The organism is Psychrobacter sp. 16-MNA-CIBAN-0192 (assembly GCF_040309565.1).
Classification (GTDB): domain Bacteria; phylum Pseudomonadota; class Gammaproteobacteria; order Pseudomonadales; family Moraxellaceae; genus Psychrobacter.
Genome location: NZ_JBEOOX010000009.1, coordinates 1 through 104,380, shown reverse-complemented (window position 1 = coordinate 104,380; position 104,380 = coordinate 1). Strand labels below are relative to the sequence as shown.

Annotated in this window: 85 protein-coding genes, 2 tRNA genes, 1 other RNA gene and 3 pseudogenes; 39 read left to right on the top strand and 52 right to left on the bottom strand. The window is 41.4% G+C overall.

Going from position 1 to position 104,380, the window contains the following annotated elements; all coding sequences use genetic code 11:
• Positions 1 to 77: 77 nt before the first annotated feature.
• A pseudogene (locus AAEY78_RS08865) lies at positions 78 to 542 on the top strand (sodium:solute symporter family transporter); the annotation flags it as partial.
• 186 nt (positions 543 to 728) lie between these two features.
• Here AAEY78_RS08865 and AAEY78_RS08860 read toward each other — a convergent pair.
• The 3 genes and pseudogenes from AAEY78_RS08860 to AAEY78_RS08850 form a co-directional block, all read right to left on the bottom strand.
• Positions 729 to 2,195 (bottom strand): outer membrane protein transport protein, encoded by a 1,467-nt coding sequence (locus tag AAEY78_RS08860; protein WP_352338984.1) that lies wholly within the window; start codon positions 2,193 to 2,195, stop codon positions 729 to 731.
• A 302-nt stretch (positions 2,196 to 2,497) separates the two neighbouring features.
• Positions 2,498 to 3,784 (bottom strand): annotated as a pseudogene (locus AAEY78_RS08855) (outer membrane protein transport protein).
• A 256-nt stretch (positions 3,785 to 4,040) separates the two neighbouring features.
• A complete protein-coding gene (locus AAEY78_RS08850; RefSeq protein ID WP_352338983.1) occupies positions 4,041 to 4,349 on the bottom strand; it encodes a SlyX family protein in 309 nt (102 codons plus the stop codon).
• A gap of 280 nt (positions 4,350 to 4,629) precedes the next feature.
• Between AAEY78_RS08850 and AAEY78_RS08845 the strand changes: the two genes are divergently transcribed.
• The 6 genes from AAEY78_RS08845 (at position 4,630) to AAEY78_RS08820 (ending at position 10,911) form a co-directional block, all read left to right on the top strand.
• Complete coding sequence (locus tag AAEY78_RS08845) at positions 4,630 to 6,570, top strand: ATP-binding cassette domain-containing protein (protein ID WP_352338982.1); 1,941 nt, start codon at positions 4,630 to 4,632, stop codon at positions 6,568 to 6,570.
• Between the two features lie 463 nt (positions 6,571 to 7,033).
• The gene (gene petA, locus AAEY78_RS08840; protein WP_352338981.1) at positions 7,034 to 7,618 is read left to right on the top strand and encodes a ubiquinol-cytochrome c reductase iron-sulfur subunit; all 585 of its coding nucleotides are present in this window, start codon (positions 7,034 to 7,036) and stop codon (positions 7,616 to 7,618) included.
• Between the two features lie 22 nt (positions 7,619 to 7,640).
• Positions 7,641 to 8,846, top strand: coding sequence for a cytochrome b (locus AAEY78_RS08835; protein WP_352338988.1), 1,206 nt, complete (start codon positions 7,641 to 7,643; stop codon positions 8,844 to 8,846).
• Positions 8,846 to 9,559 carry a cytochrome c1 gene (locus tag AAEY78_RS08830; protein ID WP_352338980.1) on the top strand — a complete coding sequence of 238 codons (714 nt, stop codon included), beginning with the start codon at positions 8,846 to 8,848 and terminating at the stop codon, positions 9,557 to 9,559. Before AAEY78_RS08835 ends, AAEY78_RS08830 begins: the two co-directional genes overlap by 1 nt.
• A 203-nt stretch (positions 9,560 to 9,762) precedes the next feature.
• The gene (locus AAEY78_RS08825; protein WP_352338979.1) at positions 9,763 to 10,377 is read left to right on the top strand and encodes a glutathione S-transferase N-terminal domain-containing protein; all 615 of its coding nucleotides are present in this window, start codon (positions 9,763 to 9,765) and stop codon (positions 10,375 to 10,377) included.
• Between the two features lie 87 nt (positions 10,378 to 10,464).
• Entirely contained in the window at positions 10,465 to 10,911 is a 447-nt protein-coding gene (locus tag AAEY78_RS08820; RefSeq protein ID WP_352338978.1) for a ClpXP protease specificity-enhancing factor, read from the top strand.
• A gap of 129 nt (positions 10,912 to 11,040) precedes the next feature.
• Here AAEY78_RS08820 and dcd read toward each other — a convergent pair whose 3' ends face one another.
• The 4 genes from dcd to AAEY78_RS08800 form a co-directional block, all read right to left on the bottom strand.
• Positions 11,041 to 11,616 carry a dCTP deaminase gene (gene dcd, locus AAEY78_RS08815; RefSeq protein ID WP_352338977.1) on the bottom strand — a complete coding sequence of 192 codons (576 nt, stop codon included), beginning with the start codon at positions 11,614 to 11,616 and terminating at the stop codon, positions 11,041 to 11,043.
• Positions 11,617 to 11,741: 125 nt separating this feature from the next.
• Positions 11,742 to 12,980 carry an iron-sulfur cluster carrier protein ApbC gene (apbC, locus tag AAEY78_RS08810; RefSeq protein ID WP_352338976.1) on the bottom strand — a complete coding sequence of 413 codons (1,239 nt, stop codon included), beginning with the start codon at positions 12,978 to 12,980 and terminating at the stop codon, positions 11,742 to 11,744.
• Positions 12,981 to 13,301: 321 nt separating this feature from the next.
• Complete coding sequence (mgtE, locus tag AAEY78_RS08805; RefSeq protein WP_502943726.1) at positions 13,302 to 14,639, bottom strand: magnesium transporter; 1,338 nt, start codon at positions 14,637 to 14,639, stop codon at positions 13,302 to 13,304.
• A gap of 269 nt (positions 14,640 to 14,908) precedes the next feature.
• Complete coding sequence (locus AAEY78_RS08800; protein ID WP_062533485.1) at positions 14,909 to 15,709, bottom strand: 3-hydroxybutyrate dehydrogenase; 801 nt, start codon at positions 15,707 to 15,709, stop codon at positions 14,909 to 14,911.
• 731 nt (positions 15,710 to 16,440) lie between these two features.
• Here AAEY78_RS08800 and metG point away from each other — a divergent pair.
• The 7 genes from metG to AAEY78_RS08765 all read left to right on the top strand — a co-directional run bounded on the left by metG (position 16,441) and on the right by AAEY78_RS08765 (position 26,780).
• Complete coding sequence (gene metG, locus AAEY78_RS08795; RefSeq protein ID WP_352338974.1) at positions 16,441 to 18,549, top strand: methionine--tRNA ligase; 2,109 nt, start codon at positions 16,441 to 16,443, stop codon at positions 18,547 to 18,549.
• Positions 18,550 to 18,801: 252 nt separating this feature from the next.
• Positions 18,802 to 19,848 (top strand): ABC transporter substrate-binding protein, encoded by a 1,047-nt coding sequence (locus tag AAEY78_RS08790; RefSeq protein ID WP_352338973.1) that lies wholly within the window; start codon positions 18,802 to 18,804, stop codon positions 19,846 to 19,848.
• A gap of 115 nt (positions 19,849 to 19,963) precedes the next feature.
• On the top strand, positions 19,964 to 20,986 hold the full coding sequence (locus tag AAEY78_RS08785) for an ABC transporter substrate-binding protein (RefSeq protein ID WP_352338972.1): 1,023 nt from the start codon (positions 19,964 to 19,966) through the stop codon (positions 20,984 to 20,986).
• Between the two features lie 379 nt (positions 20,987 to 21,365).
• Positions 21,366 to 22,265 (top strand): ABC transporter permease, encoded by a 900-nt coding sequence (locus tag AAEY78_RS08780; protein ID WP_352338971.1) that lies wholly within the window; start codon positions 21,366 to 21,368, stop codon positions 22,263 to 22,265.
• 66 nt (positions 22,266 to 22,331) lie between these two features.
• Positions 22,332 to 23,126 carry an ABC transporter ATP-binding protein gene (locus tag AAEY78_RS08775; RefSeq protein ID WP_352338970.1) on the top strand — a complete coding sequence of 265 codons (795 nt, stop codon included), beginning with the start codon at positions 22,332 to 22,334 and terminating at the stop codon, positions 23,124 to 23,126.
• Positions 23,127 to 23,325: 199 nt separating this feature from the next.
• A complete protein-coding gene (locus AAEY78_RS08770; protein ID WP_352338969.1) occupies positions 23,326 to 25,680 on the top strand; it encodes an FdhF/YdeP family oxidoreductase in 2,355 nt (784 codons plus the stop codon).
• A gap of 74 nt (positions 25,681 to 25,754) precedes the next feature.
• Positions 25,755 to 26,780: a formate dehydrogenase accessory sulfurtransferase FdhD gene (locus AAEY78_RS08765; protein ID WP_352338968.1), complete on the top strand. Its 1,026-nt coding sequence runs from the start codon at positions 25,755 to 25,757 to the stop codon at positions 26,778 to 26,780.
• A gap of 150 nt (positions 26,781 to 26,930) precedes the next feature.
• Here AAEY78_RS08765 and AAEY78_RS08760 read toward each other — a convergent pair.
• From AAEY78_RS08760 to msrB, 4 genes are all read right to left on the bottom strand, one after another.
• Positions 26,931 to 27,007: transfer RNA gene (locus AAEY78_RS08760), tRNA-Asp, on the bottom strand.
• Between the two features lie 51 nt (positions 27,008 to 27,058).
• Positions 27,059 to 27,134, bottom strand: a tRNA-Val gene (locus AAEY78_RS08755).
• 225 nt (positions 27,135 to 27,359) lie between these two features.
• Positions 27,360 to 27,842, bottom strand: a complete 483-nt coding sequence (locus tag AAEY78_RS08750; RefSeq protein WP_352338967.1) for a glutathione peroxidase — start codon at positions 27,840 to 27,842, stop codon at positions 27,360 to 27,362.
• Between the two features lie 226 nt (positions 27,843 to 28,068).
• Complete coding sequence (gene msrB, locus AAEY78_RS08745) at positions 28,069 to 28,497, bottom strand: peptide-methionine (R)-S-oxide reductase MsrB (RefSeq protein WP_352338966.1); 429 nt, start codon at positions 28,495 to 28,497, stop codon at positions 28,069 to 28,071.
• A 578-nt stretch (positions 28,498 to 29,075) separates the two neighbouring features.
• On the opposite strand from msrB, the gene AAEY78_RS08740 reads away from it, so the two are divergent.
• Positions 29,076 to 30,785, top strand: a complete 1,710-nt coding sequence (locus AAEY78_RS08740) for an aminotransferase class I/II-fold pyridoxal phosphate-dependent enzyme (protein WP_502943725.1) — start codon at positions 29,076 to 29,078, stop codon at positions 30,783 to 30,785.
• Positions 30,786 to 30,926: 141 nt separating this feature from the next.
• On the opposite strand, the gene AAEY78_RS08735 is transcribed toward AAEY78_RS08740, so the two are convergent.
• Positions 30,927 to 32,531 carry an inorganic phosphate transporter gene (locus AAEY78_RS08735; protein ID WP_352338964.1) on the bottom strand — a complete coding sequence of 535 codons (1,605 nt, stop codon included), beginning with the start codon at positions 32,529 to 32,531 and terminating at the stop codon, positions 30,927 to 30,929.
• 607 nt (positions 32,532 to 33,138) lie between these two features.
• Complete coding sequence (locus AAEY78_RS08730) at positions 33,139 to 34,854, bottom strand: ATPase (RefSeq protein WP_352338987.1); 1,716 nt, start codon at positions 34,852 to 34,854, stop codon at positions 33,139 to 33,141.
• Between the two features lie 421 nt (positions 34,855 to 35,275).
• On the opposite strand from AAEY78_RS08730, the gene AAEY78_RS08725 reads away from it, so the two are divergent.
• From AAEY78_RS08725 to AAEY78_RS08710, 4 genes are all read left to right on the top strand, one after another.
• Complete coding sequence (locus AAEY78_RS08725) at positions 35,276 to 35,989, top strand: FFLEELY motif protein (protein ID WP_352338963.1); 714 nt, start codon at positions 35,276 to 35,278, stop codon at positions 35,987 to 35,989.
• A gap of 49 nt (positions 35,990 to 36,038) precedes the next feature.
• On the top strand, positions 36,039 to 37,172 hold the full coding sequence (gene ubiE / locus AAEY78_RS08720) for a bifunctional demethylmenaquinone methyltransferase/2-methoxy-6-polyprenyl-1,4-benzoquinol methylase UbiE (protein WP_352338962.1): 1,134 nt from the start codon (positions 36,039 to 36,041) through the stop codon (positions 37,170 to 37,172).
• Between the two features lie 223 nt (positions 37,173 to 37,395).
• On the top strand, positions 37,396 to 38,106 hold the full coding sequence (locus AAEY78_RS08715) for a ubiquinone biosynthesis accessory factor UbiJ (protein WP_352338986.1): 711 nt from the start codon (positions 37,396 to 37,398) through the stop codon (positions 38,104 to 38,106).
• 93 nt (positions 38,107 to 38,199) lie between these two features.
• On the top strand, positions 38,200 to 39,861 hold the full coding sequence (locus AAEY78_RS08710; protein ID WP_352338961.1) for an ABC1 kinase family protein: 1,662 nt from the start codon (positions 38,200 to 38,202) through the stop codon (positions 39,859 to 39,861).
• A gap of 100 nt (positions 39,862 to 39,961) precedes the next feature.
• Here the strand turns inward: AAEY78_RS08710 and ruvB are convergent, their stop codons facing one another.
• The 5 genes from ruvB to AAEY78_RS08685 all read right to left on the bottom strand — a co-directional run bounded on the left by ruvB (position 39,962) and on the right by AAEY78_RS08685 (position 45,223).
• Entirely contained in the window at positions 39,962 to 40,942 is a 981-nt protein-coding gene (gene ruvB / locus AAEY78_RS08705; protein WP_352338960.1) for a Holliday junction branch migration DNA helicase RuvB, read from the bottom strand.
• 199 nt (positions 40,943 to 41,141) lie between these two features.
• Positions 41,142 to 41,762: a Holliday junction branch migration protein RuvA gene (gene ruvA / locus AAEY78_RS08700; protein ID WP_352338959.1), complete on the bottom strand. Its 621-nt coding sequence runs from the start codon at positions 41,760 to 41,762 to the stop codon at positions 41,142 to 41,144.
• A gap of 95 nt (positions 41,763 to 41,857) precedes the next feature.
• Complete coding sequence (gene fba / locus AAEY78_RS08695; protein WP_352338958.1) at positions 41,858 to 42,895, bottom strand: class II fructose-bisphosphate aldolase; 1,038 nt, start codon at positions 42,893 to 42,895, stop codon at positions 41,858 to 41,860.
• Between the two features lie 381 nt (positions 42,896 to 43,276).
• Complete coding sequence (locus AAEY78_RS08690; RefSeq protein WP_352338957.1) at positions 43,277 to 43,717, bottom strand: hypothetical protein; 441 nt, start codon at positions 43,715 to 43,717, stop codon at positions 43,277 to 43,279.
• Between the two features lie 291 nt (positions 43,718 to 44,008).
• Entirely contained in the window at positions 44,009 to 45,223 is a 1,215-nt protein-coding gene (locus tag AAEY78_RS08685) for a phosphoglycerate kinase (RefSeq protein WP_352338956.1), read from the bottom strand.
• Positions 45,224 to 45,572: 349 nt separating this feature from the next.
• On the opposite strand from AAEY78_RS08685, the gene AAEY78_RS08680 reads away from it, so the two are divergent.
• On the top strand, positions 45,573 to 45,902 hold the full coding sequence (locus AAEY78_RS08680; protein ID WP_352338955.1) for a TraR/DksA family transcriptional regulator: 330 nt from the start codon (positions 45,573 to 45,575) through the stop codon (positions 45,900 to 45,902).
• Between the two features lie 93 nt (positions 45,903 to 45,995).
• On the opposite strand, the gene AAEY78_RS08675 is transcribed toward AAEY78_RS08680, so the two are convergent.
• Both AAEY78_RS08675 and AAEY78_RS08670 read right to left on the bottom strand, forming a co-directional pair.
• Positions 45,996 to 46,652 carry a thiamine phosphate synthase gene (locus AAEY78_RS08675; protein ID WP_352338954.1) on the bottom strand — a complete coding sequence of 219 codons (657 nt, stop codon included), beginning with the start codon at positions 46,650 to 46,652 and terminating at the stop codon, positions 45,996 to 45,998.
• A gap of 148 nt (positions 46,653 to 46,800) precedes the next feature.
• Complete coding sequence (locus tag AAEY78_RS08670; protein ID WP_352338953.1) at positions 46,801 to 47,862, bottom strand: serine hydrolase; 1,062 nt, start codon at positions 47,860 to 47,862, stop codon at positions 46,801 to 46,803.
• A gap of 485 nt (positions 47,863 to 48,347) precedes the next feature.
• On the opposite strand from AAEY78_RS08670, the gene AAEY78_RS08665 reads away from it, so the two are divergent.
• The 3 genes from AAEY78_RS08665 to AAEY78_RS08655 all read left to right on the top strand — a co-directional run bounded on the left by AAEY78_RS08665 (position 48,348) and on the right by AAEY78_RS08655 (position 52,558).
• Complete coding sequence (locus AAEY78_RS08665; protein WP_352338952.1) at positions 48,348 to 48,983, top strand: response regulator; 636 nt, start codon at positions 48,348 to 48,350, stop codon at positions 48,981 to 48,983.
• A 17-nt stretch (positions 48,984 to 49,000) separates the two neighbouring features.
• Positions 49,001 to 50,803, top strand: a complete 1,803-nt coding sequence (locus AAEY78_RS08660; RefSeq protein WP_352338951.1) for a sensor histidine kinase — start codon at positions 49,001 to 49,003, stop codon at positions 50,801 to 50,803.
• Positions 50,804 to 50,875: 72 nt separating this feature from the next.
• Complete coding sequence (locus AAEY78_RS08655; protein WP_352338950.1) at positions 50,876 to 52,558, top strand: sigma-54-dependent transcriptional regulator; 1,683 nt, start codon at positions 50,876 to 50,878, stop codon at positions 52,556 to 52,558.
• A 148-nt stretch (positions 52,559 to 52,706) separates the two neighbouring features.
• On the opposite strand, the gene AAEY78_RS08650 is transcribed toward AAEY78_RS08655, so the two are convergent.
• Together AAEY78_RS08650 and gpmI are read right to left on the bottom strand one after the other, a co-directional pair.
• Positions 52,707 to 54,398: a S41 family peptidase gene (locus AAEY78_RS08650; protein ID WP_352338949.1), complete on the bottom strand. Its 1,692-nt coding sequence runs from the start codon at positions 54,396 to 54,398 to the stop codon at positions 52,707 to 52,709.
• A gap of 220 nt (positions 54,399 to 54,618) precedes the next feature.
• Positions 54,619 to 56,259, bottom strand: coding sequence for a 2,3-bisphosphoglycerate-independent phosphoglycerate mutase (gene gpmI / locus AAEY78_RS08645; RefSeq protein WP_352338948.1), 1,641 nt, complete (start codon positions 56,257 to 56,259; stop codon positions 54,619 to 54,621).
• Positions 56,260 to 56,542: 283 nt separating this feature from the next.
• Between gpmI and ssrS the strand changes: the two genes are divergently transcribed.
• A non-coding RNA gene (gene ssrS / locus AAEY78_RS08640) (6S RNA) lies at positions 56,543 to 56,738 on the top strand.
• 265 nt (positions 56,739 to 57,003) lie between these two features.
• Here the strand turns inward: ssrS and AAEY78_RS08635 are convergent.
• Positions 57,004 to 57,633: an FxsA family protein gene (locus AAEY78_RS08635; protein ID WP_352338947.1), complete on the bottom strand. Its 630-nt coding sequence runs from the start codon at positions 57,631 to 57,633 to the stop codon at positions 57,004 to 57,006.
• 129 nt (positions 57,634 to 57,762) lie between these two features.
• Here AAEY78_RS08635 and ruvC point away from each other — a divergent pair, with 129 nt between their 5' ends.
• Complete coding sequence (gene ruvC / locus AAEY78_RS08630) at positions 57,763 to 58,347, top strand: crossover junction endodeoxyribonuclease RuvC (protein WP_352338946.1); 585 nt, start codon at positions 57,763 to 57,765, stop codon at positions 58,345 to 58,347.
• Between the two features lie 119 nt (positions 58,348 to 58,466).
• Here ruvC and AAEY78_RS08625 read toward each other — a convergent pair whose 3' ends face one another.
• The 5 genes from AAEY78_RS08625 to AAEY78_RS08605 all read right to left on the bottom strand — a co-directional run bounded on the left by AAEY78_RS08625 (position 58,467) and on the right by AAEY78_RS08605 (position 64,414).
• Complete coding sequence (locus AAEY78_RS08625; RefSeq protein WP_352338945.1) at positions 58,467 to 59,357, bottom strand: META domain-containing protein; 891 nt, start codon at positions 59,355 to 59,357, stop codon at positions 58,467 to 58,469.
• 436 nt (positions 59,358 to 59,793) lie between these two features.
• Positions 59,794 to 60,453, bottom strand: a complete 660-nt coding sequence (locus tag AAEY78_RS08620; protein ID WP_352338944.1) for a glutathione S-transferase family protein — start codon at positions 60,451 to 60,453, stop codon at positions 59,794 to 59,796.
• A 276-nt stretch (positions 60,454 to 60,729) separates the two neighbouring features.
• Positions 60,730 to 61,368, bottom strand: coding sequence for a peroxiredoxin (locus AAEY78_RS08615; RefSeq protein ID WP_352338943.1), 639 nt, complete (start codon positions 61,366 to 61,368; stop codon positions 60,730 to 60,732).
• A gap of 392 nt (positions 61,369 to 61,760) precedes the next feature.
• A complete protein-coding gene (locus AAEY78_RS08610; protein ID WP_352338942.1) occupies positions 61,761 to 62,507 on the bottom strand; it encodes a phospholipase D family protein in 747 nt (248 codons plus the stop codon).
• 167 nt (positions 62,508 to 62,674) lie between these two features.
• Complete coding sequence (locus AAEY78_RS08605; protein WP_352338941.1) at positions 62,675 to 64,414, bottom strand: glutamine--tRNA ligase/YqeY domain fusion protein; 1,740 nt, start codon at positions 64,412 to 64,414, stop codon at positions 62,675 to 62,677.
• Between the two features lie 247 nt (positions 64,415 to 64,661).
• Between AAEY78_RS08605 and AAEY78_RS08600 the strand changes: the two genes are divergently transcribed.
• On the top strand, positions 64,662 to 65,174 hold the full coding sequence (locus AAEY78_RS08600; RefSeq protein WP_352338940.1) for a peptidylprolyl isomerase: 513 nt from the start codon (positions 64,662 to 64,664) through the stop codon (positions 65,172 to 65,174).
• 94 nt (positions 65,175 to 65,268) lie between these two features.
• Positions 65,269 to 66,156 (top strand): UDP-2,3-diacylglucosamine diphosphatase, encoded by an 888-nt coding sequence (locus tag AAEY78_RS08595; RefSeq protein ID WP_352338939.1) that lies wholly within the window; start codon positions 65,269 to 65,271, stop codon positions 66,154 to 66,156.
• Positions 66,157 to 66,262: 106 nt separating this feature from the next.
• On the opposite strand, the gene orn is transcribed toward AAEY78_RS08595, so the two are convergent.
• Entirely contained in the window at positions 66,263 to 66,850 is a 588-nt protein-coding gene (gene orn, locus AAEY78_RS08590) for an oligoribonuclease (RefSeq protein WP_352338938.1), read from the bottom strand.
• 222 nt (positions 66,851 to 67,072) lie between these two features.
• Between orn and rsgA the strand changes: the two genes are divergently transcribed.
• From rsgA to secB, 4 genes are all read left to right on the top strand, one after another.
• Positions 67,073 to 68,176: a ribosome small subunit-dependent GTPase A gene (rsgA, locus tag AAEY78_RS08585; RefSeq protein WP_352338937.1), complete on the top strand. Its 1,104-nt coding sequence runs from the start codon at positions 67,073 to 67,075 to the stop codon at positions 68,174 to 68,176.
• Positions 68,177 to 68,357: 181 nt separating this feature from the next.
• On the top strand, positions 68,358 to 68,813 hold the full coding sequence (locus tag AAEY78_RS08580; RefSeq protein ID WP_182406791.1) for a rhodanese-like domain-containing protein: 456 nt from the start codon (positions 68,358 to 68,360) through the stop codon (positions 68,811 to 68,813).
• Between the two features lie 358 nt (positions 68,814 to 69,171).
• Positions 69,172 to 69,435: a glutaredoxin 3 gene (grxC, locus tag AAEY78_RS08575; RefSeq protein ID WP_352338936.1), complete on the top strand. Its 264-nt coding sequence runs from the start codon at positions 69,172 to 69,174 to the stop codon at positions 69,433 to 69,435.
• 101 nt (positions 69,436 to 69,536) lie between these two features.
• Positions 69,537 to 69,989, top strand: a complete 453-nt coding sequence (gene secB, locus AAEY78_RS08570; RefSeq protein ID WP_352338935.1) for a protein-export chaperone SecB — start codon at positions 69,537 to 69,539, stop codon at positions 69,987 to 69,989.
• A 130-nt stretch (positions 69,990 to 70,119) separates the two neighbouring features.
• Here secB and adk read toward each other — a convergent pair whose 3' ends face one another.
• The 6 genes from adk to AAEY78_RS08540 form a co-directional block, all read right to left on the bottom strand.
• Positions 70,120 to 70,773, bottom strand: coding sequence for an adenylate kinase (adk, locus tag AAEY78_RS08565; protein ID WP_352338985.1), 654 nt, complete (start codon positions 70,771 to 70,773; stop codon positions 70,120 to 70,122).
• A 232-nt stretch (positions 70,774 to 71,005) separates the two neighbouring features.
• Positions 71,006 to 72,286 (bottom strand): c-type cytochrome biogenesis protein CcmI, encoded by a 1,281-nt coding sequence (ccmI, locus tag AAEY78_RS08560; protein WP_352338934.1) that lies wholly within the window; start codon positions 72,284 to 72,286, stop codon positions 71,006 to 71,008.
• A complete protein-coding gene (locus AAEY78_RS08555; protein ID WP_352338933.1) occupies positions 72,283 to 72,840 on the bottom strand; it encodes a cytochrome c-type biogenesis protein in 558 nt (185 codons plus the stop codon). Before AAEY78_RS08555 ends, ccmI begins: the two co-directional genes overlap by 4 nt.
• Positions 72,837 to 73,472 (bottom strand): DsbE family thiol:disulfide interchange protein, encoded by a 636-nt coding sequence (locus tag AAEY78_RS08550; RefSeq protein WP_352338932.1) that lies wholly within the window; start codon positions 73,470 to 73,472, stop codon positions 72,837 to 72,839. The genes AAEY78_RS08555 and AAEY78_RS08550 overlap by 4 nt, the downstream gene beginning before the upstream one ends.
• Before the next feature lies 1 nt (position 73,473).
• On the bottom strand, positions 73,474 to 75,474 hold the full coding sequence (locus tag AAEY78_RS08545; protein ID WP_352338931.1) for a heme lyase CcmF/NrfE family subunit: 2,001 nt from the start codon (positions 75,472 to 75,474) through the stop codon (positions 73,474 to 73,476).
• Positions 75,475 to 75,729: 255 nt separating this feature from the next.
• Positions 75,730 to 77,064, bottom strand: coding sequence for a DUF445 domain-containing protein (locus AAEY78_RS08540; protein ID WP_352338930.1), 1,335 nt, complete (start codon positions 77,062 to 77,064; stop codon positions 75,730 to 75,732).
• Positions 77,065 to 77,540: 476 nt separating this feature from the next.
• Here AAEY78_RS08540 and mrdA point away from each other — a divergent pair, with 476 nt between their 5' ends.
• The 8 genes from mrdA (at position 77,541) to scpB (ending at position 85,368) form a co-directional block, all read left to right on the top strand.
• Positions 77,541 to 79,568: a penicillin-binding protein 2 gene (gene mrdA, locus AAEY78_RS08535; protein ID WP_352338929.1), complete on the top strand. Its 2,028-nt coding sequence runs from the start codon at positions 77,541 to 77,543 to the stop codon at positions 79,566 to 79,568.
• 17 nt (positions 79,569 to 79,585) lie between these two features.
• On the top strand, positions 79,586 to 80,275 hold the full coding sequence (gene rsmD / locus AAEY78_RS08530; RefSeq protein WP_352338928.1) for a 16S rRNA (guanine(966)-N(2))-methyltransferase RsmD: 690 nt from the start codon (positions 79,586 to 79,588) through the stop codon (positions 80,273 to 80,275).
• Between the two features lie 217 nt (positions 80,276 to 80,492).
• Entirely contained in the window at positions 80,493 to 80,921 is a 429-nt protein-coding gene (gene rplM / locus AAEY78_RS08525; protein ID WP_062533540.1) for a 50S ribosomal protein L13, read from the top strand.
• A 10-nt stretch (positions 80,922 to 80,931) separates the two neighbouring features.
• Positions 80,932 to 81,318 carry a 30S ribosomal protein S9 gene (gene rpsI, locus AAEY78_RS08520; RefSeq protein WP_182406801.1) on the top strand — a complete coding sequence of 129 codons (387 nt, stop codon included), beginning with the start codon at positions 80,932 to 80,934 and terminating at the stop codon, positions 81,316 to 81,318.
• Between the two features lie 282 nt (positions 81,319 to 81,600).
• Complete coding sequence (locus AAEY78_RS08515; RefSeq protein ID WP_352338927.1) at positions 81,601 to 82,689, top strand: LpxL/LpxP family acyltransferase; 1,089 nt, start codon at positions 81,601 to 81,603, stop codon at positions 82,687 to 82,689.
• Between the two features lie 129 nt (positions 82,690 to 82,818).
• Positions 82,819 to 83,889, top strand: coding sequence for a tryptophan--tRNA ligase (gene trpS / locus AAEY78_RS08510; protein WP_352338926.1), 1,071 nt, complete (start codon positions 82,819 to 82,821; stop codon positions 83,887 to 83,889).
• 28 nt (positions 83,890 to 83,917) lie between these two features.
• Positions 83,918 to 84,745 (top strand): segregation and condensation protein A, encoded by an 828-nt coding sequence (locus tag AAEY78_RS08505; RefSeq protein WP_352338925.1) that lies wholly within the window; start codon positions 83,918 to 83,920, stop codon positions 84,743 to 84,745.
• A gap of 62 nt (positions 84,746 to 84,807) precedes the next feature.
• Entirely contained in the window at positions 84,808 to 85,368 is a 561-nt protein-coding gene (scpB, locus tag AAEY78_RS08500; RefSeq protein WP_352338924.1) for an SMC-Scp complex subunit ScpB, read from the top strand.
• Between the two features lie 125 nt (positions 85,369 to 85,493).
• Here scpB and AAEY78_RS08495 read toward each other — a convergent pair whose 3' ends face one another.
• The 17 genes and pseudogenes from AAEY78_RS08495 to AAEY78_RS08415 all read right to left on the bottom strand — a co-directional run.
• On the bottom strand, positions 85,494 to 86,951 hold the full coding sequence (locus AAEY78_RS08495) for a capsule assembly Wzi family protein (protein ID WP_502943722.1): 1,458 nt from the start codon (positions 86,949 to 86,951) through the stop codon (positions 85,494 to 85,496).
• 121 nt (positions 86,952 to 87,072) lie between these two features.
• Positions 87,073 to 88,278, bottom strand: a complete 1,206-nt coding sequence (locus tag AAEY78_RS08490) for a DegT/DnrJ/EryC1/StrS family aminotransferase (protein WP_352338922.1) — start codon at positions 88,276 to 88,278, stop codon at positions 87,073 to 87,075.
• A 111-nt stretch (positions 88,279 to 88,389) separates the two neighbouring features.
• A complete protein-coding gene (locus AAEY78_RS08485) occupies positions 88,390 to 89,046 on the bottom strand; it encodes a NeuD/PglB/VioB family sugar acetyltransferase (RefSeq protein WP_352338921.1) in 657 nt (218 codons plus the stop codon).
• Between the two features lie 5 nt (positions 89,047 to 89,051).
• Positions 89,052 to 89,645, bottom strand: a complete 594-nt coding sequence (locus AAEY78_RS08480) for a sugar transferase (RefSeq protein WP_352338920.1) — start codon at positions 89,643 to 89,645, stop codon at positions 89,052 to 89,054.
• Entirely contained in the window at positions 89,646 to 90,776 is a 1,131-nt protein-coding gene (locus AAEY78_RS08475; RefSeq protein WP_352338919.1) for a glycosyltransferase family 4 protein, read from the bottom strand.
• A gap of 10 nt (positions 90,777 to 90,786) precedes the next feature.
• On the bottom strand, positions 90,787 to 91,854 hold the full coding sequence (locus tag AAEY78_RS08470; protein WP_352338918.1) for a hypothetical protein: 1,068 nt from the start codon (positions 91,852 to 91,854) through the stop codon (positions 90,787 to 90,789).
• 4 nt (positions 91,855 to 91,858) lie between these two features.
• The gene (locus AAEY78_RS08465) at positions 91,859 to 92,932 is read right to left on the bottom strand and encodes a glycosyltransferase (RefSeq protein ID WP_352338917.1); all 1,074 of its coding nucleotides are present in this window, start codon (positions 92,930 to 92,932) and stop codon (positions 91,859 to 91,861) included.
• 211 nt (positions 92,933 to 93,143) lie between these two features.
• Positions 93,144 to 94,100 carry a glycosyltransferase family 2 protein gene (locus AAEY78_RS08460; protein WP_352338916.1) on the bottom strand — a complete coding sequence of 319 codons (957 nt, stop codon included), beginning with the start codon at positions 94,098 to 94,100 and terminating at the stop codon, positions 93,144 to 93,146.
• On the bottom strand, positions 94,097 to 95,608 hold the full coding sequence (locus AAEY78_RS08455) for a lipopolysaccharide biosynthesis protein (RefSeq protein ID WP_352338915.1): 1,512 nt from the start codon (positions 95,606 to 95,608) through the stop codon (positions 94,097 to 94,099). The genes AAEY78_RS08460 and AAEY78_RS08455 overlap by 4 nt, the downstream gene beginning before the upstream one ends.
• A complete protein-coding gene (locus tag AAEY78_RS08450; protein ID WP_352338914.1) occupies positions 95,609 to 96,172 on the bottom strand; it encodes a GNAT family N-acetyltransferase in 564 nt (187 codons plus the stop codon). It lies immediately after the preceding gene.
• Complete coding sequence (locus tag AAEY78_RS08445; protein WP_352338913.1) at positions 96,169 to 97,152, bottom strand: hypothetical protein; 984 nt, start codon at positions 97,150 to 97,152, stop codon at positions 96,169 to 96,171. The genes AAEY78_RS08450 and AAEY78_RS08445 overlap by 4 nt, the downstream gene beginning before the upstream one ends.
• Positions 97,136 to 98,332, bottom strand: a complete 1,197-nt coding sequence (locus AAEY78_RS08440; protein WP_352338912.1) for an ATP-grasp domain-containing protein — start codon at positions 98,330 to 98,332, stop codon at positions 97,136 to 97,138. Before AAEY78_RS08440 ends, AAEY78_RS08445 begins: the two co-directional genes overlap by 17 nt.
• Entirely contained in the window at positions 98,329 to 99,435 is a 1,107-nt protein-coding gene (locus AAEY78_RS08435; protein ID WP_352338911.1) for a DegT/DnrJ/EryC1/StrS family aminotransferase, read from the bottom strand. Before AAEY78_RS08435 ends, AAEY78_RS08440 begins: the two co-directional genes overlap by 4 nt.
• On the bottom strand, positions 99,432 to 100,310 hold the full coding sequence (rfbA, locus tag AAEY78_RS08430; RefSeq protein WP_352338910.1) for a glucose-1-phosphate thymidylyltransferase RfbA: 879 nt from the start codon (positions 100,308 to 100,310) through the stop codon (positions 99,432 to 99,434). Before rfbA ends, AAEY78_RS08435 begins: the two co-directional genes overlap by 4 nt.
• Positions 100,307 to 101,368, bottom strand: a complete 1,062-nt coding sequence (gene rfbB / locus AAEY78_RS08425; protein ID WP_352338909.1) for a dTDP-glucose 4,6-dehydratase — start codon at positions 101,366 to 101,368, stop codon at positions 100,307 to 100,309. The genes rfbA and rfbB overlap by 4 nt, the downstream gene beginning before the upstream one ends.
• Positions 101,369 to 101,424: 56 nt before the next feature.
• On the bottom strand, positions 101,425 to 103,413 hold the full coding sequence (locus AAEY78_RS08420) for a polysaccharide biosynthesis protein (RefSeq protein WP_352338908.1): 1,989 nt from the start codon (positions 103,411 to 103,413) through the stop codon (positions 101,425 to 101,427).
• 30 nt (positions 103,414 to 103,443) lie between these two features.
• A pseudogene (locus tag AAEY78_RS08415) lies at positions 103,444 to 104,301 on the bottom strand (polysaccharide biosynthesis tyrosine autokinase); the annotation flags it as partial.
• Positions 104,302 to 104,380 lie beyond the last annotated feature (79 nt).

Below are 104,380 nucleotides of genomic sequence, written 5' to 3'. Positions count from 1 at the left end.
TAACAGAGAATCTAAGGCTGAAGATAGATTTTTGACATCTATTCTTGGAATTTGACATTAATTGTTGGAATTGACAAGTGGTATCAAGCTCTCTGACCAAAGACGTCTATAAACTATTTTTCGATAGAGACGCGCCTGAATCCCGTCAGGTATTAGTTGGTCGTATTTCTGTTGTGCTGGTCGCTATCGTATCAATTATGCTGGCGTCTAATCCAGAGAGTTCAGTATTAAGTCTAGTATCACATGCGTGGGCAGGATTTGGTGCTGCGTTTGCCCCATTAGTGGTATTTAGCTTGACATGGCGTCGTATGAACCGCAACGGCGCGGTTGCTGGTATGGTAGTTGGTGCCTTAACCGTAATTTTATGGGTATATGGCGGTTTTGAGCATAATGGTATGCCACTTAATGACTGGTTATACGCCATCGTTCCAGGCTTCTTATTTAGTACCATCGCTATCTTTGCCGTAAGTATTATGACTGGCGGACCTAAGGCTTCAGTATCAGCGAAATTCAGAGAAATGGAAGCGCATTTAGGTAAGTAAATGCGCTATAGATAAAGTAGATGTATTTATTTAAACCATTAAAAAAATCCCTGTTACTAAATAGTAGCGGGGATTTTTTATAGCGTTATTCTTTTAGACAACAATTAAATAATTAAGCTTAAAGCCCTTAATAAAAAAGCGACCCATTATGGATCGCTTTTCTATATTAAATTATACTACTGTACTCTAATTAAAGTTTTGCTTTGCTTGATAAGACAGCTTTACACCTAATATATAACCATCATTGTCTTGGAAGTCACCAACGATTTTCTTAGTAGGCAGCTGACCTTTAGCATCACCGAACCAGAGATATTTACCACCAGCAGATACTGCCCAATTCTCGTTTAAGTTATATTTAGCACCTAAACCGGCACTATAGTAGCCGTCAACAGGACCTAAAGAGGTGGTTGGATCGCCTGCACCACTATCCCAGCCAACGGTGCCACTTAACGCGAGTGCTGGAGATAGACGCTTTGCCATGCCTAGCTCTACCTGCCATTGATCGTCATCATAGCCAACCAAAGCCAATCCATCTGGACCATACGAGCCTTTACTAACGTCATTATATAGTGGCGGTACGATGGCAAAATCACTCCACGGCACCCAGCGTACTTTTGCTGTGGCTAATGTGGTCTTATTAATACCTGTCTGGAAGTCAAAGTTTACGGATTGTGGAGTAGTCACTTCAAAAACGCTGTTTCTATTTCCAGAAGCGGCAGCGGCAGCTATTTGTGCTGGTGTAGCATCTGCTGGCAGACGACCAACAGCGCCAATACCTACTATCGGATAACTTTCAGAAATCTTGGCATTATGATCAATTTCAGAGCGATAAGTAAGCGCCGCTTTTAAAGCGATTTCAGGTTTGCTATAAGAGACGCCAGCCAGCCAGCCGTAATCTTGGTCAGGAGTAACATGCGCAGTATAACCACTCGCAGGACCATAAGCCAAACCACGTAATTTTACATCAGCCTGCAAACGCTGGGCAACAGGACCACCATATACTTGGAACTCTTTATTGGCACCAAATTTTGCACCAAGAATTGCGGTGATGTTTTCGCTACGTACTTCAACATTAGTGCCTTCACCTGCAGTGCCGGCTTCAGCGCGGGCGATGCCTACAGCTGTAGATAGATTTGTAGCACCAGCTGCCGCTGCCGCTCTCTGTTGTGGCGTTAGCGTTGTATCTTTTGCAATCCCCGTCAGTCTAGCTATCTCGGTCCCAACGGTTGCGCCATTAAACTTGCCGCCAGTTAGCTTAGTAATCGAGCTGTTTAGATCGCCTTTCGCCACAAAGTTGTTATCGCCACTATAATCAGCCGCTGCACCAAATGGCTCATCATATAAGATACCGACACTAAAAGTATCGTTGATATCTGCTTTTACACCATAACGGAAAAAATCATAAGACTCAGCAATATCGCCAATTTTATTACCCTGAACATAGCCATTGCTATTAGGCACATTGTTAGCACTATCGTAACCGCTCACATCAGCATCAATATAAGTATAGACTGCCTCAGCATATAAGCCGTCTTGTAAAAACGCCGTAATATCTTGACCAGAACGATCCAGACCGGCGGCATGAGAGACACTGGCAATAGATAAAGCAGCAGCAGCGATTACTAAAGGTTTTAAATGAAAAGTTGGGCGCATATGGTTCTCCTAATATCCTTATTATGACCCGCTCTATTTTTAACAAATGCTTAGTGCCCTACATTTGCTTACTATATAAGCGGTTTCCTATTTAAGATAGTAATGTCTTTCTGACAGTAAGACAACAATTAAAGCGTATGATTTCTCTAATATGACCGTACAGTACAAATTATATATTCTGTTATTTCTACAACATATCACCATTTATATAAAATTTGATGTAAAAAAGCGACCCGTATCGGATCGCCTTTTTATAAACCATAGTGATATCCGTCACTCTATAACTGTGTACCTAGTTATATTTAGTTAAAACTTTGTTTAGCCTGATAAGACAGTTTCATACCAACGATATAACCATTGTTATCATCGAAATGACTGACAATATTTTGATTTGGAATTTATCCCTGCGCATCACCGAACCATAAGTATTTACCACCTGCAGACACTGCCCAATTCTCAGTCAGATTGTATTTCGCCCCAAGACCTGCGCTGTAATAACCTTCAATCGGACCCAAAGAGCTTACTGGATTACCAGCACCGCTGTCCCAACCGATATTACCTGTAATGGCTAAAGCCGGAGTAAAACGCTTGGCGAGACCCAATTCTACTTGCCATTGGTCGTCATCATAGCCAACCAAAGGTAATCCATCTGGACGATAAGCGGGATTAGCGGTACTCACTTCATTATATAATGAGGGCTCAATCGCAAAGTCGCTCCATGGCACCCAGCGCACTTTAGCAGTGGCTAACGTGGTCTTATTAATGCCCGTTTGGAAATCAAAGTTTACTGATTTTGGCGTCGTAATCTGAATATCACCGCTTCTAGTCGCTGGAAATATAAATGGTCCGCCAGCAGCGCCAGGTATTGAACCACCGACTACTGGAGCCAGCGGATACTGCTCAAAAGCGTTGCTATTATGCTCAATGTCTGAGCGATACGTGAGCGCTGCTTGCAATGCAATCTCAGGCTTACGATAAGCCACGCCCGCCAACCAGCCATAATCCTGATCCGCACTAATATGGGTGGTATAACCATTAGCAACCTCATATGCCTTACCACGTAGCTTTACGTCCGCTTGTACACGCTGAGCAACTGGACCGCCATATATTTGGAAGTTCTTATGTTGACCAAGTTTTGCGCCAACAATGCCGGTGATGTTTTCAGTGCGTACTTCGACGTTAGTGCCCTCGCCATTGCGTGGTGATAGCGGGTTTTGATCAACAAAATTATTCTTACCACTATAATCAGCGGCTGCACCGAACGGCTCGTCATATAATACGCCGACACTAAAGGTATCATTAATATCTGCCTTTACGCCATAACGGAAAAAGTCATAAGACTCGGCAATATCGCCAATTTTATTGCCCTGTTGATAAGCGTTTTTATCGATAGCAGTACTGGCACTATTATCATAGCCACTTACATCTGCATCAATATAGGTATATACCGCTTCTGCATACAAGCCATCTTGCAAGAATGCAGTGATATCTTGACCTGAACGATCGAGACCAGCAGCAGAAGCCAAGTTGGTTATAGAAAAAGCAGCGACAGCTACCGCAAGAGTTTTGGCGTGAAAGGTAGGGCACATGGTATATCTCCGAACATCTTTATTATTGTGCTGCTACGTTGCTATTTAGCAATCGAGAGCAGACCGCGCTGCATCATAAAGATTATTCAGGTTCAAAACAATACAAAGAATACGTGTATAGAGAAGTATGACTGGTTGGTCACAGATTTGTAACTGTATTAATTATACTTATAGCTACATTTGCCCTCTAAAGTGAAAAGCATTATCACCTTATATAGCTAGTTTTTTAATAAAAATCAAAGCTAGCAATATAAGCCTAATAATGTGGCGGGCGATCAGCATTCACATCAAACGGCGCAATACCCTCATCAGCACTTTGGCTTTCGACTTGTTTATATATGAGCTGGAGCTGGCGCTGGAGCGTGCGAATATGCTTGTCCTGCTGAGTAATGATATTATCAAGATGCTCAACGGTCAGCTCTAAATGCGCCATACTCATTTGTAGCTCTATCATCTGTTGTTGTAGCTCATGCTCTACTGCTGTACTTTCTACCTTAGCATCTGCATTGGTATGAGCGTTGGTACTATCATTTTTTGTGGTCGGCGATTGTTGCGGTTGCATCATGGGTATCTCGTTAGGGTTAATCTATCATCGGTGGATAATATCTTTTTATAAACTCATGCTTTAAAAGCTCTAGAGAGGAATAATGAGCATAAGAAATCATAGTATATATAGTATGAATATTCCGATTGGAAAATCATAGCGATAAAAAATCCTAGCCATCGTTAAAGTCAGCTGACAGCATGGTATACTGATGACCCTCGAGTAACATCCTTTATATAACACTATTTATATAACAATTATTTTATCCCCTCTTTTCCTATATATAAGCTTAAGATACCCTATGGCACTGATACATTTAAAAGATATTCATCTCGCTTTTGGCGTGGCTCCCGTTCTTGATGGCATTGACTTTAGCATTGAAGCTGGCGAGCGCGTGTGTTTAATTGGACGTAATGGTGAAGGCAAATCCACCTTATTCAAACTGATTAGCGGCACTTTACAGCCTGATAGCGGCGAAGTTATCATTAATAATAGCGTGCGCGTGGCCATGCTTGAGCAAGACGTACCTGAAACCAGCGGTCGCATTTTAGATATCGTCATGGGCGGTAGCAAACGTACAGCAGAGCTATTGATTAATTATAATGCGCAAACTGACTTATGCGCCAATGGCGATATGGATGCTTGCGAGCGTATGGCGGATTTGCAGCACGATATTGATGCCGTGCATGGTTGGGATTTGGAACGTGAAGCCACGCGCCTGATTACGACCATGGGGCTCAATCCTGATGATGATTTATCGTCTTTATCTGGTGGTCGTAAACGCCGTGTTTTATTAGCACGCTCTTTGGTTACCAAACCTGACGTGCTACTCCTTGATGAACCGACTAACCATTTGGACGTTGATAGTATTGAGTGGCTAGAGCGCTTTTTATTAGAATGGCAAGGGTTGACGTTATTGTTTGTGACCCATGATAGAGCGTTCGTTAATAAACTATCGACTCGCATTATTGAGCTGGACCGTGGTCAATTGACCAGCTATGACGTCACTCAAGGCGAAGGTGGCTATGCACGCTACCAAGAACTAAAAGAGCTGCAACTGTTAGCAGAAGAAAAAAATAACGCTAACTTTGATAAAAAATTGGCGCAAGAAGAAGTGTGGATTCGTCAAGGTATTAAAGCGCGCCGTACCCGTAACGAAGGTCGCGTTCGTGAGCTAAAAGCCTTACGCGAAGAGCGTGGCGACCGCCGTGAACAAGTTGGTAATGTTAACATTACCATGGGTCAAGGCGAGAAAAGTGGCAAGCTGGTTTGTAAAGTTAAAAATTTACATCTACAGTATGATGACCACGTGTTAGTCGATAACTTTAGCACCACTATCATGCGTGGCGATAAAATCGGTATTATTGGTCCTAATGGCGCGGGTAAAACCACGCTTATTAAAGCCTTACTCGATATGTCTGATGATGATGTCATCAAAACCGGTAGCGTTGAGCTCGGCACTAACTTAAAAATCGCCTTCTTTGATCAGTTGCGTGATCAGTTAGACCTTGAAGCCAGTGTGGCGCAAAACGTCTCAGAAGGCTCAGACTTCGTTGAAGTTGGTGGTCGTAAGACGCACATTATGAGCTACTTGCAAGATTTCTTATTCGCCCCAGAGCGTGCACGTACTCCTGTTAAAGCTTTATCCGGTGGCGAACGTAATCGCGTGCTACTTGCCAAGCAATTATTGAAACCTGCCAACATCCTCGTGCTCGATGAGCCAACCAATGATTTGGATATGGCAACTCTTGAACTATTAGAAGAGTCTGTTGCAAGCTTTGGCGGTACGATTTTATTAATTAGCCATGATCGCTCATTTATGGATAACGTCGTCACCTCCACTTGGGTATTTGATACCGATGAAGATGGCAAAGGAACGGTTAGCGAATATGTTGGCGGCTACCAAGAATACTTAGTGCAAAAAAACCGCAGCGACGCGGCAAATGCAGCCAAGACCAATAATGGCAATGCTCAAAGTAAAGCCAGCAAAGCGCCTACTTCTACTCCAAAAGTTTCCACAGCAGCCAAAAAGCTAAATTTTAATGACCAGCGTGAACTCGATAACTTGCCAAAAGAGATTGCCGCATTAGAAGCAGAGCAGGCTGAATTACAAGACAAGCTCGCTGATGGTTCATGGTTTATCAAAGACTTTGATGCGGCAACGGTAGCCAGCGAGCGTATGTCTGCTATAGAAGATGAGATGATGCATAAGCTTGAACGTTGGGATGCGCTTGACGGCTAATTTTGATTACTTAGAACGTTATATTAATTAAAGCCATAAAGAGTGTTGTATGAGCATCATCGGGACTATCGCGATGATGCTCGTCGCTTTTACTACCCTTAATACAAGAATAGAGTGAAAGTTAGTGAACATTAGGCTTATTTCAAGTATCATTCCGTATTGTTTAATACCTTAACAATTCTAAGGTAATGATTATACTACTTTCAATTATCTAAACCCAGCTGCTATGTATATGCAATAAGGCGGTTGCGGTCATTTTTGCTTGATTTAATCACCCAAAATGTCCTCATGAGAGTGGTTTATTTTTAACACTATAATTTATTTTATGACCAAAATAGCTTAGAATAGCAACAATTAGCAAAATTAGGCACAGCTAACGTGGCTTGACCGTGACATTGTAAATTTTCTAAGCCACAAACCCAGTGTGGGATAATCCCATTTCATTCACCTGGAGGAAGTATTAATGAGCCATGCCGAAGGCGTTAATGTACAACGCCGTAGAGTTCTGATTGCCTCGACTGCCGCGATTGGAGCAGCTGGGGTAGCTGCTGTGGCGACACCTTTTGTCCGTTCATGGTATCCAAGTGCCAAAGCGGAAGCTGCTGGTGCTGCTGTTACCCAAGATATTGGTTCAATCGAAGACGGTCAAATGATCGTTGTGAAGTACCGTGGTAAACCTATCTACGTGGTTAAGCGTACCAAAGAGATGTTAAGCAAGCTTGAATCAGTAAAGCCATTGTTATCTGATCCTGATTCCGATGCCTCTTTGCAACCTGAGTACTGTAAAAACCCTGAGCGCTCTTTAGAACCAACGGTGTTGGTTGTAGAAGGTGTGTGTACGCATTTAGGCTGTGCACCCAACTATCGCCCTGATGTAGGTGCGGCAGACTTAGGTGGTAATGATTGGTATGGTGGATTTTTCTGCCCTTGCCACGGATCTAAGTATGACTTAGCGGGTCGCGTCTATAGTGGCGTTCCAGCACCGCTTAACTTACCCATCCCAGAGTATAGTATGGATGGTACCATCTTGACGGTTGGGGAGGCTTAATATGAGTATGGGTAAAAAATTGATGCAATGGGTGGACGCACGCTTTCCAGCGACCGAAACCTATGAATATCACATGTCAAAGTATTATGCACCAAAAAACTTTAACTTTTGGTACTTCTTTGGCGTGTTGTCAATGGTGGTATTGGTTAACCAATTGGTGACTGGTATCTGGCTGACCATGATGTACAACCCAAGTGCCGAAGGGGCATTTGCGTCTGTTGAATATATCATGCGTGATGTGAAAGGTGGCTGGCTCATCCGTTATATGCACTCAACGGGCGCTTCAGCGTTCTTTGTTGTCGTATATCTGCACATGTTCCGCGCACTGCTTTATGGTTCATACCAAAAACCTCGTGAGCTGATTTGGCTTATCGGTATGGGTATTTACTTAGCATTAATGGCAGAAGGCTTCTTCGGGTATCTATTACCGTGGGGCAACATGTCATTTTGGGGTGCACAGGTTATCTTGAACTTACCTGCAGCCTTACCTGTCATTGGTGATGGTCTTGCTGAATGGGTTCGTGGTGATTATATCATCTCAGGTATCACGCTAAACCGCTTCTTCGCTCTACACGTAGTGGCTATTCCTCTAGTACTTGTAGGCTTAGTCTTTATGCATTTAGTAGCACTACATCATGTGGGTTCGAACAATCCAGATGGTATTGATATTAAGAAGCTAAAAGATAAAAACGGTGTGCCATTAGATGGTATCGAGTTCCATCCATACTATACTGTGCATGACATGGTTGGTATTGTGGTGTTCTTTATTTGCTTCTTTGCAGTGGTATTCTTCTTCCCAGAAGGCGGTGGATTCTTCCTTGAGCCACCAAACTTTGAGGCAGCAAACTCGCTGAAAACACCGGCGCATATTGCACCAGTATGGTACTACACCCCCTTTTATGCGATCTTACGTGCCGTTCCCGATAAGCTTGGTGGTGTTATTGCTATGGGCGCAGCTATTGCCGTATTGTTCTTAATACCATGGCTAGATAGATCACCTGTACGCTCAATGCGCTACAAAGGCATGTTATCAAAAATTGCCTTAACGGTATTTGCGGTTAGCTTCTTAGTATTAGGTTATTTAGGTGCAACACCAACGACGCCAACAGCAACATTGATGGCTCGTATATTCACAGTCTTATACTTCTTATTTTTCTTATTGATGCCAATTTATACATCAATTGAGAAGTGTAAACAGCCACCAGAACGCGTTACCGGAGGTCACTAATGAACACGCTAATCAAATACCTAACAGGTTTAGGCTTAGGCGCGGCATTATCATTGACTGCTGGGACTGCAATAGCTTCAGGCAGTGGCTGCGGCACATTCACTAATGCCGACGGGGTTGAAGAACATTTAGCTTGTAGTACAGCACCGATTGATTTTACCAATAAAGGCTCGCTACAGAACGGTGCGAAGATGTTTATGAACTACTGCGCTGGGTGTCACTCAGCAAAGTATGTTCGTCATTCTCAAATCGCCAAAGACTTAGAGATTCCGCCTGAATTGGTTGAAAAGTATCTGATGGTGACCACCGATCAAATCGGTGACCATATCAATGCTGAAATTGATCCTGATATTCAAGCAGGATGGTTTGGCGCTGCGCCACCGGACTTGTCACTTGAGACCAGACTGCGCGGTGATGACTGGGTATATACCTATTTACTATCTTTTTATGAAGATCCAAGCCGTCCTTGGGGCGCTAATAACTTAGTGCTTGCCAATGCAGCTATGCCGCATGTGCTGCATAACTTGCAAGAAGACTTGAGTAAAGAAGAGTTTGAGTCGGAAGTGGGTGACCTGGTGAACTATATGGCGTGGATGGCAGAGCCTGTTCGTCATGATCGCCAAGTAATTGGTTTCTTTGTCATTTTATTCTTACTCGTTTTACTCATTCCAGTGTACTTATTGAATAAAGAATTCTGGAAAGATGTGAAATAAGTTACCAAGCCCTTATATGTTTTACTTCTCTAAAAAGCACTACTTCGGTAGTGCTTTTTTATGTGCTAGTATTTTTTATAGTAAAAATTAGCTATTTATTTGCTAAGCTAAAATCAATACGGGGCAACGTTTACGCATCCTAGCTTGATAAATAGAGCGACATTGTTTACGATGACAGCCTTACTATATAACTCTAGGCTGCTATGATTGATGCGAATGACATTCCAAGTAGTCAGCTGATTTTATATGCTGACGATGGCTATGACAGTCATGTTGTGCGCTTACTACTTGAAGAAAAAAAGCTCGCCTATTATTTGTCTCGTCTGCATTCTGAGCGTCCTGAAGACTTAACTGAGCTAAATCCTTATCACACCTTGCCTGTGCTGCAACAGCGTGACATTGCCCTTTATGAGATTAATGTCATCTTTGAGTATTTAGAGGAGCGTTATCATACTAATAAAATGCTCCCAGAGACACCGCAAGAGCGGGCGCAATTTCGTCAGTTAGCATGGCGCATTCAACGCGATTGGCTGGTACTCGGCAAGCGTTTGCTAATGCATCCAGACAGCTTTAACAAGGCACAAGCGACATTGGCAAGAAAGCAATTAACCGATTCGCTGATTACCTTATCACCGTTATTTGCTCATAAGCCCTATTTTATGGCAGATGAATTTGGTTGGTGTGATGTGCTACTCGCCCCATTATTATGGCGTTTAGATGAGATGAAAATTGTCTTGCCGCCTGCCATTAGCCGCCCGTTAATTGAGTATCAAACCCGCCTCTTTGAGCGCAGTAGTTTTCAAAAAAGTGTGAAATAATTTACCAAATTCTATCAATAACCCCATTATATATTTTACAATATTCGTAATAATATACATAATAGTATTCGTATAGGACATAATCATATGAGCGATGACAGTATTGCAACGACTCCCACCCGCCCTTATATGGTGCGCGCACTCTATCAATGGATTGAGGACAATGCACTTACCCCCTACTTAATGGTCGATGCCACTGCTGATAATGTGCAGATACCAAGAGAACATGTGCAAGATGGGCGCATTGTACTTAATATTGCCAGCCGAGCTACAGGCAATATGACAATGGCAAATGAATATATTAATTTTAGTGCCCGCTTTGGTGGTGTATCGCAAGAGATTTGGGTACCGCTGCAAGCCGTTATTGGTATTTATGCCAAAGAAAATTCTCAAGGGATGTTCTTTGACGCTAATGAGTATGATGATTATGAGCCAGAAGATTTTGAATCTGCGCCTATCACAAAAGATAAAACATCAGCCGATACACCAAGACCCAAGCGTGACAATAAAGCCGGTCTCAAAGTTTTAAGATAATTTTTATTGAAATCTCTTTTATATATGTAAGCAGTAAAATAGTAAATAAAAAAGCTGAACGTATCAGATACGTTCAGCTTTTTTATTTACTTATATTATTGAAATAGTATAACAGAAAAGTAAAATTTCCTACGTTTTTGGTAGGGTCACACCGGTTTGACCTTGATATTTGCCGCCGCGGTCTTTATAGCTGGTCTCACAAACATCATCGGCATCACTTTGGAAAAATAGCATTTGTGCTACACCTTCGCCCGCGTAAATTCGTGCTGGCAGATTGGTGGTATTACTAAATTCTAAAGTCACATGACCTTCCCACTCAGGCTCAAGTGGCGTGACGTTAACAATAATACCGCAACGCGCATAAGTCGATTTACCAAGGCAGATGGTCAATACGTCACGCGGAATGCGAAAATATTCTACGGTACGTGCGAGCGCAAACGAGTTTGGTGGAATAATGCACTCATTGCCAACGATGTCTATAAAACTTCTTTCATCAAAGTTTTTAGGATCAACGACGACAGAATGTACATTAGTAAAAACTTTAAATTCCGGCGCGCAGCGCACATCGTAGCCATAGCTTGACGTACCATAGCTGACCAGACGCTCGCCTTTATCATTAAAGCGTACTTGACCGGCTTCAAATGGCTCAATCATGCCATGTTCTTCGGCTTGCTGACGTATCCAGCGGTCAGATTTGATAGACATTGTATTTCCTTAACAAAGGGTAAATAGCGACGATTATACGGAATTTTGACTACGATTTATAGCGCCGACGTATATAAAACATACGTCCTTTAAAACGAATTTCTTAGATTATTAGCTTTTAAGGTTTAAAAAATACGCTTGTGATCGACAGGCTTCGCAAATTTCTCAATATGAGCATCGATATTTTTGGCAATATTAAGATAATACGGCGCAAATTCATCATCAACCAAGACACTAGGTTCGCCTTTATCAACTTGCGCACGAATACCACTAGCAAGCGGCAACTGACCCAATAGGGGCACATGATACTGCTCGGCAATACGCTCACCGCCACCAGCCCCAAAGATTGCTTCGGTATGTTGGCAATTACTACAGGTATGCAGCGCCATGTTTTCTACCACACCAACCACCGGAATTTTAGTTTTATTAAACATCTCAATGCCTTTCTGCGCATCAAGTAAGGCGATATGCTGCGGGGTGGTGACAATGACGGCACCCGTCACTGGAATGCGCTGTGCTAACGTGAGCTGAATGTCACCGGTACCCGGCGGCATATCAATCACCAGATAATCAAGCTGTGGCCAGTTGGTCTGATTATACAGCTGCATCAGCGCGCCGGTTGCTTTAGGTCCACGCCAAGCAACAGGAACACTATCGCCCTCAAGTAAGCTGCCAATCGACAGCATTGCTAAGCCATGCGCTTCAATCGGCACGAATTGCTCATTTTCCAGCTCAGGTCTTACTCCAGCCACACCCAACATTGCCGGCATACTGGGTCCATAAATATCAGCGTCTAACACGCCAACGCGATGCCCGAGCTTTTGTAATGCTAAGGCGATATTCACTGTCGTCGTTGATTTACCAACGCCACCTTTCCCCGATGCCACCACGATAATATGACGAATATGCGGATGCGGACTTAGTGATGCTTGCGTCGGTGCAGGCTTAGTAATAGGCACTTCTGCATCAGTTTTTGGCTTTGTATGTGCTGTTGAGGCGGGTTTGGCAGAAGCGCTCGGCTGATTACTCATGGCATCGATGGTTTTTGGCATCTGTTTTGGCAACGTTTTCGCCGCCCCTTTAGCAGGCGCAGGCAAGCGTACATTCATATGAATGGTTTGAATACCATGAGGCTGAAGCAATTGTCCCAGCTCTTGCTGTACTTTTTCCGGGTCAACTTCATGCGGCAGACGCAAGTCCAAGGTCAGCTGAGTACCCTCGCGATTTTGTCCTGTGACCATCTGAGCAATGCTCGTTCCAACCACTTCATAATCCTGCAACACCTTATCAATTGCATTATCACGTGCGGCTTGTTGTTGCGGAGATTCAGAGGTAGCGGTACGTTTTTTAATAAAGTTAAACATGGCGACCTTTAATGTCAGGATAAATAAAAAAGTTATTTGATAAGTAAGAATGAAAACATAATAACTGAAGATAAAAAATTTGAGCAAAAGGCAAAGAAAAATATCGAGATGGAACTATAGTCATAGAGATTTATTAGATAATGCTTACTGTTTAATTGTTATTGTATGGATAGTATGACAGACGTACCAGTGTAGCCGAATTAGCAGCATAAAAAAACCACAGCGCCAGTAAGTCTGCGCGATAACGAGTATTGTAGATATAGTCTAAGCTGCTAAACGAATAAGTTTAAAAAAAACAGCTTATTAATACACCGTCAATGCTTAAAACGCCAAGAATTTTGAGGCAATAAACAAATAAATAATTACTCCAGTGGCATCACATACGGATGTGATTAACGGGGCGCTGGCAGTAGCCGGATCAAAGCCCATTTTATTTAACACAAAAGGTAGGCTCATGCCAATTACGCAGCCTATCATGACCACCGACATCATGCTCAGCGCCAACACTAAGGACACCACTTCATCACCGCGAATATAACCAATGATAGCAATAGCCACTGCCATTGTCCCACCTAACAACAACGCCACCATGGCTTCACGACCTAGCAGTGAGAACCAATCACGCATGACCACATCGCCTGTTGCCAATGCTCTTACCATCAGGGTGGCTGACTGCGAGCCAGCATTACCGCCACTATCAACTAGCAATGGCAAGAAAAATACCAATACCAAATTGGCGGCAATTAGGTCTTCAAAGTGTGAGATGCCAATACCAGAGAGCAAATTACCAAAAACTAAAAACACCAACCAAAAGACACGCTTACGATATAACACTCGAATACTGACGTCTTTTAATTTGCCTACCATGGTCGAGACACCGCCCGACTTATGGAAGTCATCGGTGGCTTCATCGCTTGCCGCATCCATCGCGTCATCGTGAGTGACAATGCCAACTAACGCGCCAGTGTCATCGATAATGGGCAGGGCAATCAAGTCATAACGAGCGACTGCTTTTGCAACATCTTCTTGATTGTCATTTACCTCACAAGAAACAATAGAGCGCACCATAATATCGCTAATCAGCTGTTCTGGCGCTGCTAGTATTAATACTCGTAATGACACCACGCCCAACAGTTTGCGCTGCTCATCAATCACATAAGCATGATAAATGGTTTCTGCATCGGGCGCTTCAAGGCGCAGTGCTGCCAGCGCCTCTGTCACATCCATCTGCGCGCCCAACGTTGCATAGTCCGACGTCATTAGCGCCCCAGCAGTACGCTCGTCATAAGCTGCTAATCGGCGAATATCTTCACGTTCAGCTTGGGCGAGCGCTGGCAATAAGGCATCACGCTGATCTTGCTCCAGACATTTATACAAATCTGCCCGCTCATCCGCTGGCATCTCCCCCATCAACTTTGCCATATTCTCCCGTGGAAACACACGCGCCAGTGCCACTTGAATATTGGGTTCTGCATAAGAAAATATCGTCGAGCGATTCGGCAGCCGCTCTAATAGTTGCCAAGCAAATTTCGGCTCTATTAAGGCTAAAATATCCGCAATATCAATCGGACGTAAGCTTTGCATTTGCAACAACGCCTCATCAAAATGTTGTTGCTCAACGGCATTACTCACTATTAATGCCAAGGCTTTATTATGCATACTCATGATATTGGTACTCCATACGCTGCCACGGTCGCGTAGCAAACGCCATTAACAAGGTCTATATAAATTTATAAAAAAACTTAGTAATAAGTACAAAGGACGGACTAGCAGTTTTAATTATTCATTCTGAACCTATCTAAGCAGATAGTGTAACCGAGACACACCCATAAAAAAACCACAATGCCAGACCTACCGACATTGTGGACAACTAAACATAGTTTTTGTTTTTTATAATTGTTATATCATAAGCAATTAAATTTAATGGCTTATCTCATGCACCAACCATGGCTGGCATTGATAGACTGACCGGTAAAGACGTTGGTTGGGAATGCGGCTAAGAACAATGCTGTTTGTGACACATCTTCAATGGTCGTAAACTCTTTATTCAGCGTATTGGCAAGTAAAATATCATTGACGACCGCCTCTTCGCTGATACCTTTTTCTTTAGCTTGTAGTGGAATTTGGTCATTAACCATAGCTGTCTTCACAAAGCCTGGAGAAATCATATGCGAGCGTACGTTATATGGTGCACCTTCTTTAGCAACCGCGCGACATAAGCCAAGTAAGCCGTGCTTCGCAGTAATATATGGCGCTTTAAATAATGAGGCATCATGAGCATGGATGGAGCCGATATAGATAATCGTGCCACCTTTATTGTCTTTATACATATACTCTACAGCTGCTTTAGTGGTCAAAAAGCCACCATCTAAATGCGTTGCTAATAGATTTTTCCAGTTCTCAAAGGTCATTTTAGTAATCGGATCAATGAGCTGAATACCAGCGTTAGAGACCAAAATATCAATGCCACCAAATGTATCGACAAGCTGTTTGACGCCATTATTAACGGCATCTTCTAAGCGGACGTCCATATCAATCACAATGGCTTTGCCGCCTGCTTTGGTGATGATATCAACGGTTTCTTGCGCGCCTGCAACATTGATATCAGCAACGCCAATAGCGGCACCAGCTTTAGCATACGTTTCTGCGATATCACGTCCGATACCTGCTGCTGCGCCAGTAATTAAGGCTACCTTGCCCGTTAAGTCTTGTTGTATTTGGGTCGCCATATATTGTCCTTATTATGGGTAGAGGTGGTGATAACAGTCATACGTCAGGGTTGTGGCAGACGATTCACGGCTGCCATCATTGTCGCGTACAGACGCTATACCAAGGGTTAACACGCAATAGGTTGCGCGGTTTTGAATACAAACAGGCTGTTAAGCACTGTTATTAGAATGAATAGATGGTGCGTATGGTGTGACAAATGATACGTGCTAAAAACGCTAGACAATAGCTTGCATACCGATAAAATAAGCATGCGCGAGCAAATGAGTCGATGTTACTAGGTGCGAGGAGTCAGGCGTTGATTGCGATATACTGGATACGATGTAGAGCTTCAATATAATAGGATTGAATGATCTGAAACAGGCAAAGGTGTAATCAACGTGGTCGAGAGCATCTGATATAACAAGAAGTTAAGTAGCGTATGGCACTGATATCCGTCCGTTGGATGACGCGCTCAGTTAATATAAACCATTTATCAAACGTTTGCAGGTTAATTTTTACTTATTATGCCCTAAACAAAGTTATTAATAATAAAATAAAAAGTTATGATTGCCAGTTCTCGATATTGAAGTACCCTCTCAGATGCTTTTATTAACCCTGAAAATCATGCTAATAAGTGTACGCTGGCGTTAATTGTGCCGCAACGTCACAAATTTTATCCAAATTACGGTATCATAGGCACAATTTTTCGATTTCTATTGATAATCAATCCGTTTATATAAAAATATAGGTGATGCAAGTGCGTGAGATTTTAGTAACCAGTGCCCTGCCCTACGCCAATGGCGACATTCATTTGGGACATATGTTAGAACATATCCAAACCGATATTTGGGTGCGGGCGATGAAGGCACAAGGTCATAAAGTGACTTATGTCTGTGCTGATGATGCTCATGGTACTGGCATCATGCTCAAGGCTGAAGACAATGGCGTCACGCCAGAAAAACAAATCGCCAATGTGCAAGCGGCTCATGAAGCGGATTTTGCCAAATTCATGATTGATTACGATAATTATCACACAACCCATTCTGCCGAAAATAAAGAATGCTCTGAGCTGATTTACCGTCGTTTAAGAGATGCCGGTCATATCTCTACTCGTGATGTTGAGCAGTTATTTGACCCTGAAAAGCAGCTGTTTTTAGCAGATCGCTTTGTCAAAGGCACGTGTCCTGAGTGCGATGCACCAGACCAATATGGCGATAACTGTGAAGTGTGCGGTACGACCTATGATGCAACTGATTTAAAAAACCCGCAATCTACCTTGTCTAACGCCACACCTGTGCTTAAGACATCTAAGCATTACTTTTTTGATTTGCCAGAGTTTGAGCAATTCTTAAAAGACTGGACGCGCAGTGACAATCGCTTACAGTCATCAGTGGCAAATAAATTACAAGAATGGTTTGAAGCTGGTTTGACCAGTTGGGATATCTCCCGTGATGCACCCTATTTTGGTTTTCAAATCCCGGATACGCCAAGTAATGAACCAGACAAATACTTCTATGTCTGGCTAGATGCGCCTGTTGGCTATATGGCAAGTTTTAAAAATCTTTGTGAAAAGCGTAAAGACACAGAGAATGCGCTTGATTTTGACCGTTATTGGGCACAAGAAAACGAGCATAAGACTGAGGTTTATCACTTTATCGGTAAAGATATCGTGTACTTCCATGCGCTATTTTGGCCAGCCATGCTTGCTGGTAGCGAGTTCCGTACCCCAACCGGTGTCTTTGCTCACGGCTTCTTAATGGTCAATGGCGAAAAAATGAGTAAGTCACGCGGCACCTTTATCAATGCCGGAACTTATGCTAAGCATTTACATCCTGAATATCTGCGCTATTACTTTGCTAGCAAACTCTCAGATAAAGTTGAAGACGTTAATTTCGACTTAGAAGACTTTATGCAAAAGGTCAACTCTGACCTCGTGGGTAAAGTAGTCAATATCGCCAGTCGCAGCGCTGGATTTTTGGTTAAAAAATATGACGGTATGCTGACTGACGTCTGCGCTGAGCCAAATTTATTAGCCGATATTACCAAAACCGGCGATGAGATTGCCGCGGCTTATGAAGACCGTGAATTCTCGCGTGCTATGCGTTTAATTATGCAATGCGCGGATAAAGCCAATGAATATATTGATGAGAAAAAACCTTGGGCACTTGCAAAAGTTGAAGGCGCAGAGCAAGAAGTACAAGACGTCTGTTCAGTGGCGATTAATATCTTCCGTCAATTGATGGTATATCTGGCGCCTGTATTGCCTGAACTGACTGAAAATGCTAGAGAGTTTTTGAATATTGACAGTTTAAGCTTTGCTAGCCGCAATGAATGGCTACTTGGACATCAAATCAATAAATTTAAGCCACTGATGCAGCGTATTGATGAAAAAGACATTGCAGCGATGGTTGAGGATTCTAAAGCCTCATTAGGCGTAACGGCGACACCAACCGCTACCCAAGACACAAAATCAGTAGCTAAAAACAAGCAGCCAGCAGCGAAAGATGTCGATGCAAATGCAGAGCAAACTGATTACATTGGCATTGATGACTTTGCCAAAGTTGAGATGAAAGTTGCTCATGTCGTGTCGTGTAGTTATGTAGAAGGGGCGGATAAGCTGTTGCAATTTACCTTAGATGTCGGTGAAGCGCAGATGCGCAATGTGTTTAGCGGTATCCGCAAATTTTATGAGCCTGAGCAACTTCAAGGTAAAAAAGTCATTTGTGTCACCAACCTTGCTCCGCGTAAGATGAAATTTGGTATATCAGAAGGCATGATCTTGTCCGCAGGCGATCCAAAAACTACGCTTGTCGTAATTACCCTACCGGACGCTGCGGTCATTGGTGATACACTGGCGTAATGTCAGTAAAATATCCGCTTTAATACCTACAATTAATAAATCCAAAAAAGATGTCTTTATGGCATCTTTTTTTATAAGCAGTTAATAGCTCTACTATCCAGACAGACATGATTTAATTTTTGATTGCGATAAATAGCATTACTGTCATAATATAGTCATCTTAAGAATATGCTTACCCCCTTTTATGTTAGTCCGCTCAGCTTATCTTGACGGGTCTAGCTTGCACCTCCTAATCGACGAGTTAAACTAATAATGACTATTGCCGCAACCCTACGCCTCAGCCTGTGCGCAGCTGCTATTAGTGCCCTTGGGCTAATTGGCTGCTCTAAACCCTCGACCGATAATACCGCAACTACTGAGAGTGATACGACAGCAGACAAACCTGCCAAAACTTTGGCAATTACCCAAATTGTCGAGCACCCCTCTTTAGATGATATGCGCCGCGGTATTATCGATGAGCTAGCGGACAACGGTTATATTGAAGGGAAAAATCTAACCGTTAATTTTCAAAGTGCGCAAGGCAATACGGCAACGGCAGGTCAGATTGCTAAGCAATTCGTCGGTGATAATCCTGATGCGATTGTTGCGATATCTACCCCATCTGCGCAGTCTATTGTATCTGCTACACGCAGTATTCCTATTGTGTATACGGCAGTATCAGACCCTGTTGGCGCAAAATTACTTACCGCTGATAGCAAGCCGTTTCAGGATAATTTAACCGGCTTATCAAGTCAATTACCATTAGAACCGCAGCTTGATTTGTTGCAAAAGATTAAACCTAACCTAAAAACTATTGGTTATGTGTACAGTCCGGGCGAGGCAAATTCAGTATCGCTACGTGACGAGCTAAAAAAAGCATTACCTGCCCGCAACTTAGCTTTGTTAGATATTCCAGCAAATCGTCCAACCGATATTGGTATGGCAACGCGCAGCTTGCAGGGGCGCGCAGACATTATTTATACCTCATTTGACAATAATGTGGCATCTGCGTTTGAAGCAATGACTCAAGCGGCAAATGAGATACGCTTGCCAATTGTTGCCTCTGACGAATTTAGTGTGCAACGCGGGGCAACCGCAGCGCTTGGGGTCAATGATTATGACTTTGGGCGCGTGACGGGAAAAATGGTGTATCGCATTTTAAACGGTGAGGCAGTGACTACTGTTAAGCCTGAAGTTATGAATGAGCTGACTTTATATATCAGCCCAAAACACGCTAAAGCGCAGGGTGCAACCTTATCTGCCGAGATGCTTAAAAATGGGGTGAATGTCGATACCAAAGCCCAAGCTACTACTAAGTAATTTCTTATAAAGCATCGCTTGTCAGTAGACACTTGTAAAATGCCCTTATTCATATCGTATCCAATTTATAGCTTATTTGTCGTATGGACATATTATTATTTTTAGGAGTGACACCATGTTGTATCAAAATCGTTTTGCCAAAGCCTTATTGTGGGGCGGTGTTTTTACCGCTATTTTAACGGGCTGTAGCCAACCTGCTAAGGATGGGACGGCAACGGATAATGCCAATGGTACAGATGCAACAGCGGTAAAAACTGTTGCCATTACTGCTATCGTTGAGCATCCAGCCCTAGACGCTGTACGTAAAGGGGTGATTGATGAACTGGCTGAAGCGGGCTTTAAAGAAGGCGAAAATTTAAAAGTTAATTTTCAAAGTGCGCAAGGCAATACCGCAACTTCTGGGCAGATTGCCAAGCAGTTTGTTGCGGACAATTCAGACGTTATCGTCGCTATTGGTACGCCTTCTGCGCAATCAGTTGCGGCAGCGACCAGCACCATTCCATTGGTATTCTCAGCAGTGACTGATCCGGTTGAAGCCAAATTGGTATCCAAACTTGATGGCTCAGGTACTAACGTTACAGGCGGCTCTGACGCGCTCCCGTATGAGCCACAAATTGAATTGATGCGTCAAATTATTCCCAATCTAAAAAATGTTGGCTACGTGTATAGCCCTGGTGAAGTCAATTCGACCATTATCCTAAAAAATCTGAAAGAGAAACTGACGCCACTCGGTATCAAGGTACATGAAGCCCCTGCCCAACGTAGCACTGATATTGCTATGGCAGCGCGTAGCTTAGAAGGTAAAGTCGATATGATTTACACTTCAACCGATAATAATGTGGTGTCTGCGTATGAGTCATTATTCCAAGTAGCAAAAGAAAGTAAAATTCCGCTGATTGCTTCTGATACCAGCTCAGTCGCACGCGGTGCAGTGGCTGCCCTTGGCGTTGACTACTATGCGCTTGGTCGCGAAACCGGTAAAATTGTCGTACGTATTTTAAATGGCGAAAAAGCAGGCGCGATTCCAGTATATACGCCGCAAAAGCTTGATTTATATGTTAGCCCTAAAAATGCACTGGCCGAAGGCATCACTTTGCCACAAGCGATTATCGATAAAGCAAAAGAAGTGGTAGAATAGCGCCTAATTATTAGCCGCTAGCACAAGACAGACGAATAACTGATGTAATAAACAGTTATTAGTCTTGTTTTTAGGGCAATACTTTTTTTTAATACTATTTTTTTTAATGACAATACCCAGCGATTTCTCAATCAGCTGGGCTTATTTTTAAAGCGCTTAAAGCATTAAACGTGCTTTAAGGGTTAAAATTCAAGTTTTAGCTCTAAGCTTTAAATCAAGGGAGTTTATGTTTATTCCTCATGGTAAGCTGTTTTGGTTCACCCTAACTGCAGATTGCTTAATCTGTTAAATTCACCGCTCAGCCGTTTGCGGTCTGTTATCACGGGATTATTTCTCTGATAAAGACGCCAAACGCTTGGTTATGACTTACTGATTTCTTATGTCTCTAATTGCTTTTTTTGGTGCGCTTGAAAGTGGTCTTATTTATGGCCTCGTAGCACTTGGTGTTCTTATTTCATTTCGAACACTTGATTTTCCTGACTTAACCGCTGATGGGAGCTTTCCCTTAGGTGGCGCGGTCGCTGGCATTTCTATCGTCGCTGGTATCAATCCTTGGCTTGCTTGTGCCTTTGGCATGCTTGCAGGTTCGGTTGCCGGTATCGTCACCGCATGGCTGCACGTTAAGCTCGGTATTTTACAACTGCTTGCCAGTATTTTGGTGATGGTGGCGTTATATTCGGTTAACCTGCGCATTATGGGCGCGCCAAATTTGCCGTTATTGGGCGAGTCTACCGTTTTTAGCTCATTAGTTACTGATGGCAATGGCTATTGGATGCGCTGTGTGATTATTGGCGCGGTGGTGATAATCGCCAAGCTATTATTGGATTGGTTTTATAATACTGAAACCGGTCTCTCCATGCGCGCAACTGGCTCCAATCTGCGGATGGCGCAAGCGCAAGGTATCAATACCTCGTGGATGACCATCATTGGTATGGCAATCTCTAACGGTCTGATTGCTTTAGCTGGTGCGCTATTTGTACAAACGCAAGGCGGCGCGGATATTTCCATTGGTATCGGTACGATTGTTATTGGTTTGGCAGCGGTGATTATTGGTGAAACCATCATTCCGGCTAAACGCATTTGGCTGATTACCTTAGCCGTAATTATTGGTGCCATCCTTTATAAGCTATTTATTCAAGTAGCATTGTCGAGTGATGCGCTACGCAGTATTGGTTTTGGTCCACAGGATTTGAACTTGATTACAGCGTTGCTAGTGGTACTCGCGTTGGTATTGCCAAAGGCGAAATCTAAATTTTTAACCCGTAAAGTTCGGGCGTAATGTTAATTGGTAAACGCTTATTAGCCTTTATCATTTAGCATAGAGCAAACATAAGGAATAACGATTATGATGCAAGCCACAGATTTACGGTTGACCTTTAATCCTGGCACACCGATTGAAAACCCTGCACTGCGCGGTATCAATCTGAATATTGCAGATGGCGAATTTGTCACTGTTATCGGTACTAATGGCGCAGGCAAATCGACGTTTTTAAATGCAGTCAGCGGTACGACGCGCGTCGATAGCGGCTCGATTTTACTCAACGGCATTGATGTCACTAAAAAAACCGCACATCAACGCGCCCATTGGGTAGCACGTGTGTTTCAAGACCCAATGGCGGGAACCTGTGAAGCGCTGACCATTGAAGAAAATATGGCGCTCGCCTACAAACGTGGCGGCAAGCGCGGCTTAAGTTTTGCACTCAACCAAAAGAACCGTGACTTATTTCGCGAAAAGCTATCTGTTCTTAAATTGGGGTTAGAAAATCGCTTGACTGACCGTATGGGCTTATTATCTGGCGGTCAACGTCAAGCTGTGAGCCTATTAATGGCATCGTTACAACCGTCTAAAATTCTATTATTGGATGAACACACGGCAGCGCTTGACCCAAAAACGGCGGCTTTTGTCTTAGAATTGACAGATAAAATTGTCACGGATAATAAACTGACTACGATGATGGTTACTCACTCCATGCAACAAGCATTAGCACATGGCACACGCACCGTGATGCTGCACCAAGGACAAGTGGTGCTCGATGTCTCTGGCGATAAGCGTCAGGGCATGACTGTACATGATTTACTCGATATGTTTGAGCAAACGCGCGGTGAAAAGGTTGAAGATGACAGCTTGATTTTAAGTTAAGTATTTCGATTTTAAGGTCGGCTTTATAAATAGACCACAAAAAACCTCAATCACAATTAAACATTGGCTTGGGGTTTTTCATGGTCTATTTATTGACAAATACCCTTTTATATTCACGATAACGCTGCAATTCTCTACTGGCTATTCTAGTAATATCATTTACTATTATTAAATCATTAGCCTTTATAAAGGATTTGTCATGCGCAAAATTCCTGTGTATACCTACCCTGCAGCTGGCTGGCCAGCGCTGATTGCCTCCACTCGTAAACTGATGGATTATAAGGCTTTTGTGCGCGGTAGCCTCAGTGTGTTAGGAAGTAATCAACCCAAAGGCGGCTTTGATTGCCCGGGCTGCGCATGGCCTGATCATAAAAGCCATAAAACGCTCGATGTTTGTGAAACTGGTATCAAAGTGATTGCTAGCGAAGCCATGTCAACACGTGCTGATGCGGCATTTTTTGCCAAGCATACGGTGACTGAACTGCAAAGCTGGTCGGGTTATGAGCTTGAGCATAGCGGGCGTTTATCAGAGCCGCTTTATTATGATGCAACAGCAGATCGTTACCTGCCTATTTCTTGGCAAGATGCTTTCACACTTATCGCGGAGCAGTTAAAGAGCCTTGATTCACCAGATGACGCTTTATTCTATACCTCAGGTCGTGTCACCAACGAGCCAGCTTTTATGTATCAGCTGTTTGTCCGTTGCTTTGGTACCAATAATTTACCCGACTGCTCCAATATGTGTCACGAGCCAACTTCCGTTATGTTAGGTAAGCAGTTGGGTATTGGCAAAGCCACGGTAGTATTAGAGGACTTTGAGCAAGCCAAATTGATTATTATGTTTGGGCAAAATCCAGCAACCAATCATCCACGTATGCTAGAGATGCTCGCCCATGCACACAAGCAAGGCTGCCGAATTATTTCTGTCAATCCTATGCGCGAACAAGGCTTACGTAAATTTAGAAACCCACAAAAACCCTCGCATATGGCAGCAGGTCAAAGTGACGCCATGGTTGATGAGGTGATTCAAATCCAAATCGGCGGTGATGCGGCACTATTAACGGGTATCGCAAAATGGCTGATTGCAAATGATAAAATTAATAACGACTTTATTCACGCCCATACCTCAGGTTTTGAGCCGTTAAAGCAGTGGCTTGAGCAGCAATCATGGGCGGATATTGAGCGTGGCTGTGGCATTGTGCAGCCAGATATTATTAATCTCGCACGTCTTATTGCCGATAGTCCAGCGACCATTTGCACGTGGGGCATGGGTATCACTCAACACGTGCAAGGCGATGATAATGTCGCCATGATTACCAATTTATTGCTACTAATGGGCATGATTGGCATTGACGGTGCTGGCGCATCACCGGTTCGCGGGCACTCCAATGTGCAAGGCGATCGGACAATGGGCATCCATGAGCGCCCAAAACAAAGCTTGCTCGACAGCCTCGAGAGCGTATTTAATCATCCTATGCCACAAGAAAATGGTCTTGACGTCGTTGCCGGTGCAAAAGCGATGATAGCGGGTGATATTAAAGTCTTTATGAGTATGGGTGGCAATTTTTCGGTTGCCGCGCCTGATAGCAGTACCATTCAACAGGCATTAACCCATAATCAGCTGAATATTTTTGTGGCAACTAAGCTCAATGAAACCATGCTATATCCGGGTCAGCACAATCTGATTTTACCTTGTATCGGTCGTACCGAACGCTTAATCACTGCTCATGGTGAGCAATTTGCCACCATTGAAGATTCAATGTGCAAGATTGTGCGCACTCACGGCAGTCTAAAACCAATTAGTGATACACTAAAATCTGAGGCGCAAATTGTCGCTGATATTGCCACGCACGTATTTGGGACTGACACCTCAATACCTTGGCAAGCCATGGGCGAGGATTTTGATGTCACACGTGATTATATTGCGCAAGCCATTGATGGTTTTGAAGACTTTAATCAGCGCATTCGGGTCGCTGAGCGTGGTTTTAATTTGTATCATCCTGCGCGTCATCGTGAATGGAATACGGATAGTGGTAAAGCACAATTTGAAGTACCAAACTACCCTATTACTTATGTTACTGACCAAATGGCGGAGGATACAGCAACGCTTAAAAGTAATTTAAATACGCAAAGTCTTACCAGTCAACTGGATAATGCCCAGCCTCATGAACAAGCGGTCTGGCAACTCACCAGTGTTCGCAGCCATGATCAATTTAATACTATGATTTTTGGTTATCAAGATCGCTATCGCCAAACCAATCGCCGTGATGTATTATTTATGCATCCTGACGAGATGACGCGCTTAGGCTGGCAAAAAGGCGATACCATCATGGTATCACGCCAAGACAGTCATAATCAGGCACGCACCTTAGGACCGCTTATCCTAACTGACATGGACATTGCCGCCAACGCCGTCGCCACCTACTATCCTGAATGTAATGATTTATTTGACTTAGATACTTATGCTCCCGACTCTCATATCCCTTCTTATAAATCAGTCACGGTGGTTTTAAAAAGAGTGAAGGCAACTTATAAAACCGCTGATTTTGCTTAAAAAATAGTGAGCATTGATACGAGTAGTATAAAAAATGAAAGCTATTCTTAAACCAATAATAATAACGAGCGCTTATGAATCTTAAACATGAGCCTTTATTGTTAGGTAATGAATTGTTAAATACTGAGGCCGCAGACTTGTTAGGAACGCCACTGGCACGCGAGCATGCCACGCAAAAGCACTCTTATCCTTCGCATAAAGGTGACCATAGTGGCAGTCGTAATGGCAATAAAGAGGATACGCGTCAGCTTGGAATTAATAATGCTCAAGATAATTTGGTCGTAGAAGCAGCAGTAGCAATCGTTATTAACGGTATCCATTATGCCGTGCTGATGGCAAGTCCGAGCCAGCTTGATTATTTAGCGATTGGGTTTTTATTTAGTGAAGGTTTGATTCAGCACAGTCATGAACTGCTTGATTGGGAAGTGACGCAGCTGACAGATAATGCCAGTTTTTATAAGTTTAGCGAAAATTCAAACGATGATATCAACGCATCAAAGCTCGTTGAACAGCTACAAGATTACGATATCTATGTGGTAGAACTGGTATTAAATCAGCGCTGTCATCAACGTATTCAAGACCAAAAACGCCAACTTGCAGGGCGTACAGGCTGCGGTATGTGCGGCATTACTGGACTTACACAAGCATTACCTGATTTAAGCGGTTATACGAAAAATAAGCTACAAAATAATCATACAGATAATTCACAGATGACAGCCTCTATACCAACGCTCGATTATTTGTTAAACATACGCGCAAAAATTGACGCGGCACAGCATACTCACCAATTAACAGGTGCAGTTCACGCTGCTGCCACTCTGTATCATGAGCAGTTGCATTTGTTTGAAGATGTCGGTCGTCATAATGCCCTTGATAAACTTATTGGTTGGAAGCTACGTCATAAAGCAGATATTGAATGTGTGGTCATGACTTCACGACTTTCGATTGAACTGGTACAAAAATCTATCCGTATCCAAATACCGTGGCTGGTTGGTATGTCCGCGCCTACCAGCACGGCGGTGCGAGTTGCTCAACATTATGGCTTAGGGTTGGCAGGTTTTTTACGTGATAATCGCGTGACGTATTATTCAGGGTTTTAAACACTTGCTTACTCAGCGCGCTCTACATGTTTAAAAACTATAGATTTAAAAATCCGTAGTAAAAGCATTAAAAAGTAAATACAAACAAAAAAACCCCAAGTAAATAAATACTTGGGGCTGAAACTTAAAAAGTTAACTAAGTTTTAAATGTGGCGCAGCGGACGGGACTCGAACCCGCGACCCCCGGCGTGACAGGCCGGTATTCTAACCAACTGAACTACCGCTGCTTAGGTCGTTTTAGCATCTTACTCTGATTAAAGAGCTCACTTGCTAATAAGTGGTGGGTGATGACGGGCTCGAACCGCCGACATTCTGCGTGTAAGGCAGACGCTCTACCAACTGAGCTAATCACCCTTTGAATAATTGCTATGCAATGTATTCTACATTAACTGAGCTCTTAGTTTGTCACTAAGCTCCGTTGCTGTGGATGTGTATTATATAGATTTATATCAGGGTGTCAAACGCTATTTTCTATATTCTTACTTATTTTTAGGGTATTTTTCAGGATATTTAATAACCCGTTGTTTTACATACCTTTATTTTTTCATTAAATTCATGACTATATGATCTTATAATTTATCATCTTGCTAACGCCTGTTCAATATCTTGTTTGATAGCATCAGGTTTGGTGGTTGGCGCATAGCGTTCAAGTACTTCACCCTCACGGCTGACTAAAAATTTGGTAAAGTTCCATTTGATACCATCGGTTAATACCCCCCCCTTCTGCGCTTTTAGCCACTGATATATCGGATGCGCCTCATTACCATTGACTGTCACCTTTGCCATCATAGGAAAGGTAACACCGTAGTTCTTTTGACAAAATTCACCGATATTCTCGTTACTATCAGGATCTTGAGCGCCAAACTGATTGCAAGGAAAACCAACTATTACCAACCCTTGCGCTTTATATTGCTGGTATAAAGCTTCTAAATCAGCGAATTGTGGGGTAAAACCACATTTGCTCGCAGTATTTACAATCAGCAGAACCTTATCTTGATAATCAGAAAAAGCCTGCTGTGTTCCATCTATGCGCTCAGCGCTAAAGTCATAAATCGTGCTCATTTCTTATCCTTAATGTCATCTATCTTGTGCAAGCAAACAAAAAGATAACTGTGTCAGTCACAGTACAAGAATAAAGATTGCCTGTACTTAGCTTACTAACGACCAGTTACCTTTCTCTATAAACAACTATTCCGATTTAATCTCTAACCTTCTGTACTTTTACCCTACTTACGCTTTGCCCGACTTGCGTTTTAGCCAATTTATCAATAGGCACAGGCGCACTCGTCTATTCTTTAGTATCAGCATCCAAATCAATAGAAACAGAATTGATGCAATAGCGCATGCCTGTGGTTTCGCGTGGACCGTCAGGGAATACGTGCCCTAAATGCGCGCCGCAGTTGCTACAAGTGACTTCTGTACGGGTCATGCCTAGTGAATTGTCCACATGCTCTGCAATAGCATCATTGTCGATGCCTTGATCAAAGCTTGGCCAACCACAGCTGGCATTAAATTTGCTGCTTGAGTCAAATAATTTAGCCCCACATCCTTTACAACGATAAATACCGCTTTCATTGGTTTCGTTATAAATACCGGTAAAAGGACGTTCCGTGCCTTTCTCGCGCATGACATGATATTCATCGGCGCTTAAACGTTGTTTCCAGTCTGCTTCTGTCAATTGGGAGATTTCTTCTTGGGTAAGTTGACTGTCTTGCATGGTATTTCCTTATGAATTAATAATGAGTATGTTAAGAGTGCCATACTAGATATCACGATACCGTATTTACACTTATAGGTGCAATGCGTTGCCGATAGTTTTTACCAAATCGCCACGTGTTTTGTCCGATTTATTCACTTCAAAAGTGTAAAGCCAGTTTTTTATTAAAACAGTATTTTTTATGGAATACTTGTAATGGATAAAATAATCTTTCTTATTGGTAATCAAGTATAAAAAATGGGCATTAAAACTTATGATGCAAGATAAACTTGCATTGAAAGTAATTTTACAAAAATAGGCTTGCTCAATAGCTTAAATCTTACTAAAATCTTGCATTAGAAACTAAAAAGCAAGTTTATCTTGCTTTTTACCCTAAATATTAAGATTACTATTTATAAAATTGGTGAGCTGACAGTGGACACTAATAAAATATAAATGGATGAATAATAGTGTTCCTGCTTATAACTATGTTTACCTTTATATTTCTCGTTATATCTGTAACGATGGATTTACTACCATTTAGATTTGCTAAGTTTGCATAAAAGGCTTGAACAATTATGAATGCTGATAAAGATAAAATGGCTCAAGCTGAGCGCTTGGTTCAGTTGCGCCGTAAAAAGGGAATGACTGCTGAACAACTGGCACAGGCCATGACTGAAGCCGGTACTAAGGTCAGCCGCGGAGCTATTTCTAACTGGGAGCGCGGTACTAATGGTATTGTTTCCTCAAAACTGCCGGTGCTGGCACGCATTTTAGGCTGTAGTGAAGGTTATTTATTACGCGGTGACCTTACGGTTGACATTCATGATAACCGCGATACTATTGGTAAGATTAATAAGAACCAAATGCATAATCATCAAACACAAATGGACGATAATAAGAAGGGAATTATGACTACGAACCAAACTGGCAACCTTGATGCCACCTTAACTGACCCTACAAATACGCAAGATACTTCTGATTCCCCATTAATAACTCAAAATGAGCATTTAGAAGCAAAGGCAAACCCAACTCACCAACCTTCAACCAATAGCACAACTACGGATGGCAGTTCTATGAGCTTATTGAAAAAATCTGATAAATTAAAAAGCGTATGTTATGACATTCGTGGTCCATTATTGAAAACAGCCAATAAAATGGAAGCAGAAGGTCAACGTATTTTAAAGCTAAATATTGGCAATCCAGCTCCTTTTGGTCTACATGCACCGCATGAAATCCTACGTGATGTGGCATTGAACTTGCCTGAAGCGATTGGCTACTCTGACTCACAAGGTATCTTTGCAGCGCGTAAAGCGGTCTTGCATTATTATCAATCAAAAGGCTTACATTCTGCGGTTAATGTGGGCGACGTGTATTTGGGTAACGGTGTATCCGAGCTTATCGTGATGACCATGCAAGCGCTGCTAAATGATGGTGATGAAGTATTGATTCCAATGCCAGATTATCCATTATGGACTGCTGCAACCAATCTTGCTGGCGGTACTGCGGTACATTACCGTTGTAACGAAGACGACAACTGGCAGCCAGATATCGAAGATATCAAATCTAAGATCACCAGCAAAACCAAAGGTATCGTGGTTATTAACCCTAATAACCCGACCGGTGCGCTGTATTCAAATGATATTTTAAAACAAATCATTGAAGTGGCCATTGAACATGACTTGATTATCATGGCTGACGAAATTTATGACCGTGTGCTTTATGACAATATGGTGCACACGCCAATGTGCACCTTGACCAATGATGTATTGGTATTGTCTTATAACGGTCTATCAAAATCGCATCGTATTGCTGGTTTCCGTGCTGGTTGGATGATGTTGTCTGGTAAAAAACAACATGCTGCTGACTTTATCGAAGGTTTAGACATGCTTGCCTCGATGCGTTTGTGCTCAAACGTACCGGGTCAATATGCAATTCAAACCGCAATGGGCGGCTATCAAAGCATGAAAGAGCTGACCTCAGAAAAAGGTCGGTTACACAAGCAGCGTGAATTGGCAATCACTCGTTTGAACGCCATTCCTGGTATTTCTTGCACCATGCCACAAGGCGCATTTTATTGCTTCCCGAAAATGGATCCTGCCGTTTATCCTGTCAAAGATGACATGAATTTTATGATGGATTTATTACTTGAAGAAAATGTGTTGATGGTACAAGGTACGGGCTTCAACTGGGATGCGCCTGACCATTTCCGTCTTGTCTTCCTGCCTAATATGCATGACCTAGAAGATGCTATGGATCGCTTGGATCGCTTCTTTGCTAAAAAACGTCAGCAATATGGCACAAACTAAGCAATAGATTGCATAGATGACTTATCGATAAAAAGATAAGTCATACTACAAAAAAACGCTTATCGGCATATAGCCAATAAGCGTTTTTTATTGTTTTAAATGGAGCCATAAAGCCTTATTACGGACTCTATGGCATGGTATTTAGAAAATGCTAGTCAACACCACATAACTGATTGCCGACATTATAGCTGCAGCAGGAAGAGTGATCACCCAAGCCAAGCCAATTGGTTTCATCAGTGCCCAGTTGGTGTCTCTATTAACGATACCAATGCCTAAGACCGCACCAACTAAAGTATGCGTGCTTGATACAGGCAAGCCCATTGTTGATGCGCCCATAACAACAGCAGCAGCAGCAAGTTCAGCTGAGAAGCCAGAAGCTGGGTGCATTTTTGCCAAGTTCGTACCTACGGTTTGAATCACTTCTTTACCAATAAACCATAAGCCTACAATCAGAGCCACACCAAAGGTCAGCATAACTGCAGGTGGAACTGCCGCTTCTGTTGAGATGCTGTTAGTACGGATAACGTCCATAATCGCGGCGAACGGACCAACAGCGTTGGCAATGTCGTTTGAGCCATGACTAAAGGCAAACGCCGACGCGGTAAAGACCTGCATCCAGCTAAACATAATAAAGGTCGCTTTGGTCAAGTCTTCTTTATGCTTGCCGCGGATACTCTTAGTATAAATATAGGTCGCAAGCCAGACTAGCGCTGCGATCATGCCCATGATTAAAAAGCCTTGCAGCGTCGTCATACCGTTATTAACGTTTTTTAGACCCTTAAAGATGACTAGCGATGCCATCACTGCACCGCCTGCTGCTGCAATAATAGGCACCCATTTCTTAAGTGCTTTTAGGGTGTCGAGGTTGCTGCGCTCATTTTCAATCTCGTAAAGCTCTTTGTAATAATCCGTTTCTAAATCTTCAATGACGCAATCATCATCTCTATAGATTTCTTGGTCACGTAACATCGCTGAGGTATAAGCCAGTTGTTTTGACTCGGTTAGACTTTCCAAATACTCTTTATGTGTTTGCTTGAGCGCCTTTTTACTGTCTTTTAAAGTGGCTATATGTGCCTCAGTTTTATCATTATATTCAATGATGTTTTTCTTAATCTGTCCATATAGTAGATAAGAAAATACGCCACCCAGTAGTGGAGATAATACCCAAGAGATTGCAATGGTGCCAATCGTGCCCCAATTGACGGTAGATAACGCCATTTCAGTACCGCCCAAAGTAATACCCAATACAATGGAGCTACCAACCACGCCGCCGATAATGGCATGTGTGGTCGAAACCGGCAGACCTTTTTTGGTGGCAAATAATAGCCAAAACGCAGCAGCAATCAAAGCGGATAGCATGACATAAATGAACTGATTTGGCGTCACCGACAAGCCGTCTAAATCCACAATACCACTACGAATGGTATCAGTCACCTCACCGCCTGCCAGCACTGCACCTGATACTTCAAATATCGCGGCGATACCAAGCGCTTGAGGAATCGTTAACGTCCCTGCTCCAACTGAGGTACCAAAAGAGTTGGCAACGTCATTACCGCCAATATTAAATGCCATAAAGACGCCAAAAGCGGTGGCGACAATAAATAGCGGCGTCTGCTGATGCAAAGTGTAATCAAGACCCCACCACAAAAAATAGGCGGTCATTCCGATTAATAAAAGAGCAAAAAATAGATTAACTTTCATAGTGCCGGTGTTAACCGACTTTATAGATTGGTTGCTAATACCCATAATTGGTATGCCTTGCGTGAACTTAGTGAAGATATCTGCAATTGATAATATTACTCTTATGTGTACGGTATCAATAAAACAACACTCTATTACCACCAGTGAAGTAAACTTAGACACGATCCCATAAGTAAAGCAATATCATCTCCTCTTGATATAAAGATAATGTAAAAAAGCAAACCATAAAAAACTTACAAAATAATGACAGAGACTCTGTTAAATAGTCCTCTGTCTAAATATAAAAACACTTTGCAATAATTTTTAAGATTTTTAACATAAATGTGTAATACAAAACAATGCATCAAGGATGAGACATATCGGCAGATAACAAAATAGATAAAGCTCGATTTATAAAGCAGTTCATGAATATCTGTCTTTAATATAATATCTTGTCAGCTGAGATTCTTACTGCCTGTATCGTCATTGATGACGCACGGAAATGTGGTTATTACTGTGGTTGATAAATGATGTTGATAAATGATTATAAAGTGACGCAATGATGGACGCTCTGTTAACTTGCGTTCATTATTGCGTGCCTATTATATTCAATATGAGCAGACAATACATAGTGAAGGTGAATTTTTTTTCAAAAACTGCCTGTAAAGTTCACTTATAACCGATTTTTAAGCTGAAAAATAGCGTAATCGAGCACCTGCAAACGGGCTTGGCGTTTATCATTACTCGCAACTACACACCAAGGAGCAGCGTCTGTATGCGTACGCGCCAGCATATCTGCGGCGGCTTGCACATAATCTTGCCACTTATCACGGTTACGCCAATCGTCATTAGTTAACTTAAATTGCTTGTATGGCGTATCGTCGCGTTCTTCAAAACGTTGCAATTGCTCTTGTTTATCAATTGCTAGCCAGTATTTTAATATAATGATGTCCGACTCTACCAAACTTGCTTCAAAGCGATTGATCTCAGCATAAGCGCGCTGCCATTCAGCAGGCGTTGCAAATTTCTCGATGCGCTCGACCAAAACTCTGCCATACCACGTCCGATCAAAGATGGCGATACGGCTCAGTCGCTCGGTCTGCTCATTGGGCAGCCTTGTCCAAAACCGCCATAAATACGGATGCTGTAACTCATAAAGCATCGGCACACCAATATTGTGAATTTGATACTCACGGGGGTCAAGCGGCGCAACCAAGCGCTTGATTGCACCACCCTTACCGGCAGCATCCATACCCTCAAAAGCAAATACTACATGTCGCTTACCACGCGCTCTTAACAGTTTGGCTAGCATGGCTTGTTTGCTTGCCAATTGCTGATGATAAACTGCTTTATCCATCTCTGCTGACTGAATATTCATTAATATTTTAGGTATTCCCACTGGTACAAATAGCGCCGTTTCATACGCCAAGCAGGCGTTAATATTGTCATTGTCGGTTATCAGTAACGAGTGACTGTTCATACCTTTATCCGTCTTGTCAGACTCGATTTTTTTGCAGTTTTCCTCTTTTTTACTGTCTTGACTGTTCGTATTAGTGCTATCGCATTCATCGCTACTCTTGCGCGCGGTATCTAATAGCTGACTACTTGCTAATGCAGATTGCATGGCTTGCAGCACTTGATGACAAAAATTGGTTGCGGCTTTTGATTTGTCACTGTCATCAATGATAATCCAATCGCCTTGTTGACTTAATAGGGTGACGGCAACTTTATTAAACTCTTCGACAATATGATTATTATTCCAGTCAATTTGATATAAAAACTCTGGATCTACTTCATCATCGTTTAAGCGCGCCTGTAAGGTTTCTGCATCAACATGAAACCAGCACTTTAATAGCTTAGTCTGATTAATCGCAAGGTCACGCTCAAAAGCTTGCAACTGTTGCAGTTGCTGCTGCAAATACTGCTGCCATGCTACGAGAGGTAGTTTTTTACTGGTTACCATGCTCATGACGTTATACAGCAAGTCGGCATACCAATTGCCAAAGTAAACCATCACGTCGCCGTGGCGCGGCATCATTTTAATATGCGCCTGCCAAAGCGGCTGATGGGACAAAGATGGGTAACCAATGGTTGCTTCGACCTTGAGCAGCCGCGGATCGACCCATTGGCGTAGCTGAGTAACTGCCGTGCCTTTGCCTGCCTGCTCCATACCATTAACCAATACCAAGAGCCCAGTGGGTTTGACTGGCGTCGGTGAAGCTTGCTGGCGCGTGGCGCGTAGGGCACGTTGAGCGCTCACCAATGCCAATCTGAGCTCGTCTTCATTTAAAGAGAACTGGCTGAGTGGATTCGGTGATAGACACGCTGTTATGTCCTGTTTACTCACCGGTGCGTGCAGTGCTTGCCTTGATTGTTGTGGCACTGGCATTACAGTCTCTTTAGCTGATACCTTATTTCTATGGGCTTTAGGATCAGGCTTAGTCTGTTTTTTATAGCTTGGCTTGCGGTTTACGGTATTATTTGTCATGGCTATTCTCATTATCTTTAGCAAAAGTGGCACAGCTGGCAGCGTAAGAGGCTTAAATTGGCAGTAACCAAATCATAGCATTCACGATGACTATAAATCATGCTTACTATAAATAATACGTCGATGTAACCATTTGCTATTTGTATTCTGCCATCTTTTATTTTAAGGTGACATACTGAATCTACAATATGCTTTATACTTACTTTTGTTGTCTCTTCTTTAGCCACGATTTTTAGCATTATCCATTGTATAAATTATTTGCCAACTTTTTGATATCCGTATTGTTTACGTTAACAACCCTACTTATAGAGGTCTACTCGCCATGTCTGCACTATCTGAACTACAACAACATCTTACCCGTTATTGGGCGCTACCTTATCATGACGATGTAAGCCTTGAAGCTAAGCTGGTCGACGTTCAGGCATGGCAACGGGCGCGGCTACAGCGTACCCATAGTGAGTTATTTGAACAACCAAAAAACAAACCAATGGCAGAGTATTTTCTGACTCAATTATATGGTGGCGGGGAATTTAAGCTATTGGCCAAACAGCTGGAACGCATTTTACCAAAAGCTAAGAAACTTGAGCGGTTGGCAAAAGAAACGGTTCTTGAAACCGGTAGTATGGCCATTCAAGCAGCAATTTTAGCGATTGAGCTGGATATGCATTTGGCGCAGTGGTTGGTTACTCAAGACTTACCTGTAAATGAAGAAAATGTGCTTGCTGCGTATCAAGCAATTGATGAATCGGCTGAACGCCGCGTACAAATCAATAATCTTAAAGACGTCTGCTATCGTACGGATAAATATTTGAATTCATTTATGCTGAAAAAGGCATTTGCGTTGGCGAAAGGCACCGCTTATAAACATAACTTCCAACCGATGTACGACTTCATTGATGCCGGCTTTAAAGCCATGAAACCACTTGATAGCGTGGGCGGCTTTATCGAACCTTTCTGTAAACGTGAGCTGTTGATTATTGAGCAAGTCCATGCAGCTGGCAATGAAGGCAAGGTTGACTCATTTACTGTATCATAGCCTTATCTTTTACCGTAACATTCATAACAACAAATTAACGGATACCTTTATGTCTGATTCATCAAATGATTTACCTGATAAATCGAATCCTGTTGCAAAGTCAGTAACAGCAAACGGTCATATTCAAGACAAACTTATCAAAGACAGCATTGCTAACAGCCAAGATATTAGCGCCAAAGCACAAGCACGTAACAGTGCAATAAATGCAACGTTAGAAACGCCTGCGGCAAATGACTTTACCCAAGCAAAAGACCTGCCAGTTGGTACACCACAAGGTCAGCAAACGATTGCACCTACTGACAGTGCTGCTCATAGTTCTAATGATAGCGCTGACAATAGTAAGGGTGAAACCACTGCCAGCGATAAGGCAGCCGCGGTAAAAGCGGCGCTGTTTCATGAGCGCGACGATATCAATAATCCGCACACTCCGGATACTGATGGTGAAGAAAAGACGCATTTTGGCTATAAAACGGTCAATAAAGCAGAAAAGCAAGCGCGTGTGGCGGATGTTTTTACCTCAGTTGCCAAAAAATATGACATTATGAATGACCTTATGTCATTTGGTATTCACCGCTTATGGAAGCGTTATGCCATTAGCTTATCGGGCGTGCGCGCCGGTCAGCATGTGCTTGATATTGCCGGCGGTACGGGTGATTTGGCAAAAGTATTTAGCCGTGAAGTGGGTAAAAATGGTCATGTGGTATTGTCTGATATCAATGCGGCAATGCTCGAGGTTGGTCGTGAGCGCTTGATTAATGCTGGCTGTAATAACGTTGATTTTATCCTAGCCAATGCCGAAACCCTTGCCCCATTTGAAGACAACAGCTTTGATTTAGTCACTATCAGTTTTGGGTTACGTAACGTGACTGATAAAGATGCGGCGCTACGTGCCATGCACCGTGTGCTTAAGCCAGGCGGTCGTTTATTGATTTTAGAATTCTCAAAACCTATCTTTGAGCCTTTATCTAAAGCTTACGACTTGTATTCATTTACCGCATTGCCGCTTATGGGTAAACTGGTCGCTAATGATTCTGAAAGCTATAAATACTTAGCAGAGTCGATTCGCATGCATCCGGATCAGCAGACGTTAAAGCAAATGATGGAAGAAGCAGGCTTTGAGAATTGTGACTTTAATAACTTGACCGCTGGTATTGTAGCGGTACATCGCGGCTTTAAAGCGTAGTCACTTTTAAAAAGCACAGTCACTTTTTAAGGTTTTAAGCTATTAATGTGTTGAGCGCTTAAAACTTTAAGAGCTGTCAGCTTAATCAATGTTTTAATATAAGGGCGATAACTCTAAAATGTATCGCCCTTATTCATATCACTACTTATTATCTGACCCGTTCAATGAATAATCTTTTGATTAATCCTTTATCCTATCAAAGAATTCAATAAGAGAGACTATGATGCTCACTGTATTACTTTTGGCAGGTGCTGAAAAGCTTATTAATATAGCAATTGGCAGCGACGAAATTACTAAGGCAGGGCTTGCGCCGCTTACTGGTAAAGTATTGCGAATAAAGATGGCAATGCCTGAACTGCAATTCGATATTTTATTCAATCATGAGCATGTTCGTTTTGAGCCTGTGACTACCAATCATGTTTTTGAAGCACAGAGTGATACCAATAACTATAGCAATAATGAGCGCATGCAAGCGGGTAAAAATAGCGCACGTATCGGCTATAGCATACCTGACTGTACCCTCACTGTTGACAACCCTGCCCAACTGCTTAACTTAATGCGCAGCGCTGAAGGTAATCTACCGATTGCGGGTGATTATAAAGTGCTGATGCAAATTAAGCAGTTGGTTGCTGGGTTTGACCCTGATATTGCAGGACAGCTGGAGCCGTTAATTGGCAAACCAATGGCAAGCCAATTACAGCTGCTTATCTCGCAGCTTAAACGTAGCTTTGGTGAAAATGCCAAACGCACTTTCGGTGATGTGAGCGACTGGGCAAATGAGATAGTGGGCAACGGTACACCTGACCCTGATGATAAAGCACAATCGAATGAATTAAAGCAGCAATTGTTAAAGCTACGCGCTGATGTTGAGCGTGAAGAAGCACGACTGCAGGCGATTAAAGCTGAACAATCGCGCTTGAGTCATCATCAATAATAAGTATTGCCTACACACTTATATTCTCTCACTTCATATAGCCATTTAGCATTATTATCTAAAATGGCTCGTTATTTAGAGTAACCATCGCCCATGCTATTATCTCATCGTGCCCGCCTACTTGAGCTTTGGCGCATTGCGGCAAGCTATCGCATTGATACGCACTTTCCGCTAGAAGACGCGCCGCAGCTGCAAACGCTTACGCGGCTTATTCGATTGCATCCCGCGGCTTGGGGCAAAAAGCATCAGCCAAATGCGATTAAGTACGCGCTGGAAGATATGGGCACGCTGTTCTCAAAGCTGGGTCAATTGCTCTCTACGCGCCGCGACCTTGTGCCGCCTGAGATTATTAGCCAGTTGGCTCAGCTCCAAGACCAAGTCAAACCATTCCCAGTTGACATTGCCATCACTCAAATCGAAGATACCAAACATGGTTTAGGTCAATCTCTTGCTACGCTTTTTGCTCGTTTTGACAGCAAACCGTTGGCAGCAGCGTCTATCGCGCAAGTCCATACAGCGGCACTAAAAGATGGTCGTGAAGTGGTGGTAAAAGTGGTGCGCCCTGATATTCGACCCATTATTATTGCAGATTTTGAATTATTACGGTCGCTGGCTCATTGGCTATCAGCGCGTGTCGAGGCAGCACGCGCGGTACATATCATTGATATTGTTGAAGACTATCGGCAAGTAATGCTCAATGAGTTAGACCTCACCTTAGAGGCAGAAAATACCACGCAAATGCGTAATAACTTCTTAGGCTCAGCGTTGATGTATGTGCCAGAAGTTTATGACGCGGCTAAAAATGTGCTGGTGATGGAACGTATACAAGGGGTTCCTATCTCCCAAACTGAGCTTTTTGATACATTAGGTTACGACCGCGCTGCATTGGCAGAAAAAGGTCTGACGATATTTTTTACCCAAGTATTTCGTGATAACTTTTTTCATGCCGATATGCACCCGGGTAATGTCTTTGTGGAAACGCCGCCCCTCCATACGCTAAACGCTACAATGTCGCCCGTAGATTTGGGGCATGAGCCACGTTATATTGGGCTTGATTGCGCCATTATGGGTACTTTATCGCACAACGATCAGCTGATTGTGGCACGGATGCTGCTAGCAGTAATGAACAATAATTTTACTGCCTTAGTCGATATTGTCAGCCGCGCCGGTTGGATACCACCAAACACAGATAAGCATGCTTTAATGCGTGATATGAGTCGTACTGTCGCGCCTATGTTGCAAAAATCCATTAACGATATCGACTTTGCGGGCGTATTGATGCAAATATTGGATATCGCCCGCCGTCATCATATGACCATTCCGCCACAGTTAATGCTACTGCTAAAAACTTTGGTGCATGTTGAAGGTTTAGGGCGTGACCTCTACCCTGACCTTGATATTTGGGCGCTTGCCAAACCTATTTTAAGCAGCTGGGTAAAAGAACAACTCGACCCAATGCGCAACTTACAACAGCTGCGCGAGCGATTACCGGAGCTATTATTATCTGCCACTGATATTCCAAAATTACTTGATAATGGCTTACAAAGCCTCGCCTCACAGGGTGCGCGGCAAGACAGTCAATTACGTGAAATACAACAAATCAGAGCGGATATTCTTAATGACCGCCGCCGTGACTGGATAGCGCTGGCAGGGTTTGGGCTGTGTATTGCCATTGCAATACAGATTGCTGGTTGGTTATCAATTCTGTTTTATATCTTAGCCCTATTCACTGTTATCTGGCGCATCTTAGCCTAATATTAAGACCTATATACTGTTAAAGACTACTAATACTTCAAATAGAAAAAAGCCCATACTTTATTAAAATATGGGCGTTTTATAGTCAGAAAATCAGTTATTACATTTGATCGATTGCCATTTGAGTGAGCACCCGCCCGCGTGCGGTTCGCAGTACATAGCCTTGCTGAATTAAATACGGTTCAATCACATCTTCTAGCGTACCGCGATCTTCCGCCATAGCCGCCGCAATTGCTTCAACTCCCGCAGGACCGCCATCAAAGCGCTCATGTAATATCTCAATATAGCGTCTGTCTAAATGATCCAAGCCCCGTCTATCAACTGCCAGCATATCGAGCGCACTTGCCGCAATTAACCCATTAATACTACCATCGCCTTTGACTTCGGCATAATCACGCACACGGCGCAGTAAGCGGTTGGCAATTCGCGGTGTACCACGCGCACGACGCGCAATCTCAACCGCCCCATCTTCACTCATTGGTACACGCATGAGCCTTGCTGCTCGACTGACAATCGTAGTCAAATCAGCAATATTATAAAACTCTAACCGCTGCACAATACCAAACCGATCGCGTAATGGCGAAGTTAATAACCCAGCGCGCGTGGTTGCTGCAACCAAGGTAAACGGTGGCAAATCAAGCTTAATTGAGCGTGCCGCAGGACCTTCACCAATCATAATATCAAGCTGAAAATCTTCCATAGCCGGATAGAGTATTTCTTCAATAACAGGGCTAAGACGGTGGATTTCATCAATAAACAGTACATCGCCTGCTTCTAAATTGGTGAGCATCGCTGCCAAGTCGCCTGCGCGCTCAAGCACTGGTCCTGACGTTGAGCGCAAATTGCCACCCATTTCACGGGCGATAATATTAGCAAGGGTCGTTTTACCCAATCCTGGTGGACCAAAGATTAAGGTATGGTCAAGCGCCTCATCACGTGCCCGTGCAGCACCAATAAAGACTTCCATCTGCTCACGTACCACCGGCTGTCCGATATATTCAGCCAGTAACGCTGGGCGGATATTCGCATCAGGAGCATCACCTACCCCTTCTAGCGGATTAATCAAACGGTCTTGGCTCATAGTTTTTATCATTATATAGTCAGAGGAAAAATAGGAGAACTGTAATAAACAGCATAACCAAACCATTAGAATAAGTCATGCAAAAACGCTAAAAAAGAGGCTTCAACATAAAAAAAGCGACAACCAGTGTCGCTTGTTCATTAATAAGATAATAGTTTGATGGTAAAAGACTTTATAGGTTTATAAAAAACAAAGTCACTTAAAATCCAGACAGCTGTTGCAACGTTGCTTTTAGTAAGCCTTGTGTATCTTCAAAAATATCACCGTTACTTTTCGCCGCTTTTATCGCTAATTGCGCCTCTTTTTCTTTATAACCCAAGCTCATTAGTGCGCCTTCTACTTCAGCGATGATGCTACCTTCGTGCGACACTTGCACCGATTGCGGGATATATTCTAAGTGACTGCTATCAACTTCGATATTTTTCAGCTTGTCTTTTAGCTCAATTAATAAGCGTTGCGCTGTTTTTTTACCAATGCCCGGAATACGCATTAGAGCGGTTTCTGAATCTTGCTCGACATGCATCTTTAGCTCAGCTGCGGACATCGCCGACAACATCGCTAGAGCCATTTTTGCCCCGACACCGTTAATTTTAATCAGTTGCCGAAACACATCACGCTCTTTACGGTCGATAAAACCAAACAGCAATTGCGCATCTTCACGCACATGGAAATGTGTCCAAATGCTTGCTTGCTGGTGCAGCTGCAACTGGCAAAATGATGGCAGTGGCAGCTCAATATCATAGCCCACGCCAGAGGTGGTCATGATGCACGCCGTTGGTGCCATCAAATACTGCACCTGTCCGGTAATCAATCCGATCATAACCTTCCCCTATTAGCATCAATTATCTGTGATTGATCATAGTATAAGATGAGCTGTTATACCGCTATCAAACACCATCACTTCACATTATTTATTTACGCGTAAAAATCTACCATACCTTCAAGGCTAATCGGACGAATCTTATCCGCTTGACCCGCTGAACCAAAGGCTTCAAAACGATCCACACAAATAGCTGACATGGCAACCATTGACGCTTTAAAATATTTACGCGGATCAAATTCACTAGGGTTTTCTGCAAGGAATTTACGGATAGCGCCAGTTGATGCCAGACGTAAATCAGTATCAATATTGACTTTGCGCACACCATGTTTAATCGCTTCAACGATTTGCTCAACCGGCACGCCATACGTTTCGCCAATATTACCGCCATTTTCATTGATAACTTTTAGCCACTCTTGCGGTACTGAAGATGAACCATGCATCACTAAATGGGTATTAGGAATACGCGCATGAATCTCTTTAACCCGTTCAATGGATAAGATGTCGCCCGTCGGTGGACGGGTAAATTTATACGCGCCATGACTGGTGCCAATGGCAATGGCTAATGCATCGACGTTGGTGTCTTTTACAAATTGCTCTGCTTCATCCGCACTGGTTAATAACTGTTCGTGATCAAGTATGCCTTCTGCGCCAGAACCATCTTCTTCGCCAGCCATACCGGTCTCAAGGCTACCCAAACAACCAATCTCACCTTCAACAGACACACCGCAGGCATGGGCAAACTTGACCACTTCACGAGTCACGCTAGCATTATAATCATAATCCATTGGCGTTTTGCCGTCTTCTCCTAGCGAGCCATCCATCATCACTGATGAAAAACCAAGCTGAATCGAACGCTGACATACCGCTGGTGACATGCCATGATCCTGATGCATGACGACTGGAATATGCGGCCATTCTTCAATTGCAGCCGTAATTAAATGCCGTAAAAATGACGCTCCTGCATAGCCACGTGCGCCTGCACTTGCCTGCACAATCACTGGTGAGTTGCACGCATCTGCTGCCATCATGATTGCCCGCATTTGCTCTAAGTTATTCACATTATAAGCTGGGACACCGTAGCTATGTTCAGCAGCATGGTCTAAAAGTTGACGCAAGGAGATTAAAGCCATAACACATTCTCTAATTGAGGTTTAAAAATAGTGACCTAATGAGATAAAGGGTTTAAAACATATCATGCACAAGAAACCGTACCAAAAAATCTTAGCAAACGCTCAAGGTTAGAGCTAAAAAATGAGCCCTCTCAGATACGCGCTATAAACCTTTATTCTCACGCGCACATTATAGCAAGATTTGTCCGCTTCTCGCACAGGTTAGGATAGTATTTATCTATCCAATAAGTACTCTATCTATTTTACTGCCCTGTTAACCATATATAAGTACAATAAAAGCGAGTATCATCATCTCATAAAAAAAGCCCTGATAGGTATCAAGGCTCTTTGGCAATACACTTATATCCATAAAAGAAAATTCAGATATTAATGGATTAAATATTAGTACTTTTGATCTTCAGAAACGGCATCTTTCACAGCAGGGTCAGCTTGCAAATCAGTTGCAGGCTTCGCTGCAGCATCAGCAGCAACATTAGATGCGCCATCAGCTACCGCATTGGCACCTTTAGCAACAGCATCAGCAGTACCTTCAACGGCTTTATTAGTGCCATCAGCGATTGCTTCGCCAGTATTTACTACTGCACCAGCAGCGACAGCGCCTGCCGTTTTAGCACCATCAGCAATCTCTGCACCAGTATCTTGAGCCGCTAATTCAGCTTCAGCAGCAGCTTGGTCCGTGTTCGCAGCGATATCATCGCCTGCAGATTCAGCAGCTGCTTCAACGTTACCGGCATCAGCTTGTTCTTCTGTTTGTTGACTACATGCAGTAACTGCAAAAGTACCAGCAAGAATGCTAGCAAGTAACAAATGACGTTTTAACATAATAAACCTCTAGTAAATAATGCATGTCACATACGTGGTGACGTTATTTTATAGTCAGCAAATACAACATGCAATAACAATTTTTGGTGTATGAACAATATAATAACTGCTCGATAATCGTTGTCAACCTCAGGCACCATAATATGACCAACAAGAATAATAGATTAGGATAGTTGACCTACTAACTTATTCTGCTATATCGCTTTTTTGGCACCAACAAGATTTTGACAGCCTGTTAGACTACCTGAATTGATAGGCAATTGTTGTACATATCATGTTACTAAGACGACATTAAGCAGATACTTGCAGCGCTGCTACCGCCGGCAAGGTTTTACCTTCAACAAACTCCAAGAACGCGCCACCACCTGTTGACATATAGCTAACACCCTCGGCAACTTGATACTTATCAATAGCGGCAAGCGTATCACCACCGCCAGCTATCGAGAATCCAGTGCTTTGCTGTACCGCTTTGGCTAAAATTTCAGTTCCTGCACCAAAAGCATCGACTTCAAACACGCCGACTGGACCATTCCATAAAATAGTTTTGGCATTAATAATAGCTTCAGCTAGCTTCTCTGCACTTTGCGGGGCGATATCCAATATCATATCATTATCGCCAATATCACTAACGGCTTTTACCGTTGCCGTGGCAGCTTGTAAAGAACCGATAAAATCAGCAAAATCAATTTCGTTTTTATCAGCAACGACCACGTATTCCGGTAGTAAAATTTCGGTTTTTTGCATGATATCACGCGCGGTTTCTACCAAATCCACCTCATACAATGACGCGCCAACAGCATGACCTTTTGCTGCCAAGAACGTATTAGCAATACCGCCACCAACGATAATTTGGCTACATAATTCTGCCAAGCTATGTAACACTTCAAGTTTGGTCGACACTTTTGAGCCGCCAACAATGGCTAGCATTGGTTGCGCTGGCGTGTTTAGCCCTTGCGTTAAGGCATCAAGTTCTGCTGACAATAGCGGTCCTGCGCATACGGTTTTACCCGCAGCGCGCATTGCTTGTGTGACCCCTTCCGTGGATGCCTGTGCCCGATGCGCAGTACCGAACGCATCCATCACAAACACATCACACAGATCAGCATACGCTTGCGCTAGACTTGGCGAGTTTTTCTTTTCACCGTCATTAAAACGCACGTTTTCTAGCAAGACCACTTCGCCCGCTTTCACATTCACGCCTGCAGTTAGATAATCACGATTTAAACTCACTGGCTGCTTAATTTGCGTGCCTAATTTATCAGTCAAATAATCAGCAACTGGTGCAAGCGAATAGACGTCTTCTGGCTTACCTTCGGTTGGACGACCTAAATGTGAGCAAACAATCACGGCAGCACCCTTTTCTAATGCCAGCTTTATCGTTGGTAAACTGGCTTGTAAACGTGCGTCGCTGGTCACTTTGCCATCTTTAATAGGCACGTTTAAATCTTCACGAATCAATACCACTTTTTCAGCTAAATCCAACTCACTCATACGCAAAAAATTCATTCTGTACTCCTGATTTTAATTAATTATTAAAAAGTGTGGCTTAACAATTATTCGATTTATAGGCACTACTTGATAGTAAAGAGGCTATTAATTGCTGTGCCTATTTACTTTAATATTGATTTTTACTAATGATTTCTGCTAATAAATTTAGGTAAAGGGTCTAGCAAATTTAGGACGTGAGTGTAGCATAAGGTGAACTTTTCTAAACAGGTCTATCCGATAAAATTTAGCCATTCATCGATAACGGGTTTTTATTGGCTGACGGCTTGATAACATTTCGTGGTGGCGCGTGGTCTGTATAGCTCTTATGATAGGTAAGCAAACAACAATAATCTATGGAGAGAACATTATGGGCATTAACTTGGATACCGCTAAAACAAAGTTATTGGCGCTAAAAGAAGAATATGAAACCCGTATTGATAAAATAGAAGACCATATTCAACATCCACAGGATGACTTAAATGAGCACTGGGACGATCAAGCGATTTCCTACAGCCAAAATGACATGCGTAAAAACTTGCTGGTAGAAGCAAAGCAGAGCTTAATCCATGTTAGAAATGCGCTAAGCCGTATTGAGAATGGCACTTATAGTGACTGTGAAATCTGTGGCAAAGAGATTGCCGAACAAAGACTAGAAGCGCTGCCTTACGCTACCTTATGTATGGAGCATGCTAAATAAACTTGCTGTTAAGCTAAGTTGATACTTTAATCAGCTATTAATTTATTAAACTGATTCATTGAACCAACCACTTAATAAGCCTATTTTTTAAAACTAAGCAGGCGTATGCCATGACTGTAGCGCCTGCTGCCATTGCTGACAGCGTGCAGCTATTTTATCCACTGGCAAATCCATAATGTCGCCTACCACCGCAATATAGATCAGTGGTAGCCCCGCTAAATTGGTAACGTTTCCAGCAGTTAAGCCACCAATGATGCAAATATCAATATCTTGCTGGCAGCCATCAATCAATTGCTGACGCGTGATAGTAGCTGCATTTGGCTTAGTATTCGATGCAAAAACTGCACCCATCGCTGCATAATTTGCGCCATCATCTTTGGCTTGTTTGACTAGATTGGCATCGCCATGACAAGTACGACCGATAATTTGATTAGGCGCTAGTATTTTCTTTGCTGCGCTGATATCACCGTCGCCTTGTCCAAGATGCACGCCGACGCCAAGCTTAGTCGCTAACTCTATATCATCATTAATAACCACTTTAACCTGATATTTTTTGGCTAACGCAACGATTTGCACCGCTTCATCATATAACTTAGCTTGCCCTTGTGGCTCCGCTAGTAATTTTTTGCGCCGAACTTGTAATAAGGCAATAGCCCCTGTTGCTAAGGCAATGTCCAGCTTAGCATACAGCAGCTCAAACGCATCATCGTTGGTGAGTAAATAGAGTCTTGGAATCAATGGCTGAGTCATATTAATCCTTATGCTTTTATATATCCAAATATACACCCAAAAAAAGAGCCGTTATATAATATAACCGCTCTTTTTATATGTATAGCTTTATGCTTATAGCCTTCTCATTGTTATTAAAAATTATAAAAATGAGAATAAAAAGCTACCGTTATACAGTACGGCGACTGGATAAACTATTTAAGATATTTTTAGCGTCGCCCCAGCGCGTATCTGAGCTATTAGCGCCTAAAATCACAATAATAGCAGGTCGATTATTGACCTTAGTTTCCATGACTACGCAACGACCGGCTTCATTAATAAAACCTGTCTTAGAGATACCTATTGGATAGTCTCCTGAACGTACCAACATGCTGGTATTACTGGCTTTATAAGTGCGATTGCCACTGCTATAGTTAGCAACAAAGAAATCATAGCCTTTAGTGGTTGAAAAACGACGAATCACATCATAATTACCAGCAGCGCGAACCATTTTTACCAAGTCATTCGATGACGCCACATTACGCGCATCAAGTCCAGTTGGATCACCAAAAAATGCGGTGGTCATTCCAAGCGAGCGCGCTTTATTATTCATGGCGCGCATAAAGGCGCTATAACCACCTGGATAATTACGTGCTAAGGCTTTTGCGGCAGGGTTTTCAGATTTCATCAATGCCATAAGTAAGATTTCAGCGCGATTCATGCGATCGCCTACTTTTAGACGCGTACTGGCACGTTTGGGACCCACGAAATCTTCTGCATCAAGGGTAATCTCTTCACGCATATCAAGATTGGCATCTAGTACGACCATTGCTGTCATGATTTTCGTGATACTTGCCATCGGGCTTGCGGTATTGGCATTTTTCTCATAGATCGTTTCGCCGGTTTCCACATCAATCACCGCCACACTACGTGAGCTGGTACTGATTGGAATCATGTCGCTACTGCCAAAGCTGCCACGATATGTCGTATTATACGTATTACGTCTGGCGCTGGTATCAGCATTGGTTAGGCTTGTTGTACCATAACCATTATCAACTTTCTTAATCGCTGAACCTTGTGACTTTGACATGACATTACGAGCTTCAGACAGACTATTAACCCCACCCCAGCTCACACGCGCAACAGATTCAGTATTACCATTAATAGTTAATGCAGCTTGTGCCGCGCTACCTAAACTTAACGAGATGACGGCAGCAACTAACTGCTGTTTGGTTAATGGTAGATGTTTCATTCTTCCTCCGGCTATTGTTATCACAATAGTGTGATACAGGTTGACGTGAGTAACTTACGTAGCGATTGTGGATGCGTTTGTAGGCACTCGTATAGAGTTCTTGTACTTTTAGTGTATCATGGATTGCATTCGAGGGTAATCCAATGACGCTATGACCTTGAAATTAATCAGCTAAATTGAGTATTTGCTACATTTGCTTTGCTTTTAAGTAATGTTTGATTACATATAAGTAATATTGTGCGGTATTGGCAACGTTACCTTGCAGTTCATATCAGTGTCATAATAACGACTAATACAGCACCTTATTTATGATTTTAAAATCCAAGTATTCTAATAGTCTGTTATTTAATAGCACTATTCATTGACTATAATGATATAAATAAACGACCTTATAAAGCGCACGCCTGAGATGCACTGTTGCCCAAATCAAATAATCGCTAAAATGAAACAACTGTTAAAACAAAACAATCGCTAAGAGTGTAACTATGATTCGAGTATTGGTAGTAGATGATCATGATTTAGTGCGGATGGGCATCAGTCGCATGTTGTCTGATAGCCCTGATATTGAAGTGATAGGCGAAGCAGATAGCGGTGATATGGCAATCAAGCTTGCCAAACAACTGAATCCTGATGTGGTGCTGTTAGATGTTAATATGCCGAACATTGGCGGGCTTGAAGCCACCAAACGCCTGATTCAGTTAGATATGAATATCAAAATTTTAGCGGTCAGTAGTATGGTGACTCAGCCTTACCCTTCGATGTTATTAAAAGCTGGGGTTAATGGCTATATTACTAAGGGCACACCATTAAATGAGATGATTCGAGCAATCAAAAAATTGTATCAAGGCGGACGCTATTTTAGCCATGATGTGGCTGAGCAGTTGGCTGAGGTTTTATTGTCCGATAACGCCTCATCACCGTTTGACTTACTGAGCGATCGCGAAAAACAAGTGGCGATGATGGTGGTGAACTGTCAAAGCCCGCAACAAATTGCTGACCAGTTATTTGTGAGTGTCAAAACCATCAACACCTACCGCTACCGTATTTATGAAAAGGTCGGTGTAGATAGCGATGTAAAATTAACCCATATGGCAATTCGTCATGGTCTCATTCATCCTTAGAAGGATGTAATCCCACTATGAGAAACCCTGCCTCTTTTATCACTATGATTACCGACTACTTGCAGCAAGGCGATGTGTTGCCTGCGCCGCAGTTACGCCGATTAGGACTACTGTATAGTAGCTACCGTCTGGTTATCAGCATTTTTTTTGTGGTGATGAGCTATATCACTACCCATGATGATGGCAGTTTACTATTACCCAGTTTATTATCACAAACGGCGCTTAGTATTTACGTGTTAGTCAGTTTTGGGCTATTTAATTTATTTTATGTGATAAATAAGCTTCCGTCTGAACAATTGGCGCTTGGTCTTACTCTTGATATCATTATGCTCAGCCTGTTGCTCTACACCAATGGCGCGCCAGATTTGCAACTGACCTTGCTGTATATGGTGGTGGTTGCTGCCAGCTTTATGCTACTGCAAGCCTCGCAAGCCATTATAATTACTTTATTAGCCGTTATTTTTGTGATTTATCAGCAGTTTTTTTATGCTATTACCAATAGTATGAGCCTAGCAGATTTGGTCGATGCGCTGCTTATCTCTTTTAGTTTTTTAGCCGTCGGTTTTTTAAGTTGGTCAATCTCTCAGCGCCTCATTCACGTTGAAAAAATGGCCATTCAGCAGGCACAAGAGGTCAATAGGCTCAGTCATATCAATCAGGAAGTCATTAGCCAGATGCATAGTGGGGTGATGGTTATTGATAAAGGCGATATTGTGTTGGCCAATACGGCAACCTATCAGCTACTTGGGCTCAAAAATATGGGTACAGATACTAGCGCGGCATCAGAAATATCACCGCTTACCGCTAAAAATAGGCGATATCGTGATTGGTTACGCCCTACTTTTTATCGAAAAAAATCTCGTCCTATTCAGACAAACAAAGCGATGATAAGCGTGCAACAACAAATACAAGCCTTACATCTGCCCTTACTTGAGAGTTGTTCATCTGTGGCAGCAGGGCTGTCACGCAATTTTATTTATGATTTACCAGTAGAGATTACTACTGCTTTGATCCATAAGCTGCGCGTGCAAATTATTCCGCTCAAAGACAATAGCCAGCTGGTGCTATTAGAAGACTTGCAGCGTGAGCAAGCGAGTGCTCAGCAATTAAAGCTGGCATCATTAGGGCAGTTAACTGCCAGTATTGCTCATGAAATTCGTAATCCACTGGCAGCTATTTCACAGGCAAGCCAGCTGTTGATGGAAGATAGTATGCTCGAGGTGGCAAATACCTCAGTGGCAATGTCGCTTGATCATCACGATATGGCAGGCAATCATGAGCTATATAAAATCATCTTTGCCCAGACCAAGCGGGTTAATCGTATTATTGAAGATGTGTTAAAGCTATCACGCCAGCAGTCGCCCAACCAGCAGCCTATCGCTATCGTATCTTGGATGCGCCAGTTTTTGGTGAACTACTTTTCAGATGAGGTGACACTTCAAGCCTACTCTCATCCGATTATCGAGTTTGATACGCATCAGTTAGAACAAATACTAATCAATATTATTAATAATGGATTGCGCTATGGTCAGCGCGTTGACCCTGAAGCAGGGGTCGAGGTTGAAATTTATAATAAACAGAACAATGTTATTATCGATATTTTAGATCATGGTCGCGGCGTTGATGCCGCCCATTTAAAGCAATTGTTCAATCCCTTTTTTACGACTGATAAAGCGGGGACTGGGCTTGGTTTGTATTTGTCGCAAGCATTTAGTGAAGCCAATCATGCCCATTTGCGCTATGCCCCCGAGCATAAAAAAAGCTGCTTTCGCTTGATTATTCCGGCGTTGTCATTAGCAAGCGATAATATCGGTGATTGATTGCAGTTATTATCGCTTATAATATTATAATACTTAACCATTTGTACGTATTGAACACATTTGAGGTGATATATGACTGCAACAGCGCTGATAGTCGATGATGAAGCGGACTTATGTCGTCTGATGCAAATTACTCTGACAAAAATAGGCATCAAAAGTGATGTGGCCTATAGCTTAGCGCAAGCGCAGGCTTACTGGAAGGCCAATAGTTACGACTTTTGCTTAACGGATTTAAATTTGCCGGATGGTTCGGGACTTGATTTGGTCAAACAGGTTAGCAGCAGCTCAAGCACCCCTATTGCCGTTATTACCGCGCATGGTAGTATGGATTTGGCGATTGAGGCGCTAAAGCTTGGGGCATTTGATTTTGTCAATAAACCGCTTGAATTACCGCGCTTACGCCAACTGGTTGAAAGCGCATTAAAGGTGATTCGTCAAGATAACGATACCAAAGTGGCAAGCACGCGTACGCCTGAGCAGCAACTATTAGACAGCCGCCTTATCGGTCACTCGGCGGTGATGCAAACTCTAAAAGGCACCATTTTAAAATTAGCACGCTCGCAAGCGCCTGTATTTTTATCAGGTGCATCCGGTACAGGTAAAGAAGTCGTAGCGCGGCTCATTCATGATTTAAGCGCCCGCCGAGATGGCTGTTTTGTACCAGTCAACTGTGGGGCAATTCCCTCTGAGCTGATGGAATCTGAGTTTTTTGGGCACAAAAAAGGTAGCTTTACAGGGGCAGTAGCGGACAAACAAGGACTGTTTCAGCAAGCCAGTGGCGGTACGCTATTTTTAGATGAGGTGGCAGACCTACCGCTTGCCATGCAGGTCAAGTTGCTACGTGCCATTCAAGAGAAAACCGTTCGTGCAATTGGCGATACCCGTGAGATTCCAGTTGATATCCGGATTCTCTCAGCCACGCATAAAGACTTGAATCAGTTGGTACAAAGTGGCGCGTTTCGGCAAGATTTATATTACCGCATTAATGTCATTGAGCTAACATTACCAACGCTGATGGCACGCTACGAAGACATTCCAGTATTGGCGCAGCATTTCTTAGCATTGATTGCTGAGGAGTGGCAATTAGAGCATCCAGCAGAATTATCACCTGCCGCTTATCAACGCTTACAGCAACATAATTTTGCAGGTAACGTGCGCGAGCTGCGTAATATTCTTGAGCGTGCCATCACTTTATCAGATTCATCTGTCATTGAAGCTCTACATTTGGGTTTACCTGAAGTGGTGGCTGTTGACAATGTGCCTGATGATATAGAAATGACAGCGGAAAAGCTGGTCTCTATAACGCCAGCCAGTCAGACGCAGGTAAATTCCAAAACGCATTCGCCGCAATCCAAAAGCGTACCGAATACGGCAACCCAGCCCGCTCACCCTTATACTCAACATAACCCAGCTCAAGTAACGTCAAATATTTATTCCACTCATGGTTCATCTTACATGACCACTATTAAAAACGTTACCCCGCAGCACTTTGAGCCGACCTTGGTAGCAGCCGAGCCTGATAATAAAGAAGATAAAGGCATTGTCCATGCAGAGAGCTCATCTGCGTTGCCCACTGATAGCAACGATTTACCTAAGATAGGATTGGAGGCTTATTTGCAAGCGCAAGAAGAACGCCTGATTATTAAAGCACTTAAGCAAACCAATGGTAACAAAACGCAAGCAGCTGAGCTGTTGGGTACGACTTTTCGCTCTTTACGCTACCGGATGAAAAAGCTGGAAATCGATGAGAATTAGGCATTTAATACTGCTAGTTACTTAATGAATTTAGCCGCTAGGCAACAAGCAAATGACTTGAAACTAACTTGCTCAATATGCCAATAATGTCACATTTATGTACAATACTAGATGCTAGCTTTGTGTGTTTTTCTTAGCTTAGCTGATGTTATTTATTTACCGTATCTGATTTATTCATTGTATCTGCCGTTTTAGAGCCACTACTTTTAGTCGTACCTTGTACAAAACGAATACCAGAAGAGCTGATTTGCTTGCGTAATAATGCTAACGCTTGTTGCTCCCACTCTCCCTCATTACCTGATAAGCGCACATCTGGCTGTACACCGATTTTTTCTATTTGCATACCGGTTGCCGTTAAATAATGCGCTACGGTCAATTTTACTGCTTGCTCATTATTTAACGGTATCACTGACTGTACCGAACCCTTGCCATAACTAACTTCACCTACAATAGTAGCGCGCTTTTGCGTTTGCAAGCTGCTTGCCAGCACTTCGGCTGCTGATGCTGAATAACGATTTTGTAGGATCATGACTGGTAGTGGCTTGAGCACAGCATTGCCACGCGTGGTTAAAGTGCGGATTTCAGGCTGGCGATTTCTAACCTGCACAACCTTAGTATCCTCCATAAATAAGCTGGCAACTTGTACCGCTGAGGTCAATACACCGCCCGGATTGTCGCGTAAATCAAGCAAGATGGCAGAGACTGGCGCATTTAATTCTGTTAAACTTTTTAGAATCTGCTCACGACTGTTATTTTGAAAAGCGGGCAGTTTGACAATAGCAATACCGTCTACAAGACGCGTTTCGATCGCTTGAGCATGCATATTATTACGCTGTAGTGTGCTGCTGTGTTTGCGGCGACCGGCCTTTGAGGTAACCACATCAACTTGTGTACCTGCTATGCCAGTGAGCAGCTGCTGAACATCATTGCTCAGTTTATTCTCATCTAATTTAAACGCATCTATTTGATGCAAATAATCGCCAACGGCAATGCCTTTGTTGTCTGCTGAAGAGTTGTTTTTAACAGTCGTTACTACCCAATAACCAAGCTTTGCATCATAAGTAGCTTGCAGTCCAACGTCGCCCACATCGCCTTCTGTAAAGGCTCGCAGATTATCGTAAGCAGCGGCATCTAAGAATTCTGCATGACTGTCCAAATTGGTCAACATACCACTCATCGCATTATTAAATAACACTTCGTCATTGACGGGCACGACATATTCACGTCGTATTAAATCTACTACTGACACGAAGGTCTGCAAGGTTTCAGGTGAAATGGCATTCAATGATACATGGGCGACGCTGGCGGGAATATCAGTATTCATGAGCTGCGGCGTGGTAGGTTGTATCATGTTACTGTCGCTACTAATCGCTGTAGTGTCTTGTACAGCATCAATCCAGTCATCGGATTGTACCCCAACCGCTGCGCTATCTGTTAAATCAATATTGTCGACTGGGCTGACCTGTTCGTTTTTTAAGGCGCTTAGATGCAAACCTGCAGTCGGATTCTGAGCGACTTGATTAGAGCGAGGTTTTATGGGTATTGCTATTGCATTCACTGGTTTTTTTTGAATAGGCTTACTTTGCACAGGCTTCGCGGGCTGGCTTTTGCTCGATGCCGCTTTATTTGGTGTAGTGCTCTTGTTTTTTGCCGTGCTAACAGTAGAAGACTTTACATAAGGCGGCTTCATAGACGTGGCGGCTAGTGCCGAGTGCGAGTATATGTTGAGCATTCCGAACAAACCAAACAATGCTATTTTTATTAACGGTCGCTGGCGCACAACGATAACAGGCGTTGATAATTTGAATGGGCACGACTTGGGATGAGCAAATAAGCGCATAAAAAGACTCATATAAAATAAAAAGACAGGTCAAATAGAATGATAGCAGTAATGAGTACGAGTATAGCAATAAATACATGGCGCATGAAAAAGGGAAGGATAATAGTTACCCTCCCCTTCATAAATCGCAAACAGCTCTTAAGCCGCAGTAGCCTTAAGTCAAAATAATATTAAAGGTCAAACGTCTTATGTATAGAGAATATAATCGCCATACTGGTAACTATACTGGAAGCAGTAGACTCTCGCCAGTCATCTCAGCCGGTATCTCAAGATTCATCAAGGTCAGAATCGTGGGGGCGATATCGCTCAACCTGCCACCCTTACGCACTTGAACTTTTTGCTCGCCAATATAAATCAGCGGTACATGTTCGGTCGTATGCTGAGTATGCACTTGACCACTCTCATAATCTTGCATCTGCTCACAGTTACCATGATCGGCGGTAATTAAAATATCGCCACCAGCAGCACGCACCGCTGACTCTATGCGACCTACGCACACATCTAATGCTTCCACAGCTTTGACCGTTGCATCAAACACGCCAGTATGCCCGACCATATCGCCATTGGCATAATTCACGATTAATACATCGTATTCACCAGATTCAATCGCAGCGACTAGCTTATCGGTGACTTCAGGAGCGCTCATCTCCGGCTGCAAATCATACGTTGCCACATCAGGAGACGGCACTAAAATACGTGTTTCACCCTCGTATTCTGCTTCACGACCACCACTAAAGAAAAACGTGACGTGCGCATATTTTTCCGTCTCGGCAATACGCAGCTGAGTTTTACCATTATCTTGTAAATACTCGCCCAAGGTATTGGTCAGAGACGTTGGGTAATACGCAATGCTGGTTTTCGCAGCGTCTGCTAAAACATCTGAGTATTTGGTCAACATCACAAAAGCAGCAAGCTTAGGGCGCTTATGGCGAGAAAATCCTGAGAACTCATGGTCAGGTAATACAAAGGCCTGTGCCAACTCACGCGCACGGTCAGAGCGGAAGTTCATAAAAATGAGAGCATCGTCATCATCAACAGTAAAGGGTAGCTCTTCGCGACCGATAACAATGGTTGGATTGATAAATTCATCCGTCTCACGGGCTTTATACGCCGCTTGAATAGCCCCATCCGCACGAGTAGCTAAGCGATCTGCCTTGCCTTCGGTCAATAGCTCATACGCTTTTTGTACCCGATCCCAACGATTGTCACGATCCATCGCATAATAACGGCCAATAATACTAGCAATGCGCACTCGACCTTCATAATGGGCATTAAGCTTCTCGATGTAATCACGCAAGCGATTGATATATTTATCCGCAGACTTAGGCGGCGTATCACGACCATCTAAAAAGCAATGAACAAAGACATTCTTCGCCCCTTGAACCAATGCTGAGTGACACATCCCTTCAATATGATCTTGATGCGAATGCACCCCACCATCAGACAAAAGCCCCATAATATGTACGTTGCCGCCACGCTCATTGGCGGCTTGAACCGCGCCAACTAATGCCTCGTTTTTATAAAACTCACGATTGGCAAGCTCACTTGAGATACGGGTTGAATCTTGATAGAGTACTCGACCCGCGCCAAGATTCATATGCCCAACTTCTGAATTACCAAACTGTCCATCTGGCAGACCCACATCTTCACCAGACGCGGATATCAGACCATGCGGATACTGCTGGTAAATTTTGTCTAGATTGGGCATATTAGCGGCAGCAATGGCATTATCCTTCACGTCTTCACGATGACCAAAACCATCCAATATCATTAACACGTGTGGCACTTTTTTATTGGGCTTATTATTATGCTGAGTCAGATTGTCGTCAATAGATTCTGATTGTTGCTGCGTACTGGTCATAGATTACCGCTCCTCAAGTGAATGAACGCCTATCGTGCATTATTGAAATAAAATTGAATTAAATAAAATTGATGGGTATCAAGCGCCCTATCTTAACACAAATCTCAAAATAGCCGAAAACTCGACATTATTAAAGTTTAATAACCGTTATGATTGAACCCAATTTGCTACGCGCCTATAAGGTGTCATAAAGATATGACGTTGCTAAGTCAATCAAATATTAATGTGAGGTATCAATCTGTAAAACAGACTTGCAATCAGTTATTTCATTCGTTAAGATAGATTTATTCTGGAGTATTGGCTAGTAGATGTTTATTCCCTGAGCCGATAATGTTATACCTGGATGCGCTACCTATTGCTTCATTGCGTATGCCTGCATCGCTTGCGATGTCTCAGGAAACCTACCGAGGCAATGACGTATCCGCCCTGAACTTCACGGTTCATGGGTCACCATCTTACGGCGGTACTCCGGTTGTTTATTCAGTCTTTATCATTTATTGTCGCGCCAAAGCGTGATGAGAATGAACGGACTAGTTAGTAAAAGTACACGTTATAAAATAGCCCCTTTGGTATTTACCACTGGGGCTTTTTTATAATGCTAATAACCAACTACAATATAAATTATTGTAAGGTTACTATACTATCCGTAGCTACCCGTAATAAAATTTCAGTGCTGACTCCCTTATAGTAATAATGATTATAAAGGAGTCAGCAAATGCAATCAGCTTAATTTAATATCACAATCTACTCATCATTGGCAGATTTGGTGATTTTCTTAACATCTTTTGGAATATCTTTAGCCGTACCATCAACGGTTGTATGCTGCTTAAATACATCACCAAACGGGTTTTGTTGCTGCTGACCAAACGGGTTTTGTCCGCCCATACCACCTGCGCCACCAAATGGGTTTTGACCACCCATGCCGCCCATACCACCAAACGGATTCTGACCACCCATTTGTCCGCCCATCTGCTTTGCCATCATTTCCATCATTTTTTGCTGATTGTTCATGACGTATTTATTTGCCATGTCTTTTAGTTTCTTTTGCACAGGCGGCAATACTACTAATAGTGCAAGCAAATCACTGATAACACCAGGAATCAGTAACAATAGACCAGCCACTGCCATAGCGACACTTTTGAGCATAGTAGATTCTTGTGGGCGCATGGCAGGATTCATCATACCGCCTGCTTTCATTTGCTGTGCCATTGGATTTAATGCAACCATGCCTTTGCGAATAAGCGAGATACCAATCACAGCAGCAATGATAAACCAGCCGAATACCAGCCAGCCACTAACGAACTGTGCCAATAAATACCATAAAAGCATCTCAATAATAAACCAAACAATAGCAATACCGACTATCTGACCCATAAGGTGTCGTCCTGTAAAATGATAAAATAAAAGCGCTGCATAAATTAAAAGGGTTAACTTATGATGTATATGGGGATGGCTTGCTATACTATCAAACTTGTAAGCATTTTTTAAGTGGTATGGAACTCTATGGCAATTATTATCGGGATTGATCCCGGCTCACGCATGACTGGTTATGGCATTATTCAACAAACGGGCGATAAGCTGACGTATATCGACGCCGGTACGATTCGTACGGATACCAAAGAGATGCCAGAACGGCTCAAGCGTATTTTCAATGGTTTAACCCGTATCACTCAGCATCATTTAAAGTATAGCGATGAGCCAATTTATACGGCAATAGAGCAAGTATTTATGGCAGAAAACCCTGATTCTGCGTTAAAGCTTGGGCAAGCGCGTGGGGCGGCAATTGCCGCAATGGTGGCGTTAGATTTGGAAGTATCAGAATATACCGCGCGTCAAATTAAACAGGCGGTTTGTGGTTATGGTGCTGCTGCTAAAGAGCAAGTGCAAGAGATGGTATGCCGTATCTTGACGCTTGATGTGGTGCCGCAGCAAGATGCCGCTGATGGGCTTGCCTGCGCCATTTGTCACGCACATTCTAGTCATTCAATGAGCAAGCTATTACTCAATAGTGGCATGAGTGGACGCGGCGCGACGAAGAAAAAAGGACGTTGGCGCTTAACGGAAGAAGACTTAAACAATCGCCGTTAATATCTAGTTTTGGAGCTTTAAAAAAACACGTACCCAAACAAATGAGTGCGTGCTTTTTTATACTAGATAATTTAATTTAGACAACAATTAAACTTAAATCATCATTGTTACGAAAGTTATTATTTTACCTTGGTACTTTCAATCACTGCATCAAAGACATAAGCGTGTTGTGCTGTCGCTGAATTGTCAGTAGCATCTAATGCGTAACGCTGCAGACGCAGTACTTCATTATGTTTGTTATCATGCTTATAACCTTCGATAGTGCCAGCAAACTCCACCAGTTTACCTTCACTAACTTTAACGCCCTGCTCATCATAGGTAACCGGTTTTATTTGCAGACATTGTTGGTTGCTATCACCGACGCAAGGTTTAGTATTCGCATCTACCGACCAAAACAAAGTCTCGCCTTTAGTATTATATTTCGCCTGCGACGTCATTCTACCCGTCCAAACTAGCGTTTCAGCATCATCAGTCACTTGGGTTAATGTTGGCGTGTCACCACTGGCGATACTGAGTTGGCTATCGCCTTCCATAATATCATTTAACTTATCTTCAGCGTCATCCAATTCTTGGCAAGACATTTTGGTGCTCATGCTGTCCTCAGTCGTCAAGCTAAAACCTTGTAACTGGTAATTTGCACTCATGGTATTACAGCCAACGCTGTAGCTTACCGTATGTTGCCCTTGATTTGCGTTAAAGCTTAATATGACCTGATCTTTGATAGTCATCAATTCAGGTAAGGGCTGACCATCATCATCGCGGGCACTGGTCAATGTCCAACGATAGCTAGCAAGATTATCAAGCAGTTGCTGTTCAGGAGTGATAGATGCATCTACAGCCGTTGTATCTGCTAGATTGGTATCCGCAATCGGTTCATTCGCGTTGTTGTTTGTCTCCACATTATCAATAGCAGCGGCATCAACAGGCGTGTCAGATTTTTGGCAAGCGGTCAAGCTCAAGCCCACTGCCAATAAAGTCGGCAGCATTATAAGTTGCAAAGGTGAGGTCATAGTCGGTGTACCTATAGCGTTACAAGGCGGTGTTAAAAAAATTACTATATATTAATAATATGTATCTTAATAAATAATTAAGATAAAATAGTCCTTAAGAAAAAGGGATATTTCGATTCTTTATGTATCAGATAAGATTATTAACCTACTATAGACTTGATACAACAAAATTCTGTAACGAAGTGTTTGGTTTTATAGCCAAAATTTTTACCGTATGTCTATACTATTGACTTTTTCGCATATTAAGATTGCCAATTGCTGCTCTATGCAAATTCCTATTGGATAAATCATTCCTGATGAACCATAAAAAAATGGATATCCAAGTTGGACATCCATTAGGTAGTTTCCGATAATAGTGCGCATTATTTAAAAAATAATAATTAGATATATAATAATAATGCGTCTTTAATCTATTAATCTGTCAATTTATCAGCGGCTATTCATTATCAGCAATTTTGGCTTTTGCCATGTGTTGAATGCTAAAACGCTCATGCATGCGCTGATAAAACTGGGCAAGATTGTCACCGTGTTTGGTCGGATTCACTTTAAGTGCTTTACCAAAGTCTAATCCAATGTACAGCACAATATCAGCAAAGCTCAACTGATCGCCCACTAAATAGTCATGTCCCTCAAGCGCCTTTTCAAAATACGGCAAGGCTTTTATAGCGCGTGCCACTGACTTTTTAGCAAACTCAGGTACTTGATCGACACGTTCAGCTTTAGAAGGATTACTGTGCTGAAATGCCAACATAAAGTTATACAGTACTTCAAACTCAGCAATTCGGCGCATGGCACAAACCTGAGCACGCTGCACGACATCATTACCCATCACCGAGCGTTCACCATATACGCGGTCAAGATACTCACAAATAGCCTGTGAGTCATTGAGCACTGTCCCATCATCGAGTTGCATCACTGGCAAGGTTTGCATAGGATTTAGCTTAGCAAATGCCTCAGTCATATGCTCTTTATTAGCAATATCAATGTCGACCACATCAAGGTCATCCATATCATCAATATCTATACCCTTTGAAGCCAGCAGAATCAGGGCTTTACGTGGGTTGGGTGCGGTACGCGATAAGTATAATTGTTTCATGGCAAAATCCTTGTAAGAAACATGAAGCAGCGACAATGCGCCGGTAGTTTTTATTTTAAGAACCACTAAATGTCGATCTAATGGTAGTGATCAATACCTAATTTTTATTGGTTAAATATAAGATTAAGATAATGAGCGACTATAATCATCATAGCAAAAGCTTGTCAACACTTGTCAAAAACCTGCTATAAAAATGCAAAAGCCCCACAACGTTACGTTATGAGGCTGTTATCGTTTAAGACATCTTTTCTGTAACCAGTAATTTAAGCCAGTCACTTATCTATTTGGCGCCGGCGTAGTACGTAAATACGGTTTAATTTCGGTATGACCTTTAGGATATTTGGCAGCGATATCTTCATTCTTTACGCTAGTTGGAATGATAACGTCATCACCATCTTTCCAATCTACTGGGGTGGCAACGTTATATTCATCCGATAATTGCAGCGCATCAATGACGCGGATGATTTCATCAAAGTTACGACCACAGCTGGCAGGATAGGTCAAAATTAGGCGTACTTTTTTGTTCGGATCAATGATATAGACACTTCTAACCGTTGCAGTAGTGCTGGCATTCGGATGCAACATGTCATAAAGATTCGCCACTTCTTTATTAGGGTCAGCAATGATTGGGAAATTTAAGTCAGTGCCTTGCGTTTCACCGATATCTTTTGCCCATGCATGGTGGTCGTCTAACCCATCTACTGAGATACAAATTGGCTTCACATTGCGCTTTTGAAACTCGCCATTCAACGCTGCTGCACGCCCAAGCTCAGTCGTACATACTGGGGTAAAATCTGCTGGATGTGAGAAAAAAACCACCCAGTTATCGCCTGCCCAATCATAAAAATTAATATCGCCATCAGTCGTGCTGGCGTCAAAATTCGGTGCGCTATCGCCTAAACGTAAATGTGCCATTCTTTTGTCCTTATTTTTTAGTTATTAAAAATTTAGCCGTTATTAAACAGTTATTAATTGGTGATTAAAGGGTTATCAAGTATCAGGGTAATTAGCGCCAACTTCAATCAGCATCAGTGCTAGATATTATTATTTTCCAAATATTTTTTATATAAATCATTTATAGCCAATATTTCTAAATCAGTACTTCTGGATCAGAAATTTTAAATCAGTGTTAGCCTATCAAAAAAGCCATTTCATCTTAACAAACTGGTTATGAATGTCTTGTGACAGATTGTAATGCGGTTATTCCATTTTGAGTTAAGCGAATTACCCTTTTCCTAAAGCCTCTATTTGTCTTACGTCAAGCTTTATCACTATATATAATCACAATGAATAAATTACCTTTTGGTCTAAATAACCATGCCTGTATCCCACAAGCAAAAATCACCAAATTTACCGCGTTTACTTACGCCACCTGCTGCACTGCCCGCATCGGTCAATACAAGCTCGCCTTCTTTTTCTTCGAGATAGCCTGCTGCGACCAATTTATTTTTTAACTCTTGGGTTTTAAAGCCAAGTTCTTGTGCCAATTTAGAAGTGGTTAATTTTGAATAAGTAGGCTTATCAGCTGCTACTGCTACTTTAGCTTCAGAAGATGTGACAACATTGACCGTTTTATCAGCAGCATTATTGGCATTATCATCTGTGGTTATTTTTTCTAGTGACATCCGTACTTCATCACTAATACGAATAATACGCTGCGCTTCATCGTAAGTGTCAGCGTATAGTTTTGCGTCCTCATTACGATTAATCAGTACGCCCATTTCATTATTATTGACTTGGCTAAACTCATATAGATTAAGACTGGTAATGATGCATTCATTTTCATTGAGATAGCATTTTGCATGCAAGTTTTTGCAAAAACTGGTACGAATAAAAGTTAGATTTTTAAGCCAATTGATTTCTTCCGGTTGTAAATCATTTTTACCATAAACAATACGAATGTCAATTTTCAGGCGATTCCTATCTTCTAATAGTTCTTTAATACGGTCGTTTAGCTTAAGATAAGGGCTAATAATAATCAGCCTATCAGAGGCATTTTTAATCAATTCTTCTAAATGATAAGTCGTGCCACTGCTGTTTAAAAACTTTGCCATTGAAATACCCTCAACCTTTACTATTCTTAGTGATGACTACTGTCAAAAAATTTATTATTTATTATAAAAAAACCCATCTCTAGCGTACTAGAAATGGGCTTTTTTGCAAACTACTATTGCCAATTTTGACGAGTGCTAATTTTGGCGAGTTAAGCCGATGTCATCAATTATGCAGGTTTATAGCTGTCACGTAAGCTGACGATTTGATTAAATACTGGCTGCTCTTGGCTATGCTGTTGCTCATCTGAGATGAAATAACCTTCACGCTCAAACTGAAAACGCGTGCCAGCAGGCGCATTGACCAATGACGGTTCAACAACTGCCGCAAGTTCAGTAAGTGAATTTGGATTAAGCGCTTCGTGAACATCGCTAACACTACTTGGGTCTTCAACGCTAAACAACTGCTCATAAAGACGTACGGTGGCAGGAATTCCTTGGCTTGCCGATACCCAATGAATCACGCCTTTGACCTTGCGACCTTCGGGATTTTGACCTAAAGTGGTTGGGTCAATGGTGGCTTTAAGCTCAATCACTTTGCCAGCATCATCTAGCACATGCTCGGTGACCGATAAGACGTAGGTATTACGCAGACGAATTTCATTTTTCTCTGGTGATAAACGCTTATAACCGGCTGGCGGCTCAATCTCGTAATCGCCTTGGTCAATATATAAGTCTTTAGTGAACGGAATCTCACGCTCGCCCATATCGACATTAGGATGGTTTGGCTGTGTGAGCCATAAAGTTTGTAGCTCGTCATTCCAGCGTGCATTAACGCCTTCTGCCTTTAAGGAGTCCCAGTCTTTTACCGCCTCATCAAAGTTGGTAATAGTTACTTTTAACGGCTTTAACACTGCCATACCGCGCGCGGTGGTATCATCAAGTGATTGACGGATACTAAATTCTAAAAGACGCATATCAATAACGCCATCGGCTTTGGTCACGCCCACGCGGTCACAGAAGTCACGTAAGCCTTCAGGGGTATAGCCACGGCGACGCATGCCAGCAATCGTTGGCATACGTGGGTCATCCCAGCCGCTGACGATATTTTCATCAACCAACTGCTTGAGTTTACGCTTACTGGTCAACGTATGGTCAACGTTGAGGCGCGAAAATTCATACTGATGTGGCGGTTGCTCAAAGCCAATCTTATTCACAATCCAATCATAAAACGGACGATGGTCTTCAAACTCTAACGTACAGATAGAATGGGTAATGCCTTCATGCGCATCCGATAACGGATGGGCAAAATCGTACATTGGGTAAATGCACCATTTATCGCCGGTTTGATGATGCGCTTGATGCATCACGCGATAAATAATCGGGTCACGCATATTCATATTGGCATCAGACATATCAATCTTGGCGCGCAATACCGCTTTACCATCGGCAAATTTGCCGTTTTTCATATCGTCAAACAGTTGCAAATTATCAGCAACACTGGCGTCACGTTGCGGTGAAGGTTTACCCACTTCGGTAAACGAGCCACGATTGTCTTTGATTTGTTCAGGCGTTTGCAAATCCACGTACGCATCGCCTTGTTCAATAAGCTGTACTGCCCACGCATAAAGCTGGTCAAAGTAACTTGACGCATACAGCGCCTCGCCTGCCCATTCAAAACCCAACCAACGCACATCTTTTTTAATGTTATCGATATAATCTTGTTTTTCTGCGGTTGGATTGGTGTCGTCATAACGCAGATTACAAATACCATCAAATTCTTTAGCGATACCAAAGTTTAGACAAATCGACTTTACGTGTCCCAAATGCAGATAGCCATTCGGCTCAGGTGGAAAACGGGTTACGATTTGCTTATATTTTTGCGCCTTTACATCCTCACGAATGATATTACGAATAAAGTCGTTTTTTTGTTCCACTTTTTGTTCAATGTTGTTTGAGTGCTCACTCATGGGGCATTGCTCCTAACGCAAGTTATCAGGTTATAGTACGTGATATCACGTTTAATAGAAAAATTTAAAAGGTAATAAAAATGATGAAAAATATACTGGTAAAATATAAAGTTGCGTTATTCTATCAGGTTTCACAAACGCATTAACAGCCTGATACATGACACGGGATAAAAAAGCCGTTAGACTAGCGACAACATTCACACACCACCGTACCATTTTAGGTATGGTTATCAAAAAGGAATATAATATGGTTGATATGCCAGTAGTACAACTTGACACCAATATGGGTGCAATCGTTATCGAACTTAACGAAGAAAAAGCCCCAAAAACCGTAGAAAACTTTTTAAATTATGTAAAATCTGGTCATTATGACGGTACTATTTTTCATCGCATCATCGACGGCTTTATGATTCAAGGCGGCGGTATGGACGCTGAGATGAACGAAAAAAGCACCAATAAGCCAGTTGAAAACGAAGCAGACAATGGTCTAAAAAATGACGCGGGTACTATCGCTATGGCGCGTACCCAAGATCCGCATTCAGCGACCAGCCAGTTTTTTGTTAACGTAAAAGACAATGACTTCCTAAACCATTCTGGCAAAAATATGCAAGGTTGGGGTTACACCGTGTTTGGTAAAGTAACAAGCGGTATGGACGTGATTGAAAAAATGAAAGGCGTACCTACTGGTCGTTTCGGCATGCACGCTGATGTGCCAAAAGAGCCTGTAGTGATTAATTCAGCAACCATCATTACTAAATAATTGACGCTCAGTAATTGATACTCAGTAATTTACGTTTTTTTAAGACGCTGACTTTTTAAAATATGATTTTAAAAATTTATTAGGATTAAGATAAATGCAGACGTTTAATCATCTTATTACCACCCGTCCTCATGACGTACGGCAAATATTGATAAGTGATTTGCATTTATCCCCTGAAGAGCCTGCCTTAGTGCAGGCTTTTTTGGCATTGCTTGATGACTGCCTTGCTCTGCCTGCGCTCAAATGCTTATTCATTTTAGGCGACTGGTTTGAAGTATGGTTAGGTGATGATGCTTATTTAAGCTTATCGGCAGATGAGCAACCAACACATTGGTTAACACCACTCATTATTAAGCTAAAACAACTTCAGTCTACTGGCTGCAATATTTTAGTAATGCACGGCAATCGCGATTTTTTATTGGGTCAAGATTTTTGTCATTTATTCGGCGGTGAGTTAATTTTTGAGCCTTATACGTTGCCAGTTGGTCAACAAAAATATCGACTAGAGCATGGCGATGCGCTATGTACTGATGATAAAAAATATCAGTTTTTTCGTAAAGTAATGCGCAATCGTTTGACGCATTGGTATTTGCTGAATAAATCACTGGAAAAACGCTTAGAAATCGCAGATAACATGCGTCAAAAAAGCCAGCAAAATAATACCAAAAAAGCCGCTTATATCATGGATGTCAATGACACTGCGGTTAATCGAGCCATCTATAGTTTTGATGCGCTGCTACATGGACATACGCATCGTCCTGAGATTCATTACAGCTCTGACGGCAAGACCCGCTATGTGCTTGGTGATTGGCGACTGCTTGATGCAGACACGCGCCAGCCTAAAGTTAGTGCAGTTATCGGCGTCGTTACAGTAGCTATCAATTCAAATAATAGTAATGGTAGTAGCAATAACACCTATAAAAACAATCATGACGACAATGCCGAGTTTGATTTATTTGAATTTAATTTTTTACAACGATAATTTTTTTGGACATAGTATAATTTTATATCAGTAAAAACAGTTTAAAAAAAGGGTCTGTTAAATAATTAACAGACCCTTTTTTCTTATCGTAATTAACAATAACTTATTAAGGTAGCAAATTAAAAAAGTGCTGACGATAATGTTTCAGCTCGCGAATAGAATCGCGAATATCATCTAGAGCTAAATGGCTGCCATTCTTTTCAAAGTTTTTAAGGATATCCGGACGCCAGCGATAGCACAGCTCTTTGATAGAGGACACATCAAGGTTGCGATAATGAAAGAACCTTTCTAATTCTGGCATTTGGCGTGCCATGAAACGGCGGTCTTGGCAGATAGAATTGCCGCACATTGGCGACTTGCCACAATCGACCCATTTATCGAGAAACTTAATAGTTTCTGCTTCCGCTTCCGCCAAAGTCACCGTACTACGGCGCACACGATCAATCAGTCCTGACTGTCCATGTTGCTTGGTATTCCAGTCGTCCATACCATTTAACTTTTGATCCGATACCTTGATCGCAAAAACAGGTCCTTCTGCTAAGACATTTAAATCTTCATCGGTCACGACAGTTGCAATCTCGATAATCTCATCATTTAAAGTATCAAGTCCGGTCATTTCTAAATCTATCCATACCAGCCCTTTTTTACCTTGATTTTTGATTCTAATCTTATTGGGATGGTCGCCAGTACTCATACAGTATCCTATGGTCAATAAAAATGGTCAATAAAGTTTGCAGCTGCTAATAATCAGCTCTATAACAATATCTTAAATAATATACAAAGGGGAACGCGACCGTTATGGCTGCTTATGGTGCGTAAAACGTTACAAAATCACAGTCTCATGCAGTCGCTTAAGGCTGTATGTTAGCAAATTTTCACGCTACACTGAGCAATATTTTTATAATAGGTTTTACCCATGGCATTAATTCGGCAACGCAAACTGACCAAACAGCAGATTCGTCGCATCGATAAACAACAGCTGGAGAGTCAAACCAGCATTGATGACAGCTTGATGGATGGCGTGGTCATGGCGCACTATGGTAAGCAATTAGAGGTGCAAGTGACCAGCCTGCCTGATTTTATTCCTAAGCAACCAGAAATCGCTCCTGATGATCCTGAGCCGTTTTGGCAGGAATTAGCGCTTGGCGACATTTGGCGTTGTCATGTACGCACTAACCTGCCGATGCTAGCCGCTGGCGACCAAGTGCGTTGGAATGCCGATTCTAATACTGGATTTGGACGCATTGAGTCAGTAAAACCGCGCACGTCTCTTGTTTCGCGTCCCGATCGCTACCATAAGCTTAAGCCAGTTGCAGCTAATGTCGATATTCTTGCTATTGTATTTGCGCCACTGCCTGCTGCTGCCCCTACTTTGATTGACCGCTATTTAGTCGTCTGCCATCATGCCGGTGTCAAGCCGCTGCTGGTGCTGAATAAAGCGGATTTATTAGCGGAAGAAAACGGGGTCGATACTAATGAGCTGTTGGCGCAATATGCCGCACTGGGTTATGAAAGTGTGCTAACTTCGGTTGATTGTCCAGAAAATATTGCAGATAGCAATGATCAGCAAGGACTTGGCGATTTAAAACAGTTTATTGATAACAAATTGGTCATCTTTGCCGGTCAATCTGGTGTCGGCAAAAGCAGCTTAATCAATGCCCTATTGCCCGACTCCGCGCAAAGCGTTAATATCATCTCTGATAACTCAAAGCTTGGGCAACATACCACCACGACTAGCCGCTTATTGCCGTTTAATCCAGATGACCTGACCCAAGGTGGTATTGTTGATACGCCCGGTATTCGTGAATATGGCATTTGGCATCTGACACCCGATGATATTATCTCAGGCTTTGTCGAGCTTGCACCCTTATCTGGTGACTGTCAGTTCCGTGATTGTCGGCATACGCATAATAGTAAAGGCTGCGCGTTGTGGCAAGCAGTTGCCGATGGCGACGTACTCCAGCGCCGCGTTGAAAATTTAGTGACCTTGCGAGAAGAAGCCGATACCAAACCGTATTAGCGGTTATGAGTGACGATAAGAAAAGCTGAATACAAGTCACTCTTAAATGCAAAAGTAGCAAAATAGCAGTCACGTTATCGCTCGTTTACTATGAATAGTCAAATCGGTATAATAGCGCCTTGTTCCCTGACTTAAGCTGTATCCGCAGCCTGATAGAACACTTATTTTTTGGAGGTATGTTTTGGATCGTGCGTTTGAATTTGTGGGTCACCACCCGTTTTTGTTTGGTATTTTAGCCGTACTTGCCGTCATGTTTTTTGCTATTGAAAACAAACGTAGTGGCAAAAAAGTGTCGCCTAATACGCTTGCTATGATGGTCAACTCGCAAAACGCGCAATTGATTGACATTCGTGCCAAAAAGAAATTTACCACCGGTTATATCCAAGGCAGTCGTAATATTCCTTTTACTGACCTTAAAGATCGTATAGAAGAGATACGCGCTATTGAAGCCCCTGTTATTATCATCTGTGATATGGGCATACAAGCAGGCGCAGCTATTCAAATGATTGGTAAAGACAGTGTGTATCGTCTAGATGGCGGTGTTGGTGGATGGCAAGCAGCAGGCATGCCATTGGTTGGTATCAAAGACGTACCGGCTAAAAATAAAGGCAAATCTAAACCAAATTTGCTCAAGTAAATTGATTTAAGCCTTATATTGCTCCTGTTGTATAAGAGAGTATATAAAAAGACACGCCATTATGCCGTGTCTTTTTCACAATGGGACTTTTTTACAAGTGACTTTTTATGAGCGACTTTGTAAAACTTTAATAATTGACGCTTGAATTTAGTCACCTTATCCCCACTTTATAATGAGCATAATAAAATATCGTATTATCTTCATATAGAGCTATAGCGCGCTACATAGAATAATTATCAATATATGTCTACTAGCAATACATAGCGACCGGCTTTGGTAATTTTTAGCACAATGCTTTTTATTACACCGTTTGCTAGTTCATCTACAGCTCGATACACTTAGAAATTAAGGATTTACAATGACTGTTTCTGTGAAAGTTTATACCACTCCTATTTGCCCTTATTGCACCAACGCTAAGCAACTTTTAGCATCAAAAGGCGTGACTTACGAAGAAATTGGCATGCATGATATGAGCATGGATGAGCGCCGTGCCTTGATGCAAAAAACCAATAACTATCGTACTGTACCGCAAATCTTTGTGGACGATACCTTCGTTGGCGGTTTCGATGAGCTAAATCAGTTAAATCAACAAGGTAAACTGGATGAGTTACTAGCCGGTTAATCTGCGCTTTTGATTACCTAAAATATTCAGAGAACTTTATTCTGACTGTTTTTATAATGACCATAACGACAACAACATTTTTTTATATTTGAGGATTTATCATGGCTGACGAACAAGCACAACCACAATTGGCACTAGAACGTATTTACGTAAAAGATATGTCACTTGAAGTTCCGGGCGCAGAAGTATTCACTAAAGAGTGGAACCCTGAATTAGATATCAACTTATCTAGCAATGCTGATAAACTTGACGATGAGCATTATCAAGTGGTGTTAACGGTTAATGTTAATGCTAAAAATGCTGGAGAAGCGGCATTTATTGCTGAAGTTCATCAAGCCGGTATTTTCTTACTAAAAGACATTCCAGAAGACCAAATCGGACAAATTTTAGGCGCATATTGCCCTAACGTATTGTTCCCTTACGCGCGCGAAGTGATTAGCGACATCGTTACTCGTGGTAGCTTCCCGCAGTTATTGTTAGCGCCAGTTAACTTTGATCAAGCTTATGCCCAAAGCCAGCAGCAAGCTCAAATCGATGCTGAAGGTAACGCTTAAGTTTTTAGCAGCTATTTGAGTAAGTATCTGATTATTTAAGATGTTTTCTATTACTTTCAGCTAATAAAAAATCCTACTTATTATGAGCAGGGTTTTTTATTAGCTGAAAATGACTGAATGAAAGTAACGATTAACCTTTTAGCGTGGTTAATACTTGTTGCTTCACATCATCGATACCTTGCGTACCATCAAATTTATTATAAGCAGGCGCATTTTCGCCCTCAGTGGCTTTATCTTGATAAAAACCAACCAATGCTTCTGTTTGCTGATGATAAGTCGCTAGACGCTCACGAATCGTAGCTTCTTGATCGTCTTCACGTTGAATCAAAGCTTCACCGGTAACGTCATCAATGCCTTCAACTTTAGGTGGATTATGATCGACATGATACACACGACCTGAGCCAGCGTGCTGGCGACGACCAGACAAGCGCTTAACGATTTCATCATCTGGCACACTGATTTCGACTACATGGTTGATTGCCACATCAGCATCAGCAAGGGCTTGGGCTTGCGGAATAGTGCGCGGAAAGCCATCAAAGATACAGCCATTAACACAATCAGGTTTTGCGATACGCTCTTTTACTAAGTTGATGATTAAATCGTCAGAAACCAGACCACCCGCATTCATGATACCTTGTGCTTTTTTACCTAGCTCTGTACCTTCTTTTATCGCAGCACGCAGCATATCGCCTGTCGAAATCTGGGGAATATCAAACTCTTTAGAAATAAACTGGGCTTGAGTACCTTTTCCGGCACCGGGTGGACCTAGCAAAATAATGCGCATCATCAGACGACTCTCCTCAATGGGTAGAATAAATGTTGGGTTAATAAATCTTAATAGTGGTTTTTTTGCAGCGCTTACCTTACCTTGTGGTTTTAAAAACCTCAAGTATTTTTAAGCGTGATGAGCAAAATTCTGCTGATTTAGCTGATCAGAAACAATTATTAGACAGATATCAGCGCGCAAGCCTATGGCTAGCGCACTAATAAAATTAGACTAGTATTAAGATATTCAACTAAGGTACTTGTTGATTAATGTTAACCTTTACTTGGTTTTGCTCAGCACTAATCACTACAGGATTACCCGATAAATCACCCGATTCCGCAATGGCATTGCCGCTATGACTGATACGAGCAACGACAGCAAGCTGGGTTTTGTCAGCGCGTGCTGATTTCAAAGTACGCTCAGGCATCATAGCATCCAAATCACTTAGGCTAATGGTAGCCTGTCCTTGCTTTATAATACTAATTGGTAAGCGTTTGGCTGCAAATGGTGGACCACCTTTCACATCACGAATGGCAACGAATAACACATCATCACCTTTAACCAGCGGCAATAAACTACCGTCGATTGTAACGGTGACGTCAATTCCTTGCGCGGCTTGAGCGGCCTGAGTGCTTACATTGGCACTTAGCTCATCTAAACTTGCTAGCGCCTTTGAATGATCGCCAGGCTTAGCAGAAATACTATTGCGTAAGCGCTTAATCCAGCCTTGTGCTTGCTCAAAGTTACTGCCACGCGCCTCACCCATTGCCATCAGCATTTGCGCGCCTTCATGCTCTGGATTCTTTTCTAATACACCTTGCAACACGCGGCGGCTATTGGCATCGAGCTGACCTTCATTGGCAAAAAAGCTGATTTGCGCGTAAGTTGTGGCGATTTCTTCGTTATCAGGCGATAAGCGGTAAGCGCGCGACAAGGCTTCTATCGCATAATCAGTCGCTTCTAATGATAAAAACAGTTCTGATAAGCGCATCCAACGATCAGGGTCATCAGCATGGCGATGGACATTGGTCTGCATCGCTGTTATCAATTGTTGGCTGTCTTCAATTGCCCATGCTGGCGGCTGGTCTATTTTACCAGTTAGTAAATCATCGGCAACTTGTCCAACTTTATCTTCTGCTTGCCATAATTCAAATACAGGCGTGCGATTGCCTATCATGAGATATGCCATGGCTGCCAATATAGGCACCCAAATCGCCACAATAAGACGGCTTTTAACATTAGGCGCAATCATTGGCGCAACTTGGCGCTGAGCATCTAATAATTGGCGCTCAAGCTCAAGCTTTTGGTTTTGATAATGACTGTCATCAATCGTGCCATTTTCGTTGTCTGTTTTTAGTTCGGCAAGACGTTCACGAAAAACCGCTACGTTAATATCTAATAACTGATTATCAACAGGGTTTTGTTGTAAGCGCGATGCACGCAGCCATGGCGTGATAACGATAACTGCCAATACGAGAGCAATGACAGCACTTAAGGCAATAAATAAGCCGAGAGTAGAAAAAATGGTCATTTTTTGTCCTTAGGGCTTGTGATGTCATGATCGACATTCTTGGCGCGCGATAATAGGCGATCAAGCTCAGCTTGTTCTGCAGGCGTTAATGCAGCATGAGCAGGGTCAACGCTGACAGTATTGTCTCCACGCGCCAGCACTTGACGACGCTTGGCTCGCCAAAACCAACCAATGATTAAAACGATTAATAATAAGGGCGGAAAGAACCATAAAACCCATGTCGATGGACGAACTGGCGGCTTATAGCTGATAAAATCACCATAACGCTCCTGCATGTAAGCGCGTATTTCAGCATCACTGCGTCTGTCTTTAACCATATCAAAAGTTTTTTGCTTTAAGTCCTGTGCAATGGGCGCATCAGATGCTGCAAGGTTTTGATTTTGGCATTTTGGGCAACGAAACTCTTCAATCAAGCCGCGATACTGCGCTTCTTGTTGCGGTGAGTCAAAATCATAAACATCAATGGCTGCAAATGCGCTTGTGCTTAATACACCAGCCAATATGAAGCCCATGATTCTTAAAAGTATTGATGCTATTAATGGTACTCGTTTCATTGACACGCCTCCGCAACCTGCTTCACATCTGGGCTATTACCAGTTTTATTAGCATCATTGAGCACCATTAAACAAGGCGTAATACGATTCTGCCAATTGTCTTCATTGATTTCACCGATAATATGCTGGCGAATAATGCCATCACCGCCCACGATAAAGGTTTCAGGCGCACCGGTTAAGCCCAGATCTAAGGCAAATTGACCTGACAAATCCTGAATGGATACCGAAAACGGATCGCCGCGCTGGTTTAAATAGCTGAGCGCATTGCCAATCTCGTCTTTATAATTCACCCCAACGATGTTTACACCACGTTCTTTTAACTCCATCAAAAATGGATGCTCAACAATACAAGTTGGGCACCAAGACCCCCAAACATTCATTAAAAATGGCTGTTTGGGTAAATTATCATTGGTCATGGTACGGCTGGTATCTGACAGTAAAGGCAGCTCAAAAGCTGGTACTGGGCGCTCAAGTGCGGTATTGGGCACAATCTCTACCGGCTTACCAAGGCGCATATACAAAATAACCATGAGCCCAATAAAAATGATAAGCGGAATCAAAAACCAAAATTTCAGCTGTTTTTTATTCGTGATTTTGCTTTTGTTCTTTGCGTTGGCATCAGGTTTGTTCATTTTACTTGTCCCCCGCATTGATCAAAATAGGCTCATCATTAGGCGTCAGCAGCGCCGCTGGCACTTTTTTAATGCGATAGCGCTTATCGAACATACTGATTAAGCCGCCTAGTGCCATAATAATGGTACCGAGCCAAATCCAACGTATCAGCGGTTTAACATAAATACGTACTGCCCACTGATTACTGTCTTCAGCAATCGGTTCACCCAATGCCACATAGACATCACGCATCAAACTGGCATCAATCGCCGCTTCAGTCATCGGCATACCACTGATCACATAGGTGCGTTTTTCAGGATATAAAGTCGTTACCGCTTTTCCATCTTTTGTCACTGCCACTTGCGCTTGCATGCCATCAAAGTTACTGCCTCTCACTGCATGAAAGTCTTTTATTTCAAAGTCATAACCTTGCACATGAACCGTATCTCCTTCACCTAGCGCCACATCACGCTCGATACTCAAGCTACTGGTAAATGCCACACCAATGACCGCAATAATCACGCCAATATGGGCAGTTTGCTGTCCCCAGTAGCTCAGGCGCAATTGACGCAAGCCGCTGAAGAGATTCGGTGCATTTTTGGTTTTGTCTTTGAAATCAACAAGCATCCATAACAATACCCAAAAGCTAACGGCTAACGTCACACCGATATTGAGCATCGATGATGGATGAACAAAATAAGCAATAATCGCTGCTAAAACCAAGCTGCTGACTGCAATGACCATACCTACGCCTAATAGCGGACGCTTGTCTTGCTTCCAGCGGATATTAGAGCCCATACCCATAGCCACCATTAATAGCCATGTTAAAGGCACAAACAGCGCATTAAAATATGGAGGACCTACCGACACCTGACCTAAACTAAAGGCATCAGCGATAATAGGATATAACGTACCCAACAATACTACGAGTGTAGCAATCAGAATAATGGCATTATTAATAACCAAAAACGACTCGCGCGATATCAGCTGATATTGACTTTCAACCGTCAAGCGCCAACCGCGTACCGCGAACATCAACAAACCACCACCAATAACAATACCCAAAATTACTAAAATTACTAAACCACGGGTTGGGTCAGCAGCGAACGAATGCACTGAGGTAATTACCCCAGAGCGCACTAAGAACGTACCTAATAAGCTTAAAGCAAAACCAAAAATTGCCAGCATGATCGTCCATGCTTTAAAAACACCACGCTTTTCAGTAACTGCTAAAGAATGCAGCAACGCAGTACCGGCAAGCCATGGTAATAATGACGCATTTTCTACCGGATCCCAGAACCACCAACCGCCCCAGCCAAGCTCATAATATGCCCACCATGAGCCAAGCCCGATACCGATGGTTAAAAATCCCCATGCCGCCAGCGTCCACGGGCGTGACCAACGCGTCCATGCCGCATCTAAGCGACCTGCCCACAATGCAGCCATACAGAACGCAAATGGCACCACCATACCTACATAGCCCATATACAGCATTGGCGGGTGAATAATCAGACCAAAATCTTGCAATACAGGATTTAAATCAGCACCATCAACAGGCAAATTAGGCAGCGTACGATCAAATGGTGATGAGGTAAAAATCAACATAGCCAGCATCATGAGCTGCACGCCTGCCAAAATAATCAATACACGCGCGCGCATCGACAATGGCAAACCACGGCTAAAGTATGATACTAGCGCACACCAAGTGGCCATTATCGTCATCCATAACAACAGCGAACCTTCATGTCCGCCCCATGTTGCCGATAACTTATAATACCAAGGCAACAAGGTATTAGAATGCTGGGCGACGTAAACCAAGCTAAAATCATTATAATAAAACCCTGCCATCAGCGCGCCAAATGAGACAATCATGGCGGCAAACTGCGCCCACGCTAAGCTTGGTGCCAGACGTTGCAATGCGACTTGATCACGCATCACGCCAAAGGTCGGTAATACCACTTGCAAAATCGCCAACATAAAGGCGGCAAGCAAGGCAAAATAGCCCAATTCTGTGATTAACATACGGTCTAACCTTGTTTACCTTAATACGGTTACAGTTGCGAATGGGACAGCTTAAAAAGCAAGCGCCCAGTGTGTGTATGGCTGATAGTGATATAGACAATAGCGCTATAAATCACATCAATATTATAACCAAAAAATACGATAAGTTACTTAATTTACAGCATCGTACATTACCGACATTTTATTGCAGCGATGTATCTCTGCTGTATGCTCTTTGCATATCAATTTTATGCAAAATGAGGAGGCTCTTACTCTTTATTGTAAAGCTGGAAAAAACACCAAAACGAGATGCAGCCAGCCTGCCAAAAATCCTGTCAAACCGCCGAGTACTATCAGTGTCAGCTCATCTTCTCGAAAGGCAGGACGCAACAGATTTTGAAACTCATCGGGCGATAAGGCACGGATACGATCTCGAAACAGCCCAAATATCTTGCTAGCGCGGCTCTCGTTCAGTTCAGGATCGCGCAGTGGCACCATCGTTGCCGTGATTGACTTATCAATAATCGTATTTTTGAGCTGACCAAACTCACGGCGTCCCAAACTCATACGCAACGTGGTTTTTACCACAGGTGATTCGAGCACTTGATACAGATGCGATTTCATTAGCTCGCGTGTTTGTGCCGCCTTTGCACCATACATCATCTCATTCATGATATTTTCAAGCGTAACCAAATCGGTTACTACTATTTCCGCAAAAACCTCAGACACCTCTTCTTGGCGCTTCATAAAGCCACCTTGCCAGCGGAAACGGGTAATATGCGGCAGTTGCGGTTTAATAAAGGGAAAAGATTGTCGACGCTCAAAGAATTTAATATAACGGATAAAGCGTGGTTCAACAGGATTAAACACCATCCAAATCGCAATCCAATTGGTCAATAAGCCCCAAACAGCGGCAAAAAATGGCACTGTCCAATGCTGTGGCACCACTAAAAAGATAAACATTTGGATGATGCCAAAAACCAGACCAATCAAAGCACTAATATGCCAAATAAAATCAATCTCTTTTTGCCCCACTCTTAGGAACATATTGACCATCAGACGCCGATCACTTTCCATCTTATTGATAATCATTTGGCGCATATCCACCAAATCTTCAACATGATAAGTCAAGTCGGTCACCAATGCCTGCATCATCTCCGGCAAGGCTTCATGAGCTTGTGCATAGATTCGTCGCTTTAGCGCGTACGGAATATTGCCCCACAGCGTCTCTGAACGCTCGAGCATAATCTCATCAATGAGCGCCTCAAGGTTTTCATCGACCGCAGCGGTAATAAATTCCGCCATTTGCTCAGGCTCCATCGCCTGAAAGAACTCATCAAGCGAGCCAAGCTTCGAGAGCGTTTGATCAACAATGACGCCTGATATTTTGCCCGCTTTACGCGGCACAATACCTTGCCAGCCAAGACCCGGTAGCCCAAAAAACGGAAAGCCTTTGATGCGAATACCGCGAAATTGAATCGGGTAAAACAGCATCTTAAGCGCCATCCATACATGCACCCAGGTGACGAACGCCGTCACTGGCGGAATGGTGAGCATGGCAAAAAACTCTGGATGCTCAGCAAGCGCCTGCCATATCGAAGTTGCCACCATGACTCTTTTTGCCCCTGACTTATCGAGTGTTATTATGCAATAGCATTATTATTTACTGTAAAAGCCGCAAAAACGTAAAATTCACGATGACAGCAGCGGTTAATAAAAACGTCTGATTTTAGCATACTTGTCATTTATTAGCACACACTACCCTATACGATGACAATACTATCTGCCCTTTGTTGTCTAACCTTTTAAATGGGTTTTTAGCCCAGTAATTATTGGTGATTTATTTGGCTTTATATATGCTTAATAGCAGCGACTATATTGACCCGCTGTATCTATCACTTTTGCTTGTGTTCTGTTGTAGCCGCGTTCTGTTATAATTAGCAACGCACTACTTATTAAGTGCTTATTGAGCGCACCGTTTATTAAGCACAGTATTTGCTACAGACATACTCGTTATAATTTCGCTTCTCTTTTTATCGCACTGATTGCCATTTTCAATACAGCATGCGCTTTGGTAACAACTTTACATGAATAAACCGATCTCCCCAGATAATGACCAGATTGACCGCATCTTTACCCATCGCATTATTATACTTGGGCTGCTTATTTTCGCAGGTCTTGGGGTGTTGATACTGCGCTATAGCTACTTGCAAGTAGTCGCTCATGACAAGTATAAAACCCAAGCCAATAATAACCGCACTAAGCTGATTTCTTCACCGCCCAGCCGTGGTTATATTTACGACCGTAATGGCATTTTACTGGCAGACAATCAGCCCGTATTTACCGCCATGCTGAATCCCGACGAAGCGCCAAACCCTGAGCGCACTTTAAGCTTACTTGCGCCTATTTTTGACTTAACTGATGAAGACATTGTTAATATCTTAGCAAGGTTAAAGCAAAGCAAAAAAAATGATCCCGTGACCATCAAAATTGATGTGACCGACGCGCAATTGGCACAGTTTAGCGAGCGCCAGCCGTTTTTTCATGGGGTAACGATAGAAAGTAAGCTTACCCGAACCTATCCTTATGATGAGCTGTTTGCTCATGTAATTGGCTATGTCGGGCGTATTAATGATAAAGAAAGTAAAGAGATTGATAAAGAGCGTTATGGCGGCACTGATCTTATTGGTAAAATTGGTATTGAAGAATATTATGAAGATATCTTGCTGGGACAGCCCGGGCACAAAGCCGTAGAAACCGATGCGCACGGCAATCTGTTACGGCAGTTAGATACCAAAGCGCCCATTGCTGGTAATGACATTACCTTAAGTTTAGATTACGGCTTACAAATGGTTGCCCAGCAACAGCTTGCCGGACGTCGTGGCGCGATTGTAGCGATTGATCCACAAACGGGCGATGTCTTGGCTTTTGTCAGTAACCCAAGCTATGACCCAAACCCTTTTATCTCCGGTATCTCGTTTAAAGATTATGGCGAGCTACGCGAAGACCTTGACCAGCCGTTATATAACCGCGCTTTACAAGGTATGTATCCGCCTGGCTCGACTATTAAGCCTTTTGAAGCAATGGGCGGATTGCATTATGGTTTGCGCACTTGGAATACCACTATTTTTGACCCCGGTTATTTTAGCTTACCGGGCAACTCGCATCGCTTCCGTGACTGGAAAAAAGGCGGTCATGGCACGGTTAATATGGCAAAATCCATTGTCATGTCCGTAGATACTTATTACTATAAACTGGCTTATGAGATGGGCATTCAGCGCTTACATGATTGGATGGTGCGCTTTGGTTTTGGGGAGAAAACCGGTATCGACTTACCCAATGAAAAAGCTGGTCTTATGCCCTCGCCTAAATGGAAAAAGGACAGTTATGGCACTGATTGGCTACCCGGAGAGACCATTTCGGTCAGTATTGGACAAGGTTATTTCCTAGCAACGCCGTTACAGATTGCCAAAGCCACTGCCATTACTGCCAATAAAGGCTATAAAATTACCCCGCATCTATTAAAGAACAGTAAAGGCGCGGCTCCCGTTACCATTATCAAAAAACCAGATGGCAAACTTGCTTATGATGGCGACGATGAGGACTGGACACGGATGCAAGAAACGATGGAAAATGTCGTCAAACAAGGCACAGGGCGTCGCATCTATACCTCAGATTATCGTATTGCCGGTAAGACAGGAACGGCACAGGTAAAATCTATTGCTCAAGGTAAAAGCTATAATAAAGCCGCTCTCGATAAGCGTCATTGGGATCACGCTTGGTTTAATGGCTTTGCTCCAGTAGACAATCCACAAATTGCTCTCTCTGTATTGGTAGAAAATGGTGGCGGTGGTAGTGTGGTTGCTGCTCCGATTGGTCGCGCGCTATTTGATTATTGGGTCATGCAGCGGCATATTGACCCCATTTTACCGCCCACGGATAGCGAACTAAAAGCTATTAAACGCCAAAAAGCACTTGATAAGGCGCACCATGATGCTATTCGCGATCAAGAAGATGCGTTAGAGAAGAAAGCAATAGAAGATAAAGCACGTAAAGAAGAAAAGCTAAAAGAAAAAACAGAAACTAAGCCAAGTCCCACTCAAAAAATTGCCTAAAAAATAGTATAAATATTATGAAAAAATCATCAGCTTCTTTCAATTCAAATGCTAAGTCGCATACTAAATCAGGCAAAAATGGCAAAAATACTGCCCTCAGTCAAGTGCGTATAATTGGTGGACAGCACAAACGTCGTACTGTCAGCTTTATTGATGCCGATGGTTTACGCCCGACGCCCGATCGCCTCCGTGAAACCATTTTTAACTGGTTATTGATGGACATTCATGATGCGCGTGTACTCGACAGCTGCGCTGGAAGCGGCGTACTGGGCTTTGAAGCTTTGTCACGTGGTGCGGCACGTTGCACTTTTATTGAAGCCAATCGACTTCAAGCTGAGCAGCTTAACCAAAGTGCCAAGCAACTGCGTCTTGAACCGAATAGCTATGAGATTATTTATGGCGCAGCGGAACAGGTTTTGGCACAAAACCTCGCTATAAACACACTATTTAATATCGTCTTTATTGACCCGCCTTATGCCCAAAATCTTTGGCAGCCTATTTTAACCGCGCTGATTAGTCGTGCCTTAATCAATAGTGATACGCTCATTTATTTAGAAGCCGACAAAGAACTGACTCAGCCGCTTACTGAGTTGGCTGTATTATTGCAGGACACGTTATCTGCTCAAGGCTTATCAACTTTTGATTGTGTAAAACAAACTAAAGTTGGGCAAGTTGTCGCTGGACTTTACAGGCTAACCTCGTCATAATTGTTCGGCTATTATTTTTAATAGCTTATAAAAGCCTTTAAGACGCAAAAATCACGAAAAAAACCTGCTATACATTATTATTTAATAGTCAGTAGGCGAAAATAAACCCCGATGCAGCTTGCAAGCGTAGGCGCTACTGCTTATAATGTGCAGTCTGTTTTTTGAGAGCCCCGTTCCCAGACAAACTCTCAATGAATTTTAAATTTAAGGTTTTATCATGAAAACACTTAGTGCAAAACCAGCTGAAGTGACCCATGACTGGTTCGTCGTCGATGCTGACGGCAAAACCCTTGGTCGCTTAGCCACTCAAATTGCTAGTCGCTTACGTGGCAAGCATAAGACCAACTATACCCCGCACGTTGACACTGGTGACTTCATTGTCGTCATCAATGCTGAAAAAATCGCAGTAACGGGTAAAAAAGCACAAGATAAAAAATACTATCGTCACAGTGGCTACCCAGGCGGTATTAAAGAAACCAACTTCACTAAGCTGATTGCACATAAGCCTGAAGATGTTCTACATAAAGCGGTTAAGGGTATGCTTCCTAAAGGTCCTCTTGGCTATGCGATGATCAAGAAGCTAAAACTTTATGCGGGTACCGATCATCCACATGAAGCTCAGCAACCTAAAGAACTCGACATCTAAGGATACACTTATGGAACGCAATTACGGAACTGGTCGTCGTAAGACTTCTACCGCTCGTGTCTTTTTAGCGAAAGGTACTGGTAGCATTGTTGTTAACGGCAAGCCACTTGATGAATACTTCAGCCGCGAAACATCACGCATGGTTGTTCGTCAGCCTTTAGAATTACTTGACACGCCTACTGCTTATGACCTTTACATCACTGTAAAAGGTGGTGGTATTAGTGGTCAAGCTGGCGCAATCCGTCACGGCATCACGCGTGCATTGATTGAGCTTGATGAAACCAACAAACCTGCACTAAAAGCAGCTGGTTTTGTTACTCGTGACTCACGTCAAGTTGAACGTAAGAAATTGGGTCTACGTAAAGCACGTAAACGTCCTCAGTTCTCGAAACGTTAATCAAAGCTTTCTCTTATATTTTTACGTTCGTCGTCTTTATCTCAGAGCGACAAACACTATTATAAATATAAGAATAGTTTTGCAAAACCTTATAAGCTGGTTACAGCTTATAAGGTTTTTTTGGGTTTATTGGTTTTGTCATAAGATGACCTGTATATCAAAGATCATTAATGGCACCGCTTAGTTGTTGAACAGTGTGCCATATCAGTTGGCAATATTCCTTGCAAAGACTATCTTACTGCCTCATCATAATCATAACTTTTTATTAGTAGCAACGATCTTATGAAAGCGCCCGAACAATACGATCCTAGTAAACCTGCTTTAAAAGGCACGATGCCACCAAATATACAGTCATCTACCAAATCACCTGCGTTACCCGTTGGCACTCCAACAGTGACCCAAACCCATAAATTCACTGAAATTGCTAATAAAAAGCCATTTGTATGGCAGTTTTTATTGCCTAAATACTGGGGTATCTGGCTATTATTGGCCATTTTTTTACCGCTGATTTTTTTACCGCTGCGGTGGCAATTTTGGCTCGGTCGTAAGCTGGGTGTGTTTATTCATAATGTCGTAGGCTCGCGCCGCCGTGATACCTTAATTAACCTAAAACTGGCGTTTCCAGAAAAGCCAGAAGTTGAACGTGAGCTAATGGCAAAGCAAGTGTTTGTCAATCAGGGCATTGGCGTGTTTGAAACTTTATGCGCTTGGTTCCGACCTAATATCTTTACTCGCACTGTCTCTATCTCAGGGTTACAGCATGTCATTAATGCCCAAAATGACGGTCGCGCAGTCATCTTATTGGGTGCCCATTATACAATGCTTGATCTTGGCGGTATGTTCTGTACCCAGTTCTTTCCGATGGATGGCATGTATCGCCCACAGAATAACGACTTGCTAGATTGGTTTATTTATAACGGACGTACAAGTATTTTGAGCAAACAAATCTCCAACCGTGATATGCGTAGCCTAGTTGGCTCTCTTAAAAAGGGTCGTGTGATTTGGTATTCACCGGATCAAGATTACGGTTTAAAACAAGGCGTTATGGCGCCATTCTTTGGCGTACCAGCAGCAACTCTGACGGCAACGCGGCGATTGGCAACCTTAGGTAATAAAGAGCATCCACCAGCCGTAATGGCGCTGCATACTTATCGGCAGACGCCAGATAATTTGCCACGTGGCAAACGCCCCCATTATCATCTGACCATTACGCCAGAGCTAGAGAACTATCCAAGTGATAACGAAGTGGCTGACGCTACTCGCGTTAATGAAGTACTAGAGGGCTTGATTCGTATTGATCCGACCCAATGGATGTGGTTTCACAGGCGTTTTAAAAATGGACCTAATGGGCGTACTGATATTTATCAATAGTCAGCTTAATACCTTAGGGTCTATCATTATAATAAAAATAGACTGTGCAAATTTGCTATACTTTATATTCAATATCTGGCGTCCAATGCCGAATTTATAATTACTTTGTATAATATTAATGGATTTCTAATGAGCGAAAGCATCTCTTCTAGTACCTTAAATAGTGTTAAACGTATTCTTACTGGTATTACCACTTCAGGTATTCCACACTTAGGCAACTATGTCGGTGCAATAAGACCTGCTATACAATCTATTCACAATAGCGATGATGAAGCGTTCTTTTTTTTAGCGGATTATCATGGCATTATTAAATGTCATGATCCTGCACTCATTCATGAGTCAACCAAAGCGATTGCAGCTACATGGCTGGCTTGTGGCCTTGATCCTGAGCGTGTGACTTTTTATCGACAGTCGGATGTGCCAGAGATTGCAGAGCTGGCGTGGATACTCAATTGCTCGTGCGCTAAAGGTCTTATGAATCGTGCGCACGCTTATAAAGCGTCAGTCGATATCAATAATGAAAAAACTGATGTCGATCCTGATCAAGGCATCACTATGGGGCTATTCGGTTATCCCGTATTAATGGCGGCTGACATTCTAATGTTTGACGCCACTCATGTGCCTGTTGGCCGTGATCAAATCCAGCACATCGAGATGGCACGTGATATTGCAGGTACTTTCAATCATCGTTACAAGCCGCTATTTACCATGCCGACTGCTGTAGTTGACGATGATATGCCGCTGCTCACTGGTCTTGATGGTCGCAAAATGAGCAAGAGCTATGGCAATACCATTCCGCTATTTGGTGATTCTAATCCACAAGTTAGCGCCGAAAAGCAGATGCATAAAGCCATCATGAAAATTGTGACCAACTCACAATTACCTGCTGAGCCAAAAGATCCAGACGACTCTACTATTTTTGAGATTTATAAAGCCTTTGCGACCCCTGCTGAGATTGCGGAGATGCGTGCACAGTTTGCAGCAGGTATCGGCTGGGGTGATGCTAAGCAAGCCCTGTTTGAAAAAATAAATGCTGAGATTGCGCCATTCCGCGAGCGTTATGAGCATCTAATGGCTAACCCAAAAGAGCTAGAAGAAATTTTACAAATGGGTGCTGAAAAAGCCCGTCGTCATAGTCGCAAACAGTTGGATAAAGCAAGACGCGCTATTGGTATTCGGCCGCTTGCTAAATTGAAATAAAACTTTATAAGCATAGTAGACTGCTGTCATGCAAAATAAGCGATTACCGGAGTCTAACGCAGAGACTCAAGATATGTCGCTGCGTATTTATCAAACGCCAATACAGCAATTGCCGGAGGACTTATATATTCCACCGCAAGCTTTTGCTATTTGGCTTGAGCAGTTTGCTGGACCACTGGATTTTTTGCTCTACTTGGTTAAAAAGAACAACGTGGATTTGACTCAAATGCAAATATTACCCATTACTGAGCAATATTTGGCCTATATTAGCGAGCTCGATACGGCGCATTTTGAATTGGCGGGCGACTACCTACTGATGGCATCCACCTTGATTGCTATTAAAACTGAGTTATTGTTACCCAAATCGCAGATGTTAGCGGACGAACGTGACCCAAAGGCGGAGCTGATTGAACGTTTAACCGATTACGCGCAAATTAAGACGGCAAGCCAGCGCTTGGACAAATTGGTTAGACTTGAGCGTGATGTGTTTTTGGCAATGGTAAGTTTACCCAATGCGGATATTATGGCTGCAGAGCTGCCCAGTTATTCACCAGAGTTGTTAATTAATAGCTTAATAAGTATGCAGCTGCAAATGGATTATCATATGCATACGATTAAAATAGATATTGTGCCTTTGTCTGAGCGTATTGCTAGTATCAGTCGACAGTTAAACACGGATGGTGCACGTACGTTTTATCAGCTTCTTGATAAATCGCAAGGTAAAGTTGGCGTGGTGGTTAGTTTCGTCGCCGTGCTTGAGTTGCTTAAGCGTCAATTGATATCGGTTGTCAATGTGGTCAATCCTGCTACACCGCATGATCCTCTTGAGCAATTAACCTTAGAATGGTTAACTTAATACCGAAAAGCGCTATAGTCTACTTGGGATAAAACCTCAAAGTTATATAGGAGCGAATTATAATGGCAGATATGGTTAACCCTAAAGACAACCAACTATTACCTGCAGAGATAAGCAAACATATCGAAGTATTACTGCATGCATCAGAGTCCCCGCTGACGGCAAACACATTAAAAAAACAGTTGTCCTTAACTGAACAAGAGTTGGTGCTTGCTTTGACAGCACTAAAGCAACGTCTAACAGACGGTGTGTTATGTCTTTGTGGAACAGCAAGTGGCTATCGACTACAAATCGCAGATCATTACAGTCCTTTTATTCAGCGTGTTTTTCCGCAGCGTCAAGAACGCTTAAGCCAAGCACTATTAGAAACGTTAAGCGTGATCGCTTATAAGCAGCCGGTAACGCGTAGTGATGTTGAATATATACGCGGCGTAACCCTATCAAGCAATATTTTGCGACAACTCTTTGATAAGGGTTGGATTATGGAAAACGGCTATAAAGAAACGTTAGGGCGTCCAGCCCTTTTATATACCACGGCACAGTTTTTAGATGCGTTTGGATTAAGTGAGTTGGCAGAGCTGCCCCCCTTGCCAGATCTATCGCCATTCAACGCGACAGTTTAGCTATTTGTTGGCTCCTAAACGTTTTACTTCTCTTTTTTCCCTTTACCATTCATATAAAAAAAGCAGGATTTACCCAAGAATGGTAAACCCTGCTTTTTTAGCAGTTAGTTATTTATAAGAGCCTGTTAACGATATTTTAGCTCTAAGCCTATGGCTGCACCAACATCAGCTGATTCTATATTTGAATCTACTGCCCACAATCTGGTAGTCATCAATGCTTGCGGCTTAAGTTGATGCGACCACATCACATCGACCGCTTTTAGAGTATCGGATGTTAAGAAGTTCTGATTTATGGTTCTATTAGATTGATTTAATTGAGCATATTGTAACTTCGCGGTCAGAAAATCTTTTTTATTGAGCCATATTTTACCACCGATAGCAATGCTCTCAGCATCACCCCCTAACCCATGCCCTAAAGGATATCCTTGCTGATAATAGCCATCTTTATAAGTAAGATGGTTATAAGAATGCCCCTGCACTTTGCCACCTGTACGAGTATCGGCGTATTCAGCATAGAGCTGGTACGGCTTATCATAAATGCTAGAAGCATAATCCATACCTGCTAAATACATATTTTTAGAAGGCAGACCACCTGATTCATCTTCCCCAACATACTGGCCATAAATACTACCTGGTACATTAAGTAAAGACGCAAGACTCACACGCGCATCAAAACCTGCCAATTGATTGGCAGGATCTTCGTCTTCCTGACCCAAAATTGGATTATCTCTTATTCCAGTTAATGCATCAAAAAATGAACTGAAGCTCTGTTTCCTTCCTTCACCGCCCCACATAAATGTTCGTGATGCACCCACTCCTAACCAAGGGAACGGCTCAGCAGTCGCACGCATTCCAAACAGCTTGGTTCCAGGCACTGCTTCATAATCCTCCAACTGACCGCCAAACAATTGATATTGCCACGGTCCTACCCAAGAAAGATACTTTGACGTTGGTGCTTTTTGCTCATCGCGTTGCATAGTAACGCCAACCACAGGACGACTGGCATCCCCTCGTATCAAACTGCCATCATTACCAGGACCCCACCAAGCAGGAATCTGTCCTGCTATTAACCATTGATTAGCAGCAGTACCAGCAAGGTATGACCCCTCAAAACTGATATCTGAGTCGTCTATTAAATCATCATTTTTTACATTGGCTTGTAGCCGTGCTTCCCACTGTTGTTCGGTATAGCCTATCTTTGCTGTTAATTGTTGTTTTGCCATTTGATCATCAGCAAAAGTTTGAGGTAGCTGCTGGCGATCGCTTTGTACATATAAACCAACTGCCGCGTCAACACCTGCTGTAGTCGACGCCTCAATCGTAGCTTTCACTGACCGCAGCACCTGTTGCTGAGCCGTCGTCGATACATTAGCAGCTGCAAGGGCGCGACCTATCTCGTTAGCTGTTAATGGCCACGTACTGGTACTAAGCTGAGTGACACCTTGGGCATTTAACCAATCAAGCTCTGATTTTAATTTCAAATCATTCATATATAGGTTCTGTGCAGATGCCGTCATTGATACAGCTAACAGGCTACCTGCGCACAAAACACTCAATAGAGTACCTTTTTGCTTTAGAGACATGATTTTTACTCACTGTAGAGGAATTTATTAATACCGAATCACTTGCATAATAGACACTTGCTTAATGACAACCTGAAACTGCTTGACAGATTTTTTATGCTTATCTAGATAACTTTTTTGCTCACTTAGGACGGTCTAACTTAGCAAATATCGTGTGGATTGCCGCCACTGTTTGGCTAATTTCTGTTGCCGTCAACGTAGGATGTACCAAGAACATCAAGCTGGTTTCTCCCAACTGTTTGGCAACAGGCAGTCTTTGTACAGGGCGCAATCCAGTATCATCAAATGCTTTTTCTAAATAGACTTCAGATGCAGAACCAGAATAGCATGGAATACCCAGTTGATTTATCTCATCAATAATTCGATCTCGTGACCAACCCTCTGGCAAATGGTCAGGCTGGACATAAACATACAGCTTATAATATGCATGCTGACAATCGGCAAATTGTGCTGCTTTCTCGAGTTGTGGTACTAATAAATAGCCTTTACTTGCCCACTGCTCACAAGCCTGTAAAATTGCATGTGCGTTAGCAGTGCGCTTGGCAGTCCAATCACTCATGCGCTTTAGCTGAATACGTCCGATAACCCCTTGCATCTCAAGCATACGCCAATTGGTACCAAAGCTTTCATGCAGCCAGCGATAGCCGGGTGGATGTTCTGTCTCATAAACCGCAGCATAACTCTTACCATGATCTTTGTATGCCCACATTTTGCGCCAAAGCTGCTCGTCATTAGTAGTGACCATACCGCCTTCACCGCCCGTGGTCATGATCTTGTCTTGACAAAAGCTCCATGCACTAATGTGTCCGATACTGCCAACGCTACGCCCTTTGTACTTAGCACCATGCGCCTGTGCACAGTCTTCGATCACATATAAACTATGCTCATCTGCCAGCGCCATCATGGCATCCATATCACACGGCCAGCCGGCTAAGTGCACACAGATAATTGCTTTTGTCTTATTGGTCAAGACCGCTTTAATAGATTCAGCCGTAATATTACCGGTCGCCGCATCAATATCAGCGAAAACAGGCGTCGCGCCTGCATTAACGACACAAGAAATACTGGCGATAAAGGTGCGCGGTGTCACAATCACCTCGTCACCCACACCGATATCAAGCGCTTGTAATGCCACATCTAATGCTAATGTACCATTGCTTAACGCGATGGCATATTTACTATCTGCCCATGCTGCAAACTCTTTTTCAAACTCACGGCATTCCTGCCCAGTCCAGTAATTTACTTTATTAGATAATAACACTTGACTGACCGCATCTGCTTCAATTTGAGTGAAGCTTGGCCAAGGTGAAAACTTAGTATTTAGCATAGATGCCTCAATAGTGATTGCTAGCGCTTATTGATGTAAAGTAGCTCATTGATTTAAAAAATATTAGAAATAAAAAATAAAATCTACCCAAAATAAAACATACAGTCTCATTTAAGATTTAAGTAGTAAACGTGCTGGATTACCCACAACTACTGCACCAGCTGGCACATCTTTAGTTACCACAGCACCCATACCAATAATAGCGCCAGTGCCAATAATCAACGGCTTATCTAACGTACCTTGTTTAATAACCGCGCCTGCACCGACGTAAACATGGTCATGGATGTGGATATTGCCATTACAACTCACTCGTGGAGCAAAAGTTACATAATTGCCAATGATACAATCGTGTTCAACGTAGCTATATAAATTGGCATGAAAACATTTACCAATGGTCACATTTGCACCAATGGTGACAAACGGACTCAGCGCTGCTCCTTCAGATATCATTACTTCATCCATGATAACAGTAGAAGTAGCTTGAACCTGCCATAATAAAATACCATCTTTTTCCAATTTATCAGCGATCTTTTCGCGAATACTACTGCTAGCAATGGCTATTAGAACTCTTTTACGAGCATAGGCTAATTTTTTGAACGCATTATAATTCATAGCAATAGATCTGTTTACAATCGTATTATGCTGTAATGCATCATCAATAAATATGACTTGGCTATTATTATACAAACTTTTTAACTGCTCTCGCGCTATTGGCATTAAGCTTCGACCACAGCCTGATACACCATATACAGCAAATATCTCATTCATTGAACTTACCTACTTCCAGTGAACTTACTCATTGTTGCTTCACCATCAGCACTAATACCATCTTTTATCAGCACTTTTTTTACTGTTTTAAATAAAATCTTAATATCAAGCCACAGTGATTGATTGTCAACATACCAAGTATCTAACGCGAACTTCTCATCCCAACCAATCGCGTTACGACCATTAACCTGAGCATAGCCTGTGATACCTGGGCGCACCTGATGACGGCGCTTTTGTTCGTCATTATAGAGTGGCATATATTCCATTAATAATGGACGTGGACCCACGAGACTCATATCACCCTTAATCACGTTCCATAACTCTGGTAATTCATCGAGACTGGTATTACGCAGAGTTTTACCAAAATCGGTCAAACGCTCGCTATCAGGTAGTGGGTTGCCATCACTATCTGTAGCATCTTTCATAGAACGAAATTTAAACATCTCAAACGGCTTACCTGCTAAACCGGGGCGAGTTTGACGAAATAATACTGGCGAGCCTAAATTTTTTTTAACCTTATAAGCAGTTATTGCGTATACAGGTGATAAAATTACTAAAGCAGCAGTAGTCGCTGTGATATCGAAAAGGCGCTTGATCATTTATAAACCCAATATATTTATTAATCTTTTATTAACGTTATCAGCATCAAATTTATCTTGAGCAATTTTATAGCTTTCTTGACCCATTATTGTAATCTGCTCAGGATGCTCTATAAAATAAATCATTTTTTCTGCTAATGCTTGAGGGTTCCATTTCTCGACTAGAAAACCATTCACACCATCAATTACTGTTTCTCGACAACCGGGAACATCTGTAGTTATAATAGCCCGTCCTATCGCCATCGCTTCTTGAGTGCTTCGTGGTACTCCTTCACGATACGAAGGTAATACGAATACATGACTCTCTGCAATCCATTTCTGAACATTATCGACCTGACCAGGATAATTAATAATATTTAAGGATATTAATTTATCTAGTTCTGACTCTTGCAAAGCACCTAAACTAGAATAATCTCTTGAACCTAGAATGGTAAACACTGTGTCAGGATATTTTTCTTTCACTAATTTTGCAGCAGCAACAAAATCATGGATGCCTTTTTCTTTTAGCAAACGACCGATAAATAGAAAATTAATTAGTAACTTAGGATCAGTGATAGGCTGATACTTATAGTCTTCAAAATTTAATCCTATACCACCTAATACTTCTACCTTATTTACATTTATCAAATAAGTATCTAATAAATCTGCTGGATCATCGGGGTTTAAGAAAATCAAAGTATGTAGTTGCGGTAGAGCAATTTTATACAATGCTACTTGAACTCTTCTGATCAATACTGTCTTTCTATTGAAACCCCCAGGCTGCTCAGTAAAAGTATGCCCAAGTCCCTCCAACATACCTATAATTTTTGGTACTTTTGCAATTTTTGCTGCTAACGTTCCGAATATCACAGGTTTTGAAAAATAAGATAATACTATATCTGGACCTATCTCTTTAATTTTTCTCGATAGTAAGTATGTCGAAGTAATATCTGAAAAAGGGTTTAAACCACCTCGTTGTAAGTTATAGGTCACTGGAATAGCTCCTATAGCTTGTATTTTTCTAAGGTCATCTTCATTATATTCTGATGTGAAAGCATATACTTCATGTTTTTTCCGCAAAAGGTCAGCGATCAAATCTTTGCGGAAACCTAAAAAACTACTAGCCACTGTACCTATTATAATAAATTTCATTATATTTGACCTATGATAATTTTAAAGATAGCCTCTTAAGCTTTAGAATATAGAAAAAGCATATATATATAACAAGATAGTTATAAATCCTTAACCTTACCGCTGTACCTAAATTATCATTGCCAATTAACCAAATACTTGCATATAAAACAAAAAAAACTATCAAAAACCTTAAAAAATTATTTGCAAATTTGATATTTCTAACAATATATATTAACATAAATAAAAATGGAATTGTTTCAATTAAAAATACAGCAAGAGCTGAAGTATTTGTAATAAAAAATCCAAATAATTGTCCTAAAATACTAGCAATAAAGTTAGGAATAAACAGAATAGGATTAGAGAAATCCAATCCCAATGTCGACCCCGCTTCATTTTCTTCAAAACCTGCACGATATTCAGTGAGATTATCGAATATACCGATATAATTAGCAAAAAACAATGTTATTAAATATGAAAAAGATAAAAGTATTAATCGCTTTTTAGTGAACCGAATATTCCACAATAGCAATGCACCAATAAAAGCTATACCAAGATAGGGTCTGAATTTTGTTAAAATCCAGCCGATGGCTATTGCTATAAGAAATAAAAAGATAGCTTTTGATAAACTTGAACTAGCTAAGCAACTCTTAACAACCATACAGCCTATCAAAAAAACTAATACCATGAAGACATCTCGATAGATGTCAAAAGTAAAAAAATATAATGAAGGATAAATCAGACACAATAAGAAAATATATAAATAATATTTCTGCTCTTTATTAAATCCTATATCAGCTAAACTTGCTATCATGATAGGAATGAATAAGATATTAGCTATCAGAAATATATAAGGAATAAACTCGCGTGAATATATACCAATATTATTCATATAACGGAGAATTACAGGCCATATATTCACTGCAACATCTAACTTTCCTAATGTATAATCATTATAATAGTCAGCATCACTTCCTCCTCCTAAACTAAAATTAATCAATTCATTCCGGACAGCAATAAATAATATTATTTTAAAAAAAATTAATATTATTATTAATAGTAATAATGATTTGTTTGAAACTCTTTTTAAAATAAACATATAATTATTTACTTTTATAAATATCAATCCATTGATTATAAATAATATCTATATCAAAATTATTTTTAATATAGCTTCCGGCTAGTTTGTTTCTATCCTCACATTGTAAAGAAATGAAGATTTGTTCCGCTAAAGTTTTATATTCGTTTATTGGAACAATTTTACCGTAATCACTAATTATCTCTCTAGCACCACTGACGTCTGTAGAAACCACATGAGACTGGCATGCTAAAGCTTCAATAAGTACAGTAGGCAGTCCCTCATAATCTGATGATAGGACAAATACATCGCATGCACTCATCAAAGTTGATATATCATTCCTTATCCCTAACAACTTGACATCATCACTCAAATCAAACTCTAAAATTATTTTTTCTAATGTACTTTTAAGCTCCCCATCGCCTGCAATTAGTAAAATAAAGTCCAAAGCGTTATTTTCCTTTAAATACTTAATAGCTCTTAATAGATTAGGATAGTTTTTCTGTATATTAAATCTTCCTACGGCCAAGATTATTTTTTCTTCATTCAAACCTAATTCAGCAACTATTTTTTTCCTTGCTTCGGGTTGATACTTAAAATTATTGAAATTAACTCCATTATATACTGTCCGCATGCCATTTTTAGGAACTGCATTCTTAGCCTCGAAAGCGCTAACTGCAGTATTACTAACATTAGTAGTTACATCTGCTAGGTGATGTGTTGCTCTATAAAGCAACATACGAATAATTCCACCTTCGTTACTATTGTGTGCAGTATTTATCAATTTTTTTACAGGTGATAATATTTTAATTAAACGAGTTATTATGTTTGCATGTACCATGTGTGCATGAACAATATCTGGATTATAATCTTTTATTAATCTTGATAAAGAAACATATGCAAATAAAAAAGTACTAATGCTATTTAAGTTTAGTTTTATAAGTTCTATTTTTTCATTGACAGGGCGAGTTAAGATATCTCCTGTTAAATAAGCTATTTTTACTATATTTCCTTTCTCATACATTTTGTCAGCCAGATCACAAACAACACGCTCAGCACCACCTTTTCCTAAACCTGTAATGACATATAGTATTTTCATAATAACCTTATAAGATATTTATATATTTATTCAGAATACCGCTGTCTAATAACTTTAAAAGAGCATTACTGCTTGTAACTATATATAAAAGAGAAATATTATTTTTTGATATAGATAACTTTATGGTATTTAAGATATTTATTCTTTTAAAACTACTCTATTTATATAAACAACCTATTGGAAATAATAGGTTATTTATATTTATTATATACTATAACCCTCTAACTTTCTTTCTGAAGGAGCATAATAAAAAGAATGTAGATGGGAAAAACGTGCCAACTTTAAAAACCTTTTGTTTTATACCTATGCTGCCTTGTTTATAAGACTTATTAACATATAGTTTGTATAAACTAATATCTTTATCGTATATAGCGTAAAGATAAGCACATTGTAACATCGCTAAAGAGTATAACTCTTTTATTGCAGCTAACTTTAGTTTATCTTCTTGATATATAATTAAGCCTTTTTCAAATACCCTCTCAAGGCCCAGAGGCAAGATTTTATTTACCTTCTTCCCTTCACAGCTTATACCGCTTTCAACTCGATATACTCCAAGTGGTTTTCCAATATGATATATATCTCCATCTTCTAAATTAGCTACGTGGATATCAATATCCAAAATATAAGGTTCAGACAATAATTTATCCCAAAAATCCGAATCATATTTATTTTTAAACATTTTCGATGAATGAGCAAAAAATGGCAATTTCATATATAAATCAAATAAATCGTATTTTCCTTCCGCATATGACCAATTCCCTATTTTAAAAACTCCATTCTTATTACTTCTTTTCATATCATGACTACATACATTACAATCTAAATTTGATTCTAATACATCAAATTGTTTTTGTAATTTTTCCGGTAGAGCTGAATCATCTCCATCTATATGTGCAATATATTTGCCTTTAGCCTTTTTGTAAACTTGTTTAACATTTTCTACTGGTCCTACATTTCTTTCATGAAAAATCGGTACAATTAATTTAGGATATTTTTCTATATACTCTTTGACGATAGCACGAGTATTATCAGTAGAACAATCTTCCCCAATAATTATTTCAAATTTAAAATCAGTTTCTTGATTTATTATACTATCTAAACATTCAGAAATATAATCTTCTTGGTTATAAGTAATAATACAGACTGAAACCTGAATATCGTTATTCATATGATCCTCTTTGAAAATCTTATTTTTATGAAATCAAGAACTCGAAAAGAACTTAATACTGCAATCAATAAACTACAAGTACTCACTAAAATAATTTTTAATAAAATTATGGAACGATCACCTGAATACTCTATCCATCGAGTTGTTAATAAAATAAAGATAGAAACTGTAATTAAACTAGGCAAAAAAGTCTTAAACCAGATTAAGTTAATATTAGGTTCAATTTTCGCATGAACATAGCTTACCCAAAATACTAAATATATTAGTTGTGTTAAAAACCATACCCACCCTGCTCCTATTGAGCCATAGTTCGTTGCTGCCCAAATTATAGTAGGCACCAATATAATTACGCTTATAATATTACCAACAAGATGGTAAAACAAATTACCCTTTGCATATTGTAAATAGTAAGGAAAGGCAGATAGTGCTAATAGAGCATTGCCTAGTGCATATAACCTCAAGACAGGTGTTGCTTGGATTGCTAATGTCATATCTCCAGTCCAAGCGTATAGTACTGGTTTAGCTACACCTGCTAGTACTATACCCGCGGTAACAACTATAACAGCAATAAATTGAGTAGCGTTCAAATAAATCTGACGCATTTGTTCATGTTGGTTTTCGGCCACTAAACGCGCCATACGAGGCATAATTGGTGCGCTGATTGGGGCACTAAGCTGTAATATACCACCTGCTACTAGCACCGCTAATGTAAAATATCCATAATCAGATAAAGATAAAATTCCTGATAGTACAAACTTATCTAGCTGAGTGAATAACACCCAAACAGAAGAAGTGAAAGCTATAGTCAAGGCGAAACTCAATACAGGCTTAATTGGCTTTAAAGACCATCCTATTAGGTGGTTTACTTCAACTTTAGGCAATAGCAGTAAGGTTTTTATTGCTAAAAGTAAAAATTCTAATACAGCTATAAAAAACTGAAATATAAAAAAACTCCTAACGGTAAAGCCAAAGTAGTGCATATACAGTAATACGCCAGGAAACCTTAAAGTAGCGATGATGCTATTGACAACACTTAACCATACGATTTGCTCAAACCCAGAAATGACACCACGATATAAACCAGTCATCCATCTTAAAGATACACATATAGCCATAATCTGGAGACAAAAAAGGACATCCTGTATATTTAAAGACTCTAATTTCAGCCAGTTTTGTGCGATATATTCATTTAGTGAAAATAAGGCGCCACCTCCTACTACGGCAATTACTATAAATATTGAACTTAAAGCCCTAAATAGTTTTCTGAAATTTAAAGCTGTTTCTACACCAGCGTTATATTGTGCTGTTTGCCGACTAATGGTAGGAGTCAAGCCAAAGTCAAGTAAACTAAACAAGCCTTGTAACATGGCAAAAAAACCTACCAATCCGTAAGCTTCTGCGCCCATATATTTAATATATACAGGTAATATTGCGATACTAATAACAATTAAATAAACTTGACTAACATAGCTAGCTATAACATTAGTTCTTAAAGAGGTTATTATCACTTAGCTATTCCAATAATCATTTTTCTTCATATTTTCATTGTAGTGCTGATGAGTAATACCAATCAAAACTTGATCGTGATACTCTCCATTGCGGTAAATTGCTTCAGCTTTTTTACCTTCAACCTTCCATTGGCATTTTTTGGTATATAGCCCAATAGATCTATGATTATAGTCTATAATATCGGCACTCAAACGGTTTAAACCTAGCTCTTTAAATGCATATCTCATAATAGTCATGACAGCATCTAAAGCATAGCCCTTACCTCTAGTCTCAACATTACCAAGCATAATACCATGAGTTGCATCTCTATTTTTCCAATCAATATTTGCTAGACTTATTGTACCAATTAATCCAATATCTTTAACTTCTATAGCAAAATTTTGATACTTCATGCTATTGTTTTCTAAATTTCTGATGTATGACTCAGTACTCTGACGAGAATATGGGAAATGCCACCCCCCTAAATGATTCCAGATTTCAGGAGAGTTTGCCCACTCTGCTAAAAGATCTAAATCATCGATGCCTATCGCTCTTAATGTAACTACTTTACCTTCAATATTCATTGTATATGCTCTTTTATTTTACTTATTTGGAGTTCCATTTCTTTTTGAGAATACCTTTGATCACAAACTAGATGAGTAGTATTAAAAATGAAACCATATTCAAAACTATCAACCGCTACTCTTTTTAAACTATCTAACCAATATGTAGGTGTGAAAATTTTGTTCTTTATCAAATAGCTGGAAATATTAGTATCTAATAACAATGGGTATGTTAAAGGAGATTCTATCTTATCGATGTCTACATGTAATTTATTTATGATACCGAACTGAGAATGCAAGAGTTTAAAATTTTCCAATCTTGTTGTTTTAATACTTTCATAATCAAAGCAATTTATTAATTCTTCAGTTATTTGTGATATTTTTTTGGGTCTACAATCGGTAAATAGCATCTCATTTCTTTTAAAGCCTTCATACCCATCGCTTGTATTAGATAATAGGCTAGTGAAGCAATGATGATACTGTTGAATCATCTCTTCTTTATCTCTATTAATATAATTCGGTGTAGTAATTGCTTTGGTTACGAGTAACCCACCTTCAGCTATCGGCAAAATTTTTCTTGGAGAGTATAAGGTGGCAAAACATTCAAAAGGAGTGACAAAAAAAGCTTGTGAATGATCAAAAATTATCTTTTCATTAGGATATTTACTAAGTAACTCTTGCTGTACAGAAGTGCATAGCCCAAAATAATTAACATAAAATAGATATTCATTTTCTTTTAAACGATTAGGTATTATCGGATAAAAAGATTCATCGATGTTATAGTATTGAACATTTATATTCAATATTAATAACGGCTCAATCATAGTGTCACAAATAAATTTAGGCATCCATATTTTTTTAATATTGTTCTGACTTAATAAATCAAAAAAAGCTGAACGCGCTGAATTATATTTTACTGATTGAATATACGGAAACTGTTCAAGATTTGGAAGACTAAACCCAAAATACCCCCCAATTTCTTTATTATTTGGTAATGACACGAATATCATGCTCCATGTTATCTACCATATCTAACATTGTGCTCATATCAGGATATTCTAAAATCATCATACCTAATGTATCATGAGAACCACTATACATTTTGACTTGATCATTTGATGCAGCATATATATTCTGTTCAACTATCATTTTTTGTGCACGTTTAGAAACGCTCAACTCTTTAAATATTCCATCTGTAAAACTATGTACCATATAACTTGACCAAAAACCATTTACGGGCTTCTGTTGTATATAACTACAATTTAAGCCTAAAGCAGCATCAACAGTTGCCTTAATTAAATCAATGTCTGTTGAATAACGAATAACTTCTGGAATCAAGCACCCACCATTTCTCGGCCCCAGCTCTAAAAAATAAAACTCACCCGCTTCGGAAAATAAAAAATCAAAATTTAATGCCCCTATTTTCATATTTAATAAATCTAGGAGACGTTGTGTCTCTTCGTAGGCTACTTTAAGTAGATTTTGTGAATGAGAAGTGGGAAAAGTTTGTCCAATAGGAACCAATCCATTACAAAGCTTATCGAAATGCTCATCTGCCCAACAATGAAAAGCTAACTGTCCATTTAGAATGAATCCATCACCGGCAACTTGATAACCTTGCTTGACAATTTTTTCTTCTATCACAACTTTTTTCTCACGAGAAAAAGCTAATGCGTGTTTAAAAGCAGCTTCTAATTGATCTTTAGAAGTAATTTCTGTAATCCCTTTACTACCCGATGAATCTACAGGTTTAATAAAAGCTGGAACATCTATTTTATCTAACCATTCTAATGCGCTATTTAAATCATAAAAAGATTCTGACTTTGGTACATTAAATTTATGCTGTTTCAAAAAAGCACGAAATAAATCTTTACGTGCCAACGTGAGTACAGAATCATATGGATTACCTGGTAATCCCATCTTTTCAGCTACATAGGCAGCGGTTGGCGCAGCAGGGTCTGAAGCATAAGCAACAATACCATCTATCTTCAACTTTTGAGCAAGCTGTAAAACAGCTTCCTTATTAGTCGTTGAGACATTATAAGATTCATCTGCTAGTTGATGCCCCGGATTTTCTGGTAAATAATCACACGTAATGACATAATGATCTTGGGATTTTGCGTACTTAATTGGAGGAACTTGAGAAGGGGCAGCTCCTAAAAAAAGAATTCTCTTGTTCATAATGCAGTCTCACTCTTAATTATTTGTACAATTTTTTGAATATCATTATCCGTTAAATCTGGATACATAGGTAAACAAAGCACTTGTTCGGACAATAGCTTGGCATTTGGCGTATCTGATTTATAACTCTTATAAACACTTAACTCATTCATCAAAGGATAAAAATATTTACGTGCAAAAACATCATGTTGCTTGAATTTTTCAAACAGCTCATTTCGGCTTAATGGATAAGGTTCGCTAACAACAATAGGAAAATATGCATAGTTATCTTTTTCGACCTTCAGCCGTTCAATACAGCGTATTCCTTCAATATTAGCTAGCAGCTCCCGATAATAGTCGTCAACTTTACCTCGATTTTGTAGTGTTTGATTCATAGTTTTTAATTGCAGCAAACCTAATGCTGCATGAATCTCACTGAGCTTCCCATTAAGTGATATATCGTTAACAGACGTTTCATCAACAATGCCAAAATTCTTTAATTGATCAATACGCTGTTTCATCTCTAAACTATGACAAACGACCGCTCCACCTTCAAACGTGTTAAATACTTTCGTTGCATGAAAACTAATAGTACTTAAGTCACCATAATTTAATAAACTTTGTCCATTATATTCGACTCCAAAAGCATGAGCAGCGTCATAGATAAGCTTTAGCTTATGTTTTGTTGCAAGAACTTGTAAACCTTCTACATCGCAAGGAATTCCATAACAATGAACAGGTAAGATAGCCACTGTCTTTTCTGTAATCGCTTGTCCCACTTGCTGAACATCAATATTTGACGTTATTGGATCAATATCTACAAAAACAGGCGTGAACTTATTCCAAACGATAGAATGGGCAGTCGCTACGAAGGTATAAGGCGTAGTAATTACCTCACCTTCTTCTAAATTCAAAGCTTGTAGTGCTGTTATTAGCGCAATTGTCCCGTTATTAAATAATGAAATATAATCTACGCACAAATATTTACATAACTCTTGCTCTAATTGTTGGTGTAATGGACCACCATTAGTTAATATTTTATTTTCCCAAATTTGCTCTAAATAAGGAATAAAATCTTTCAGCTCAGGTAATACGGGTTGCGTGACATAAATAGGTTTACTCATATAGAATCATCCGCCAAAGATATTAAATACTGTCCATAACTGTTCTTACTCATACTTTGACCAATTTTTATGACTTCTTCAGGACTTAACCAGCCATTGTTGAGCGCAATCTCTTCTAAACAGGCCACTTTATAGCCTTGACGCTTCTCTATAGTCTCAACAAATTGTGCGGCCTCTAATAAGCTTTCATGCGTGCCGGTATCAAGCCAAGCAAATCCGCGCCCTAAAAGCTCTACATTCAAGTCACCACGTTCTAGATACATCTGATTGACAGTAGTGATTTCAAGCTCACCGCGTTCAGAGGGTTTAACCTCTTTGGCAATTTGGATAACATCGTTATCGTAAAAATAAAGACCAGTAACGGCAAAATGTGATTTAGGATACGCAGGTTTTTCTTCTAATGAAATCGCCCGCTTATGTTCATCAAACTCAACCACGCCGAAACGCTCAGGGTCTTTAACCTGATAACCGAAGACGGTTGCGCCTTTTTGGCGAGATATGGCTTGACGTAACAAGGGTGTAAACCCTTGACCGTAAAAGATATTATCGCCCAATACTAGACAGACGTTACTGTCGCCAATGAAGTCTTCACCAATAATAAAAGCTTGTGCTAGGCCATCTGGACTTGGCTGTACAGCATAAGTCAGATGGATGCCTAGCTTAGAGCCGTCACCAAGTAAACGCTTAAAGCCATCAATATCATCCGGTGTGCTGATGATCAATATATCTTGAATACCAGCCAACATCAATACCGATAATGGATAATAGATCATCGGTTTATCATAAATAGGTAGCAGCTGCTTTGACACACCTTTAGTCAGCGGATAGAGGCGTGTTCCTGAGCCACCTGCTAGAATAATACCTTTAGTCGTCATAGTACTTCTGCTCCTAAGCGTTCGCGTTGATAACTACCATCTTGTACACGGTGACACCACTCTAAATTGTCTAAATACCACTCAACTGTTTTACGAATACCTGTCTCAAACGTTTCATCTGGCGTCCAACCTAAATTGTTTTTTATTTTGCTGGCATCAATAGCATAACGTAGATCATGACCTGGACGATCTTTAACAAAAGTAATTAAGCTATCATATGGCGTGGCATTCGCTTGAGGCTTTATGTCATCTAAAATTTTACAAATGGTTCTGACCACATCAATATTCTGCTTTTCATTATGCCCGCCAATATTATAGGTCTCACCTATATTACCTTCCGTCACCACTTTATATAATGCGCGTGCATGATCTTCAACATAAAGCCAGTCACGGATTTGGTTTCCTGTCCCATAAACGGGTAAGGCTTTACCTTCAAGCGCATTTAGAATCACGAGTGGTATAAGCTTTTCTGGGAAATGATAAGGACCGTAATTATTCGAGCAATTGGTAATAATAACGGGGAAACCATATGTTCGATGCCATGCCCGCACGAGATGATCAGAGCTGGCTTTACTAGCAGAATAAGGAGAGCTTGGGGCATAAGCCGTTGATTCAGTAAATAAATCCGTAGTACCTTCTAAATCACCATACACCTCATCCGTTGAAATATGATGAAATCTAAAGTTAGATTTTTCGCTATCATTCAGCTTCTGCCAATACTGACGTGCCGCTTCTAATAGCGTATAAGTGCCTACAATATTGGTGGTAATAAATTCAGCAGGACCATCAATAGAGCGATCAACATGAGATTCGGCGGCAAGATGCATAATAAGATGCGGCTGAAAATCTGCAAATGCTTGTTTTAATGCTTCTGCATCACAAATATCAATTTGATTAAACTGATATCGATTGTTGTTTTCTATCTCTTTTAATGATTCAAGATTTCCTGCATACGTCAATTTATCAATATTTAAAACATGATGATTCGTATTTTTTATAATATGACGTACCACTGCTGAGCCGATAAATCCTGCCCCGCCTGTAATCAAAATATTCATAATGTTCCTATATAATTATTAATACGATCTTAAAGCTATTTATACAGCAAATAAAATCATGATTTCGGCGTTTGAGTATTATCTTGATATCCTTCTACAAAATAATGAAATTGATTTTTCAACCATTCAACATCATGTTGTTCTGCTTTTTGTGACAGTCTATTAAGTGTTTGCTCAACCTCATCTAATGGGAATCTATGCTCCATTGCCTGCATAATCAATGGATGATGAGTATCTTTAACGTTATCTTCACCGATAATAAGCTCTTCATAAAGCTTTTCACCTGGTCTCAGTCCTGTGAAAATGATTTCAATATCACCATTCGGATGCTCTGTATCTTTTGTCTCACAACCACTTAAATGAATCATACGGCGAGCTAGATCAACAATCTTGACTGGCTTACCCATATCAAGAACGAAAACTTCTCCACCAGATGCCATCGCTCCAGCTTGAATCACTAAATTTGCGGCTTCTGGTATCGTCATAAAATAACGCGTGACATCAGGATGAGTGACAGTAATAGGACGACCCTGCTCAATTTGTTTAGTAAATACAGGCACAACAGAACCCGATGAACCAAGAACGTTGCCAAAACGTACCATACTAATACAGGTTTGATGAGCTAATGGGTTAGTTTTAAGCTCATAGCTAAGCCCCTGGCAAACCAATTCTGCTATACGCTTAGATGCTCCCATCACATTTGTTGGTCTTACTGCTTTGTCCGTTGAGATAAGTACAAAGGTATCTACGTTTGCTTGAATAGCGGCCCGGGCGCAGTGATAAGTACCTTTACTATTATTGATTACCCCTTCAAAAGGGTTATGCTCAACTAATGGCACATGTTTATAAGCGGCAGCGTGGTAAACCGTTTGTATATGATGGCGTTTAAGAATTTTAATCAGGTTCACTTCATTGGTCACATTACCAATAACGGCTACAATTTCGATATTTTGATATTCGGAACTCGATGCTTGTTTTGCCAGCAGTTCCTGATGGATACTATATAGAGCATATTCAGACAACTCATAAAGTACCAAACAAACTGGTTTGTTTTTAATAATTTGCCGACAAAGCTCACTACCAATAGAACCACCAGCGCCTGTTACCAAAACGCTTTTGCTCATAATGTTTTTCTGCAATAAGGACTCATTAGGCTCAACGGTTTGCCTATCTAGCACATCCAAGATATCTATCTTACGCATATGACTAACAGTAACTTTGTCATCGGCAATCTCCTGCAAACTTGGTAACTCTTTAATTTTTATGGAGATATCAGCTAGTCTATCAATAATATCCCTCTTTCGAGCACGACTTATTGATGGTACAGCTAGAAATATTTGTGCCACCCCTAAAGTCTCAATCAAAGTAACCAGTTGATCAGTTGCATAAATACGCTTACCTAGTAGATATGCACCCTTTAGCTGAGGGTTATCGTCAATAAAAGCGACTACATTGTATTTATGTGAGTCTCTTAAACCATCAAATAATTCACGTCCTGCCATACCAGCGCCATAAATAACTACATTATCAAAATCCCCACTTTTATTACGTGAAATATGATTACCTTGAAAACGACTTAAAAGCTCTTTAATCGTTAGACGACTATTCCATAACCATATAAAAAATAGAAATAGGTAAAAAATAGGGACAGAGCGTGGAATAATAGGCATCCACTTTACATAAATAATTAACTCATAAACAATAATTAACACAGCAAATAATTGTAAAACACCACGCATTATTGAATCAAAAAACACCCGGGCAACTGCTTTATAAAAACCTATAAGATATAACCCTAAAATGGGCAGGCTTGCATATAATGCTAATGCAACCGGTGTGATATGATTATCGATGTAGCCAAATCTAAGGGCTAACGCAAAGTATAGACAAGCGGCTGCCATAATAAAATCAGCGAAAATCAAAATACCTTGCTTTATAGTTCTTGGTAAAGCCAGTAAACGCTGTACGACTTTATGAAGTGAATTAAACCTATCACTTACAATTTGATTATTATTTTGATCAGTTACCTTCACTTCTACAGTCATCCCAATAGCCCTTAAATCATTTCATTTTGACTATTTATTATCACCATAAGCATAGCTGTAATGATAACTATACTTACTCGTCAAACTTTGTTGGACGTCATTTAAAACGATACCATCAACCTCGATATTTGCTTTGTTAAACTGATTAATAGCATAAACAAGCTGGCCTTCTATCGATTTATCATAACGTGTGACCATCAATACTGTGTCTGCATGACGAGCTAAGATAATCGGGTCAGATGCAGCTAACACAGGTGGGGAATCAATAATAATATAATCATAAAATCCATTTAACTTCGTCATCAAATTATCGAATTTTTCACTAGCTAAAATAGAGGTTGGATTATGTGGATGTTGACCTCTTGGCATAAAATCAATATTATCCAGTGAGGTAGGGTGTATGAAGTTTGAGATATCACCATTCTCTTTCATACCACCGTTTTCTTTTGAGAAATAATCTGCCAATCCATTTTCAAAGCTCAAATTGAATAGATCATGTAACTCACCAAGTCGCATATCCGCATCAATAATAAGAATCTTTTTATTCAGTTGACCAAACACTTCCCCAAGGTTAGCTGAAATAAATGATTTGCCAATACTTGGACTTTCTCCTGATATTAAGATGACTTTAGCCCGCTGGCCTGTTTTTCCTATAGATGGAAGAGCAAACATCAGATGGGTTCTTAGACTTTTAATGGCTTCATAGCTTAGGCTATTGTTATCAGCATAAGCAAGCAATCGTTTAGCATTTTTTTTACTTTTTAGCAGCTTAGATAGCTCTGGCGAACGAGGTATGGTAGCGATAACAGGTACACCTGTTTTTATCTCCAAACGTTCCGGATCCTTAACTACGTTTCTCAACAAATTCTTTATTATGACCAATATTGTTCTGTCAATTCCAACAATAAGTGTCATAATAAGGTCTTATTTTTTTGCCTACAGCATATTATTACCTAAATTAGATGTC

Excerpts from the sequence above, each read along its gene's own strand:
- apbC (WP_352338976.1), bottom strand. The coding sequence starts at position 12,980 with ATGTTTAACTTTATTAAAAAACGTACCGCTACCTCTGAATCTCCGCAA.
- fba (WP_352338958.1), bottom strand. The coding sequence starts at position 42,895 with ATGGCTTTAATCTCCTTGCGTCAACTTTTAGACCATGCTGCTGAACAT.
- AAEY78_RS08495 (WP_502943722.1), bottom strand. The coding sequence starts at position 86,951 with ATGTCTCTAAAGCAAAAAGGTACTCTATTGAGTGTTTTGTGCGCAGGT.
- ubiE (WP_352338962.1), top strand. The coding sequence starts at position 36,039 with ATGTCTGATTCATCAAATGATTTACCTGATAAATCGAATCCTGTTGCA.
- AAEY78_RS08675 (WP_352338954.1), bottom strand. The coding sequence starts at position 46,652 with ATGACTCAGCCATTGATTCCAAGACTCTATTTACTCACCAACGATGAT.
- AAEY78_RS08785 (WP_352338972.1), top strand. The coding sequence starts at position 19,964 with ATGTTGTATCAAAATCGTTTTGCCAAAGCCTTATTGTGGGGCGGTGTT.
- AAEY78_RS08595 (WP_352338939.1), top strand. The coding sequence starts at position 65,269 with ATGCAGACGTTTAATCATCTTATTACCACCCGTCCTCATGACGTACGG.
- AAEY78_RS08490 (WP_352338922.1), bottom strand. The coding sequence starts at position 88,278 with ATGCTAAATACTAAGTTTTCACCTTGGCCAAGCTTCACTCAAATTGAA.
- AAEY78_RS08845 (WP_352338982.1), top strand. The coding sequence starts at position 4,630 with ATGGCACTGATACATTTAAAAGATATTCATCTCGCTTTTGGCGTGGCT.
- AAEY78_RS08735 (WP_352338964.1), bottom strand. The coding sequence starts at position 32,531 with ATGGGTATTAGCAACCAATCTATAAAGTCGGTTAACACCGGCACTATG.
- AAEY78_RS08765 (WP_352338968.1), top strand. The coding sequence starts at position 25,755 with ATGAATCTTAAACATGAGCCTTTATTGTTAGGTAATGAATTGTTAAAT.
- ccmI (WP_352338934.1), bottom strand. The coding sequence starts at position 72,286 with ATGACCATTTTTTCTACTCTCGGCTTATTTATTGCCTTAAGTGCTGTC.
- AAEY78_RS08770 (WP_352338969.1), top strand. The coding sequence starts at position 23,326 with ATGCGCAAAATTCCTGTGTATACCTACCCTGCAGCTGGCTGGCCAGCG.
- AAEY78_RS08665 (WP_352338952.1), top strand. The coding sequence starts at position 48,348 with ATGATTCGAGTATTGGTAGTAGATGATCATGATTTAGTGCGGATGGGC.
- AAEY78_RS08740 (WP_502943725.1), top strand. The coding sequence starts at position 29,076 with ATGGCTCAAGCTGAGCGCTTGGTTCAGTTGCGCCGTAAAAAGGGAATG.
- AAEY78_RS08440 (WP_352338912.1), bottom strand. The coding sequence starts at position 98,332 with ATGAACAAGAGAATTCTTTTTTTAGGAGCTGCCCCTTCTCAAGTTCCT.
- AAEY78_RS08860 (WP_352338984.1), bottom strand. The coding sequence starts at position 2,195 with ATGCGCCCAACTTTTCATTTAAAACCTTTAGTAATCGCTGCTGCTGCT.
- AAEY78_RS08485 (WP_352338921.1), bottom strand. The coding sequence starts at position 89,046 with ATGAATGAGATATTTGCTGTATATGGTGTATCAGGCTGTGGTCGAAGC.
- mgtE (WP_502943726.1), bottom strand. The coding sequence starts at position 14,639 with ATGCATAATAAAGCCTTGGCATTAATAGTGAGTAATGCCGTTGAGCAA.
- AAEY78_RS08690 (WP_352338957.1), bottom strand. The coding sequence starts at position 43,717 with ATGTTAAAACGTCATTTGTTACTTGCTAGCATTCTTGCTGGTACTTTT.
- mrdA (WP_352338929.1), top strand. The coding sequence starts at position 77,541 with ATGAATAAACCGATCTCCCCAGATAATGACCAGATTGACCGCATCTTT.
- AAEY78_RS08610 (WP_352338942.1), bottom strand. The coding sequence starts at position 62,507 with ATGGCAAAGTTTTTAAACAGCAGTGGCACGACTTATCATTTAGAAGAA.
- AAEY78_RS08515 (WP_352338927.1), top strand. The coding sequence starts at position 81,601 with ATGAAAGCGCCCGAACAATACGATCCTAGTAAACCTGCTTTAAAAGGC.
- adk (WP_352338985.1), bottom strand. The coding sequence starts at position 70,773 with ATGCGCATTATTTTGCTAGGTCCACCCGGTGCCGGAAAAGGTACTCAA.
- AAEY78_RS08670 (WP_352338953.1), bottom strand. The coding sequence starts at position 47,862 with ATGAAACATCTACCATTAACCAAACAGCAGTTAGTTGCTGCCGTCATC.
- AAEY78_RS08625 (WP_352338945.1), bottom strand. The coding sequence starts at position 59,357 with ATGACCTCACCTTTGCAACTTATAATGCTGCCGACTTTATTGGCAGTG.
- rfbA (WP_352338910.1), bottom strand. The coding sequence starts at position 100,310 with ATGACGACTAAAGGTATTATTCTAGCAGGTGGCTCAGGAACACGCCTC.
- AAEY78_RS08450 (WP_352338914.1), bottom strand. The coding sequence starts at position 96,172 with ATGAATATTGAAGGTAAAGTAGTTACATTAAGAGCGATAGGCATCGAT.
- scpB (WP_352338924.1), top strand. The coding sequence starts at position 84,808 with ATGGCAGATATGGTTAACCCTAAAGACAACCAACTATTACCTGCAGAG.
- AAEY78_RS08465 (WP_352338917.1), bottom strand. The coding sequence starts at position 92,932 with ATGAAAATACTATATGTCATTACAGGTTTAGGAAAAGGTGGTGCTGAG.
- AAEY78_RS08685 (WP_352338956.1), bottom strand. The coding sequence starts at position 45,223 with ATGAATTTTTTGCGTATGAGTGAGTTGGATTTAGCTGAAAAAGTGGTA.
- AAEY78_RS08750 (WP_352338967.1), bottom strand. The coding sequence starts at position 27,842 with ATGAGCACGATTTATGACTTTAGCGCTGAGCGCATAGATGGAACACAG.
- AAEY78_RS08460 (WP_352338916.1), bottom strand. The coding sequence starts at position 94,100 with ATGAATAACGATATTCAGGTTTCAGTCTGTATTATTACTTATAACCAA.
- AAEY78_RS08660 (WP_352338951.1), top strand. The coding sequence starts at position 49,001 with ATGAGAAACCCTGCCTCTTTTATCACTATGATTACCGACTACTTGCAG.
- AAEY78_RS08680 (WP_352338955.1), top strand. The coding sequence starts at position 45,573 with ATGGGCATTAACTTGGATACCGCTAAAACAAAGTTATTGGCGCTAAAA.
- AAEY78_RS08545 (WP_352338931.1), bottom strand. The coding sequence starts at position 75,474 with ATGTTAATCACAGAATTGGGCTATTTTGCCTTGCTTGCCGCCTTTATG.
- msrB (WP_352338966.1), bottom strand. The coding sequence starts at position 28,497 with ATGCAAGACAGTCAACTTACCCAAGAAGAAATCTCCCAATTGACAGAA.
- AAEY78_RS08655 (WP_352338950.1), top strand. The coding sequence starts at position 50,876 with ATGACTGCAACAGCGCTGATAGTCGATGATGAAGCGGACTTATGTCGT.
- AAEY78_RS08550 (WP_352338932.1), bottom strand. The coding sequence starts at position 73,472 with ATGAACAAACCTGATGCCAACGCAAAGAACAAAAGCAAAATCACGAAT.
- AAEY78_RS08620 (WP_352338944.1), bottom strand. The coding sequence starts at position 60,453 with ATGAAACAATTATACTTATCGCGTACCGCACCCAACCCACGTAAAGCC.
- ruvC (WP_352338946.1), top strand. The coding sequence starts at position 57,763 with ATGGCAATTATTATCGGGATTGATCCCGGCTCACGCATGACTGGTTAT.
- AAEY78_RS08830 (WP_352338980.1), top strand. The coding sequence starts at position 8,846 with ATGAACACGCTAATCAAATACCTAACAGGTTTAGGCTTAGGCGCGGCA.
- AAEY78_RS08540 (WP_352338930.1), bottom strand. The coding sequence starts at position 77,064 with ATGGTGGCAACTTCGATATGGCAGGCGCTTGCTGAGCATCCAGAGTTT.
- petA (WP_352338981.1), top strand. The coding sequence starts at position 7,034 with ATGAGCCATGCCGAAGGCGTTAATGTACAACGCCGTAGAGTTCTGATT.
- AAEY78_RS08775 (WP_352338970.1), top strand. The coding sequence starts at position 22,332 with ATGATGCAAGCCACAGATTTACGGTTGACCTTTAATCCTGGCACACCG.
- AAEY78_RS08790 (WP_352338973.1), top strand. The coding sequence starts at position 18,802 with ATGACTATTGCCGCAACCCTACGCCTCAGCCTGTGCGCAGCTGCTATT.
- trpS (WP_352338926.1), top strand. The coding sequence starts at position 82,819 with ATGAGCGAAAGCATCTCTTCTAGTACCTTAAATAGTGTTAAACGTATT.
- ruvB (WP_352338960.1), bottom strand. The coding sequence starts at position 40,942 with ATGAGCCAAGACCGTTTGATTAATCCGCTAGAAGGGGTAGGTGATGCT.
- AAEY78_RS08475 (WP_352338919.1), bottom strand. The coding sequence starts at position 90,776 with ATGAAATTTATTATAATAGGTACAGTGGCTAGTAGTTTTTTAGGTTTC.
- AAEY78_RS08825 (WP_352338979.1), top strand. The coding sequence starts at position 9,763 with ATGATTGATGCGAATGACATTCCAAGTAGTCAGCTGATTTTATATGCT.
- AAEY78_RS08435 (WP_352338911.1), bottom strand. The coding sequence starts at position 99,435 with ATGAGTAAACCTATTTATGTCACGCAACCCGTATTACCTGAGCTGAAA.
- rsmD (WP_352338928.1), top strand. The coding sequence starts at position 79,586 with ATGAAAAAATCATCAGCTTCTTTCAATTCAAATGCTAAGTCGCATACT.
- AAEY78_RS08470 (WP_352338918.1), bottom strand. The coding sequence starts at position 91,854 with ATGTTTATTTTAAAAAGAGTTTCAAACAAATCATTATTACTATTAATA.
- AAEY78_RS08820 (WP_352338978.1), top strand. The coding sequence starts at position 10,465 with ATGAGCGATGACAGTATTGCAACGACTCCCACCCGCCCTTATATGGTG.
- dcd (WP_352338977.1), bottom strand. The coding sequence starts at position 11,616 with ATGTCTATCAAATCTGACCGCTGGATACGTCAGCAAGCCGAAGAACAT.
- AAEY78_RS08480 (WP_352338920.1), bottom strand. The coding sequence starts at position 89,645 with ATGATCAAGCGCCTTTTCGATATCACAGCGACTACTGCTGCTTTAGTA.
- AAEY78_RS08420 (WP_352338908.1), bottom strand. The coding sequence starts at position 103,413 with ATGACTGTAGAAGTGAAGGTAACTGATCAAAATAATAATCAAATTGTA.
- AAEY78_RS08555 (WP_352338933.1), bottom strand. The coding sequence starts at position 72,840 with ATGAAACGAGTACCATTAATAGCATCAATACTTTTAAGAATCATGGGC.
- AAEY78_RS08800 (WP_062533485.1), bottom strand. The coding sequence starts at position 15,709 with ATGGCGACCCAAATACAACAAGACTTAACGGGCAAGGTAGCCTTAATT.
- AAEY78_RS08615 (WP_352338943.1), bottom strand. The coding sequence starts at position 61,368 with ATGGCACATTTACGTTTAGGCGATAGCGCACCGAATTTTGACGCCAGC.
- AAEY78_RS08715 (WP_352338986.1), top strand. The coding sequence starts at position 37,396 with ATGCTCACTGTATTACTTTTGGCAGGTGCTGAAAAGCTTATTAATATA.
- AAEY78_RS08780 (WP_352338971.1), top strand. The coding sequence starts at position 21,366 with ATGTCTCTAATTGCTTTTTTTGGTGCGCTTGAAAGTGGTCTTATTTAT.
- gpmI (WP_352338948.1), bottom strand. The coding sequence starts at position 56,259 with ATGACCAGTACGCAGCAACAATCAGAATCTATTGACGACAATCTGACT.
- orn (WP_352338938.1), bottom strand. The coding sequence starts at position 66,850 with ATGAGTACTGGCGACCATCCCAATAAGATTAGAATCAAAAATCAAGGT.
- AAEY78_RS08635 (WP_352338947.1), bottom strand. The coding sequence starts at position 57,633 with ATGGGTCAGATAGTCGGTATTGCTATTGTTTGGTTTATTATTGAGATG.
- AAEY78_RS08725 (WP_352338963.1), top strand. The coding sequence starts at position 35,276 with ATGTCTGCACTATCTGAACTACAACAACATCTTACCCGTTATTGGGCG.
- secB (WP_352338935.1), top strand. The coding sequence starts at position 69,537 with ATGGCTGACGAACAAGCACAACCACAATTGGCACTAGAACGTATTTAC.
- AAEY78_RS08650 (WP_352338949.1), bottom strand. The coding sequence starts at position 54,398 with ATGCGCTTATTTGCTCATCCCAAGTCGTGCCCATTCAAATTATCAACG.
- rplM (WP_062533540.1), top strand. The coding sequence starts at position 80,493 with ATGAAAACACTTAGTGCAAAACCAGCTGAAGTGACCCATGACTGGTTC.
- rpsI (WP_182406801.1), top strand. The coding sequence starts at position 80,932 with ATGGAACGCAATTACGGAACTGGTCGTCGTAAGACTTCTACCGCTCGT.
- AAEY78_RS08835 (WP_352338988.1), top strand. The coding sequence starts at position 7,641 with ATGCAATGGGTGGACGCACGCTTTCCAGCGACCGAAACCTATGAATAT.
- AAEY78_RS08710 (WP_352338961.1), top strand. The coding sequence starts at position 38,200 with ATGCTATTATCTCATCGTGCCCGCCTACTTGAGCTTTGGCGCATTGCG.
- AAEY78_RS08600 (WP_352338940.1), top strand. The coding sequence starts at position 64,662 with ATGGTTGATATGCCAGTAGTACAACTTGACACCAATATGGGTGCAATC.
- metG (WP_352338974.1), top strand. The coding sequence starts at position 16,441 with ATGCAAGTGCGTGAGATTTTAGTAACCAGTGCCCTGCCCTACGCCAAT.
- AAEY78_RS08850 (WP_352338983.1), bottom strand. The coding sequence starts at position 4,349 with ATGATGCAACCGCAACAATCGCCGACCACAAAAAATGATAGTACCAAC.
- rfbB (WP_352338909.1), bottom strand. The coding sequence starts at position 101,368 with ATGAATATTTTGATTACAGGCGGGGCAGGATTTATCGGCTCAGCAGTG.
- AAEY78_RS08730 (WP_352338987.1), bottom strand. The coding sequence starts at position 34,854 with ATGCCAGTGCCACAACAATCAAGGCAAGCACTGCACGCACCGGTGAGT.
- ruvA (WP_352338959.1), bottom strand. The coding sequence starts at position 41,762 with ATGATCGGATTGATTACCGGACAGGTGCAGTATTTGATGGCACCAACG.
- grxC (WP_352338936.1), top strand. The coding sequence starts at position 69,172 with ATGACTGTTTCTGTGAAAGTTTATACCACTCCTATTTGCCCTTATTGC.
- AAEY78_RS08605 (WP_352338941.1), bottom strand. The coding sequence starts at position 64,414 with ATGAGTGAGCACTCAAACAACATTGAACAAAAAGTGGAACAAAAAAAC.
- rsgA (WP_352338937.1), top strand. The coding sequence starts at position 67,073 with ATGGCATTAATTCGGCAACGCAAACTGACCAAACAGCAGATTCGTCGC.
- AAEY78_RS08505 (WP_352338925.1), top strand. The coding sequence starts at position 83,918 with ATGCAAAATAAGCGATTACCGGAGTCTAACGCAGAGACTCAAGATATG.